The sequence below is a fragment of the Mycoplana sp. MJR14 genome (assembly GCF_029210525.1).
In the GTDB taxonomy this organism is placed as follows: domain Bacteria; phylum Pseudomonadota; class Alphaproteobacteria; order Rhizobiales; family Rhizobiaceae; genus Mycoplana.
This window is the reverse complement of record NZ_JARGEO010000014.1, coordinates 1-96,425: the sequence shown is the minus strand read 5'-3', so window position 1 is coordinate 96,425 and position 96,425 is coordinate 1. Positions and strand designations below refer to the sequence as shown.

Genomic DNA, 96,425 nt, shown 5'->3' with positions numbered 1-96,425 from the left:
GGGCGCGGCGCGCGCCGCGGCCGGGACCACCGTCGCCGCCGCCATGGCGGCTACGGCCGGCGCGGAGGGCGGCGCGGACGGCTGCTCGGACGGCAGCAGTTCGGACGGGTCGAGATCGAAATCGATGTCGGACAGATCGAGCTCGAAATTCGCAAAGGGGTCATCGATCTCCGCAGCGACGCTCTCGACGGCAGGCGGGACCGCTTCGTCAGCGGGTGCCGCAAAGACCGGCTCGACCGTGGCGGCCGCGGCGACTTCGACGACCGGCTCGACGGCCGGCGGCTCGAAAGCTGCGGGCACGGCAAACGCCGTCTCGGGGATGGCGACGGGTTCGGGTGCAGCCACGGGCGGGCGGGCCATCGCCACCGGGGTTGCCCGGGAGAATTTCACGTTCGAGAAGCCCTCGAGCATGCCCGGACGCGGGCGCGGCGCTTCCAGCGGGGCTGCCAGCGGCGGACGGCTCTCGGGAACGGGGAAGCGCTCGACTTCCGCCAGCAGCTCATCCATGTCGAAGCCGTCGGCGGCCCGCGCCGGCGGGGCGACCTCGTAGGCCTGCGGCGGCTCGAAGACCGGCGCCTCCGGGGCGTCGTCGACATGCGGAGGCAGAGCCTCCTCGGCCGCGGCGAGCACCGCATTGGCATGCGGATCGGACACCCAGTCCGGCACGAAATCGACCGCGCCGATCTCGACCGGCAATTCCTCTGCCTCGAAATGCGCGCCCTCGCCGAGTTCCGGCGTCACCGGAACCGGGTCGGCATAGCTCGGCGCCGACGCAAACGCGGTCTCCGCTGCATCGTGCGAAGCTACGGCAGGCAGCGCCTCGACAAAGCTCTCCTGCATCATGCCGGCATGGGCATCGCCGGTATCGACGACGGCATAGCCGGCCGCGGCCGGATCATAGGCGGGAATGTCGTGATGGACCCGGCCCTCGGCGGCCGGCCAGGCCGCCGCCGGCGCCGCCTCTTCCTGCGCCGCTTCGGCTGCGGGTTCGGACGGTTCGGCAAACGCCTCACCCAGCGAAAGCTCGAGTTCCTGGTCGAGATCGAGCGCCACCGGCTCCTCGAACGGAGCGGCATAGTCCGCCGGCTGGAGACCAAGGAAGGTCGGGACAGCGGGGCCGTCGTCGTGTTCCGGGGCGACCGGCGTCACGGGTTCGACGACCGGCGGCGCCTCGTAGGCGACCTCTTCCTGGTGCTCGATCGCAGGCAGAGCCTCTTCGCCTTCATAGGCGGGCTGGATGTCCCAGGTGGAGACGGCTTCCGCCTCCGAAACAGGCGCGGCAAACGCGGCCTCGTCCTGCCAATTCGAATCAGCACTCAGGGCGGGTTCGTCCGCATAGAGCGGTGCGGGCTCTTCCTCGTAGGACGGCTCGGCATAGGCAGGCGCGACGACACCGGGCTCGACCGCTTCGACGGCGGGAATCACGCTTTCCGCACCAGCCTCGTCCTGATCGTATGACGGCTCGGGCGCGCTTTCGAGTTCGGCTGCCGGATCGAGCGCGGGCGCATCATAGAGCGCGAACTCCCTGAGAAGTTCGCTCTCCAGATCGAATGCAGGCTCCTGAAGGGGCTCTGGGGGCACCGGGCGGGCTGCAGTGGGCACATTGCGTGGCTCGTAGCCGACAATGCGTGCGAGCTCCGCCAATGGATCGTCATCCGAGAGGATGACGTTATCGGCGGGTCCGCTTCGCGCGAGATTCTTGTCTGCCATGCTGCTCCACTCACAAGCTACAAAATCGCGTTTGCCAGCTTATTGTGGGCAAATGGTGACGCTAGCGCATCTCGTCCGGGGCGGCCGTGCCAGTAATGGCGAGGCCCGATTTCAGAACGGATGCAACAGCAAACACCAGCCCGAGTCTGGCTATACTCAATTGTCGGTTTTTATCATTAACAAAACGTAAGTCCGGCTGATCCTTGCCCTTGTTGTAGTGCGCATGGAAGACGCTCGCGAGATCGTAGAGGTAAAAGGCGATACGGTGTGGTTCATGTGCAAGCGAAGCAGCCTCGACAATGCGAGGGTATTCCGCGACTTTTGCTAGCAACTGCAACTCGTTCGGATCAGAGATCCCCTCCACCGTGGCGGCAAGATCAAGGCTGTCCAAATCGAGATCCGGGAAGGCTTCCACCGCTTTGCGGAAAGTCGACATGCAGCGCGCATGCGCATACTGCACGTAGAAGACCGGATTGTCCTTCGACTGCTCGGTCACCTTCGCGAAGTCGAAATCGAGCGGCTCGGAGCTCTTGCGGTAGAGCATCATGAAGCGCACGGGATCGCGGCCGACCTCGTCCACCACCTCGCGCAGGGTGACGAAATCGCCGGAGCGCTTCGACATCTTCACCGGCTCGCCGTTGCGGAACAGCTTGACGAGCTGGCAGAGCAGAACGGTCAGCCTGGCGTTGCCCTCGGAGATCGCCCGGCAGACCGCCTCCAGCCGCTTGACGTAGCCGCCGTGGTCGGCGCCGAGGATGTAGATCATCTCGTCGAAGCCGCGGTCGAACTTGTCCTTGAAATAGGCGACGTCGGCGGCGAAGTAGGTGTAGCTGCCGTCCGACTTGATCAGCGGCCGGTCGATGTCGTCGCCGACCTCGGTGGAGCGGAACAGCGTCTGCTCGCGGTCCTCCCAGTCCTCCGGCAGCTGCCCCTTCGGCGGCGGCAGCACGCCCTTGTAGACGTGGCCCTTGAAGGTCAGGTCGTTGATCGCCGTGCGGATCGGCGCGCCGCCGTTCGCATGCAGCGTGCGCTCGGAATAGAAGACGTCGTGATGGACGTTCAGCGCGTCGAGATCGGCGCGGATCATCGCCATCATCGCGTCGATCGTCTTGTCCTTGACGATCGGCAGCCACTTCTCCTCCGGCATCAGCCGCAGGCTGGAGCCGAATTCCGCCGCCAGCGCCTCGCCCACCGGGACGAGATAGTCGCCGGGATAGAGGCCGGGCGGGATCTCGCCGATCTTCTCGCCGAGCGCCTGGCGGTAGCGCAGGAAGGCGGAGCGCGCGAGCACGTCCACCTGCGAGCCGGCGTCGTTGATGTAGTATTCCTTGGTGACGTCGTAGCCCGAGAAGGCCAGGAGGTTCGCCAGCGCGTCGCCGACGACGGCGCCGCGGCAATGGCCGACATGCATCGGACCGGTCGGGTTGGCCGAGACGTATTCGACGTTGACCTTGCGGCCGGCGCCGACGGTGCTGCGGCCGAAATCGGTGCCGGCGCGGATCATGTCGGCCAGCACCTTCTGCCAGTAGCCGACCGACAGGCGCACGTTGATGAAGCCGGGGCCGGCGACGGTGACTTCGGCCACTTCCGGATCCTGGCTGAGCTTCTCGACGATCAGCTCGGCGAGCGCGCGCGGATTGGTGCCGAGCGGCTTGGCCAGCACCATCGCGGCATTGGTGGCGACGTCGCCATGGCTGGCATCGCGCGGCGGCTCGACCCCGACACGGCCGAAATCGACGGCGGCACGATTTTCACGCACCACATCAATTTCTTCCAGTACCTTTTTGATCCTGCTGTCGAAATCAGTAAAGAGATTCATGTCTTCCATCCGCGCGCCGCGCTCGGCGCAAGAGCGCCCAAAGCGCTGAATTTGCAGTCGGCCGGGTGACTATCGCAATTCCGGAGTGTGGTCAAACAAGCGCCTGTGGGTATCGATCGCGTAGTTGTCGGTCATGCCGGCGAGATAGTCGCCGACATGGCGGGCCCTGGCGGCCTGCGGCATGTCCCGGATGTGATCCACCCAGTAGTGCCCCTGCATCAGCTGCGGGTCGTCCATATAGGCCTTGAACAGGTCGCTGACGATCGAGGCGGCGTTGGCGCGCACGCGCATCACGTCGGGATGGCGGTAGATCCGCGAAAACAGCATCTTCTTGATCTGCCGGTCGGTGACCAGCATCGCCTCGGAGAAGGTGGCCATGACCCGCCCGGCCTGGCGCACGTCGCCGGCGCTCTTCGGGCGCACCTGGCGCAGCGAGGCCTGGGCATAGCCGATCACGTCCTCGACCATCGCCGTGATCTGGCGGCGCATGATCTCGTGGGTGAAGCGCGCCGGCTCGAGGCTCGGATAGAGCTGCCGGACCTCCGCCATCAGGCCGGCCAGGAACGGGATCTCCTCCAGCATCTCGAAGGAGAGGTAGCCGGAGCGCAGGCCGTCGTCGATGTCGTGGGTGTTGTAGGCGATGTCGTCGGCGATCGCCGCCACCTGCGCCTCCAGGCTGGCATAGCTCGCAAGCTCGAGATCGTGGAGGGCGCAGTAGTCGAGGATCGGCTGCGGGACGGGACCGCGCGTGCCCTGCCCGTCGGCGGTCAAGAGCGGGCCGTTGTGCTTGACGAGCCCCTCCAGCGTCTCCCAGGTCAGGTTCAGCCCGTCGAACTCGGCATAGCGCCGTTCCAGCTTGGTGACGATCCTGAGCGACTGGGCGTTGTGGTCGAAGCCGCCATAGGGGGCGAGCGCCTCGTGCAGGGCGTCCTCGCCGGTGTGGCCGAAGGGGGTGTGGCCGAAATCGTGCACCAGCGCCACGCCCTCGGCGAGATCCTCGTCGAGACGCAGCGCCCGGGCGAGCGCGCGGGCGATCTGGGCGACCTCGATCGTGTGGGTCAGCCGCGTGCGGTAGTGATCGCCGTCGGCGGCGATGAAGACCTGGGTCTTGTGCTTCAGGCGGCGGAAGGCGGTCGTGTGGACGATCCGGTCGCGATCACGCTGGAAATCCGAACGGGTCGGGCTCTTGCCCTCCTCGAAGAGACGGCCACGGCTCGTCCAGGGATCGGCCGCATAGATCGCCCGCTGGCCTGCGCCGAAGCCGAGGGCATGTCTGTCCAGTGTCATAGCTCACCCGCATTCGGGCCGCCCATTGACGCGGCCCCGATGCCTTCATACCTATAGTGTGCACAGCGTAAAGCCGCACCGCAAGCGCAATGGCCGTCTGCGAGCAATATCATGTGGTTGCAGGACGTGTTACCATGCAGCTCGAAGCCGGAAGCGACGGCGGTCGGCACGGAATCGATTCTCGGCGGACCTTGACCCCGCCCGGAGGAACTTGATGAACGACAAGAACGTGACCCTTTCCGATGCGGCCGCAAAGCGCATCGCCAGCATCCTCAGCAGCGACCCGGCCAAGAAGGCCATGCGCGTCTCGGTCGAAGGCGGCGGATGCTCGGGCTTCTCCTACAAGTTCGACCTCGTGGACGCCTCCGCCGACGACGACATGGTGCTGGAGAAGGGCGACGCGCGCGTCCTGATCGACCAGCTCTCGCTCGTCTACATGGACGGCTCGGAGATCGACTTCGTCGACAACCTGATGGGCCAGTCCTTCCAGATCAAGAACCCCAACGCCGTGGCAAGCTGCGGCTGCGGCACCAGCTTCTCCATCTGACATCCGGACGACACGGCGGCCGGGTGGACCTGCGCCGCCTTCCCAGTCATCCCCTGTCTCGGCGACCGCCGTGCCGCGCTGCGGCGGCCGGCCCCTTGCCGCGCGTCTCGCAGGGCGGCAGGCGCGGCGGCGAACCGGTTTGTCAAAGGAAATCGGAGCGGCTAGAAAGGCGGGCCGCCCGGCCGGGCGCAGCCCATAAATCGGAGACTGTCGATGAAGATCGCGACCTGGAACATCAACGGCGTGCGCGCCCGCATCGACAACCTCATCGCCTGGCTGAAGGAATCGCAGCCCGACATCGTCGCGCTGCAGGAGATCAAGTGCCAGGACGACGCTTTCCCTCGCCTCGAGGTCGAAGCGCTCGGCTACCATGTCGAGACGCACGGGCAGAAGGGGTTCAACGGCGTGGCGCTGCTGTCGAAGATGCGGCCCGACGAGATCAGCCGCGGCCTGCCGGGCGACGACACGGACGAGCAGTCGCGCTTCATCGAGGGGGTGTTCTCGGTCAACGGCGGCGTGGTCCGCGTCTGCTCGATCTACCTGCCGAACGGCAATCCGGCACAGGACCCGGCAAAGTATCCCTACAAGCTCGCCTGGATGGAGCGGCTGTCGCGGTTCGCCGAAGACCGCCTGGCGCTGGAGGAGCCGATCGTGCTCGCCGGCGACTACAACGTGATCCCCGAGCCGCACGACTGCTGGGACGTCAAGGTCTGGGAGAACGACGCGCTCTACCTGTCGCCGACCCGCCAGGCGTTCCGCAGGCTTGAGAACCTCGGCTTCACCGATGCGCTGCGCGCCACGACGGACGAGACGCCGCTCTACACCTTCTGGGACTACCAGGGCGGCTGCTGGCCGAAGAACTTCGGCATCCGCATCGACCACCTGATGCTCTCGCCGGAAGCCGCCGACCGGCTCGTCAGCGCCGACGTCGAGAAACATGTCCGCAACTGGGAAAAGCCGTCCGACCACGTTCCCGTCGTCGCGCATCTGGCGATGTGACCGGGCGGCCGGCCCGGGCTGCTGCAGCCTGAATTCGGCAATCCGGACCGCCTGCCCGCCCGTCGGGGCGAGCGCACTGCGTTCGCGATCATGTCCGTGATGTTCGGAAGAATTCGGGCCGCCGGCCGGTCGCGGCCGCCAAGGACGGCGCGCGGCGATCCGCAAAGGATCAGTTGACGCCGGCGACGGCTTCCCTCGCCAGCTCGACCGCCTTGCGCCGGTCCTTCTCGCTTGCCAGCGAGAACGCCTGCTCCTGCATCTCCTGCAGCCAGGGGCGATCCTTGGGGCCGCAACGGTCGAGCGCGGTCGTCATCATCGCCAGGCCGCGGGCCGCCTGCCCCTCCTGGAAGATGATGTTGCCGAGCAGGCCCATCGCCCCGGCATGACCGTTCTTCTGCGCCCTGTTCAGCCACTTCTTGGCCTGGTGGATGTTGGCCGAACCGCCCTCGCCCGACAGCATCATCCGGGCGAGCTCGTACTGCGCTTCCGGCACGCCGAAGGTGGAGGCGGCCTGGAAATAGAGCTGGCGCGCCTGGGCGAGGTCGATCTGCACGGGGCTGTCGGGAATGCCGCGGCTGTAGTAGCCGGCAAGGGCGATCAGGGCATTGACGAAGAAGCCCGTGTCCTCCGATCCCGGCTCGACGCCCTGGCTTGCGATCTCGCTATAGATCTTGAACGCCTCGAGATCGTTCTCCGGAACGCCGTCGCCGTCGGCATACATGTTGGCGAGCGCCCAGCGCGAGCCGGTGTGGCCCTTCTCGGCCGCATAGCGATAGGCCTCGATCGCGTCTTCCTTGCGCCCTTCCTTGTAGGAGAAGAAGCCGAACTTGAAGAGGTCGAACGGGCGGCTTTCCTTGCTGACGCCGGCAGCCGGATCGAAGGCGAGCGCGCGCGCAGCCAGGATGCCCTGGCTGAACGACAGACAAAGGCCGACGGCGAGACATTTCAGCGAAAGTGACTCAGGCTTGTACATGGGTTACAGCTATCTTCCGCACCTTACCGCGCCCTGCGGCAGGCGGATTTCCAGAGTTGGAACAAGGACTTGAACAAGGTCAGCCATGTTCCGATGCGCCACGCAGCTGTTGGAAACGACGGAAGCCGACGCCTGTTTGGAGCGTCCTGATGGCATTTCCGTCGCGTATGGCGTCACTCGGTTCATCGGTTCCTTCGGCGCTCGTCCACAAGCGCCCTCTCGAGCCCATCGCTGCTCCCCGTTTGTGGCGGGAAATGGACAAGACGGCTCCTCACTCCTGTGTAGCAAACTATCGCAAAGAATGTGTTGCCAATTCGGCACATGCGCTAAAGGAGAAGAGTTCTCGTCAACCATATCCCCAACGGGTCATTCAGCTTTGAGCCACTATTAACGAGAAAAAAGGCCCGGGTATGACCCGGACCTTCATCTTTCGCCACAAGGTCAATCAGAATTTAACTCTGAACTCCCCGGAGAGTGCGGAGACGAAGTCGGTTCCGTACTCGTAGCTCGTCGTCGTCAGGTTGACCGGGTTCGATTCCCCGCTCGTCAGCAGCCCGAGCGCGCCGGCGAGGCGCAGCTCGACGTTCTCGGTCGGGGCGTAGGCCGCGCCGAGGCCGACGGTCCAGCTGTCGGACTGCGAGCCGGTCACGGTGCTGGTGCCGCGGTCCCAGGTCAGGCTGACGCCGCCGCTCCACTGTTCGTTGAACTTGTGGCCGACGCCGCCGGTGACCGTCCAGCCGTCGCGGTAGAAGAGGTCGAGCGAGGTCAGCGCCACGCCATCGGCAGCACCACAGAAGGCCGCGCTGCCGTCGCAGGTGAACTCCACCGTCTGCAGCAGGCTCCAGTTGGTCCACTTGACCGAGCCGAAGGCCAGCCAATCGGGCGCGATCCCCGACTGGAGCTTCAGTTCGAGCGAGTCCGGAAGGGTCGCAGAGCCGGTGACCGGCGTGCTGACGCCGAAGATGCGCGAATAGAGCGCCTGCCTCATCGGGTCCATTTCGAGCAGGGCGGCCGCGGCCGGCACCCCGGTCAGGTCCAGCGTGCCGTCGATGCTGTCGTACTTCACCCGGCTGTTGTAGACCAGGCTTGCGCGCATGGCGTATTCGGGGATCTCGTAGCCGATGCCGAGCCGCCAGCCGCCGCTGCTGTCCTCCATGCCGTCCAGCCGGCCGAGGCCGCTGTAGCTGGAGAAATCCTGGCCGAGGAGCGCCCCCATGCCCGGCAGCACCTCAGGGGCGAAGACCACCGCCTCCTTGTGGCCGCCGATTTCCTGGTAGAAGCCGCCGCCGATGACGCGGAACTGGCCCGGGCCCATGTCGAACTTGTAGGAGCAGGTGCCGCCGTAGTTGTGGCTGTAGACATCGATCTCGGTCATGTCCTTGGCGCCCGCCCAGTGGCGGCCGGGATTGGAGCTGGCGCCCCAGGGTTCGGAATAGTCCACCATGCAGTCGATGGAATCGCCGATCGCGGCCTTTCCGCCGACATAGGGGTCGGCGTAGTTCTCGTATTCGTCGGCGGTCGTCGAATAGCCGAGGTTGTTCAGATTGGTCGGATCCGTATCCGGAACGCTGTGGTCGCGCGCATTCTCGATCTTCCGGTTCGGCATGACATAGGTCACCGAGCCGTCGAAAAAGAACGGCGAATCCTCGAACAAAAGGTCGGTGTCGTAACCGTGCCGCTCGAGGCCACCGGCCAGCGCCGAGGTGGAAACGGCGAGCGCCGCAAGTCCCGCGATCCCCGACGTCAATTTCAGTCTTCTCATAAATCCCCCCAGAATGCTTCGCAGCGGCCCGGTTTCCGTGATCCGCCGCAATCGCAAAAGAGTATCAGAGAGCCTCGGACGCTTTGCAAACGCCAGGTCGCCCGATCGCCGGTGACACGCGGTTTCCTGAATTACGTAAATTCGCGTCGACCACACCCAAAACGCCGCCACGCGAGATCATTTTTTCCCCAATAGCGGAAAACCCTTAAATTTTAGAGTATTCCATTCCCCGGAAATGACGATGTGTCACATTTCGACCACATCGGGTGAATTGGTCCGCACGGCAAAGAAAAACCGCGCCGCAGATGCGGCGCGGTTGTGAATATCCGCAGCTATTAAGGGCTGCTGATCGACTCAGCCGGCCTCGATCACACGGGCGAGCGCAATGCCGAGGCTCGACAACTGCTGGTCGAGTTCCGCCAGCCGCTCGCGCTCCGCCTCGACGACGTCCGCCTTGGCATTGGCGACGAACTTCTCGTTGGCGAGCTTGCCGCGGATGCGCTCGGCCTCGCCGTTGGCCTTGGCGATCGCCTTCTCCAGCCTTGCGGCTTCCGCCGTGAGGTCGATCAGGGCGCCGAGCGGCAGGCAGGCCGTGGCCTCGCCGATCACGATCTGGGCCGCACCCTTCGGCGCTTCATCGGCGAGAACGATCTCGCCCACGCGGGCCAGCCTGCGGATGGCCGGCTCGTGGCGCTCCAGCCGCGCCCGGGTCTGCGCGTTGGCACCGACCATGACGAGCGGGGCGACCGCCGCCGGCGGCACGTTCATCTCGGAGCGGACCGAGCGGATGCCGGAGACGAGATCGACCAGCCAGTTGGTCTCGTCCGCCGCGGCCTCGTCCGCATAGGCGGGCGACGGCCATTCGGCATGGCAGATGAGGCCCTGCCGCTCGACGCCCTCGCCGGCCGTGTGCGCCCAGAGCTCCTCGGTCATGAACGGCATGAACGGATGCAGGAGCTTGTAGGTCTCCTCCAGCACGTAGGCCGCGCAGGCCTGCGATTCGGCCTTGGCGCCCTCGTCCTCGCCGTTGAACACCGGCTTCAGCAGTTCCAGGTACCAGTCGCAGAACTGGTTCCAGACGAAGCGGTAGAGCGCGCCGGCCGCATCGTTGAAGCGGTAGGTCTCGATCGCCTCGGTGACGTCGCGGGCGGTGCGGGCGAGCTCGGTCAGGATCCAGCGGTTGATCGTGAGCGATGCGGCCTCCGGCACGAACTGCGGATCGAGCTTGACGCCGTTCATCTCGGCGAAGCGCGTGGCGTTCCACAGCTTGGTGCCGAAGTTGCGGTAGCCGGCGACGCGGGCGGGGTCGAGCTTCACGTCGCGCCCCTGGGCGGCCATGATGGCGAGCGTGAAGCGCAGCGCGTCGGCGCCGTACTCGTCGATCAGGTCGAGCGGGTCGATGACGTTGCCCTTCGACTTCGACATCTTCTGCCCGTTCTTGTCGCGCACCAGCGCGTGGACATAGACGGTGTGGAACGGCTCGATCGGATTGCCGAGGTCGTCCTTCATGAAGTGCAGGCCCATCATCATCATCCGGGCGACCCAGAAGAAGATGATGTCGAAGCCGGTGACGAGCACGTCGGTCTGGTAGTAGCGATCGAGTTCCGGCGTCTCCTTCGGCCAGCCGAGCGTGGAGAACGGCCAGAGCGCGGACGAGAACCAGGTGTCGAGCACGTCCTCGTCGCGGGTCAGGATCTCGCCGGGCTCGAAGTTCTCCAGCTTCTCCTCCACCCAGGCCTTCCACGGGCCCTCGTGCGAGATGTAGTGCTGGATGGCGGCGTGCAGCGCCTCCTCCTCGGTCTTCTCGACGAAGACCTGGCCGTCCGGACCGTACCAGGCGGGGATCTGGTGGCCCCACCACAGCTGGCGGGAGACACACCAGGGCTGGATGTTCTCCATCCACTCGAAATAGGTCTTTTCCCAGTTCTTCGGCACGAACTTGGTGCGGCCCTCTCGCACGGAGGCGATTGCGGGCCTGGCCAGCGTCTTGGCGTCGACGTACCACTGCTCGGTCAGGCGCGGCTCGATCGGCACGCCGCCGCGGTCGCCGTGGGGAACGGTGTGCTTGTGCGGCTCGATCCGGTCGACGAGGCCCGCCTCCTCGAGGATCTCGACGATGATCTTGCGCGCCTCGAAGCGGTCCTTGCCCTCGAGCCGGTCCCAGGCGCCGTGCAGTGCCGCGGGATGATCGAGGCCTTCGAGGAAGTCCTCGTTGTCCTTCAGCGTCACCCGGCCCTCGACGGTCAGCACGTTGACGGCGCGCAGGCCCTGGCGCTTGCCGACCTCGAAGTCGTTGAAGTCGTGCGCCGGGGTCATCTTGACGGCGCCGGTGCCGGCGGTCGGGTCCGGATACTCGTCGGCGACGATCGGGATCTTGCGGCCGACGATCGGCAGGATGACATGCTTGCCGACGATCGACTTGTAGCGCTCGTCGTCCGGGTGGACGGCCACGCCGGTGTCGCCCAGCATCGTCTCCGGCCGGGTGGTGGCGACGACCAGATAGTCGCGCGTCTCCCACTCGGTGGCCTTGCCGTCCTCGTCGAAGGCGACCGGATGCTCATAGGTAACGCCCGGCTCCAGCGGATAGCGCAGGTGCCAGAGGTGGCCGCTGACCTCGACCTGCTCGACCTCCAGGTCGGAGATCGCCGTCAGAAGCTTCGGATCCCAGTTGACGAGGCGCTTGTCCTTGTAGATGAGCCCTTCCTTGTAAAGGCTTACGAAAACTTCGAGAACGGCCTCCGAGAGGCCCTCGTCCATGGTGAAGCGCTCGCGCGACCAGTCGGCCGATGCGCCGAGGCGGCGCAACTGGTTGAAGATCAGGCCGCCGGATTCGGCTTTCCACTCCCAGACCTTCTCGACGAAGGCCTCGCGGCCCATCTCGCGACGGTGCTGCTGCTTCTCCATCAGCCGGCGCTCGACGACCATCTGGGTGGCGATGCCGGCATGGTCCATGCCCGGCTGCCAGAGCACGTCCTTGCCGCGCATGCGCTCGAAGCGGACCATGATGTCCTGCAGCGTGTTGTTCAGCGCGTGTCCCATATGCAGCGAGCCGGTCACGTTCGGCGGCGGGATCACGATCGAGAACGTCTCGGCCCCGGGTTTGGCGCCCGCGCCGGCGCGGAAGGCGTCGGCCTCTTCCCAGACCTTGGCAATTCTCGGTTCTACGGCCGCGGAATCATAATTTTTTTCAAGCATCTTACTGGCCATGCCCACTGTTTCAGTCACCGGGTTGTAAACCGGATGGCTAGTTTGGAGTCAACATCGACAAAAGAAAAGCCGCGCCCTGTGCGGCGCGGCCCATCGCATCAGCAAAAACGGTCGATTTAACGGCGCGGTCCGCGCGCCACGCGCTCGATCTCCTCGCGCACCAGGCGCTCGACCAGCGTCGGCAGGTTGTCGTCCAGCCATTCCTGCAGCATCGGCCGCAGCATGTCCTCGGCGATCTCGTCGAAGGACCGGCGCGGGCCGGCCTCGACCGCCTCGGCCAGCGCCCCGAAGGCGTCGGCCACCTTGGCGCCGATATCGGGCGACATCAGCTGGCCGCGCGAGGCGGTGGCCGCCAGCGACACCGGGTTCAAAGGCGGCTGCGGCGCAGGTTCTGCGACAGACAGCGGCTGCGGCGCCGGCTCGGGGGCGGCTTCGGCTGCGGCCGGCGCCACGGCGGCCGGGGACGCCTGGAACGGCTTCTCCGTGCGCGATACGTCCGGCTCGGGCGCCGGGCGGGCGGGCTGCTCACGCAGGAGCAGTCCGTTGCGCTCGGAGGCGGCCCGCACGCGGGCTGCGACATCGGCGAGCGACATCGCCGGCTGGGCGCGCGTCTCCGGCTCGATCGCCGGCGCCTGCAGCGGCACGGGCTGGACCGGGGCATCGGCTGGCGCACGCTCGAAGGGGGAACGGTCGAAGGCGGAACGATCGAACGACGGCCGATCGGCCATCAGGTCGGCGACGATCACCTCGTCCTCGAAGCTGTCGTCGCCGGCGGAACCATCGTCTTCGGGAGCGATCGGGGCGAAGGCGGCCTGCCCGCCGACCGGCGGTTCATTGCTTTCGATGATCCGGCGGATCGACGCCAGTATCTCGTCCATCGACGGTTCGCGCGCTACATTCGGCTGAGCCATTTCCATCCCCGTTCACTGCGCCGCCCGACCTTCGCGCACGCTCAAATCGGCGTGCAGGCGGTGCGGATGGGCAAGACCATAGGTCACTCGCGAGGGCAAAAAAATCGTCGCGAATCAACTCTTAACAGTGATGCACAGATTTGTGGGCGATGCCAATGGCAGCGCCCATCCGGGGTTCAGCGGCCGTCGACGGTGCGCAGGCCGAACCACTTGTCCTTGACGGCCTCGTAGTGCTTCTCGGAGCGGTATTCGGCGACCTTCAGGTGCTGGTCCTTGACCGTCAGGCGCGCGATCGAGGCCAGAAGCGAATAGCTGGCCACGACCTCGACCCGGCGGGACAGGACGAGGCTCTCCTGCGCATCGAGGACGGTCTGCTGGGCGATCAGCACGTCGAGCGTGGTGCGCTGGCCGACGTTGCGCTCCTCGATGACGCCCTTCAGCGCCATGTTGGCGGCCTCGATCTCGGCCAGGTTCGCCTTAATCGCGGCGCGCGCCGCTTCGAGCTGGGTGTGGGCGGAGATGATCGTCTGCTGGATCTCGAGGCGGGCCGAATCGACGAGGATGCGCTGCTGGCCGAGCCGCTCCTTCGCCTGGCGGATCTGGCCGTATTCGGCGCCGCCCTGGTAGATCGGCACGGTGACGCGGGCGGAGATGCTGCCTTCGATGTTGTCGTTGGTGCTGCCGCTGCTGTTGACCGACTTGAAGACGTCGCCCTGGATCGAGACGCCGGGAAGCATGGTGCCTTCGGCCGCCTTGACGTTGTAGCCGGCGGCATCGACGCTGCGCTCGGCCGAAAGGATCGTCGGATGCTCGCGCAGGCCGATCGCGACGGCCTGGTCCAGCGTCGCCGGAAGCCCGCGCGTCGCCGGCCCCGGCTGCTTGATGTTCTTCGGCACGTCGCCGACGATCTGGAAATAGACCGCCTCGCTGGTCTTCAACGCCGCCTCGGCGGAGACCAGCAGCGCCTGCGCCTCGGCAAGCTGCGATTCGGACAGGCTGACGTCGGTCTGGGTGCCCTCGCCCACGTCGAGACGGGCGCGCGAGGCGTTCAACTGCTCGCGCAGGAACTCCAGGTTCTGCTTGCGGATGCCGACGATCGCCTGGTCGCGGGCGATGTTGGCATAGGCCTCGACGGCCGCCAGCAGGATGCTGATCTCCTGGGCGCGCAAGGCCTCGCGGTTGGCGAGCACGTTGGCCTCGGCGGAGCGGACGTTGTTCAGCGTCTGGAAGCCGTCGAAGATCTGCTGGGTGACGGAGATGCCGTAGGCGGAGGTGAAGGTGTCGTTGCGTCGCGTCGCCGGCGCGAACAGGCCGGAGGAGACGGGCTTGTCGTAGAGGCGCCGGGTGGCGTTCGCCTCCGCCACGCCGGTGATTTGCGGCCGCATCGCCGCCTTGGCGATCGTGACGTTCTCGTCGATGGCGCGGAGTGCTGCGCGGGCGGCGTTCAGGTCCGGATTGTTGGCGTAGGCCTTGGCCATGGCGCCTGCCACGGTCTCTGCGGATGCTGGCAGCGTCGTGGCCAGAAGAGCGGGAACGAGCGCCGCGGCGAGCGCGGACTTGCGCAAGATTGACACCTATGAACTCCAGACTGGATCGGTGTGCCGACCCCCTCGGTGGCACTGCGCTGCCGTGAGCGCCGCGCCGCAAATCCCCTGCGAATGCGGCGGTTTTTTGCCGCCGTACCGCGCGCCATGCGCTGACCTGTTCGTGATCCCGGTCGTCAGCATCGCTGCCGAAGCACCATGGTGTTCACCCCTCCAGCCAAAGCCGCCCTGCGGCTCCGGATGCGCTCCAATCGCCCCGTCCCCACGTCGCGATTCCGATGCGGCTGACTCGCCGCATATGCGATCTTGCGCATAAAACACGGTCGAAATCGACTCGGATTTTACTAAAAGGTTAATCAGAACACGAACTCGGCGGCCTTGCGGAAGCCCGGCAGCGGCTTGACCGCGGTGTTGAAGGCGCTGCGCTCGGACGCGATGCCGCGCTCCTTGACGTAGAGGCGGGCCTGCGAGGCGTTGCCGTAGCCCTCGACGACCACCAGGCGGCCGCCGTCGCGCAACTGGGCGAAGAAGGCTTCCGGGACGAATTCCACCGCGCCGTGGATGAAGATCGCGTCATAGGGCGCCTCGGCGGCATAGCCCTTGTCGAGTTCGCCGGTCACGACCGCGACGTTGTCGTAGCCCAGCTCGGAAAGCGTCTCGCCGGCCGCGGCCGCGAGCGCCTCGTCGCTCTCCAGAGCGACGACGGAGCCGGAAAGTTTCGACAGGATCGCCGAGGCATAGCCGGTGTTGCAGCCGACCTCGAGGACGACGTCGCCCTTCGTGATCGCCGCGAGCTGGATGAGCTTGGCGAGCGGCGACGGCTCCATCAGGTAGCGGCCGGGCGCGACCTCGATGTCGTTGTCGATATAGGCCAGCGGCTTCAGCCGGGCGGGAACGAAGGCCTCGCGGGGGACGGTCAGGAACGCGTCGAGGACCGAATGCGAAGTCACGTCCGTCGTCCGGATCTGGTTATCGACCATTTTGATGCGCGCTGCGGTGTAGTCCATCATTGCCGTCCTGATTGCTGCCCTGCCGGAGCCTCCCGGCCGCGCGAGAGCGCCGGCGGAAAATTCCAGCAGTGTCTTAATGCCGTTTCGGCACGGGTGTCCATACGCCGAACCGCCTGGAAAGCGCAAAAAAGTGAAGAGGCGTTAAAGCGTCCCCCGCAAATATCATGACAAAAGCGGTCATGATAACGTTGCCCCGCCGCGCATAATTGTTGTATGGGACGCTCATGAATTGGCACAACCGGAGTGCGGCGCAGGCCTGCGCCTTGCTCCCTTGGCCCAACGACCAGAGGATCCGGACTTTGCTGACACGGCCCCTAATGGCCGCGGCACTCGCCGCAATCGGCCTTACACTTTCCATTCCCGCAGCACAGGCACAGGAAAACGCCCCGACTGCCGCAACGACGCAGACGCAGGAGCGGCCGACCGCCACCACGCCGGCGACGAGCGGTGCGGCTCCCGCCGCAGACAGCTCGACGCCGCAGCTTTCCGCGCCGAGTGCCGCCGCCCCTCAGGCCGGCGCCCCTCAGGCCGGCACCGACGCAGGCACGCCGGGCGCGGCGACGCCTTCGACCGCGGCGCCCGTGACTGCTGCATCTCCTTCCGCCGAGAGCCAGACCGCCCCCGCCGGGGCGACCGACGGCGCCATCGTGCCGGGCGACGAAGCGGTGCAGGTGGAAGCCGGCGGCGAACGCCAGGCCGGCCTGCCGCACGATCTTTCGCCCTGGGGCATGTTCATGGCGGCCGACCTGGTGGTCAAGGGCGTGATGATCGGCCTCGCCTTCGCCTCCTTCGTCACCTGGACCGTGCTGATCGCCAAGATCATCGAACTCGGCGCCGTTCAGCGCACCGTCCGCCGCGCCGTGCGCAACCTGACCGACGCGCAGGGCCTGGCCGCGGCAGAGGAGATCTTCCACAGCCGGCGCAGCGTGCCCGCCCGCATGGTGCACGCGGCGCGGCAGGAGATGGACAGTTCCGACGCAGTCCTGGATTTCGTCTCCGATGCGGGGGTCAAGGAACGCGTCGCCTCGCGGCTGCAGCGCGCCGAAGTCCGCGCCGGCCGGCAGATCGCCAAGGGAACCGGCATCCTCGCCACCATCGGCTCCACCGCACCGTTCGTCGGCCTGTTCGGCACGGTGTGGGGGATCATGAACTCGTTCATCGGCATCTCCGAGGCGCAGACCACCAATCTCGCGATCGTGGCACCCGGTATCGCCGAAGCGCTGCTCGCAACGGCGATCGGCCTCGTCGCCGCCATTCCCGCGGTGGTGTTCTACAACTTCCTCGCCCGCGCCATCACCGCCTATCGCCAGGGCCTCAGCGACACGTCCGCGGCGATCGAGCGGCTCGTCAGCCGCGATCTCGACGTGCGCCGCGCCCGGCTCGCCGCCAACCGGTCGGCCGGCACCGGCCGGGCGGATCCCGCACTCGTCAGGATGGGCTGAACCATGGCAGGCAAGATCAAGGAAGGCGGCGGCGACGACCTGGAGGAGAACAGCGAGATCAACGTCACGCCGTTCATCGACGTGATGCTGGTGCTGCTGATCATCTTCATGGTGGCCGCGCCGCTGGCGACCGTCGACATCAATGTCGACCTCCCCTCCTCCGTCGCCCGGCCGGCGCCGCGCGAGGACAAGCCGGTGTTCGTGACGCTGAAGCAGGACCTGACGCTGTCGCTCGGAAACGGCACCGTCGCCCGAGAGGCGTTCGGCAGCGAACTCGACGCGATCACCGGCGGCAACCGGCAGACCCGCATCCTGCTTCGGGCCGACAAGGCGGTCGGCTACGGCGACGTGATGGACGTGATGAACCTGCTGCGCACCGCCGGCTATCCGAAGATCGCACTCGTCGGGCTCGAAGGCACGCCGGGCTGAACGCCCTGCGGTTGCGGGCACGGACTGCCGACGATAAGGCCCTCAAGCGGCGCCCCACGGGCGCCGCTCGCGCGTCAAGCGGCCGTCCCGGCGCCGGCGACCGGAACAGCCGTGCAAACTCCCTTTTCGACACTCGGGCGGACGCGCCCCTTGCAAATGACTGAAAACGGGCGATAAATCTCCCTTGCCGCATTCAGCGGCCCTGGAGGGGCTCCATGAGACGTGCTGCATCATCGATCGCGTTTTTCCTCTCGCTGCTGGTGCTTTCCGGTTGCACCACCTCCGCCGCGAACAACACGACCTACTCGCAATATCAGGGTCCGTCGCCCGACGCCGAGATCGTCGGCATGCGCACCGGCACGCAGAACGCCGACTACTAGGGTCAGCATCCTCCGATTCCGCTCCCGGCCGGACGATCCTCCGGCGGGGCATTCGATGCGCGGCCGGTCGCCGGCCCCATTCCCGCGTGAACGACAAGACGGCCAGGGTCCGGATGCGCTCCCTCGCCGTCCAGCCGCGCGTCGAAATATCATTCAACAAAATGGTTGAATATCGATCCGCGCGGGTCTATATTCAACTACATGGTTGAATTAAACGCCCCCCTGCTCGATTCCGTCTTCCACGCCCTCGGCGACGCCACGCGGCGCAGGATGCTGCGCGAACTGGCCGACGGCGAGCGAACGGTCAGCCAGCTGGCGGAACCGTTTTTGATCTCGCTGGCGGCGGCGTCGAAGCACATCAAGGCGCTGGAGAATGCCGGCCTGATCCGTCGCGAGGTGCGGGGCCGCACCCATCTCTGCCGGCTCGCGCCCGGCCCGCTCGCCAGCGCGCATGCCTGGCTGAGCCACTACGAGCGGTTCTGGATCGAGCGGCTCGACGTTCTCGAGCGCCTTTTACGCGAAGACGATGCAAGAAAGCCCCCCAAACCCAGCAGAGGAGAAGACAGATGACCGAAGTCCTGACACTCGACGCCTACGGCTCCCTGACGGAACCGGCCACGCTGACGCTGCAGCGTCTCCTGCCCGGCCCGATCGAACGGGTCTGGTCCTATCTGACCGAAAGCGAGCTGCGCCGGAAATGGCTGGCGGCGGGCGACATGGAGCTGAAGGTCGGCGCGCCGTTCGAATTCGTCTGGCGCAACGACGAGCTCAGCGACGCGCCCGGCACGCGGCCGGAGGGCTTTTCGGAGGAGCACCGGATGCAGAGCCGGATCACCGAACTGGACCCGCCGCGCAAGATCGCCTTTTCCTGGAGCCGCAGCGGCGACGTGTCCATCGAGCTCGAGCCGAAGGGCAGCGAGGTGCTGCTGACGCTCGTGCATCGCCGCCTGCCCGACCGCGCGACCATGGAAATGGTGGGAGCCGGTTGGCACGTCCATCTCGACGTTCTCGTCGAGCGCGTCTCGGGCAAGGCGCCCGAAGCGTTCTGGCCGCGCTGGACCCGGCTGCGCAGCGAATACGCCCGCCGGCTGTCCGCCTGAGAAGGCCCGGCACGGCCCCGGCTTCGCCCCATCGCCCGGGCGGAGCCGGCCTGCCGGAGACACGTCCGGCCACAGGACCGCCAACGAGGAAAACCGCCATCGGGCGTCGAATGCCTCTTGCACCGATTTTCAATTCGTTCTAAACGCCCGGCACCACTCGCTTTTAAGCAGACGGATGGCCTCGTGGCGGAGTGGTTACGCAGAGGACTGCAAATCCTTGCACCCCGGTTCGATTCCGGGCGAGGCCTCCACTTTTTCCCCTTTGAATCATGTATTTACGGCGCAGCCGGCCTGCGCTTTCCGCTTCATCCCAGGTTGCGCGATACAACCGGATCTGTGTCCGATCCTTGACTCCAGCGTGCATCCTGTCACCCTGCCGCGTGCGGGCGATGGAAATGCCCGGTTGAGCTTTGCGGGAGAGCGAGATGGCAGGGTTCGCAGCGAGAATACTTCTTGCCGGCATTTGCATGGGCGCCGTGGTCGGATCCGCGTCCGCGCGCAGCTGGCATTCCGACGATACGGCCGCACTGGTCGGCGGCGTGCTTCTCGGGGGCATCGCGGCGGCGGCGATCTCGCATGACCATCATCACCACAACCAGTATATCGGACCGCGGCCGGTCTACGGCGGGGCGCCCTTCAGTCCTTCCCGGGGTGTCATCTGCTACCCGAACCAGGTCGCCTGCTACAACAACAACGGGACCTACCTCCCGGCCTGGACGAGCCGCGTGTTCTGAACTCATCGAAGGGTCGCATCATGAAGTACTGGCTTTCATTCGCCGTCGGCGCCTCTTTCCTTCTTTCCCCCGTCCACGCAAGCGCCCAGGAGCCGGCCACCAGCTTCGTGCGCCAGCACGCCATCGCCCTCCTGGAGGGCGCGCTGGACGAAAAGCAGACCGCCGACCTGCAGGTGCTTGCCCATCAGGCCGCCATCGCCGCCGTTTGCGACGGCTTCACGCTGGACGACAAGAAGATGGAAAAGGCCTTCGAGGGCCTGGCCCCTGTCAACGCCGACAAGTTGACGGCGGAGCAGAAGGACTATCACGACAAGCATCTGCTGGTGATCTACGGGATCCTGGTCGGCGGTGAGCTGACCGCGATGTCCGAGGGCGCATGCGAGCTGGCGGCGGAGTCCAAGGCGGATCCCGATTTTGCCGAGGTGATGGTCTGGCAATAGCGGCCCGGCGATCCCGCCACGGCGCGCCCTGGACCACCGGCAAGGATTTCGGCTGGGGCGGCGTTTCCGTTCGGCCGGGTAGCGGCTTGCCCGGCCCCATGGCGCGAGAACCCGGACCCGGGCACCGAGGAACGACGGCGCATGCGGGCGGGCGGCTGCCAGAGCGATACGGCCCGAAGCCGAGCGGCCACTGGCATTGCGGGACGCTACTCGGGCGCGTTCAGCGCGAGACGATCGCCACCGCCAGTGCGATCCATACGAGGGCAGAGAACTCAGCGGCTATCAGGTATCCGATTGCTCGGTCGCTCATCCATTCCTCCCGATCTCCTCCATCCGCCGATCACCCTACCGGGAAACGAACGGTTTCACTACCCTGCGATCGGTGTTTCTGGATCGGCCGCTGTGACCGGACGGAATCGCGCCGCCGCTTACGGCTTCGGTCGCATCTTGCGGCTGGCCCACCAGACGGAGAGCTTGCGGCGCTGGCGGCGCAGAAAGGGGGAATCGTGCGACAGCACCAGGAGGCCGAGCGGCACCATCCAGAAGCCCAGCACCGGCAGGAAGCCGAGGAGACCGAAGAAGACGAGCAGGATCCCCACCGCCATCCGCCACGCCTTCGATTGCGGCAGCTTGAGACGGAAGGAACCGATCACGATCTCATGGGTGCCGTGATCGATGCCGAAACGGGTTCCTGTGGTTTCTTTCGCTTTCATCGGTTCTCGTTACGATCCTCTGTGACTGGCCGTCCATGCCGGAAATCCAATGCCTGAAGCTGACATCTGGTTCCTCGCCCGCAATCAATCAAGGAAGATGCGTCATTTTGCAAAAAAAGCGCTTGGCAAATCGGTTCAGCGTTTGTATTACGCGCTCACTCCGCAGCGAGCGGATGATCCCTGGTAGCTCAGCGGTAGAGCATTCGACTGTTAATCGACAGGTCGCCGGTTCGAATCCGGCCCGGGGAGCCAGTTTTTCGAAGGGCTGCGCCTTGATCGGCGCGGCCCTTTTTGCATTCCGGGATCGCCACAGGCCCGGTGCCTCCAGTCGCTGACCTGCTTTTCGCCGCACCCGCCCGGAAACAGTTCCGGCGTCTGCGCGTTCCTCCCCGCACGGATCGTCGCCGGGCCGGATCGGATACCGGTTCGACTTGCGAAAAATACAATACGGGATCGACGCGAGGCCTTCCATGATCACTGCATCGCAATGCCGCGCCGGGCGGGCGCTGATCGAATGGACGGAGGATCAGCTGGCCGAGGCCGCGCGCGTGTCGGTGCGCACGATCGCCGACTTCGAGCACGAGCGCAACCTGCCGCCGATGACGTCGCTGCAGGCGATCGAGGCGGCGTTGCTCGGCGCCGGCGTGGCGCTGGTGGACGGCGGCAAGGCAGAGGTGGGCGTCCGGCACAGCCGGAAAAGGCGCGTCGGCGACGGGCCGGGCGCCGGTGGCAGGCCGGGCGGCGACGACAGGCACCGGCGATGACGGCGAGACATGCGACGTCTCCGTCGAACACCGCCCCGGTGGTCGTCTGGTTCCGCCGCGACCTCAGGCTTGGCGACAACCACGCGCTCGCAGCGGCCGTCTCGAGCGGCCGCCCGGTGCTCCCCCTCTTCCTGCTCGAGGAGGACAACGCGCAGGCGCTGCCCTATGGCGCGGCGCAGGCGTGGTGGCTGCATCATTCCCTGGACGAACTCGCGCGGCGAATCGAGAGGCTGGGAGGACGGCTGATCCTCCGGCGCGGCAAGGCGGCCGATGTCCTGCCGGCCTTCGTGCGGGAGACCGGCGCGGTCGCCGTCTACTGGAACCGCCGGCACGATCCGGACGGAATCAATACCGACCGCGCGCTCAAGGCGAGGCTGCGCGAGGCCGGAATTGCGGTGCAGAGCTTTGCCGGGCAACTGCTGCACGATCCGTCCCGGCTGAAGACCAGGGCCGGCGGCGCCTACAAGGTCTACACGCCCTTCTGGCGGGCGTTGTCGGAGGGCGGCGAGCCGGATACGCCGATCGACGCACCGGACCGCATCCCCTCGCCCACCGGATTTCCGGCGAGCGACCGGCTGGAGGACTGGGCGCTGACACCGTCGAAACCCGACTGGGCGAGCCGGTTTGCCGAAATCTGGACGCCGGGCGAAGAGGCCGCGAAGAAGCGGCTACGACGGTTCGTCGCGCAGGGCCTCGACGGTTACGGCGAGGCCCGCGACTTTCCCGCCCGCGACGGCACCTCGCGGCTGTCGCCGCACCTCGCCCTCGGCGAGATCACGCCGGCGGCGATCTGGCATGCGGCGCGCGGCGCGCGAAGCGGCAAGGGTGCGGACGGGCTGATCGCCTTCCGCAAGGAGATCGCCTGGCGCGACTTCTCCTATCACCTCCTGTTCCACCATCCCCGCCTTGCCAGCGAAAGCCTCGACCGCCGCTTCGATGCCTTCGGCTGGCGCGACGACGAGGCGCATTTCGCCGCCTGGACCCGCGGCCTGACGGGCTACCCGATCGTCGATGCCGGCATGCGGCAGCTCTGGACGCAGGGCACCATGCACAACCGCGTGCGGATGATCGCGGCCTCGTTTCTGATCAAGGACCTCCTGATCGACTGGCGGCGCGGCGAGGCCTGGTTCCGCGACACGCTGGTCGACGCCGATCCCGCCTCGAACGCGGCGAGCTGGCAGTGGGTGGCCGGCTGCGGCGCCGATGCGGCACCGTTCTTCCGCATCTTCAATCCGGTGCTGCAGGGCGAGCGATTCGATCCGGATGGCGCATATGTGAAGACCTTCGTGCCGGAACTCACAGCCCTTCCGAAGACATTCGTCCACCGGCCGTTCGCAGCCCCCGACGCGGTACTCGAGGCCGCGAAGATATCGCTCGGCACCACCTATCCGCAGCCGCTGGTCGATCACCGCGCCGCCCGCGACCGCGCCCTTGCCGCCTTCGGCCGGATCAGGTCCGATCGCGGCGGATAGGCCGGTGCTGCGGCCGAGCCGGCCAAATTTTGCCTCTGGCGGATCGACACTGGGAACAGATTTTCTTGCAAACCCTTGCTTGCGGTCCGAAAAGTCGCTGCCTAATCTAGGATGTTAAAGTGCGAGGTTCGCGGACAATGGCAATTCTTCCTTCGGTATTGGACGCAATCGGCAATACCCCGCTCATCAAGCTGAAGGGCGCTTCGGACGCGACCGGATGCACCATTCTGGGCAAGGCCGAGTTTCTCAACCCCGGCCAGTCGGTGAAGGATCGCGCGGCGCTGTCGATCATCAGGGCGGCGGAGAAGGCCGGCCAGCTGCGCCCGGGCGGCGTCATCGTGGAAGGCACGGCCGGCAACACCGGCATCGGGCTCGCCCTCGTCGCGCAGGCGCTCGGCTACCGCACCGTCATCGTCATCCCGGAGACGCAGAGCCAGGAGAAGAAGGACGCGCTGAGGCTGCTCGGCGCCGAACTCGTCGAGGTGCCGGCCGTCCCCTACAAGAACCCCAACAACTATGTGAAGATTTCCGGCCGGCTGGCCGAGCAGCTTTCGAAGACCGAGCCGAACGGGGCGATCTGGGCCAACCAGTTCGACAACGTCGCCAATCGCGACGCCCACATCGAAACGACGGCCCCGGAGATCTGGCGCGACACCGACGGCAAGGTGGACGGCTTCGTCTGCGCCGTCGGCTCCGGCGGGACGCTCGCCGGGGTCGCCGCGGGCCTTCGCGCCAGGAACCCGGCCATCAAGATCGGCCTGGCCGATCCGGACGGGGCGGCGCTCTACAACTACTATGCGCACGGCGAGCTGAAGTCCTCCGGAAGCTCCATCACCGAAGGCATCGGCCAGGGCCGGATCACCGCCAACCTCGAAGGCTTCACGCCGGACTTCTCCTACCAGATCCCCGACACCGAGGCGGTGCCGCTGGTCTTCGACCTGATCGAGCACGAGGGCATCTGCGTCGGCGGCTCGACCGGCATCAACATTGCCGGCGCCATCCGGCTGGCGAAGGATCTCGGTCCGGGCCACACGGTCGTGACGATCCTGTGCGACTATGGTAACCGCTACCAGTCCAAACTGTTCAACCCGGACTTCCTCGTGTCGAAGGGCCTGCCGGTGCCGGCATGGCTGAAGGCGACGTCGACGATCAAGGTCCCCTATCAAGCTGTTGCGTGATCAATGACAAAGCCCGTTGCCGCGCTCTTTCGCGACGATTTCTACCTGTCCACCGCCGAGGCCGTCGTCACTGCGGTTCATGAGGACGGCGGCATCGAGCTCGACCAGACCTGCTTCTACGCCACCTCGGGCGGACAGCCGGGCGACACCGGCTTCCTCGAACGCGCCGACGGCAGCCGGATCGTGCTGGGGCCGACGGCGCACGGTCCGACCAAGGACATCATCATCCACCGGCCGCTGGAGAGCGGCCTGCTTCCGTCCGTGGGCGAGAAGCTGGTCCTGCATGTCGACTGGCCGCGGCGGTACCGGCTGATGCGCATGCACACGGCCTGCCACCTGCTCTCGGTCGTCTGCCCCTTTCCGATCACCGGTGCTGCGGTCGGCGAAGAGGAAAGCCGCGTCGATTTCGACATGAGCGAGACGATCGACCGGGACGAGGTGACCGCGCGGCTGATGCAGCTCGTGGACGAAAACCACCCCGTCTACGTCCAGTGGATCACCGACGAGGAACTTGCGGCCAATCCGGGCATTGTGAAGTCGAAGAACGTGCGTCCCCCGATGGGGCTCGGCCGCGTCAGCCTGGTCTGCATCGGCGAGAACTCGGCGATCGACAGCCAGCCCTGCGGCGGCACGCATGTCTCCGAAACCCAGGAAGTCGGCGCCATCCACATTTCGAAGATCGAGAAAAAGGGCAAGGAGAACCGGCGTTTCCGCATCAAGTTCGGATCGCCCGATCCCGCGCCCTGAAGGAGCAGCATTCGTGTCCGCCGAAAAGAGCAAGTTCGTCGTCAGCGCCGACTGGGTCCAGAAGCAGCTGGGCGACGCCGCGTTCAAGGTCGTCGATGCGTCGTGGTACCTGCCCGCGCAGAACCGCAACGGCGCTGCCGAATATGCCGCGGGCCACATCCCGGGTGCTGTGTTCTACGACCAGGACGCGATCGCCGACCATTCGACCGGCCTGCCGCATTCGATCCCCTCGCCCGAGGATTTCGCCGCCGCGGTCGAAAAGCTCGGCCTGTCGGATACCGACACGATCGTCGTCTATGACGGCCCGGGCATCTTCACCGCGCCGCGCGTGTGGTGGCTCTTGCGGACCATGGGCGCGCAGAACGTGTTCGTCATGGACGGCGGCCTCGACGGCTGGAAGCGCGAGGGCCGGCCGCTCGAGACGGACCTGCCGGAACCGAAGCCCAGCCATTTCCGCCCCCGGTTCAAGGCCGACGCGGTCACCTCCTTCGACGAGATGTTCGCCATCGCCTCGACGGGCGGCCGCCAGATCGCCGACGCGCGCAGCCTCGGCCGCTTCACCGGCGAGGAGGCCGAACCGCGGGCCGGGATGCGCTCGGGGCACATGCCCGGCGCCCGCAGCCTTCCCTCGGGCGTCTTTTCGGTGGACGGCCGGCTGAAGGATCTGGAGGCGCTGAAATCGACCTTTTCGGAGGCCGGCATCGACCTGGACCGGCCGGTCGTCACCACCTGCGGCTCGGGGCTGACGGCGGCCATCATCACGCTCGCCCTGCAATCGCTCGGCCACGAGGACAACACGCTCTACGACGGCTCCTGGTCGGAATGGGGCGCGCGCGACGATACGCCGGTCGTCACGGGGCGAGGCTGAGCCGATGACCGCCGCCCAGCCGGCGCCGCTGCCGGTGCACATCACCGAACTGCGCATGACGGCGCCGCCGAAGCAGAGCCTGCCGATCCCGGTCAACATCCAGACCGCGATCATGCGCGTGCCGGAGATCCCGACCGCCTACTACCGCTTCCTCTACACCCAGGTCGGCCGCCGCTGGCACTGGGTGGACCGGCTGCGGATGGACGACGAGGCGCTGGCGGCGGTCCTGCACGATAAGCGCACGAATGTCACCGTCCTCTACGTGGACGGCGCGCCGGCCGGCTTCTTCGAGCTGTTCCAGCACGATGCGGAGACGACCGAACTCGTGCATTTCGGCCTGTTCGAGCGGGCGCTCGGGCTTGGACTCGGCAAGTGGTTCCTGCTGCAGACGCTCTATGCGGCCTGGGCCTCCGACCCGAAGGCGGTGAGCGTCACCACCAACAATCTCGACCATCCCCGCGCCCTGCAGCTCTACCAGATGTTCGGCTTCTCGCCGGTCGGCACGCGCGACGCCGTCATCATGCCGCTGTCGGACGCCGAACTGCTGGAGCTGGCGCGGCGCGGCTCGGCAGGACAGGCCGGAAAGGCGGGGATGCTTGCGCTTGCGACTGGAAACGCGCATCGGTTTGCGCCATATACGGGCGCCGCCCCCGGGGCGCCTGCCGACAGCCACAACAGGACCCATCCGCCTCGCATGAAGAGCGCCCATCCCAGCATCAGCGAACTGCTCAGCGGGCACGCCGATGTCGTGCACAGGAAGTGGCGTTTTCACCTGCAGAAGCGGATCGTGAAGCTGAGCGGGCAGACCTACGTGCTCTACCGCTTCCGCTTCGGGCGTACGATGGCCCGGTTCGAGGAGGCGCTCGGCCGGCTCGAACGGGCCGGCATCTCGGTGCAGTCGATCTGCGCGCGCACGTCGGGCCTCGGCGAACGGCTGCGCTACGGCAACTGGCTGGCCCTCTCCTATCTCCCCGGCCGACCGCTCGAGCGGCGCCCGGACGAACAGAGCCTGGCCTCGCTGGGGCGGACGATGGCGCGGCTCAACACGCTCGGTGGCGAACCGCGCCGCGCCCTGTTCCAGCGCAAGCATCCGACCCTGCCGCATGAAGACTATCTCAAGGCCGAACCCAGGCTGACCGAGGCCCAGCGCGACTGGATCCGGGCAAGCCGCGCGCGCCTGGAGAAGCTTCCGGCGACGCAGCTGACGCATGGCGACCTCTACGGCGACAACATCATCGTCGAGGCCGACCACTCGGTGGGCCTGATCGACTACGAGCTGCTGGCCAACGATCTTTCCGGCATCGAGCTGGCGGCGACGCTGCTGCGGCCGTTCTGCCGCACCGAGCGGACACGGCGGGCGCTGTTGCGGGCCTATCTCGCCGCCTGCCCGGCGGAACTGCGGCAGGCCTGGAAGGAGAACAGCCACGACTTCATCTTCGCCGCCGCGGCAAGGCTGGCGCTGGCGCGGCAGGATCGGGTCGGCTACATCGCGCGCCGCGAGCGGCTCTTCGCCCTGCGCCGGTTTCTGCCGTTCGGCCCCGACCAGGCCGCGCGCGACCAGGCGCGGGAGCGCAACCGCAAGATCGTGCAGTCCGCGCTGCGGAACGAAGCCTACTACCTGAACGTGGCGCGGGTCATGACCAGGATCTGCCTCAAGCGCCCGGGCCTCGGTTCGATCGCGCTGCTGAAGAGGTGCGACCTGCATCACCGGAAGATCCGCGGCAGGGCCGCCGCCCGTCGCCCCAACTGAAATCGGGTGTCGCCGCAGCCGGAAATGGATCATCGTCCTCTCGAAATTCACGGAGAGCCACGATGACAGTCCACTTCCTTCCCATTCCGACCGAAACCGCAACGGCCTACTGGAACGGCGGCCCCGACGCCTATGGCCTTAAGCCGGAACGGGCGATCTCCGACGGCGACGGCGTGCCCTGCCGGCACTGCCTCGGCGGGGTGAAGGCCGGAGAGGCCTACCTGATCCTCGCCCACCGCCCCTTTCCCGCGCTGCAGCCCTATGCGGAGACCGGGCCGATCTTCCTGCATGCGGAGCCCTGCCCGGCCTATGCCGAGCCCGGCCCGCCGCCGATGCTCGAAAGCCGGGACTATATCGTCCGCGGCTATGACGGCCGCGACCGCATCGTCTACGGCACCGGGGCGGTGACGCCGACCGGCGAGATCGCCGCCTATGCGGAGACGCTGCTTGCGCGGGACGACATCGCCTATGTCCATGTCCGCTCAGCCCGCAACAACTGCTACCAGTGCAAGATCGTGCGGGGGTGAGACCGGCAGCACCGGGGATGGCCCTGCTGTGTCGACCGCGCAGGGGGGGCCGGCAACCCGTCGCAAACGAAAAACCCCGGCAGCAACGCTGCCGGGGTTTTCGTTGTTTCCCTGTCGGCCCGGAAGGCGTTCCGGACGAGAGACGTCGGGTCAGGCGACGTTGAGGACGGCCTCGGGTGCGGCCATTTCGTAGCCGAGCGCCTCGGCCACCGCCTTGTTGGTGATGCGGCCGCGGTGGACGTTGAGGCCGGCGCGCAGATGGCGGTCCTCGGCGATCGCGTTGAGACCGCGGTCGGCCAGTTGCAGGCCGTAGTGCAGGGTGGCGTTGTTCAGCGCCTGCGCCGAGGTGACCGGCACCGCACCCGGCATGTTGGCGACGCAGTAGTGGATGACGCCGTCGACCTCGTAGGTCGGCTCGGAATGGGTGGTGGCGTGCGAGGTCTCGAAGCAGCCGCCCTGGTCGATCGCCACGTCGACGATCACAGCACCGCGCTTCATGCCGGACAGCATCTCGCGGGTCACGAGCTTCGGCGCCGCGGCACCGGGGATGAGAACCGCCCCGATCACGAGATCGGCGGCGAAGACTTCCTCCTCCAGCGCATCGATCGTCGAATAGCGGGTGTGGACGCGGCCGTTGAAGATGTCGTCGAGCTGACGCAGCCGCGGGATCGACCGGTCGAGGATGGTGATGTCGGCACCGAGGCCCGCGGCCATCTTGGCCGCATTCAGGCCGACGACGCCGCCGCCGATGATCGCGACCCGGGCGGGCTCCACGCCGGGGACGCCGCCGAGCAGGATGCCGCGGCCGCCATTGGCCTTCTGCAGCGCGGTCGCGCCGGCCTGGATCGACAGGCGGCCGGCGACCTCCGACATCGGCGCCAGCAGCGGCAGGCCGCCGCGCTCGTCCGTCACCGTCTCGTAGGCGACCGCCGTCACGCCGGAATGCAGCAGGCCCTTGGTCTGCTCCGGATCCGGGGCGAGGTGCAGGTAGGTGTAGAGGATCTGGCCGTCGCGAAGCTGCGCCCATTCCGAGGGCTGCGGCTCCTTGACCTTCACGACCATGTCGGCCTTCTCGAAGATCTCCCTTGCGGTGGCGACGATCTTCGCACCGGCGGCGCGATAGGCGTCGTCGTCCGCGCCGATGCCGGCACCGGCCCTGGTCTCGACGATGACCTCGTGTCCATGTGCCACATATTCGCGCACCGCTCCCGGCGTCAGGCCGATACGGTATTCATGGTTCTTGATTTCCTTCGGGCAACCGACACGCATGCTTTGCGTTCCTCTCTCGCTGATATGCCAATCATCAGGCGCGCAGCCTGCGCCCGCCACTCCCTGCGGGTCGCCACAATTGGACCAGAAGTCGTGCGCAATGTCCTTGCGAAGACAGTTGAGCCGCATGGCATTTTTCGCGTATCCTTGCGCAGAGTCCTCTCTTTTTCGAAGGAAACCGCGTTGAGTGCGCTCGATACGATAGATACTGCCATGTTGCGGCTGCTTCAGCAGAACGGCCGGATCTCCAATGCGGAACTTGCCGAGCGCGTCGGCCTGTCGCCGTCGGCCTGTTCGCGCAGGCTCGACATCCTGGAAAAGTCGGGCGTCATCAGCGGCTATCACGCGCACCTGTCGCAGCAGGCGCTGGACTACAAGATGATCGCGATCGTGCACATCTCGCTGTCCGGCCAGTTCGCCAAGACGCTGGCGGAGTTCGAGGCGGCGGTGAAGCTCTGTCCGAACGTGCTCGTCTGCTACCTGATGTCGGGCGAGTACGACTACATCCTGCGGATCGCGGCGAAGGATCTCGCCGACTACGAGCGGATCCACCGGGACTGGCTGTCCGCCCTGCCCCATGTGGTGAAGATCAACTCCAGCTTCGCCCTACGCGAAGTCATCGACCGTCCGAACATCGGCGTCTGACACCTCCCTGCCGATGACCCGGTTGCGGCCGCCGCGCTTGGCGGCATAGAGGCGCAGGTCGGCGGCGGAGAGCAAGGCGATCAGCGTCGCGCCGTCATGCTCGCTGCTGGAGACGCCGATGCTGACGGTGACCGGGCGGCCATCCGGGCGGACGATCTGCTCCTCGACGGAGCGGCGGATCTGCTCGGCGCGCGCCACCGCCTCCCCATGCGCGAGCCCCTCGCACAGGACGACGAATTCCTCGCCGCCGAAGCGGTAGACCCGGTCGCCGGTGCGCACGCCCTGCTGCAACGTGGCCGCCACAGCCCTCAGCACCTGGTCGCCGGCGAGATGGCCGAAATCGTCGTTGATCGTCTTGAAGTGGTCCGCATCGACCACCATCAGGCTGGTGACGGAGCCGGCTGTGACGCACGCCTGCAGAAGCCGCGGCCCCTCGTATTCGAGCCTGCTGCGGTCGAGGAGGCCGGTCAGCGCATCCCGTCCGGACCGGTCGAGGAGATCCTCGTAGCGTTCGCGGAAGGTCAGGTCGTTGAAGATGTCGGCGATCGGCCGCGAGGAGACGGGAATCGCGGAGATGCGCGCCAGCCCCAGGTAGCAGGTGGTCAAGGTCGCAAAGACCACGGTGGCCAGCATCTTGGCGATCCAGCCGCCCCACAGCACCGACATGGGCGCATCGTTGAGGATGTGCAGCACGGTGAAAAAGCCGACCTGGTCGAAGGTCAGCACGACGGCGCCGGAGATGAAGAGGCGCGGCCAGATGGGCAGGCGCTTCGGGCGGCCGAGCCTTTCGTAGATCAGGATGATGGCGAGCGCGTCGATATAGAGCAGCGTCGTGCCCCAGAGCATCAGCCAGCCCATCTCGTCGATGAAGGACAGATCGACGACCCGCCCGGGCACGACGCTGACGGTCTCGTGGTATTGCAGGACGATGGCGAGGATGACCGTCAGGAAATTGCCGGCGAGCAGGCCATAGATCGGCGCGCGGACGATGCCTGCATCCTCCTTGAGGTAGAGCAGCAGGATCATCATCAGCTTGCCGGAGAAGAGGATCGACGAGCCGGGCGAGAGCACGCCGAAGGGAAGCTGGACGTAGAAGACGGCGGCCAGGTAGGTTTCCAGGAAGTGCATCACCCCGAGCGCGGTGATGAACACGCCGATGCCGATGCGGTGGCGCTGGTGCAGCAGGGTCACCATGAAGGCGAAATAGACGAGCGCCTCCACGAAGAATAGGATCAGGTTCTTGAATTCCATGCACGCGCCTGCAGCAATTCTTCGCCCCGCCTCACGCTAACCGCGATAGGGCCGGCAAAGATAGTCCAAAATCTAGCCTATCCCACATCGCCGATTCCGGCGCGCATGCGAGTGCGTTTTTGCGGGAGGCTGCCGATCGTTGCCGGCAGGGCGGCGGACGCGGTCAGACGTTCCGCGTCGCCTCGCCATCGGAGAAGAGGGACGGACCGTGCTGGTCGACGATCTGGCGGCCCTTGCGGAAAGCTGCCGCGACCGTGTCGTCGCGGCTGGTGAAGACGTCGGCCCGCACGAAGGTGCGCACCAGCACGACATCGCCGCCGTGCTTTTCGATGCGGCCGGCGAGCCGGTACTGCGAGCCCTCCTGCATCGGCGTCGCGACGAGCACGAGGTCGTTGTAGGTCTCGCGCTCCTCCGCAGCCGCCGCCTGCGCGTCGGATTTGCCGGAGAGGCCGAAGAGCTTGGAAAAGAACGATGCCATGGCCGAGTGGTAACACAGCTTGGCAGGCTGTCAACCGCTTCTCCCCTCGCCCGTCAGATGATCAGGTTCGCGAGCACCTCGTTGTCGGTGATGTCCTGATAGCGCAGGCCGGCACCGTCGAAAGCCTGCTTCAGCGTGACGAAATTTTCCGGCGCCTTCGTCTCGATGCCGATCAGGATCGAGCCGAAGTTGCGCGCCGATTTTTTCAGGTATTCGAATCGGGAGATGTCGTCGTCCGGCCCGAGCAGGTTGAGGAAGTCGCGGAGCGCGCCGGGCCGCTGCGCCATGCGCAGGATGAAGTATTTCTTCAGGCCGCGGTGGCGCATGGCGCGCTCCTTGACGTCGGGCAGCCGCTCGAAATCGAAATTGCCGCCCGAGACGACCGCGACCACGGTCCTGCCCTTGAGCCGCTCGGGGCCCAGCGCCTCGAGCGCGGTGACCGACAGCGCGCCCGCCGGCTCCAGCACCACCCCTTCGACGTTCAGCATGTCGATGATGGTCACGCAGATCGCATTTTCCGAAAGCAGCATCGCCTGGGCGGCGTCGAAGGAGCGCAGGGCGGCGAAGTTGAGGTCGCCGATCCGGCCGACGGCAGCGCCGTCGACGAAATTGTCCACCTGGTCGAGCGTGATCACCTCGCCCGCCTCCAGGCTGCGGCGCAGGCTGGGCGCGCCTTCCGGCTCGCAGAAGACGAAGCCTTCGGGCGGAACGGTGTCGGACAGATAGCCGGTCACGCCTGCCGCAAGCCCGCCGCCGCCGACCGGCAGGACGACGAGGTCGGGCTTCACGCCGCCGAGTTGTGCAGCGAATTCGGCGGCCACCGTCGCCTGCCCCTCGATGACGTCCGGATCGTCGAAGGGCGGCACCATGACGGCACCGGTGTCGCGAGCATGGTCCTGCGCCGCCCGGTAGCACTGGTCGAAGATGTCGCCGAACAGGCGGATCTCGACGAACTCGCCGCCGAAGGTGCGCGTCTTGTCGATCTTCTGCTGCGGCGTCGTCACCGGCATGAACACCGTGCCCTTGACGCCGAAGTGGCGGCAGACGAAGGCAAAGCCCTGGGCATGGTTGCCGGCGGAGGCGCAGACGAAGCTGTTCTGCCGGCCCTGGCCGGCGATGACCTTGCGGAAGAAGTTGAAAGCGCCGCGAATCTTGTAGGAACGGACCGGCGAAAGATCCTCGCGCTTCAGGTAGACCTGGGCGCCGTAGCGGGCGCTGAGGTGCTCGTTGAGCTGCAGCGGCGTTTCGGGAAAAAGCGTGCGCAGAGCTTCGGTTGCGCGCTCCACATCCTGTTTCATGGCTTGCCGTGTCCTTGAGTTTGAACCTTGCAACCGCTATTGCATATCGAAGCCGTTGAGGCCACCCGCTCCTCGCGCGCGGTTCGTGGCGAAACGCCATAGCCTGAACGAGACGCCTCTTGAACGCCACCATCTACCGGTCCGCAATCAACATCGCTGCGACTTGCGGTCTCTACCTGGCGATTGCCATGCTGGTGCCGGCGCTGATCGATCTCTACTACGGCCACCCGGACTGGAAGGTGTTCGTCCTGTCGGCTGCGATCGTCGGCGGCTTCTCGATGATCACCGCGGCTGCCACCCGCAGCGGACCGCCGCCGTTCAACAAGAAGATGGGCTTTCTGCTCGTCAACCTGCTGTGGGTGGTCTTTTCGGTCGCCGGCGCCGTGCCGCTCTGGGCGTCGTCGATCGGGCTGGACTTCTCGCAGGCCTTCTTCGAATCGGTCTCGGCCGTGACGACGACCGGCTCGACCGTCATCGTCGGGCTCGACAACGCCCCGCCCGGCATCCTGCTGTGGCGCTCGATGCTGCACTGGCTGGGCGGCATCGGCATCGTCGCCCTCGGCCTGTTCGTCATGCCGTATCTGCGTGTCGGCGGCATGTCCTTTTTCAAGATGGAATCGTCGGAGACGAACGAGAAGCCGTTCGCGCGGATCGCCACCTACACGCGCGCCTTCATCGTCGTCTATATCGGCATCACGCTCGTCTGCGCCATCACCTACGACGTGCTCGGGATGAACCGCTTCGACGCGATCAACCATGCCATGTCGACGGTTGCGACCGGCGGCTTCTCCACCCATGACGCCTCGTTCGGCTACTTCAACAGCACGCCGCTGCTGTGGGCCGGCACCTTCTACATGACGGTCTGCAGCCTGCCGTTCTCGATCCTGATCGTGTTGATGGTCCGCGGCCGGCTGGATGCGCTGCGCGATCCGCAGATCTTCGTGTTCCTCGCCTATCTGACGGTGTTCTCGCTTGCGATCGCGATCTACCACCGCATCGTCAACGGCGTGGAGTTCCACGAGGCGATCACCCACGGCTTCTTCACCATGGCCTCGATCCTGTCGACCACCGGCATGGCCAGCCAGGACTACACGCTCTGGGGGCCCTTCGTCGCCACGCTCTGCCTGTTTGCCACCTTCATGGGCGGATGCTCCGGCTCGACCGCCGGCGGCATCAAGGCCTACCGGTTCATCATCATCTTCAGCTCGATCAGGGCCGGGCTGCACAAGCTGATCTATCCGAACAGCATCCAGGCGGTGCGCTACGGCAAGTTCACCGTGGATGCCGACATGCAACGGACGGTGTTCCTGTTCTTCTGCACCTACCTTTTGCTCTGGGTTCTCGGCAGCGTGGCGCTTGCGGCCCTCGGCCACGACGTGCTGACCTCGATCTCCTCGGTGGTCACGGCGCTCTCCAACACCGGCCCCGGCATCGGGCCGATCGTCGGACCGGCCGGGAACTTCTCGTCCTTCAACGATGCCTCGCTCTATATCCTGTCGCTGATGATGCTGCTCGGCCGTCTCGAGGTGCTGACCGTCCTCGTGATCCTCACCCCGCTGTTCTGGAAGAGCTGAGGCGGTCCGAAGCCCGCGCCCTGCGTGCGGCCCGGGCAGTGCTTGACTGCCTGCCGGCATCTGCGCATCCTTCGGCAGCGATCGGAGGGGGACGAATGCCCGCAATGCCATCTCTGCCTGTGTCGATGTTCGCCGCCGTCTTCAGCCTCCTGTCGCTGCCGGCAATGGCCGGCCCGCTGGTCGACGCCGCCACCAAGGCGGAGCAGATGGCGACGTCGGGCAACCCCGTCGGCGCCCATGATGCGATCCGCGAAGCCTACGGCGCGTTTTCCTCGGGCCTGCCGTTCTCGATCGGCAAGGTCACCTTCGTCACCGAGCCGCCGGATGGCTACGGCAGGTACACGCCGCGCCCGAACGCCGTCTACAAGACCGGCGAACCGCTGATATCCTATGTCGAGCCGGTCGGGCTTTCCTGGCGGCCGATCGACGGCGGCAAGGTGGAGGCGCAGTTCACCGTCGACCTGGAACTCCTGAACGACAAGGGCGATACGCTGGCCGAAAACAAGGCCTTCGGCTCCTTCACCTATCGCGGCTTCGTGCGCAACCAGGAGATTTTTGCGAAGCTGACGCTGACGCTCAGCACCGAGGGCCCGCCGCAGGGCGACTACGTCCTCCGCTACCGCTTCCGCGACGCCATCAGCGGCGCCGTCGCCCTGTCCGAGCAGAAATTCTCGATTGCGCCGTGAGCGCCGGGGCAACCGGATGCCCAATGGCGTCTCGATATGCTAGGCAGGACCCGTCTATCCATTCACGGTCCGGCGAGCCCCATGAGAAAGTCCAAGGCAGAAGCAGCTCAAACGCGCAAACGCATCGTCGAGGTCGCCGCCGAGGAATTCCGTCGAAAGGGCATTGCCGGCGCGGGCCTCGTCGATCTCATGGCGACCGCCGGCCTGACAGCCGGCGGTTTCTACCGGCATTTTCAATCCAAGGACGCCCTCGTCGCCGAAGCCCTGCGGGAAGCGTGTCAGACGACCGCCGAACGTCTGTCCGCCGGGGACGGCGAGGCCGATCCGGCTGCGAACCTCGCGCAGGCACTCGGGCTCTATCTGTCCACCCGGCACAGGGACAACGCCGACACCGGCTGCCCGCTCGTGGCGCTCGGAAGCGAGCTGGCCCGCAGCGACCTCGCCGTTCGCCAGGCGGCAACCGAGGGCTTCTTCGCGCTTGGTGGACCTTATGGCCGCCGGCGAACGATCAGAGGCACCAGAGCCGGCGGCGCGGACGAAAGCGATGGTCGCCGTCGCCACCATGATCGGCACGCTGACGATGTCGCGCATCCTGACCGACCCCGATGCCTCGAAAGCCTTGATCGAAGGCGCACGCGCGCAGATCCTGCAGGAATAGCCGCCTGCGGCGAACGGGCACGGCGGCGGACGAGCCTGCCTTCCCCGCGCACTGCGGCCAGCCGGGCGACGCGAATCGCCCACTTCGAGAGCGTCGCCAGACACTGCCTGGCGACGAGAACCGGGAGAATTCCAGCCTGCGCGTGATATCGTCAGTGCATTGATTCGACGAGGATATGATCGACGATATTTGCCTGAGGGAATTGACGCATGGCCGAAACGCAGACCCATTACCACCTCTACGGCGCCCCCGGCTGGGGCAGCGTCCTCGTCGAAGCGGCGCTAGTGCGCGCGAGGTTGCCGTATACGTTCGAGGACGTCACCGGGTTCGACGCGCCGGGCCCGGTGCGGGACCGCCTTGTCGCCCTCAACCCGCTCGCGCAGGTGCCCGTGCTTGTCCTCCCCGATGGCACGGTCATGACGGAGAGCGCGGCCATCCTGCTTCATCTCGCGGAGACGTACCCGGAAGCCGGGCTTGCGCCGCCGGTCGGAGACCCGGCTCGCCCCGTCTTTCTCCGCCGGCTCGTCTGGCTCGTGAGTGCGCTCTACGCGACCTTCACCTATGCCGACTACCCGGAGCGCTGGGCGCCGGGCGCGCCGGAGGAGTTGCGCGAGCGGGTGCTTGCCCGACGCAAGCAACTGTGGCGGCAGTGGGAGGACGAGATCGCCCCCGCGCCGTGGGCGCTCGGTGCGCGCTTCTCGGCACTCGATCTATGGATCTCGGCCATGACGCGCTGGCGGCCGGGACGCGGCTGGCTGGCGGAGAACTGCCCGAAATTGCACGCCATCGCCCTGCGCGTCGACGCCGAGCCCGACCTTCGCGAACTGTGGGCCCGCAACTTCGACGCGGCATAGTTCACGCGTCAGCCCCGCGAACTCACTCCCGTGACGGCTGCAAGGCACGCAGGCTGGTGATGAGGAAGGATTTGCGCACCGTGAAGCCGAGCTTCCGGTACAAGGCGATCGCCTCTTCGTTGTCGGCAAAGACATGCAGGAACGGCGTCAGACCCTGATCCTGGATTGTCCGGGCAAGCTGCATCATGAGAAAGCCGGCATAGCCGCGCCCGCGATGGGCGGGATCGACGCAGACGGCGCTGATCTCCACGAAACGGGCCGGCCGCATCCGTTCGCCGGCCATCGCGACCAGAACGCCGTCCAGGCGAATCCCGATATAGCGGCCGAGCTCGATCGTCCGCGGGCCAAAGGGGCCGGGCCGCGTCCGCGCGGTCAGTTCCATCATCTCCGGCACGTCCTCCTGCCCGAGCGTCAGATAGTCGGGGCCGGTCGGCACGGGCGGGGCCTCCAGCACCATCTGCAGGATCGGCTTCTGCAGCTCGATGGCCAGTCCCGGCGGCGGCACGATGGCGTCCGGCGTATGCAGCACGATCCGGCCATCGGGCGGCACGAGCGCCGCCAGGGCTTCGAACGACGCCGCCGAACGGTCGGCGACCGCGGCGAACGGGGCGACGTCGGGCAGATACCGCATGGCGCGCGGCCCGCCCTGGGCCAGGGCCCTGTTGCCCGTCGTCAGCGCCGTCCAGATCGGGGCATCGAGGGGCGCGTACGCCTCCGCCCGTTGATCGTGTGCGGCCATCGTCATGCTTTCAGTCAGAGCATCGCTCATCGCGTCCTCGCGGGGTTCGTCGGAATGCTGGAGAGGCTCGCTCGTTGCCGGGCGAGCGGTTGGCTGGGATCGTAGATTCCGGAGCCAAACCGGGCTATGGTCGCAAATGACAATGATAGGGGCATTCACGACATGCGTTTGGCCATTCTGGCGCTGGAAGGCGTTTTCGACACCGGCTTGACGGTGCTGATGGACACGTTTTCGACGGCGAACGAGCTTGCGGCTGCGGCAGGCGCAGAACGCGCCCCGTTCGAGGTCAGCGTCATCGGCCTGCAGCCGAAGATCCGCACCGGCCTCGGTCTGGACCTTACCACCGAGCCGGCGGGCAGCCTCGGCAAGCCGGACTGGGTGGTCGTTCCGGCGCTCAATGCCAAACAGCCGCAGCTGTTGCTCGCAGCCCTCGGCAGGGAAGACGTCCGCGAGGCGGTGGCGCAGCTTCGCGGCTGGCACACGCGCGGGTTTCGCATCGCCGGCGCCTGCATCGGAACGTTCCTGCTCGCCGAGGCGGGGGTTCTCGATGGCCGGGAGGCGACCACGACCTGGTCGCTGGCGCCGCTGTTTCGCCAGCGCTATCCGCAGGTCCGGCTCGACGACACACGCATGATCGTCGCCCTGGACGGCGTCGTGACGGCCGGCGCGGCCATGGGGCACCTCGACCTCGCCCTGTGGCTCATGCGCCAGCAGAGCCCGGAGCTCGCGGCGACGGTCGCGCGCTTCCTGCTGATCGACAAGCGACCGTCCCAGGCAAGATACATGATCCCCGACTTCCTGGCCCATGCCGACCCGCTGATCGAGCAGTTCGAGCGATGGGCCCGCGCCCACCTCGCCCACGGATTCTCGCTCCGGAATGCCGCGGACGCCCTTTGCGTGACGCCGCGTACGCTACAGCGCCGCACCGAGGCGGTGCTCGGCAAGTCGCCGCTGGCGTTCTTCCAGGACCTGAGGGTCGAGCGGGCGCAGCATCTGATTTCGATCGGGCTGGATCTCGACCGCATCGCCGGCGAAGTCGGCTATGCCGACACCGCGACGCTGCGCAACCTCCTGCGGCAGCGCCTGGGCCGCGGCGTCAGGGAACTGCGCGCGGAGGCCTGAGGTCCGGCGCCACGCGCGCAAAGCTCTTCTTCAAGACCGCTTGAGAATCGCGGCGAGCCTGATGGATGAGCGATCCCTTGAAATTACCGTCATACAGGCTGAGGCGATCGCATCGGTAGAAAATTAGACAAGCCATCCCGATTGAAAGCAGCGCGAGGCCCATAGGGATTATTGGCGACTACATGCCTGAGGCATTTTCGCGCCGGACTCCGGCAAAGGCGATTCCCTATGCAGGCTTAGCTGGGCAATCGGCAGTCGTCGCGGCCAACGATGAGTTTATCTCTCATGCGCACCAACTATCGCGTCAACTCCATAAAGTTCCATTTTAAGCATGCTATCTATTAGATCTAGGATCTTAGCCCGCAATGGAGGGTCACCTTCTGATACTGCGTATTCTTTTTTTATTATATCTTGCAGTTGATGCAAATCCATTGATCTCCGACCTGCCGCGTTGCCATTTTTGCCGATGTCTTCCATGAGAATCTTAGTGGCGGCGACCACGATATCGTCAACCTTGCATTCAGCGTGTTCAAGTGCATGGAAAAACCCATACGAGCCCGCTTCGAAGGCGGGTGAACGAAGGAAGTCATACGCAAGTTCACGATATCGGTCGAACTGGTCAGGCTTCACGTTTCTGAAAACATCGCCTGCTTGGCTCCTTACCTGCTTATCGTCGTCATTGAAGCTGCGCCGCAAAATTGTTTCGGCTCGGTATCTGAATTCGGCATCCTCGATGGCGTGAGACGCGACATCGGCCATGAGGCGGCGATAGACCACGCCGTCCTTGGCAAGCGCATCTGCCAAAGAACAGAACACTTCAGCTTGAAAGCTCTGCCAGAATACAAGCCATGCGGCGATCGCCCGGGTGTTAGGATCGCCTTGAACGATCATGCGATACAGTAACCGCTGTCCCGCCTCTGGTACAAAGCGCAGGATGTACGGCAGCAACCGGACACCATGATGTGTAACTAGCGGAGCCAACCAATAGCTCTCATCCGGGCTGCCTGCAGAAGCAGATCTTCGTCGAATGACTCTCTCAATGGCGTAGGCGATCCAAACGGAGGCCGCCTTTGCAAACGTCGGAAACCGCCGGGATGGGAAAGCAGCTTTAACCCACGCCGCCTGAAAGTGAGTAGGTTGGTTGAAGGTTTCGGGGTGTCCCGATATACGCTCCAGCAGTCTCGCACAGCGCGCTTTATCTGAATTGTAGAGCGGCAGGGCTGCACGAACCAGGCAGCAACGAACACTGACCAAAGGCTCAACGGTGGCGCGCCTTTCGGCAATAGACCAAGCCGCTTCGACAACTTCTGGTACGTGCCACAGAATGTTTCCCAACGCTTCTGCCGCCGCCCCGCGAGCGCCATTCACGCCACGAACATGCAGACGCCCCTGGCTAATCAGGTCTTCGATTGTTGTGACCTCTCTTTCGGTATTTGACCTGTCAGCGGCATCGGCCTCGTTGGCGTCTCCATTTTCTACATACCAGACAAGGATCTCAAAAATCGCTGGGTCAGCAGCTGCTTCCGGGTTCTTCTCGATCAGACGAGCAATTTCGCTCCCATACGCTCGTTCTTCCCTTGCATGAACCGTCACAATTGCGCGCTTCAAGGCTTCAAGGCTCGCTCCCTCGGACTCCGCTAACCCCCAAAGCAAGTGGTTTATGTAGGCGTGATTAGCCCCTGGGGGTATCTGTTCCAGGAAAGCTGAGAATCTTTGCGGTTGTTCCTTGGCTTGGTGTTGGAGTTCGCTGGCAAGTTGCCTGGCGCCCCCTTCCACAAATGTACGGCCCCGGCGGCGGTGGTCGTCGTTATCGTATTTCAGCATTGCTGAAAGCCAATGTTCGTCGGTCATTCTTTCAGCTTTGTCTCGCTTTATTGGCGATTGAACCCAGTGAGCTTCAAGATGATCGGGCTCCGGCAGCTTGTCCGTGCGAAACTTCCTTCGAAGTTGAGCAAGGGTCTTCCTCGTTAATGGCGATAGAGCTTCGTCTCCGATGCTATCGAGAATGCACCAAAGCTCATGACCCGACCGGCTAAGGTAGTGTGTAGCTCCCGATCGGGTTCGCCACGGCTCTTCCTCGCCGTCAGCTTTGATGCGCTGCAGCAGCTTTGATGCGAAATCAAGCTCAGGCTTGTGACCGGCTATCAAGTTATCAAATTTTGCAATTCCGTCTGCCTGCAGGTGCGGCAGCACGGCTCGCGCCGCAGACGCAAACGACTTCCAATCGGCCCCGTTCCAACCCGCGTCAAAAATATGTCTACAATCGAGAAGTTCGACAAACAGATCTTTTAGGGCATTTCCATTGACGGCGATCGTCTCAAGCCAGATATGAGCGCAGACTTCGTGCTTGTCGGGGTCGATTCTTTTCAACGTCTCGCGCGCCTTATCGGGAGACCCCAACGCACGCTTTGCCAAAGCATCACGAAACATGTTCAGGAAGGCATCGGCTCCGAAATGGTGTCCGGACGCATAGCGCATCATAAATGAGTGATCGTTCGTGCCGTTCGAATTCTTCAACGCGATCAAATCTATAGATCGAGTGAATGCTCCGATCGTTCCGTCAATGAAGACTTCCGGAGCCTTCCTCGCCAACTCGCCAAGCGAATGTGCATCAAGGTCCCGGAACTCATCTCTTTCAAATGGATGCAGCCCCGGGTGAGCCTCGAACCAAGCTTCAAAATACGCCTTCAACACCTTTTCGGCACTGTGAGGATTCTCGCCCGCCCACGTATGAAGCAACAAGTCTCGATTGTTTTGACCTCGCCCTTCGAACATTCCAGGCGGATTTGAACGCGTAATGCGAGCACAGAGGTCAACCAGAGTATCGTCTGGCTTCTGCCGCTTAACAAAGCCGAACCAATTGAGTAATCGCTTTGCTCGTTCGGGATCGCCTCCCCACCATTTGTCAAGGAGACCCGCGACTTCCACTGGTCGCTCAGATGCAATATTAGAAAGCCACCAAAGGACGGTGTCGGCTCGCTCCGTGTTCGCGCCGAGGAGCTGTTTCGGCACCCATCCATCTACTTGTAACCTGTCAAACCAACCAGGTGATGCGAAGAAAGCATATCTAACCAACGCCGGAATTGGCCCCGTCGTCGTATCAACCAAGAGGACGATATCGCGCTCTTCCGGTGCAGGATCGTTCAGAGATCCCAGCCATTGGGCTGCGGCGACCTGAATGTGATAACGGATTTTCGGGTTTCCTACCACGGAGCGGAGTTCACGGAGATACCGGGCATTATCCACCTGCCGCAGATTTTCTAGTATCTGGCGGACTTGTGTCCGCCGAAAGAGATGTTGCTCGGTTTGAAGCAGTAGCGCTTCCAGGGATATATTCCTGCCCGCAAATGTAAGGGCATAGATGTAGTCAAAAAAGCTCTCGTGAAAGAAATTGACGTTACCACGGGACCGAACGAGCAGCCCTTCAGACGGTAAAACGTTTAGGGCTCCGCCAAAGCTAGACAGCACTGTATCCGGCGCGTCTAATCGTTGCCGCTCACTCATCCACTCTGCTAGGCGTGACAGGGGCTCCAGAACGTCCCATGATATCGTTCGATCTGTTCCGAGGGCCTTCCGTTTCTTTTCTAGCAGAAGACGAAACAACTCGTTGCGTGAGCTGAATGTGGGAGCGGAAGGATCGTATGTTTCGAAGAAAAGCGCGAGATTTAGGGGCAGCCGCAAGAGCTCGATCTGCTTAGGAGAAAACTGAGCAATGGCTACTGATTTTGACAATAAAAGTGGCTTTACTGAATTTTCCCAATCCAAAAGCTGAACTTCAATATGCTCGACGCCATGAGCATCTTTAAGAGCCTTCAGTCGATCATCATTTTCGAGGTCAAAAGTACGGCACGAAATAACAATAACAATATTTCCCAAATTCCTTACATCATCGACAAGCTTGAGAACTGCTTGCTTGATTGCGCCGTTTCGCCCCGATATCTCACTAATTGCATCGACTTGATCTACGATGAGTACAGATCTCTGCCCAATCGAGACGCCCCTCAGTGTCGCAACCGGGCTTTCCTCGCGACCAGTGATTGCCTTGCCAAAGGCCTGCGGGCTCCTGCAATCCAAATAGTGGTCGACGCGAAACGCCAGGTGGGTTGTTGCAACTGATGATAACTTTGCAATGAACTCGCGAATGACACCGGACTTGCCAGCGCCGGCAACACCCGTGAGCAAGATGACCGGCGGGCCATTTGGATCGGCGATTCTGTCTGCGAGTTGCTCGGCTTCTGGCCGTATGAGAGTCTCACGCCCCGCGCCAAAGGGAATGTACGTGTCAAGATATGCAGAAGTCTCGGCATGCAATCTTTGTGCAAGCGTCGGATCGAGGGCGTAGTCCTTAAGCTTGAGCTTTCCCTCCTTTTGGATATCTGCTCTGGCACTCTCAGTCGTTATTTCTCGATTAATCCGCTGAATTAAGAACTCTTGGAGAATTTCGAATCCAGCTTGTATTTTACTGTCAAAATAGAAATCACAGTACGTATCGATAATGCTTTCTATAGAGCGTTGGCTCTCTACTCGAAAGCGGCAACGATTTAACCAGTTGAAGGCAGTTTTATCATCAATGCTCCACGAAAGTTTGAGTTCATCTAAATTTGCGCTGGCACCCTTGCCCAAAGATTTGACGAATTCACCTTCATCCTTGGCAATTTCTGCTTTTCCAACAAGATCGGCAATATCTCTCGCGGGATGTTGTGAAACGAAGACACATAGATCGTCCTTTGTGGAGGAAAATCGATGCTTGAACGCTTCGAGAACGCCTTCTCTCTTCAGTGCAGCTAGAGTCCAGTTTCCATTTGGATTAGATATTTTCGTTTGATGCCATTCGGTGATGCCATCACGAACTAATGAAAACTCAAAGCCCTTGAAGGAGGGATCAATCCCCTCAAAGATTAAGGCAGACGACTTGCCGCCAATGACGTCCAGCAACTGCAGAACGAGCCATTTGGCTTCATATCGATTGCCCAATTTGTCCGCGATCCCTCCGGAGAACATGCCAGCCCCGACTCACTAGTTTGATCGTCAATACACTGACCGGCGGGCTGCGGTTCTTCAAGAAGAGCTTGATAGAGAGCGCCCGTCGGCCGTCGTGCCCGGTTTGATCAGGGAGCGCATTGGCGTGGTGGCCGCTGTGGGACTCGAACCCACACGGGCGTTGCCCGAGGCATTTTAAGTGCCTTCCGTCTACCAGTTTCGGCAAGCGGCCATTCAGTTTTCCAGCCCAATAACCCATGCACGAGCCTCATGCGAGCCACGCGCATCGGGCCTATGTCAGGCCTGATATCGCGAAATCGAGACCAAGTACATGATCCGATTGCGCTTTTTCGCGGACACGGCCGGATTTTAAGTCCCTTGCGTCTACCAGTTTCGCCACGTCCGCCTGTCACCGTCGGTAGCCGACGGGGCGGGTGCGATCAAGAGGCTGGCGCGGTTTTGCGCAGATTGCCGGGCGGCAGTCACACCATCTCGACGTCGATGACGCCCGGGGCCGAGCGCAGTGCGGCGGCGATCTCGGGCGAGATGCGGTAGCGCTCGTTCAGTTCCACCTCGATCTCGCGCTCGCCGTTGTCCTTGATGACGATAAAGGAGACGAGGCCGTCGCCCCTGGCGTTCAGGTGGGCGGCGATGGAGCGCAAGGGGCCGCTGTCGCGGATGAAGACGCGCAGCGCCTTCTGCTGCTGCAGCGCCTCCTCCTCCAGCGAGCGCAGCGTCTGGATCCTGAGGCCGATGCCTTCCGGGCGCTCCTCGGCCTGCACCGTCATCACCAGCGACTTTCCGGGCTCCAGAAGGTCGCGGTACTGGTGCAGCATCTCGGAGAACAGCACCGCCTCGAACTGGCCGGAGGCATCGGAGAAGGCGACGATGCCCATCTTGTTGCCGGTGCGGGTCTTGCGCTCCTGCTTGGAGGTGACGGTGCCGGCGAGGCGGCCGGCGGTCGCGCCCTGCTTTACGGCGACGGCGAAATCGGCGAAGTTCTGCACGCGCATCTTGGCGAGCATGGCGTTGTAGGTGTCGAGCGGGTGGGCGGAGAGGTAGAAGCCGAGCACCTGGAATTCGCGGTGCAGCTTCTCGGAGGCGAGCCACGGCGCGTAGGAGGGGAAGGAGATCACCTCCGGCCCGGTCGCCGCCCCTGCCCCGAACATGTCGCTCTGGCCGCTCACCTTGTTCTCCTGGGCGCGCTGGGCATAGCCGAGCAGCCGGTCGAGGCCGGCGATCAGGGCGGCGCGGTCGTGGCCGAAGCAATCGAAGGCGCCGGCGCAGATCAGGCTCTCGAAGGTGCGGCGGTTGACGAGCTTCGGATCGATGCGGAGGCAGAAATCCTCCAGGCTCTCGAACGGCCGGTCGCCGCGCACCTCGACGATATGGTGGACCGCCGCCTCGCCGACGCCCTTGATGGCGGCGAGCGCATAATAGATCTTCTTCTCGCCGGTCTCGAAATGGGCATAGGACGTCTGGATCGAGGGCGGAACGACGGTGATGCCGAGCCGGGCGGCATCCTGGCGGAAGTCGTTCAGCTTGTCGGTGTTGGCCATGTCGTAGGTCATCGACGCGGCGAGGAACTCGACCGGGAAATGCGCCTTCAGATAGGCCGTCTGGTAGGAGACGATCGCGTAGGCCGCCGCGTGGCTCTTGTTGAAGCCGTAGTTGGCGAACTTGGCGAGCAGGTCGAAGATCAGGTCCGACTGCGGCTTGGAGACGCCGTTATTCACCGCGCCCTCGACGAAGCGGGCGCGCTGCTTGTCCATCTCCTCCTTGATCTTCTTGCCCATGGCGCGGCGCAAAAGGTCGGCCTCGCCGAGCGAATAGCCCGACAGCACCTGGGCGATCTGCATCACCTGCTCCTGGTAGACGATGACGCCCTGGGTCTCCTTCAGCAGGTGATCGATCATCGGATGGATCGATTCGATCTCCTCCTCGCCGTGCTTGCGGGCGTTGTAGACGGGGATGTTCTCCATCGGCCCCGGCCGGTAGAGGGCGACGAGGGCGATGATGTCCTCGATGCAGTCCGGCCGCATGCCGATCAGCGCCTTGCGCATGCCGGCGCTTTCCACCTGGAACACGCCCACCGTCTCGCCGCGCGACAGCATCTCGTAGGTCAGCCGGTCGTCGAGCGGCAGGCTCTCGAGCTTCACCTCGATGTTGCGCTTGCGGATGAAGTCGACGGCGGTCTTCAGCACCGTCAGCGTCTTCAGGCCGAGGAAGTCGAACTTCACCAGCCCCGCCTGCTCGACCCATTTCATGTTGAACTGGGTGACCGGCATGTCGGAGCGCGGATCGCGGTACATCGGCACCAGCTGCGACAGCGGCCGGTCGCCGATGACGATGCCGGCGGCATGGGTCGAGGCATGCCGATAGAGGCCCTCGATCTTCTGGGCGATGTCGAGCAGCCGGCCGACGACCGGCTCCTTCTCCGCCTCCTCCTGCAGCTTCGGCTCTTCCTCGATCGCCTTGGAGAGCGGCGTCGGGTTGGCCGGGTTGTTCGGCACCAGCTTGCAGATCTTGTCGACCTGCCCGTAGGGCATCTCCAAGACGCGGCCGACGTCGCGCAAGGCGGCGCGCGCCTGCAGCGATCCGAAGGTGATGATCTGCGCCACCTGCTCGCGGCCGTACTTGCGCTGGACGTAGCGGATCACCTCCTCGCGGCGATCCTGGCAGAAGTCGATGTCGAAGTCCGGCATCGACACGCGCTCGGGATTGAGGAAGCGCTCGAACAGGAGCGAGAAGCGGAGCGGATCGACGTCGGTGATCGTCAGCGCGTAGGCGACGAGCGAGCCCGCGCCCGAGCCGCGCCCCGGCCCGACCGGGATGTTCTGCTGCTTGGCCCACTTGATGAAGTCGGAGACGATCAGGAAGTAGCCCGGAAACTTCATCCGCTCGATGACGCCGAGTTCGAAATCCAGCCGCTCGCGGTAGTCCGCCTCACTGTAGCCCGGCGACAGGCCGAGCGCGGCCAGCCGCCGCTCGAGCCCCTCCACCGCCTGGCGGCGCAGTTCCGCGGCCTCGGCGCGCTCGGCCTCCTCCGCATCGTCGGTGGCACCGGTGAAGCGCGGCAGGATCGGCGCGCGCGTCTTCAGGACGAAGGAGCAGCGCCTGGCGATCTCCACCGTGTTCTCCAGCGCCTCCGGGAGATCGGCGAACAGGGCGGCCATCGCCGCGCGGCTCTTGAGGTAATGATCGGGCGAGAGGCGAAAACGGTTGTCGTCCGACACCATGGCGTTGTGGGCGACCGCCATCAGGGCATCGTGCGCCTCGTAGTCGTCCGGCGTCGGAAAGAACGGCTCGTTGGTCGCCACCAGCGGCAGGTCGTGCCGGTAGGCGAGATCGATCATCCGCCGCTCGTGCTTGCGGTCGTAGCTCCCATGCCGCTGCAGCTCGACATAGAGCCGGTCGCCGAACAGCCGCTTCAATTCCAGGAGCCGCGCCTCGGCGACCGCCGGCTGCCCTGCGGCGAAGGCCATGTCGACCGGGCCGGTGGCGGCACCGGTCAAGGCGATCAGGCCGTCCGTTCCCTCTTCCAGCCACGAGCGCATCAGGTGCACCGAATGGCCGCTGCCCTCGCCGCCGAGATAGGCGCGGCTGATCAGTTCCATCAGGCGGACGTAGCCCGCGTCGGTGGCGACGAGGACGACGATCGACGGCAGCTTCGCCAGCGCCTGCGACGGATTGCGGCGCTCGCCCTCGCCCTCGTCCTCCATGTCGATCGAGAGCTGACATCCGATCAGCGGCTGGATGCCGTCGGCCACCGCCTTCTGCGAGAACTCGAGCGCGGCGAACAGGTTGTTGGTGTCGGTGATGGCGATCGCCGGCTGGCTGTCGCTGACGGCCTTGCCGAGGATCTTCTTGATCGGCAGCGCGCCCTCCAGCAGGGAATAGGCCGAGTGGACGCGCAGATGGACGAACTGGACGCCGCCGCCCGCCGAATGTCCGCCCGTCATGTCCGCACCAGCCTGCGCCATCATTGCCACTCCGTTTCAGGGAGGCAAGGATAAGCGGATTCGCGCAGCGGAAGTCCAGTCAAACATTCGGGACGCGGCCCTTATCCCCGCCCCGCAGGCGGGGGCTGGGGGCGGATGGCCACAGCAACGGCTCGGTTACAGCCCGAGCGCGAGGACGGACAGGCTCGCGACGAACATGGCAATGGAGGTAAAGGCGGCGAGTTCACGCATGAAATCGGTCATTTGACGTCTCCAATCTGTTTATGTTTCCAGTCTGTTCTATTTTTGTTCTTTCGTCAACCCTGCAGATTAGACAGTCCGTTGCAGGCGCGCGGCGCGGCGGACCGCTGGACTGTCCGACCGGCTTTTCCTATGTTCGGCGCTCAGTCAGGGATGTTTGCACGATGAAGACCGCACTGCCGCTCGCCCTTGTCCTTCTTTCTCCGGCGGGCGCGATCGCCGAGACGTTTCCCGCCGACAGGATCACGGCGGCCGCGACCGGCGACTGGGACAGGGATGGCCGGCAGGATCTGGTGCTGATCGTCAGGCCGGCCGAGGGCAGCGACGACGACAACGGCGTCTATATCTACCTCGCCGACGACGGCGAACCGCGGCTGTCGCTGAAGGTCGCGGCTCCGAACAAGATCTGGGGCAGCACCACCGTCTTCGGACAGGAGGCCGGCGTCACGGCGCTCTCGAACGGCTCGATCTCGATCACCTCGCAGAACAGCGCGATCGGACGCGACCGCTGGGAGCAGAGCCTGACGGTCGCCTACCGCAATTCCAGGTTCGTCGTCGCCGGCTACACCTACTCCGCCTACGACACTCTCGACCCGAACCACACCGAAAGCTGCGACCTGAACGTGCTCACCGGCAAGGGAACGGCGAACGGCAAGCCAATCGCGACCAAGGGCGAGCAGGTCAGCCTGGAGGCCTGGAACGACGATATCGGGCAGAAGGCTTGCGGACTGGAGCAGCAATAGGCCCGCCCTCGTCCGCCGGCCCGCGACGCGGCCGGCGCCAACCGCAGCCGCGGCTCAGTGCATTTCGCGGACCTTGCCGTCCTCGATGGTGACGCGGCGGTCCATCAGGGCGGCGATCTCGTGATTGTGGGTGGCGATCAGCGCCGCCAGGCCCGACTGGCGCACCAGCGCCTGCAGCGCCTCGAACACGTAGCCGGCCGTCTCGGGGTCGAGATTGCCGGTCGGCTCGTCGGCGAGAAGCAGGAGCGGCGCATTGGCGACGGCGCGCGCGATCGCGACCCGCTGCTGCTCGCCGCCGGAAAGCTCCGACGGGCGATGGTCGCCGCGATGGCCGATGCGCATGTAGTCGAGCAGCTGCTTCGCCCGCTCGCGGGCCTCGGCCTTGGGAAGCCCGGCGATCAGCTGCGGCATCATGATGTTCTCCAGCGCCGAGAACTCCGGCAGGAGATGGTGGAACTGGTAGACGAAGCCGATCTCGTTGCGGCGGATCGCCGTGCGCTCCTCGTCGCCGAGCGTGGCGCAGGAATGGCCGTTGACAACGACATCGCCGGCATCGGGCCGCTCCAGCAGGCCCGCGACGTGCAGCAGCGTCGACTTTCCGGTGCCGGACGGGGCCACCAGCGCTGCGATCTCACCACTGCGCAGGGTGAAATCCGCCCCCTTCAGGATCGACAGCACCGTCTCGCCCTGGCCGTAGTGGCGATCGACGCCGGTCAACTTCAGTGCCACGCGCGCATTCATCGGGACGTCCTATTCATACCGCAGGGCCTGCACGGGATCGAGCTTGGAGGCGCGCCATGCGGGGAAGATCGTGGCCAGGAAAGACAGCGCCAGCGCCATGACGACGATCGACAGCGTCTCGCCGAGGTTCATGTCGGCCGGCAGCTGGCTGAGGAAATAGAGCTCGGGATCGAACAGCGTCTGCCCGGACAGCCAGGAGAAGAACTGGCGGATCGATTCGACGTTGAGGCAGACGACGACGCCGAGCAGGACGCCGGCGATGGTGCCGACCGTGCCGATCGCCGCCCCGGTCATGAAGAAGATGCGCATGATCGAGCCCGAGGTGGCGCCCATCGTGCGCAGGATGGCGATGTCGCTGCCCTTGTCCTTCACCAGCATGATCAGGCCGGAGATGATGTTCAGCGCCGCGACCAGGACGATCAGCGTCAGGATCATGAACATGACGTTGCGCTCGACCTCGAGGGCGGAGAAGAAGGTGCGGTTCCGCTGGCGCCAGTCGGTGATGTAGACCTGCCGTTCGGCGGCGGCCTCGACCGGCTGGCGCAGCGCGTCGACGGCATCGGGGTTGTCGACGAAGAGCTCGATCGACTGCACCAGGCCCTCGGCGTTGAAATAGAGCTGGGCCTCCTCCAGCGGCATATAGATGATCGAGGCGTCGTATTCCGACATGCCGATCTCGAAGACCGCGGAGACGGTGTAGCTCTTGACGCGCGGATTGACGCCGAGCGGGGTGACGTCGCCCTCCGGCGCCACCAGCGTGATCTGGTCGCCGGCGGAAATGCCGAGCTGCTCGGCCATCCGCGCCCCGATCGCAAGGCCGTTGCCGGCGGCGAAGCCGACCAGGTCGCCGGCGGTGATGTGGTCGGAGACGGTCTTCAGCTTGGTGAAGTCGTCGGCGCGGATGCCGCGCACGAGAGCCCCGGTCCCGGCACCGCCCGCGCCGGAGGCCAGCGTCTGGCCTTCCACCAGCGGGATCGCCAGCTTGACGCCCGGCACCTTGGAGAACCGCTCGGCGAGATCGGCATAGTTGTTGAGCGGCCCGTCGATCGGCTGGACGATCATGTGGCCGTTGATGCCGAGGATGCGCGAGATCAGCTCGGTGCGAAATCCGTTCATCACCGCCATGACGATGATCAGCGTCGCCACGCCCAGCATGATGCCGATGAAGGAGAAGCCGGCGATGACCGAGATGAACGCCTCCTTGCGGCGCGAGCGGAGGTAGCGCCAGGCGACCATGCGCTCGAAACCGGAAAAAGGACGGCTTGCGGGCGCCGCTTTCGCCACGACCACGGTGCCCTCGCCCGTCGCTTCCGCCATGATACCTCCGGTCCTGTGGCCGCCGAAGCCCGCGCCCGCGGACACGATTCGGCAGCATCTCGAATCTGCGCACGATGCTACTGCATAATCGCCGAAACCGGAATCGATTTGCGGGTAAAATTATGCAAGAAAATTAAGGCGTTATACGATGCCGGAACACCCCGTTCCGGCACTATGCCCCTCTTTCCGGCTTCGGAGGCCCGCGCTCAACCGGCGGTCGTCAGGCGCGCGATGGCGGCGTCGATCGTCAGCGTCTCGCGCTCGCCGGTCTTGCGGTCCTTCACCTCGACCTCGCCGGCAGCGACCGAGCGCGGCCCGACGATGACCTGGAACGGCGCGCCGATCAGGTCGGCGGTGGCGAACTTGGTGCCGGCGCGCTCGTCCTTGTCGTCGAGCAGCACATCCACGCCCGCCCTGGCGAGCGCGCCGTAGAGGGTCTCGCTCGCGGCGTCGCAGGCCGCATCGCCCGCCTTCATGTTGATGACGACGACCTCGAACGGCGCCACCGACCGCGGCCAGATGATGCCGTTCTCGTCATGGGAGGCCTCGATGATCGCCGGCACGAGCCGGGTCGGGCCGATGCCGTAGGAGCCCATGTGGACGGTATGCTCCTTGCCGTCCGGTCCCTGCACCTTGGCGCCCATCGCCTCCGAATACTTGGTGCCGAAGTAGAAGATGTGGCCGACCTCGATGCCGCGGGCGGACAGGCGCTCGCCCTCGGGAATGGCGGCGAAGGCGGCTTCGTCGTGCATTTCGGATGTCGCCGCATAGCGCGACGTCCACTTGTCGAAGATCGCCTTCAGGCCGGCGACGTCGTCGAAGTTCGTGTCCGCGCCGGGAATGTCGAAGCCGAGGAAATCCTTGTGGCAGAAGACTTCGGATTCGCCGGTATCGGCGAGGATGATGAATTCGTGGCTGAGGTTGCCGCCGATCGGGCCGGTGTCGGCGCGCATCGGGATCGCGCGCAGGCCCAGCCGCGTGAACGTGCGCAGGTAGGCGGCGAACATGCGGTTATAGGCGTGCTCGGCGCCTTCGCGGTTCAGGTCGAAGGAATAGGCGTCCTTCATCAGGAACTCGCGCGAACGCATGGTGCCGAAACGCGGGCGGATCTCGTCGCGGAACTTCAGCTGGATATGGTAGAGGTTCAGCGGCAGGTCCTTGTAGGACTTGACGTAGGAGCGGAAGACGTCGGTGATCATCTCCTCGTTGGTCGGACCGTAGAGCATGGGCCGGTCCTGCCGGTCCTTGATGCGCAGCATCTCCTTGCCGTAGGCGTCGTAGCGGCCGCTCTCCTGCCACAGCTCGGCCGACTGCAGGGTCGGCATCAGCAACTCGACTGCGCCGGAACGGTTCTGTTCCTCGCGGATGATGGCGTTGACCTTGTCCAGCACGCGCTTGCCGAGCGGCAGCCAGGTATAGATGCCGGCGGACTGCTGCTTGATCATCCCCGCCCGAAGCATCAGACGATGCGAGACGATTTCCGCCTCCTTGGGATTTTCCTTGAGGATGGGCATGAAGAAGCGGGAAAGACGCATGGCGGGTTCCAAATAGACAGGTTTTCGCCTAGCCGGGGATTCAGGCGAAAAGACGTTGATTTCGAAGCGTTCATAGACGCTTCACAGCCGGAAGTGAACCCGCCGCGGACCACCGGTCCATCGAAATCGGCGCCACGGGCACGTGTCGCCTGCAGACTGCAAACGGGGGCGCTCAATAGCGACAATTACCCGTCTAGAGTCAACGGAAAAATTTTCTGCAAGTGTAACAAATATGCAAAAAAGCAGATGACAACGCCCAACCTTTGAGCTAGTTTCAGGCCACAAAACAGGCAGGAAGTACAAATTCTTGCCAATTTCGCGGTCAAGTCTTGGGAGGATCAGATCTTGGCGCGCATGGCCGCAGCCACCGGAAACGGGTAAAGATCACGCGATACTTAAAAACAAGGCTTTCAGCCTTGTTTTTTTTTGCCTTCCGAACCGCCAGCCTTCCCATACAGATTTTGTATGACAAATCAATGACAGACGGAATGCGACAAACCCGCCCACCTCCGCCGGACCTTCCCGCCCTGGAACTCAGCGAACGTTACCGTTCATAACGGATCCCTCGCGAAGACGCAAGTTCAGTCGAAGTCGGGGTAGAACTGCGGAATGGCGTCGAAGCCGTAGCCGAATTTCACCGACAGCACATACCAGGCGGCATGGATGGCGGCGGCGACGAGCGTCGTGACGAGAAGGATGCGCCCTGCCCTGAAGCGCGCCGGCGCGCTCTCGACGCTGCCGGGGACGACGTCGTTCTCCTCCGCCTGGGTGCGCAGGCCGAACGGCAGCACAGCAAAGAGCGTGATCCACCAGATGATGAAATAGACGGCGAAGAGCGAAAACAGCGGCATGTCCGATACCCGATGGCGCGCGGCGGCGGCCGTCACGCAGTCAATGTCCTGTGGCCGTCCCGGTCGCGGCCGTCGCGGCGCGGCCGCCACGGAGGCTTCTTACCCCCATGGCCGCGGCAATTCAAATCCGGCGGCCGTGGCCTGCGGTCACACTTCCTCCAGCTCGATCAGCGTGCCGAAGAAATCCTTCGGATGCAGGAACAGCACCGGCTTGCCATGCGCCCCGGTCTTCGGCGTGCCGTCGCCGAGCACGCGCGCGCCGCCGGCGACGAGCCGGTCGCGGGCAGCCAGGATATCGTCCACCTCGTAGCAGATGTGGTGCATGCCGCCGGAAGGCGATTTCTCCAGGAAGGCCGCGATCGGCGAGGCCTCGCCGAGCGGCTCCAGCAGCTCGACCTTGGTGTTGGGCAATTCTACGAAGACGACGGTAACGCCATGCTCCGGCAGGGACTGCGCCGCGCTGACACGGGCGCCGAGAACGTCACGGTAGGACGCCGCCGCGGCCGCAAGGTCCGGCACGGCGATCGCAATGTGATTGACCCGTCCAAGCACGTCCGTCTCCTCATCCACGTCCCTGCCCGGCCGCCCGACGCGATCGCGCGAGCCGGTCATCTATCCCCTGCCGCCGACCTGCCGTCGACCGCGATCACACCTTCGTGACGAAGACGGTGACGACCGGCTTCTTGCCCCAGACCTCGTTGGCCATGGAGCGCACGGCCCGGCGCACCGCCTCGCGGACGACGCCCAGATCCTTGCGCCGCGCCCGCGGAATGCTCTCCACCGCGCCGAGGACCGCGTCATAGAGCGTGTCGCCCATGTCCTCGCCCTCGTCGTCGAACTGCGGCAGGCCGAAGGGTACCACGTCCGGGTCCTCACGGAAGTCGTAGCGCGCGTCGAGCACGATGTTGACCGAGACGTGACCGACGAAGGAGAGCTTGCGGCGATCGCCGATCCCCATCTCGTCGAAGTCGCCGATCAGGTTGCCGTCCTTGAAGATGCGGCCGTAATGCACCTCGTCGATGATCTCGGGAACACCCGGCGCCAGCCGCAGCATCTTGCCGTCGCGCACGCGCGGCACCACCGGGATGCCGGACTGTTCGGCAAGCTCGGCATGGGCCACCAGGTGCGCGGCCTCGCCATGCACCGGCACCACCATCTGCGGCCGCGTCCAGGCATACATCTGCTGCAACTCGCTGCGGCGGGGATGGCCGGAGACATGCACCAGCGCCTCGCTGTCGGTGATGACATGGATGCCCTGGTCGACGAGACCGTTCTTGATGTCGTTGATCGCCTTCTCGTTGCCGGGGATGGCGCGCGAGGAGAAGATGATGGTGTCGCCGGCGGTAAAAGCGACGTTGCGCATCTCGTCGCGGGCGATCTTGGCCAGCGCCGCCCGCGGCTCGCCCTGGCTGCCGGTCAGGATGACGACGACCTTGTCCCGCGGGATATAGCCGAACTCGTCCTCGTCGATGAAGGGCTTGATGCCTTCCATCAGGCCAATGTCGCGCGCGACCTGCGTCACCCGCTTCATCGAGCTGCCGAGCAGAAGCACCTCGCGGCCGGCCGCCTCGGCGGCCTTGGCGACCGAGCGGATGCGGCCGACATTCGAGGAGAAAGTGGTGATGCCGACGCGGCCTTCCGCGCTCTCGATGATCTTGGCGAGGCTCTCCGACACCTCCTCCTCCGAGGGCGAGACGCCGTCGCGCAGCGCATTGGTGCTGTCGCAGATCAGCGCCAGCACGCCCTCGTCGCCGAGCTTGCGGAAGCGCGCCTCGTCGGTCAGCGGCCCGAGCGAGGGCTTGAGGTCGATCTTCCAGTCGCCGGTGTGGATGACGGTGCCGAGCGGCGTCCTGATCGCCAGCGACATCGGCTCGGGGATCGAATGGTTGACGCCGATGCCCTCGATCTCGAAGGGACCGACATTGATGCGGTCGCGCTCCTTGAAGATCGTCACCGGGATCTCGGTGCGGCTGCGCTCGTAGTCGCGCTTCGCCTCGAGCATGCCGGCGGTGAACGGCGAGGCATAGACCGGCACGTTCAGCCCCGGCCACAGGTCGTTCAGCGCCCCGTAGTGGTCCTCGTGGGCATGGGTGATGATGATCGCCTTGAGGTTCTTGCGCTCCTCCGCCAGGAAGCGGATGTCGGGCAGGACGAGGTCGACGCCCGGCAGTTCGGGGCCGGGAAAGGTCACGCCGCAATCGACCATGATCCATTTGCGGTTACCGGGTGTGCCATAGCCGTAGAGCGCGAGATTCATACCGATCTCGCCGACCCCGCCGAGCGGCAGGAACACCAGGTCTTCTTGGTTTGCCATATTCTGAAAGATTCCGATTATTCGAAGAAAACATCGCCGGCTGCGATCAAGCGCACGCCGCCGTCGTCGGTCTGAAGCTTGAGCAGACCACTATCATCAATTCCGGCAAAGCGCCCGGAAATTGATTGGGTCGGCAGATTGACCGTGATCCGCTCGCCGATGCCGCCGGCGACCTTGCGCCAGCGCGCCATGATCTCGCCGATGCCGTTGGCGCTGTCCCAGAGCCGGAGGATGTCCGCCATCTCGCGGAAGAGATGGGCGAAGAGTTCGGCCGGCGCGACCGCGCAGCCGTAGTCGGCGAGGCTGGCCACGGGATAGAGCCCCGCCTCGGGGGCGACGGCGACATTGATGCCGCAGCCGATGACGATCGCCTGCCGGCCGTCGGCAAGGGTCTCCGCCTCGACCAGGATGCCGCAGATCTTCTTCTTCTCGATCAGGATGTCGTTGGGCCATTTGATCGCGACCGGCGGGGCGCCGATCGGCATGACGGATGCAATCGACGCCTGGACGGCGACGGCCACGGCGAGCGGCAGCGACGCCAGCCGCTCCACCGGGGCGGGATCGATCAGGAGCAGCGAGGCGTAGAGGTTGCCGGGCTCGGACGTCCAGGGCCGGCCGCGGCGTCCGCGGCCGCCGGTCTGGCGCGCCGCCGTCACCCATAGACCGGAAAGCGCGCCCTTGCGGGCGCGCTCGAAACACTCCGAGTTGGTGGAGGTGGTCTCGACCAGCGCCTCGTGCCGGAAATCATCCAGCGAGAGCTGGCCGGTGCCCGACCGGCCGGTCAAAAGAAGGTCCGCGCGGCGGCTTCCGCCGCATCGCCGATCGGCCCGCCGATCAGCACGTAGCCGGCCACGAACAGACCCGCGACGCCGAAGACGAGCTTCAGTTCACCCGGCGTGCGGGCGAACTCGTCGGTCGCGGCGTCGAACCACATCACCTTGACGATGCGCAGGTAATAGTAGGCGCCGACGACGGACGACAGCACGCCGATGATCGCCAGCGCATAGAGATGCGCCTCGATCGCGGCCATGAAGACGAAGTACTTGGCGAAGAAGCCGGCCAGCGGCGGAATGCCTGCCAGCGAGAACATCATCACCGTCAGCACGCTCGCCATGAACGGATTGGTCGTCGACAGGCCGGCGAGATCGTCGACCGCCTCGACATTGCCGCCCTCGCGGCGGCGCATCGCCAGGATGCAGGCAAAGGTGCCGAGCGTCATGACCATGTAGATCAGCATGTAGAGCGCCACGCCGCGCACGCCGGCCATCGAACCCGCCGAGAGGCCGACGAGGGCATAGCCCATGTGACCGATCGAGGAATAGGCCATCAGGCGCTTGATGTTCTTCTGGCCGATCGCGGCGAACGAGCCGAGCAGCATCGAGGCGATCGAGATGAAGACGATGATCTGCTGCCAGTCGGCGACCACCGGCTCGAAGGCGTCGATGACGATGCGCACCAGCATGGCCATGGCGGCGACCTTCGGGGCGGCGGCGAAGAAGGCCGTCACCGGCGTCGGCGCGCCCTCATAGACGTCCGGCGTCCACATGTGGAACGGCACGGCCGAGATCTTGAAGGCCAGGCCGGCGAGAACGAACACCAGGCCGAAGACGAGGCCGAGCGAACGGCCGTCGGCCGTCAGCGCCGATGCGATCTCCTGGAAGCCGGTGTGTCCGGTGAAGCCGTAGACCAGCGAAATGCCGTAGAGCAGCATGCCCGACGACAGCGCGCCGAGCACGAAGTACTTCAGGCCCGCCTCGGTGGAGCGCACGCTGTCGCGGTTGATCGCGGCGACGACGTAGAGCGCCAGCGACTGCAGTTCCAGCGACAGGTAGAGCGACAGAAGGTCGTTGGCCGAGATCATCAGCATCATGCCGAGCGTCGCGAGCACCAAGAGAACCGGGAACTCGAACCGGTCGAGCTGCTGCGAGCGGGCATGGCCGACCGTCATCACCATGGCGGTGATGGAGCCGATCAGGGTCAGGATCTTCATGAACCGGGCAAACGGGTCGGAAACGAACGCGCCGCCATAGCCGACGCCCTCGCCGCCCCGCAGCACCAGCCAGAGGCCGGCGATGATGAGCAGCGCCACGGCCAGGCCGGTGACGGTCGTGGACGACCGCTCGCCGGAGAACACGCCGATCATCAGCAGTGCCATCGCGCCCAGCGCCAGAATGACCTCGGGCGTCGAGAGCTGAAGGCTGGAAAGGAGGATTTCAGCAGTCATGTCGGATGATCCCGTCGTCAGTTCGCCGAGAGCGCAACGGATTGCGCCGCTTCGAGGGCCGCGGTGTAGTTGTTGAGGAGCGCGTCGACCGAGGCCGCCGTGGCGTCGAAGACGGGCGCCGGATAGATGCCGAAGAAGATCGTCAGGATCACCAGCGGATAGAGGATCGCCTTCTCGCGGCCCGAAAGGTCGAGCAGCGCCTTGAGGCTTTCCTTCTCCAGCGGGCCGAAGATCACCCGGCGATAGAGCCAAAGCGCATAGGCGGCCGACAGCACGACGCCGGTGGTGGCGAAGAACGCGACCCAGGTGTTGGCCTGGAAGCCGCCGAGCAGCGTGGTGATTTCGCCGATGAAGCCCGACGTGCCCGGAAGGCCGACGTTCGCCATCGTGAAGATCATGAAGGCCACCGCATATTTCGGCATGTTGTTGGCGAGCCCGCCATAGGCTGCGATCTCGCGGGTGTGCAGGCGGTCATAGACGACGCCGACGCAGAGGAAGAGCGCGCCGGAGACGATGCCGTGCGAGAGCATCTGGAACAAGGCGCCCTGCACGCCCTGCTCGTTGGCGGCGAAGATGCCCATGGTGACGTAGCCCATGTGCGCCACCGACGAATAGGCGATCAGCTTCTTGATGTCTTCCTGCACGAGCGCCACCAGCGAGGTGTAGATGATGGCGACGACGGAGAGCGTGAAGACGAAGGGCGCGAAATAGTCCGAGGCCAGCGGGAACATCGGCAGCGAGAAGCGCAGGAAGCCGTAGCCGCCGAGCTTCAAGAGGATGCCCGCCAGGATGACCGAACCGGCCGTCGGCGCCTGCACGTGCGCGTCGGGCAGCCAGGTGTGGACCGGCCACATCGGCATCTTCACCGCAAACGAGGCGAAGAAGGCGAGCCACAGCCAGGTCTGCATCTGGCGCGGGAAGTTGTAGGCGAGCAGTTCCGGAATGCTGGTGGTGCCGGCCTGCCAGTACATCGCCATGATGGCGAGCAGCATCAGCACCGAGCCGAGCAGCGTGTAGAGGAAGAACTTGTAGCTCGCATAGACGCGGTCCTTGCCGCCCCAGACGCCGATGATGATGAACATCGGGATGAGGCCCGCCTCGAAGAAGACGTAGAACAGCACGATATCGAGCGAGACGAAGACGCCGACCATGAACACTTCCAGGATGAGGAAGGCGATCATGTATTCCTTCAGACGCTTCTCGATCGAGTTCCAGCTCGCGAGCACGCAGAACGGCATCAGGAAGGTCGTCAGGATGACGAACAGCATGGAGATGCCGTCGACGCCGAGATAGTAGGCGATGCCGGTGCCGAGCCATTCGTGCTGCTCGATCATCTGGAAGCCCGGGTTCGAATAGTCGAAGCCGATCCAGACGAAGAGCGACAGGATGAAGGTGAAGACCGTCGTCAGCAGCGACACGTTCAGGATGTTCCGCCGCCCATAGGGGCTGTCCTCGCGGGTCAGGAGCAGCAGCGCCACGCCGACCAGCGGAAGAAAGGTGACCGCGGAAAGAATCGGCCAATCGGTCATCAGAAGGAACTCCCGAGCATCATCCAGGTTACGAGCGCCGCAATTCCGAGCAGCATCGCAAAGGCATAGTGATAAAGGTAACCGGTCTGCAGGCGGACCACGCGGTCGGTCACGTCGAGGACGCGCGCTGCGACCCCGTTCGGGCCGAGGCCGTCGATGACGGCGCCGTCACCGCCCTTCCAGAACAGGCGGCCGATCCAGAGCGCCGGACGCACGAACAGGAAGTCGTACAGCTCGTCGAAGTACCACTTGTTCAGTAGGAACTGGTACAGGCCGCGATGCTGGTCCGCCAGGTACTTCGGCAGGTCCGGGCGACGGATGTACATGAACCAGGCGGTGAACAGGCCGAGCGCCATGGCCGCGAACGGGCTCCACTTCACCCACAGCGGCACGTGGTGATATTCCTCGAGCAGCTCGTTCTCCGGACCGGTGAACAGCGCACCCTTCCAGAACTCGACGTAATGGTGGCCGAAGAAGAAGTCGTGGAACATCACGCCGGCAAAGATCGCACCGACGGCGAGGAGGTACAGCGGCACCAGCATGATCGCCGGCGATTCATGCACGTGGTGCATGACGTCGGACGAGGCGCGCGGCTTGCCGAAGAAGGTCATGAACGCCAGGCGCCAGGAATAGAAGCTGGTGAACAGGGCCGCGATCACCAGAAGGGTGAAGGCGAAGCCTGCGACCGTGCTGTGCGAGGCGAAGGCGCTCTCGATGATCGCGTCCTTGGAGAAGAAGCCGGCGAAACCGATGATCGTGCCCGGAATGCCGACGCCGGTGAGCGCCAGCGTGCCGATCGTCATCATCCAGAAGGTGATCGGGATATGGGTGCGAAGTCCGCCCATGTAGCGCATGTCCTGCTCGCCGTCGACGGCGTGGATCACCGAGCCGGCGCCAAGGAACAGCAGCGCCTTGAAGAAGGCGTGCGTGAACAGGTGGAAGATCGCCGCGCCATAGGCGCCGACGCCGAGCGCCACGAACATGTAACCGAGCTGCGAGCAGGTCGAGTAGGCGATCACGCGCTTGATGTCGTTCTGCACCAGGCCGACGGTGGCGGCGAAGAAGGCGGTGATCGCACCGATGGCGGTGACGACGGTGAGCGCATCCGGCGACAGTTCGAACAGCGGCGACATGCGCGCGACGAGGAAGACGCCGGCGGTGACCATGGTCGCGGCATGGATGAGCGCCGAGACCGGGGTCGGGCCTTCCATCGCGTCCGGCAGCCAGGTGTGCAGCAGGAACTGCGCCGACTTGCCCATCGCGCCCATGAAGAGCAGCAGGCAGGCGGCGGTCAGGGCGTTCGCCTTGTCGAGATGCATGCCGAACAGCGTGATCACCGGCTCGGCCGCATCCGCAGCCCCTTCCGCCGGCAGGTAGCTCGCAGCGGTGGCGAAGATCGTCTCGAAGCTGACGGAGCCGAACAGGTAGAACACCGTGAAGATCCCGAGCGCGAAGCCGAAGTCGCCGACGCGGTTGACGATGAAGGCCTTCATGGCGGCGGCATTCGCCGACGGTTTCTTGAACCAGAAGCCGATCAGCAGGTAGGACGCCAGGCCCACACCTTCCCAGCCGAAGAACATCTGCAGGAGATTGTCCGACGTGATCAGCATCAGCATCGCGAAGGTGAACAGCGACAGATAGGCGAAGAAGCGCGGCCGATGCGGATCGTGGTGCATGTAGCCGATCGAATAGGCATGCACGAGCATCGACACCGTGTTGACGACGACGAACATCACCGCCGTCAGCGTGTCGACGCGGAAGGCCCATTCGGCGTCGAAGCTGCCGGACTGGATCCAGCGCATCACCGACACCTTGAACATCTCCTCATGGCCGAGCGCCACCTGGAAGAAGACGAGCCAGGACAGCGCGCAGGCGATGATCATGAAGCCGGTGGTGACGAATTCGGACGCCTTGGCGCCGATCGTGTTGCCGCCGAGGCCGGCGATCAGAAAGCCGATCAGCGGCAGGAAGACGATAGCCTTGATGATGGTATCCATGACCGATCAACCCTTCATCACGTTGACGTCTTCCACGGCGATCGAGCCGCGGTTGCGGTAGAAGACGACGAGTATTGCAAGACCGATCGCGGCTTCAGCGGCGGCGACCGTCAGGATGAACAGCGCGAACACCTGGCCGACGATGTCGTTCAGGAAGGCCGAGAAGGCCACCATGTTGATGTTGACGGCAAGCAGGATCAGTTCGATCGACATCAGGATGATGATGACGTTCTTCCTGTTGATGAAGATGCCGAAGACGCCGAGCGTGAAGAGGATGGCGCTGACCGTCAGATAGTGGGAAATACCGATTTCCATGATGCGAATTCCTTAAGTCCAGCGCGCCTCAGAGCCCCTGCCCCGGTTTGACCTTGATGACCTCGACCGCGGTCGCCGGGGTGCGGGCGACCTGCACCGAGATGTTCTGCCGCTTGATGTTCTCGCGGTGGCGTAGCGTCAGCACGATCGCACCGATCATGGCGACCAGCAGCACCAGGCCGGCGATCTGGAAGAAGTAGACGTAGTTCGTGTAGAGCACGTCGCCGAGGGCTGCGGTGTTGGTCCGATCGGCAACCGGTGGGATCGGATGCGCCGCGTGGCTGGCGATCTCCGGCGACAGCGTGGAACCGCCGATGACGATGATCAGCTCGACCGCCAGCACCAGGCCGACCAGCGCGCCGACCGGGGCATGCTCGATGATGCCCGAGCGGAGCGCCGCAAAGTCGATGTCCAGCATCATCACGACGAAGAGGAAGAGCACCGCGACCGCGCCGACATAGACGACCAGCAGGATCATCGCCAGGAACTCGGCGCCGGTCAGGAGGAACAGGCCCGCCGAATTGAAGAACGTGACGATGAGGAACAGCACGGAATAAACCGGGTTCTTCGCCGCGATCACCATGAAGGCGGACGCCACCGCCACGAAGGCGAACAGATAGAAAAAGAGAGCCTGCAGACCCATGTTGGTGCCTTTTTTCTTCCCCGGGAGAGACCGGCGCTGCGCCTGTCCCTTCCGTCGAAGCCCGGCGGGCGCGCCACCGGGCAGATTTCAAGCGTTCGATGTCCGTCGCCCCTTCGGGCGGCAGTTCCCTGCCCGACCGCTCAGCGGTAGGGCGAATCCATTGCGATGTTGCGGGCGATCTCCCGCTCCCAGCGGTCGCCGTTGTCGAGCAGCCGCTGCTTGTCGTAGTAGAGTTCCTCGCGGGTCTCGGTGGCGAACTCGAAGTTCGGCCCCTCGACGATGGCGTCGACCGGGCAGGCCTCCTGGCAGAAACCGCAATAGATGCACTTCACCATGTCGATGTCGTAACGCACCGTGCGGCGCGTGCCGTCGTTGCGGCGCGGGCCGGCCTCGATGGTGATGGCCTGCGCCGGACAGATCGCCTCGCACAGCTTGCAGGCGATGCAGCGTTCCTCACCGTTCGGATAGCGGCGCAGCGCGTGCTCGCCGCGGAAGCGCGGCGATACTGGGCCCTTCTCGAAGGGATAGTTCAGCGTCGCCTTCGGCCGGAAGAAATAACGCATCGACAGGAAAAAGGCGCCGACGAATTCCTTCAGGAACAGCGAATTGACGGCTTGCGACAGACTGGCCATTACAGAGCTCCAATGCTGCTGAAACGTGGGGGCACCATCAGGCAGCCCCGGTGAGCTTCAGCACGAATGCAACGATCACGACCATGGCGAGCGACAGCGGCAGGAAGACCTTCCAGCCCAGCCGCATCAGCTGGTCGTAGCGGTAGCGCGGCACGAAGGCCTTCACCATCGCGAACATGAAGAAGACGAAGCCGGCCTTCAGCACGAACCAGATGATGCCGGGAACCCAGTTGAGGAACCAGACGTCGACCGGGGGCAGCCAGCCGCCGAGGAACAGGATCGTCGTCAGCGCGCACATCAGGCAGATGGCGGCATATTCGCCGAGCATGAACATCATGTACGGCGTCGAGCCGTATTCGACCATGAAGCCGGCGACGAGCTCGGATTCGGCTTCCGGCAGGTCGAAGGGCGGGCGGTTCGTCTCGGCCAGCGCCGAGATGAAGAAGATCACGAACATCGGGAACAGCGCCAGCCAGTGCCAGTCGAGGAACGAGCCCGGCAGGCCGATCATCGTGCCGATGCCGCTGCGCTGTGCGTCGACGATGTCGGTCAGGTTCAGCGAGCCGACGCACAGAAGCACGGTGACGATGACGAAGCCGATCGAGACCTCGTAGGAGACCATCTGCGCGGCCGAGCGCAGGGCGCCGAGGAACGGGTACTTCGAGTTCGAAGCCCAGCCGCCCATGATGATGCCGTAGACCTCGAGCGAGGAGATCGCGAAGACGTAAAGGATGCCGACGTTGATGTTGGCGATCACCCAGTTCGCATTCAGCGGGATCACCGCCCAGGTGGCGAGCGCCAGCGTCACGGAAACGAGCGGCGCCAGCAGGAAGATCGTCTTGTTCGCGGTCGCCGGGATCACCGGTTCCTTGAAGACGAACTTCAGAAGGTCGGCGAACGACTGGAACAGCCCCCAGGGACCGACGACGTTCGGGCCGCGGCGCAGCTGGACGGCGGCCCAGATCTTGCGGTCGGCCAGGAGGATATAGGCGATGAAGAGCAGCAGCGCGACCAGCAGCAGCAGCGACTGGGCGATCATGATGACCGCGGGCCAAACATAGCTCGTAATGAAAGCGTCCATAGTGCCTATTCCCTCGCGCCTATTCCGCCGCGGCTTTGAAGTTGTTGCGGGCCAGTGCCGAGCATTCGGCCATGACCGCGGAGGCGCGCGCTATCGGGTTCGTCAAATAGAAGTCTTTGACGGGAGACGCAAACCCGGATTTCGTCATCTTCCCGCCTTTTTTCGCAAGCGCCGCAAGTTGGCCACTGTCGCCCACGGCAATCGCGTCGACGCCGGCGAAATGCGGATGGGCGGCATAGAGCCTGGCGCGCAGCTGCGCCAGCGAATCGAAGGGCAGCTTCTTGCCGAGCACGTCGGAGAGCGCGCGCAGAATCGCCCAGTCCTCGCGGGCCTCGCCCGGCGCGAAGCCGGCGCGGTTGCCCATCTGGACGCGGCCCTCGGTATTGACCCAAGTGCCGGACTTCTCGGTGTAGGCCGCACCCGGCAGGATGACGTCTGCGATGTGAGCCGCGTTGTCGCCGTGCGAGCCGATATAGACGGTGAAGGCGGTCTTCTTCGCAAAATCCATCTCGTCGGCGCCGAGCAGGAAGAGCACGTCGGTGTCGGTCAGCATCTCGGCTGCCGCCTTGCCGCCCTCGCCCGGCACGAAGCCGAGGTCGAGGCCGCCGACGCGGGCGGCCGCGGTGTGCAGGATGCCGAGGCCGTTCCAGTCGGCAGTGATCGCGCCGACGGCGTCGGCGAGCTTCAGGACGTTGGCGAGCACCGCCTGGCCGTCGGTGCGCGACAGCGCGCCCTGGCCGACGATGATCATCGGGTTCTTCGCGTTCTTCAGCGTCTCGAGGAAGGCGCCGTTGCCGGCGACGAGATCGGCGAGCGTATCGGGGCCCGCGCCGAGATATTCATAGCCGTAGCGCAGTTCGGCCTGTTCGCCGATGACCGCGATCGGGAAGCCGTCCATGCGCCAGCGCTTGCGGATGCGGGCGTTCAGCACCGCAGCCTCGATGCGCGGGTTGGCGCCGACGATGAGGAGCGCGTCCGCCTGCTCGATGCCGGCGATCGTCGGGTTGAACAGGTAGCTGGCGCGGCCGAACGCCGGGTGCAGCACCGTGCCGTCCTGGCGGCAGTCGATGTTCTTCGAGCCGAGCGAGGCCATCAGCTCGCGCAGCGCATACATTTCCTCCACCGAGGCGAGGTCGCCGGCGATCGCGCCGATCCGCTCGCCCGCCTTGCCGGAGACGGCAGCCTTGACGGCGGCGAAGGCTTCGGCCCAGCTCGCCGGCTGCAGGCGGCCGTCCTTGCGGACGTAGGGGCGGTCGAGGCGCTGGGTCTTCAGGCCGTCCCAGATGTAGCGCGTCTTGTCGGAGATCCACTCCTCGTTGATGTCCTCGTTGACGCGCGGCAGGACGCGCATCACTTCGCGGCCGCGGGTGTCGACGCGGATCGCCGAGCCGACGGCGTCCATGACGTCGATCGATTCGGTCTTGTTCAGCTCCCAAGGACGCGCGGTGAAGGCGAAGGGCTTGGAGGTCAGCGCGCCGACCGGGCAGAGGTCGACGACGTTGCCCTGCAGCTCCGAGGTCATCGCCTGCTCGAGATAGGTGGTGATCTCCGCATCCTCGCCGCGGCCGATCAGGCCGAGCTCGCTGATGCCGGCGACTTCCGTGGTGAAGCGGACGCAGCGCGTGCAGTGGATGCAGCGGTTCATGATCGTCTTGACGAGCGGACCGATATACTTGTCCTCGACGGCGCGCTTGTTCTCCTGATAGCGCGAACTGTCGATGCCGAAGGCCATCGCCTGGTCCTGCAGGTCGCATTCGCCGCCCTGGTCGCAGATCGGGCAGTCGAGCGGATGGTTGATCAGCAGGAACTCCATCACGCCTTCGCGGGCCTTCTTGACCATCGGCGTGGTGGTGAAGACTTCCGGCGGCTCGCCGTTCGGGCCGGGACGCAGGTCGCGCACGCCCATGGCGCAGGAAGCCGCCGGCTTCGGCGGGCCGCCCTTCACCTCGACGAGGCACATGCGGCAGTTGCCGGCGACCGACAGCCGCTCGTGGAAACAGAAGCGCGGAACCTCGGCGCCGGCCTCCTCGCACGCCTGCAACAGCGTGAAATGATCCGGAACCTCGATCTCTTTTCCGTCGACTTTCAGTTTTGCCATATCCGTCTTCCCGCTTTCGATGCACGGCTTGCGCCGTGCCAGCGCCCTGTCCCTTGCCGGCGGTCGCGCCCTTCGCGCCTGCCGCCTGCTTCAGTTCCTGTCTGCCGCCTCCGGCCGGGCCTTCAGCCCTTCGCCTTCGCCAGCGCCCTTGCCTGCTCCACCCAGCCGTCGCGGGCGATCCGCCCGTCGAGGCCGAGCTCGGCTTCGATCTTCTCCACGTCCGCGCCGGTCCAACGGGCGATTTCGGCAAAGCGGAAAATCCCCTTGCCGTTCAACGCCTGCTCCAGCTTCGGCCCGACGCCCGAAATCGCCTTCAGGTCGTCGGCCTTGCCGGCCTTAGGCCCGGAACCTTTCCGAACCGTTGCCGGCCTTTCCGATTTCGCAACCGGCGGACGAACGTCCGTGCCGGCCGCCTTCTTCCCTTCCGTCGCCGCCCGCACCCTGCCCGCGCGCGCCGCAGCCGGAACCGCATCGCTTCCCGCCTGCGGCCCCTCCGGCTTCGGAGCGGGCCTTGTGGCAACGCCGCCGGAGCCTGCCCCTGCCTGGGCGCTTTCCGGAGCGGCCGGACCGGGTTGCCGCGGCATCCGCCCCTCGCCCCTTGCGGCCTCGTCGAGCACCGCCTTCATCCGCTCGGCGCTGCCCTGCACCGCCCCGATGACGGCGCCGGCCAGCTGGCTGGTGAAGCCGAACCCGATCGCGGTCGCCGCAGCCATCGCGGCCACCGGATGCGCCATCAGCGGCGGGATCGCCACGTGCGGCATTTCCTTCAGCCAGGGCGCCAATCCGAACGGATCGTCGCTCGCGGCTGTCGCCGGCGGGACCACGGTTGCCTGAGCTTCCTGTCCTGCCGACTTCGTCATCGCCTTACTCCGCGGGCTCGAGCACGGCGCCGTGCGCCATGGCGTTGTGGGTGTACTGGTCGATCCGCTTTTCCATCTCGGGACGGAAATGGCGGATCAGACCCTGGATCGGCCAGGCGGCGGCGTCGCCGAGCGCACAGATGGTGTGGCCCTCGATCTGCTTGCTGACGTCGAACAGCATATCGATCTCGCGCTTCTGCGCGTTGCCCTTCACCATGCGCTCCATCACGCGCATCATCCAGCCCGTGCCCTCGCGGCACGGCGTGCACTGGCCGCAGCTCTCGTGCTTGTAGAAGGCCGCAAGCCGCCAGATCGCCTTCACGATATCGGTCGACCTGTCCATGACGATGACGGCGGCGGTGCCGAGGCCGGAGCCGAGCTCGCGCAGGCCGTCATAGTCCATGATCGCGTCCTTCATCTGCGCGCCGGGCACGCAGGGGACCGACGAGCCGCCGGGGATGACGGCCAGCAGATTGTCCCAGCCGCCGCGGATGCCGCCGCAATGGGTCTCGATCAGCTCCTGGAAGGTGATCGACATGGCGTCCTCGACCGTGCAGGGACGGTTGACGTGGCCGGAGACCGAATAGAGCTTGGTGCCGTGGTTGTTCGGGCGGCCGAAGCTCGTGTACCAGGCCGCACCGCGGCGCAGGATGGTCGGCGTCACGGCGATGGATTCGACGTTGTTGACCGTCGTCGGGCAGCCGTAGAGGCCCATGTTGGCGGGGAACGGCGGCTTCAGGCGCGGCTGGCCCTTCTTGCCCTCGAGGCTTTCGAGCAGGGCCGTCTCCTCGCCGCAGATATAGGCGCCGGCGCCGTGGTGGACGATGATGTCGATGTCGTAGCCGAGCTTGTTGTTCTTGCCGAGCAGGCCGTGGGCGTAGCACTCGTCGATCGCCGCCTGCAGCGCCTCGCGCTCGCGCATGAACTCGCCGCGGACGTAGATGAAGGCATGATGCGCGCCCATGGCGAAGGAGGCGATCACGCAGCCCTCGATCAGCGTATGCGGATCGTGGCGCATGATGTCGCGGTCCTTGCAGGTGCCGGGCTCGGACTCGTCGGCGTTGACGACGAGGTAGTGCGGGCGACCGTCGCTCTCCTTCGGCATGAAGGACCACTTCAGGCCGGTCGGGAAGCCGGCGCCGCCGCGGCCGCGCAGGCCCGACGCCTTGACCTCGTTGATGATCCAGTCACGGCCCTTTTCGAGCAGTTGCTTGGTGCCGTCCCAGTGGCCGCGCGCCATCGCGCCCTTCAGGGACTTGTCCTTCAGGCCGTAGATGTTGGTGAAGATGCGATCCTGATCCTTAAGCATGTTTCACCTTTCAGCGCGGCTTCTTGCCGAAGACGCGGATGTATTCCGCTTCGCCGCCCTTGGCGAGCGCCTTGGCCTGCTTGACCCAGTCGTCCCGCTCGATGCGGCCCTTGAAATTGAGGTATCCGTCCACCCATTCGCGCTCCGCCTTCTTCCAGGCGGCGACCTGCGCATAGGTGAAGATGCCGAGCTCGTGCAGCGTGCCCTCGATCTTCGGGCCGACGCCGGAGATCAGCTTGAGATCGTCGGGGGCGGCCGGGCGCTCGATGCCGGCCGGACGGTTCTTGTCCTCCAGCGACGGCTTGCCGCCCTCGGCGCGCGTGTCGCCCTTGACCTTGGCGTTCGCCGCGGCCTCGGCCTTGGCGGTCGCCGGCGTCTTGAGGGCCGGGTTGGTCTCCTCGGCCGCGGTCTTGGCACGGCCGGCATTCGACGGCGGCGTGCTGACGGCTGCCTCGGCAGCCTTCTCGCTGCGCTTGGCGGCCGGCTTCGCCGGCGCCGGATCCGGATCGGTCAGCGACGTCAGGCCGCCGATCGGGGCGGAGTAGATGCGGTCGACCTGCGGGCCGGGCTTGACGCTTGCGCCCTCGCCCGCCTCGAAGCGATCGATGATCTCCTCGAGCTGGGCCGGGGTCAGGTCCTCGAAGCTGTCCTTGAAGATCATCACCATCGGCGCGTTGACGCAGGCGCCCTGGCACTCGACCTCTTCCCACGACAGCGTCCCGTCGGCATTCAGCTCGAAGGGCTCGGCGTTGATCTTGCTCTTGCAGACCTTGATCAGGTCCTCGGCGCCGCGCAGCATGCAGGGCGTGGTGCCGCAGACCTGGACGTGGGCGCGCGTTCCGACCGGCTTCAGCTGGAACTGGGTGTAGAAGGTCGCCACTTCGAGAACGCGGATATAGGCCATGCCGAGCATCTCGGCGACCTTCTCGATCGCGGCCTTGGTGACCCAGCCGTCCTGTTCCTGCGCCCGCATCAGAAGCGGGATAACGGCCGACTGCTCGCGGCCCTTCGGGTACTTGTTGATCGTTGCCAACGCCCAGTCCGCATTCTCCTTGGAGAAGGCGAAGCTTGCGGGCTGCACGGCCTCATCGGCCAATCGACGAACGGACATTCTTTGGCGCCTTATTCAGTGATCAGCCCGCAGCGCGTCGTCGTCACGGTGACGAACTGACAGGCATAGGCCGTCTTCTCTTTCTGCATGAACACGATGTAGCGGCTGCTGGCCTGAGCCGTGCCCTTGATCTCGTAGCCGTCGGCAAGCAGCCTTGCCATCGTCGACTGCGTCGTGCCCGCCTGGGGCGACGCGTCGGTCTCCTGGGCCAGGGCTGCCGCCGTCGAGGCGGCGAGGACTGTAAGGGCGAAGCTCAGTCGAAGCATCAGCGGTCCACCTCACCGAAAACGATGTCGAGCGAGCCCAATACGGCGGACACGTCGGCAAGCTGATGCCCGCGACACAGGAAATCCATCGCCTGCAGGTGGGCATAGCCCGGGGCGCGGATCTTGCAGCGGTAGGGCTTGTTGGAGCCGTCGGCGACGAGATAGACGCCGAACTCGCCCTTGGGCGCCTCGACCGCGGCGTAGACCTCGCCGGCCGGCACGTGATAGCCCTCGGTATAGAGCTTGAAGTGATGGATCAGCGCCTCCATCGAGCGCTTCATCTGGCCGCGCTTCGGCGGCACGATCTTGCCGTCGAGCGAGGAGACCGGGCCGACCCGGGCATCGCCCAGCAGCCTGTCGACGCACTGGCGCATGATCTTCGCCGACTGGCGCATCTCGATCATGCGGATCAGGTAGCGGTCGTAGCAGTCGCCGTTCTTGCCGATCGGGATGTCGAATTCCAGGTCGGAATAGCACTCGTAGGGCTGCGAGCGGCGCAGGTCCCAGGCAGCGCCCGAGCCGCGCACCATCACGCCCGAGAAGCCCCAGGCCCAGGCATCCTCCAGCTTGACGACGCCGATGTCGACGTTGCGCTGCTTGAAGATGCGGTTGCCGGTCAGCAGTTCGTCGATGTCGTCGACCGTCTTCAGGAAGGGGTCGATCCACTTGCCGATGTCCTCGACCAGCTGGTCGGGCAGGTCCTGGTGGACGCCGCCGGGACGGATGTAGGCGGCGTGCATGCGCGAGCCGCAGGCGCGCTCGTAGAACACCATCAGCTTCTCGCGCTCCTCGAAGCCCCAGAGCGGCGGCGTCAGCGCGCCGACGTCCATGGCCTGCGTGGTGACGTTGAGGAGGTGCGACAGGATGCGGCCGATCTCCGAATAGAGCACGCGGATCAGCTGGCCGCGGATCGGCACCTCGACGCCGAGCAGCTTCTCGACGGCGAGTGCATAGGCATGCTCCTGGTTCATCGGCGCCACGTAGTCGAGGCGGTCGAAATAGGGCACGGCCTGCAGGTAGGTCTTCGTCTCGATCAGCTTCTCGGTGCCGCGATGCAACAGGCCGATATGCGGATCGACCCGCTCGACGATCTCGCCGTCCAGCTCCAGCACGAGGCGCAAAACACCGTGCGCTGCCGGATGTTGCGGGCCGAAGTTAATGTTAAAGTTGCGGACGTTGTGTTCGGTCATGGGTGGCGCGCTCCGCGCTGAGAGGCAGTAGGCAATAGGCAGTAGGCAGTAGCCAAGTCTTTAATCGTCGTTCTCATTCCGTGTGTCCTGCAAACGTCGGATCAGCGATCTCAGCATCTTGCCAGTCTCTTCGCTCAATGCCGTCGCAGCGCCGATCCCTTCAATCGGGAGAAGGCCGACCCGCGTCGATAGCAGAAGGTGCGTTTCAAGCTCCTTCAGAGATCCCTGCGCAATTTTCAGATGCTGTACGTAGGACCCGGTACCGTCCGGCCCATACCCTTCCGCGATGTTTGCCGCCACCGATGACGACGCTCGCCGAATTTGGGATACAAGACCGTAGACTTCCTCTCTCGGAAATCCCTTGGTCAAACTGTAACATTCGACCGCAAGATCCATGGCACGCTGCCATACCGATAGGTCCTGGTACGAGTTAATCGCCGTTGCCGCTCTCCTTGTTTCTACTGCCTACTGCCTAATGGCGACTGCCTGTTCTACTGCTTCGCCTTCTCATCCCCCGGCAGCACGTAGTCCGTGCCTTCCCAGGGCGAGAGGAAGTCGAAGTTGCGGAATTCCTGCCTGAGCTGCACCGGCTCATAGACGACGCGCTTGACCTCGTCGTCATAGCGGACCTCGACGAAGCCGGTGGTCGGGAAGTCCTTGCGCAGCGGATGGCCCTCGAAGCCGTAGTCCGTCAGGATGCGGCGCAGGTCCGGATGGCCGGTGAACAGGATGCCGTACATGTCGTAGGCCTCGCGCTCGAACCAGTCGGCGCCCGGAAAGACGCCGAAGGCGGAGGGCACCGGTTCGAATTCCGAGGTCTCGACCTTGACGCGGACGCGGACGTTCTGCTGCGGCGACAGCAGATGGTAGACCACGTCGAAGCGCGCCTCGCGGGCCGGCCAGTCGACGCCGCAGACGTCGATCAGGTTGACGAACCGGCACTGCACGTCGTCGCGCAGGAAGGTCAGCAGTGCGATCAGATTTTCGCCGGTGGTCGAAAGCGTCAGCTCGCCATAGGCAAGCTTGGTCTCGGAAATCAGGTTTCCGCGCACCTCGCCGAGATAGGAGGCAAGCTCCTGAAGAGCCTCGCTCATGATGTCAGTCCCCTGCCCTTAGCGCTCGATCGTGCCGGTGCGGCGGATCTTCTTCTGCAGCAGGAGCACGCCGTAGAGCAGCGCTTCTGCCGTGGGAGGACAGCCCGGCACATAGATGTCGACCGGCACGACGCGGTCGCAGCCGCGCACCACCGAATAGGAATAGTGATAGTAGCCGCCGCCATTGGCGCAGGAGCCCATCGAGATGACGTAGCGCGGCTCGGGCATCTGGTCGTAGACCTTGCGCAGAGCCGGCGCCATCTTGTTGGTCAGCGTGCCGGCGACGATCATGACGTCGGACTGGCGCGGCGAGGCGCGCGGGGCGAAGCCGAAGCGCTCGACGTCGTAGCGCGGCATGGACAGCTGCATCATCTCGACCGCACAGCAGGCGAGACCGAAGGTCATCCACATCAGCGAGCCGGTGCGCGCCCAGGTGATCAGTTCGTCGGTGGAGGTGACGAGGAAGCCCTTGTCGGCCAGCTCGTTGTTGATCTCGCCGAAAAAGGCGTCGTCGCTGCCGACCGGCTTGCCGGTCGCGGGATCGATGATCCCCTTGGCCCGCGGGGCCACGAGCGTGCTGCCGGTGGTCAGTTCCATTCCAGCGCTCCCTTCTTCCATTCATAGATGAAGCCGATGGTGAGCACGAAGAGGAACGCCATCATCGACCAGAAACCGAACCAGCCGAGAGCGTGGAACGAGACCGCCCAGGGAAACAGGAACGCCACTTCGAGGTCGAAGATGATGAAGAGGATCGACACCAGATAGAAGCGGATGTCGAACTTCATGCGCGCATCGTCGAACGCATTGAAGCCGCATTCATAGGCAGAGAGCTTTTCCGAATCGGGCGCCTTGTAGGCGACGGCGAAGGGCGCGACCAGAAGCGCGATGCCGATCACGAGCGCGATGCCGATGAAGATGGCGATCGGAATATAGGATCCGAGAAGTTCAGTCATTTTCGTCCGTCCTGCCTGCTTCGGGCGTCGGAGAAACGCCGCCGGGTCGATCGACCTGCAAGCCGAGAAAGTATGTTGCAACGCCCACGTCGTTAGCGCAGTGAGCGGCCCCGCGCAAGGCTTTGGTCGGGCATTCGCCCAATCAGTGCGCACATTTCCTCGCCCCGGGCGGCAGTGACAAAAGGGTAACCGGCCGCAAGGCGCCGACCGGCGGACACGCCGCAATTCGGACGGCGGCCACAGGCGGAGGCGAGCTTGCGGGAAAACGTCCCCCGCCCTGCGGTACAGCGGCCGCATTCAGCATCCCGTCAGCTTCGCGCACCAGACTCGCGGGATTCGCGAATCGACGGGCTTTCCAGTGAGTAGACGGGCATTGCGATGAAAACGAAGAGACTGAACCTGGGCGTCGTGCTCGTCGCCGGCCTGGTCGCCGCGATCTGCGCCATCCCGCTGGTGCCGCACAGGATGCAGACGCCAGGTTCGCCGCCACACCTTCTGACCGCCAACTGAGGCGCCACCGGGACGAATTGTCGCGGCGCCGCCTGCGGCCGGCGAACCGAAGCCATGCGCTTCGAAGCAGCATATATAAAGAGAAGGAAAGTGGCGCGAGTGACGGGGCTCGAACCCGCGACCTCCGGCGTGACAGGCCGGCACTCTAACCGACTGAGCTACACCCGCGCATTTGGTCATCCGACCGTGATGCCGCCCTGATCCGGACCTTGGAATGGCGCGAGTGACGGGGCTCGAACCCGCGACCTCCGGCGTGACAGGCCGGCACTCTAACCGACTGAGCTACACCCGCATTTCAGACCAAGTCCGGATGCCCGCGGGCATCCTTTCGAAGCGGCCGGGGCCGTTCGATGAGCGGCTAACTAAGGGGTTCGCTTATGGGTGTCAAGCAGGATTGAAGACAAAACGGTGACGCGGCGCGAAATGTTGAAAACAGCCTCGCCAAACCGTCCCTGCCCGCCCCGTTCCATGGTTTGGCAAAGGCCGCGGCGCCAGCCGTTGCGCCGCGCCGGCAGCGGATTCGTGCCCCGCCACGCCGTGCCGGCCACTTATCCACATCCGCCCCGATTCCCCCGCCGGACCGTCGATAGCGGTCACGGTGCCCGGCCATCGAGCGGCACAGAAAGAGAGTGCTTTACTATAGAGCAGAGGGGGAAGACCCGAATGCGGGTGTGGCGGCAACCGCGCGCGGGTGGCAGCGCCCTCCCTCCCATTTTCCGCAACTGGAGCCACGGCTGCGATCTGGCGAGCGAACGAACCGGCGGATGCGATCGCGGGGCGCCCCGAACCGGGCGCCGACAGGCCGAACGGAAAATTTTGCGAAAAAGATGACAAGGGCTCTTGCGGTTTCATCCGGTTCCGCATAGATCACGGCCACCAACGCGGCGGGCGATTAGCTCAGTTGGTAGAGCGCCTCGTTTACACCGAGGATGTCGGGAGTTCGAGTCTCTCATCGCCCACCATTTTCCCCCTGTCCGTATCCAAGAGCATTGAAGAAGGCCTCAGCCAAGCGTTGGCTGTGCTTCACAATTTGTGCCTTTGGCGCCGGGACATGTTGCTCCCCTCCTCCTACCGCGTCGCCTTGCGCCAGCCTGCGGCCACAGCCGCGCTCTCGCTGCAGAACCAGCGTTCGCCGTATTCGGGGCTGATCCGGATCACGTCGTAGTCGTCCTGGCCGGGGACGCTGTAGATCTGCTCGCCGGTCTGGGCGCTGATGTTGCCCTTGATGGTGCAGCCGCGGGCGCGGGCGGTGGCGGAGGCGATGAGGTCGCCGGCGCTGACATAGGTGAGGCCGGCCGCGGTGACCGCGGCAAGCGCGATCTTCGCCGCCTCGCGGGAGCGCGGCCAGCGGCGGGCGTCCGATCGGCATGGGTGAAACCGCATACGCATTCCTCCTCCATGACCGTCCCAACGCGACAATGCGGGCATAATGGGGCGGCTTCGAAGAAACCTGGTGCCGATCCACACAGGGCCGGCGGCCGCCGTTGCAGATTTGCGCCACCTCTTTCCGGGCGGTCCAAGATGCCGTTTCCGGCCCTCCCGACCGCGGCGCGAAGGTCTTTCGACGGGCGCTGCGCCGCGCTCCGCTTGCCGAAAGCAGCCTGTTTCCGCGCAAAGAAAAGGGCGCGGCAAACGCCGCGCCCTTCCTCGGTTCCAAAAGGCCGAAACTGCCGTCAGCCGGCGAGCTTGGCGGCGAGCTTCGCCACATGGGCGCCCTGGAAGCGGGCGGCGTCGAGCTCGACCTTGGAGGGCTGGCGGGAGCCGTCGCCGTCGGTGATGGTGGAGGCGCCGTAGGGCGAGCCGCCCTTGATCTCGTCGACACCCATCTGGCCCTGGAAGGCATAGGGCAGGCCGGCCACGACCATGCCGTGGTGCAGGAGCGTCGGGATGAAGCCGAGGATCGTCGATTCCTGGCCGCCATGCTGCGTGGCCGAGGAGGTGAAGACGGAGCCGACCTTGCCGACGAGCTTGCCGTTGAACCACAGACCGCCGGTCTGGTCCCAGAAATTGCGCATCTGCGAGGCGACGGTGCCGAAGCGGGTGCCGGCGCCGACGACGATGGCGTCGTATTCCTCGAGTTCGTCGACGGTGGCGACCGGGGCTGCCTGGCCGAGCTTGAAATGCGACGCCTTGGCGACCTCTTCCGGAACGAGCTCCGGTACGCGCTTGACCACCACTTCGGCGCCTGCGGACTTCGCACCCTCGGCCACCGCATTCGCCATGGCCTCGATATGCCCGTAGGCCGAGTAGTAGAGGACCAGAACCCTTGCCATTCGTTTCTCCTGTCGTGTCTGAAACACCAGTCTTTCCGCTTGATTGCGGCCGGGGCGAAGATGTAGCAGAGCAGACCGCAACGCCAGAACCGGGCCGGGCAACAGACTGTTCACCATCGATTGACAGTGACGTCATGACTGTGAACGATCGGCGCCGACATCAGGAGAGCCGCATGGATTCCGCCAAGATCATCACCGCCGGCATGCTCGCGATCGGCGACGAACTCCTCTCCGGCCGCACCAAGGACAAGAACATCGGCCACCTCGCCGACATGCTCCATCTCGCCGGCATCGACCTGAAGGAGGTGCGCATTGTCGGCGACGAGGAAGAGATGATCGTCGAGGCGCTCAACGCGCTGCGCGGCCGCTACGACTACGTCTTCACCTCCGGCGGCATCGGGCCGACGCATGACGACATCACCGCCGATGCGGTGGCAAAGGCCTTCGGCGTCGCCTGCACCCACGATCCCGCCGCCATGGAACTGATGGGGGCGATGTATGCGCGCCGCGGCATGGAGTTCAACGAGGCGCGGCAGCGGATGGCGCGCATGCCGGTCGGCTCGAAGCACATTCCCAACAGCGTTTCCACGGCGCCGGGCTTCAGCATCGGCAACGTCCACGTCATGGCCGGCGTGCCGCAGGTGTTCATCGCCATGCTGGAGGCGCTGCTGCCGAGCCTGGAGACCGGCGCGCCCGTGCTCTCGCGCAGCGTCGTCTCGCCCTTCGGCGAGGGCGACATCGGCACGCAACTGACCGCGATCCAGAAGGCGCATCCGGAGACCTCGATCGGCTCCTACCCGCGCTTCGACGGGAACCGCTTCTCCACCGAGATCGTCATCCGCAGCCGGGACGCGGCGCCGGCCGAGGCGGCCGAGAAGGCGATCCTCGCCATGATCGCCGAGATCGCGGCGGCCAAGGCCGCGGATTGATCGACGTCAAGGACGTCACCCCGCGCGCCGCCCCATGGTGAAGCGTCACCGACAGACCGCCCGCATTCCGCGCGCCTGCGATGACACGTCGCAACCCCCTTGAACTGCGGGCGAATTAGGGGAAGGATCAATCGGGATTTCAACGCGTTATCGCTCCGCGCCGAAAGGGGGCGGATCGATCCGCAGTTGCCCCGAACGCAACGGAGAGCGCCATGGCATACAGGACCATCACAGCCGTACTCAGCACCGCAGAGGACGCGGAAAAGGTCACCCGGCATGCAATCGCACTGGCCGAGCGGCACGGCGCGCATCTCGTCGGCGTGCACGCGGAAACGCCGATCGTCGTGACGATCGCCGCCCCGATGGAGTTCCCCGATCCGAACGCCATCATGGAACAGCAGGCGCAGGCCCGCGAGGTGTCGCAGTCGATCGAGCGGACGTTCCGCACGCTGGCGCAGCGCTCGGGCATCTCCCATGAGTGGCGCCTCTTCACCGGCAGCGCCGGCTACAGCGCCAGCGGCGTGGTCGACAGCGCCCGCGGCAGCGACCTCGTCGTCGCCGTGCAGCTCGACCCGCACGGCGACGGTCCGTCACGGGCCGACATCGAGGACCTGCTCTATGAGAGCGGCCGGCCGCTCTGCCTGATCTCCGATGCGGTGGCCGGGCCCGAAGTGCCCGACCGGGTGCTCGTCGCCTGGAACGGCACGCGCGAATCGGCCCGTGCGGTCTTCGACGCGCTGCCGCTGCTGAAGGAGGCGAAATCGATCGAGATCTTCTCGGTCGACCCGCCGGAGGACGCCACGCAGAGCGCCCTCCTCGCCGGCAGCGAGATCGCCGGCGCCCTGACCCGCCACGGCCTGACCGTCAGCCTCAAGGCGGTCAAGTCCGGCGGCGACACCGTGGCCCACGTCATCAACCGCCGCGTCACCGAGACCGGCGCGAACCTGCTCGTCATGGGCGCCTTCAGCCATTCCTGGCTGCGCCACCGCCTGTTCGGCGGCGTCACCAGCGCGATGATGAAGGACCTGCGCGTGCCGGCGATCATGTCGCGCTGAGCAAGCGGCGGGCCTCCTGCCTGTGGATCGGCCCGCCGCGGCTTGGCGAGACTGATTCCCTTGGGCGCGCGAATGCCCTAGAAGGAGCGGGATCGTACAATTTCCGCCGACCCCGTGGCGATGACGGGGCCGGCCAAGAGGAGCCCGCCATGTCGCTTCCCGACAAAGCCTTTCCCGTTTCCTGGGACCAGTTCCACCGCGACGCCCGCGCGCTCGCCTGGCGCCTTGCCGACGGCGACCGCGAGTGGAAGGCGATCGTCTGCATCACCCGCGGCGGCCTCGTGCCGGCGGCGATCATCTCGCGCGAACTGAACATCCGCCTGATCGAGACCGTCTGCGTGGCCTCCTACCACGACTATCTCTCGCAGGGCGAAATGCACGTGCTCAAGGGGATCGCGCCGGATCTCCAGCAGAACGGCGGCGAAGGCATCCTCATCGTCGACGACCTGACCGATACCGGCAAGACCGCGGCACAGGTGCGCGCGATGCTGCCCAAGGCGCATTTCGCCGCCGTCTACGCCAAGCCGAAGGGCCGTCCGCAGGTCGACACCTTCGTCACCGAGGTCAGCCAGGACACGTGGATCTATTTCCCCTGGGACATGGGCTTCACCTATCAGGAGCCGATCGCCAAGGGTCCGCGCGGCTAGAACGCGCTCAAGCCGTCCCTCGCCCATACCCACAGCCCGCAGCCGCGGCGCCGGTCGATGCCGGCCGACGCCTTGAGCGCGCGACCCGGGCTGCCCCCTTTGCAAGGTACCCTCTCAACGGACGCCGGACCGGCTCTCCGGCCGGCTCGCCGTGTCCGCCATGAGCCGCAACCATGCCGGGACGGCGTGGTCTCCGTCTGTGGCAAAGACGCCGCAATCCACCCTCATTTCTGCCCCATTATTTATTGGGTTCTCCACAGCTGATGTGCGCCGGCGGCGAACGCTTTGCCTGAACCGTCTGATTTTCCAGTGTTTGTGCCATGTCCCCAATTTCCACAGGCAACACACACAAGATCTAGCGTCCACAAATCCGTCATAAACCACCTCTTGACGGAATCGGGTGCCTTGGCGTTAATGGTTTCCACGCTGCAACTGTGGCTGGACCGACGGGTTTAAAGTCCGGTTCCGACAATCAACAAAAGCGAACGATGACCATGCGTCAAGGTGGATGAACCGCCGGCCGCAGGGGAGGTTTTTGCGCACATTTTTGTCGCGGTCGGGGCCGCGAAAGGACTGGCATAAAGAAGTTGTTAACACTATATTTAGTGTTTGCAGCCATGCTCAGCACAAGATACAGGGTGCCGCAACAACGGGTTTCCCGCAGAGACTGGAAGATTTGAGCTGGCTGCGCAAGGTCGCGGCCGGTCGTGGACAATTGCGCCTTGAAGCTGGCCACAGCGGGCGCGCGAAACCAAAGGGACAAGGGACCATGCGCATAGAACGTCGTTTCACCAAGCAGGGCCAATCGGCCTATGCAGAGATCGAATTCCGCAAGGCCACCAGCGAGATCAAGAACCCGGACGGCTCGATCGTCTTCCGGCTCGCCGACATCGACGTTCCCGCCCAGTTCAGCCAGGTCGCAGCCGACATCCTGGCGCAGAAGTATTTCCGCAAGGCAGGCGTGCCGGCGAAGCTGAAGAAGGTCGAGGAGAACGACGTCCCCTCCTTCCTGTGGCGCTCCGTCGCCGACACCGAGGCCCTGAAGGCGCTCCCCGAGGGTGAGCGCTACGGCTCGGAGACCGACGCCCGCCAGGTGTTCGACCGTCTCGCCGGCACCTGGACCTACTGGGGCTGGAAGGGCGGCTACTTCGCTTCCGAGGAAGACGCCTCCGCCTTCAAGGACGAGCTCGCCTACATGCTCGCCACCCAGCGCGTCGCCCCCAACAGCCCGCAGTGGTTCAACACCGGCCTGCACTGGGCCTACGGCATCGACGGCCCCGGCCAGGGCCACTTCTACGTCGACCCCTTCACCGGCAAGCTGACGAAGTCCAAGTCGGCCTACGAGCACCCGCAGCCGCACGCCTGCTTCATCCAGTCGGTCGAGGACGATCTCGTCAACGAGAACGGCATCATGGACCTGTGGGTGCGCGAGGCGCGGCTGTTCAAGTACGGCTCCGGCACCGGCTCGAACTTCTCGCACCTGCGCGGCGAGGGTGAGAAGCTGTCCGGCGGCGGCCGCTCCTCCGGCCTGATGAGCTTTTTGAAGATCGGCGACCGCGCTGCCGGCGCGATCAAGTCGGGCGGCACGACGCGCCGCGCGGCCAAGATGGTCGTGGTCGACATCGACCATCCCGATATCGAGGCCTACATCAACTGGAAGGTCAAGGAAGAGCAGAAGGTGGCGGCCCTCGTCACCGGCTCCAAGATCGTCGCCGCGCACCTGAAGGCGATCATGAAGGCCTGCATCAATTGCACCGCCGACAACGATGCCTGCTTCGATCCCAACGAGAACCCGGCCCTGAAGCGCGAGATCCGCGCCGCCAAGAAGAGCCAGGTGCCGGAAAACTACATCAAGCGGGTCATCCAGTTCGCCAGGCAGGGCTACAAGGACATCGAGTTCAAGACCTACGACACGGACTGGGATTCGGAAGCCTACCTCACCGTCTCCGGCCAGAACTCCAACAACTCGGTCTCGCTCAAGGACGACTTCCTGCGTGCGGTCGAGGCCGACGGCGACTGGAACCTGACCGCCCGCAAGGACGGCCGGGTGATGAAGACGCTGAAGGCGCGCGACCTGTGGGAGCAGATCTCCTACGCCGCCTGGGCGTCGGCCGATCCGGGCCTGCACTTCAACACGACGATGAACGACTGGCACACCTGCCCGGCCGCCGGCCCGATCCGCGCGTCCAACCCGTGCTCGGAATACATGTTCCTCGACGACACGGCCTGCAACCTCGCCTCGCTGAACCTGCTGCAGTTCAAGGACGCGGCGACGAAGAACATCAACATCGCCGACTACGAGCATGCCGTCCGCCTGTGGACGATCGTGCTGGAAATCTCGGTGATGATGGCGCAGTTCCCCTCGCGCCAGATCGCCGAGCTCTCCTACGAATACCGCACGCTCGGCCTCGGCTACGCCAATATCGGCGGCCTTCTGATGTCCTCCGGCATCCCCTATGATTCGGCCGAGGGCCGCGCGATCGCCGGTGCGCTCACCGCGATCATGACCGGCGTCGCCTATGCGACCTCCGCCGAGATGGCGGGCGAGCTCGGCACCTTCCCGGGCTTTGCGCCGAACCGCGACAACATGCTGCGGGTGATGCGCAACCACCGCCGCGCCGCCTATGGCGAGAGCAGCGGCTACGAGAAGCTGTCGGTCGACCCGGTCGCCCTCGTCCACGACGATTGCCCGGACCAGGACCTGATCGTCCATGCCATGGCCGCCTGGGACCAGGCCGTGGCGCTCGGCGAGAAGAACGGCTACCGCAATGCCCAGACGACGGTGATCGCGCCGACCGGCACGATCGGCCTGGTGATGGACTGCGACACCACCGGCATCGAGCCCGACTTCGCGCTGGTGAAGTTCAAGAAGCTCGCCGGCGGCGGCTATTTCAAGATCATCAACCGCGCCGTTCCGGAAGCGCTGCGCACGCTCGGCTACTCGGAAGCCCAGATCGCCGAGATCGAGGCCTATGCCGTCGGCCACGGCAATCTGAACCAGGCGCCCGGCATCAACCCCGGCTCGCTGAAGGCCAAGGGCTTCACGGACGAGAAGGTCGCCGCCGTCAACGGCGCGCTGAAGAGCGCCTTCGACATCAAGTTCGTGTTCAACCAGTGGACGCTCGGCGCCGACTTCCTGAAGGAGACGCTGAAGGTCACGGACGAGCAGCTGTCCGACATGAGCTTCAACCTGCTCGAGCACATCGGCTTCTCCAAGAAGGACATCGAGGCCGCCAACATCCACGTCTGCGGCGCGATGACGCTGGAAGGCGCACCGTTCCTGAAGAGCGAGCACCTCGCCGTCTTCGATTGCGCCAACCCTTGCGGCAAGATCGGCAAGCGCTACCTCTCGGTGGAAAGCCACATCCGCATGATGGCGGCCGCCCAGCCGTTCATCTCGGGGGCGATCTCCAAGACGATCAACATGCCGAACGAGGCGACCGTCGAGGATTGCGGCTCCGCCTACATGCTGTCCTGGAAGCTGGCGCTGAAGGCCAACGCGCTCTACCGCGACGGCTCGAAGCTGTCGCAGCCGCTGAATGCCTCGCTGATCGAGGACGAGGACGACGAGGAGGCCGTCGAGGAGCTGGTCGCCGCACCGGCCGCCGCCCAGGCCGTCGCCGTCACCGAGAAGATCGTCGAGCGGATCATCGAGCGCGTCACCCGCGAGCGCGAGAAGCTGCCGAACCGCCGCCAGGGCTACACCCAGAAGGCCGTCGTCGGCGGGCACAAGGTCTACCTGCGCACCGGCGAATTCGGCGACGGCCGCCTCGGCGAGATCTTCATCGACATGCACAAGGAAGGCGCCGCCTTCCGCGCGATGATGAACAACTTCGCGATCGCGATCTCGCTCGGCCTGCAATACGGCGTGCCGCTGGAGGAATATGTGGAGGCCTTCACCTTCACCAAGTTCGAGCCGGCCGGCATGGTCCAGGGCAACGACGCGATCAAGAACGCCACCTCGATCCTCGACTACGTGTTCCGCGAACTGGCCGTCTCCTATCTCGGCCGCCACGACCTCGCCCATGTCGACACTTCCGACTTCGGCAACACCGCGCTCGGCAAGGGCATCCAGGAAGGCAAGACCAACCTCGTCTCTACCGGCTGGACCCGCGGCTACAAGCCGACCCTCGTCGCCGGCACCGGCAGCGAGCGGCAGGTGGGCGAGCCGAAGGGGGCAGCGACCGCCGCTCCCGCCAAGGCCGCCTCGTCGGGCAACGTGACCGCCTTCGCCGGCAGCGCCGCCCGCAAGCTCGAGGCTGCGACCGCGATCTCGACCTCCGAAATCGTCGCCTTCAAGCGCGACTACGAGGAGCGCGCAGCGGAACTGGCCGAGGACATCGCCGAGGAGACCTCCGAGGAGGTCGCCACCGAGAGCCAGCAGTCCGTCACGGCGCTGTTCTCCGACAAGGCCGCAGCCGAGGCGGCATCCGCCAAGGCGGAGGCCAAGAAGGTGGAGAACGAACGCCGCATGCGCTCGATCGCGCAGGGCTATACCGGCAACATGTGCTCGGAGTGCCAGAACTTCACGATGGTGCGCAACGGTACCTGCGAGAAGTGCGACACCTGCGGGGCCACGAGCGGGTGCAGCTGAGGCGCGCCCGACTGAGCGAGCGGGCGTTCGCCTGATCGGTCCATCAGCAGCTATCCAAGGCCCGGGGATCCAGTCCCCGGGCCTTTGCCGTCTTCGCCTTTCCATCGGTCTCGTGGGGGATCTCGTTCGCCCACTTCCCCGCTATCGGCGCCCACGCTAGTATTCTCCGTATTTCCTGCGGAGGACGCGATGGCGAAGCGACGCGTCGAACGGCGACTGGCGGCCATCCTGGCGAGCGACGTCGTTGGCTATTCGCGTCTGATGGAAGCCGACGAGACGGCCACGATCGCGACGATCAGGCGGTTTCAGTCCTCCATCCTTTCTCCGAGCGTCGCCTCGCATGGGGGGCGCATCATCAAACTTCTCGGCGACGGCGCGCTCGTCGCCTTCGATTCGGCTGTCGATGCGGTAGCGTGTGCGATCTCAATCCAGCTGAAGCTCCAGCCCCAACGCCGCGGCCGGCGGTCCGAAGCTCCCCTGACCCTGAGGATCGGGGTCAACCTGGCCGATGCGGTGATCGACGGAGAAGACCTGCTCGGAGATGGCGTGAATGTCGCTGCCCGGCTGGAAGGCACGGCGGCGGCCGGCGGCATCTGCATCTCGGATCAGGTATTCCAGCAGCTTGACGCAAGCAAACGTGCGGCCTTTGCCGATGGCGGCGAGATCGCGCTGAAGAACATCGCCCGTCCCGTACACGTCTGGCACTGGAAGGACGCGCCGGCGCGACCATCGGCGGGTTCGCTCGCCAGGCCGACGTCCGTGGCGGTCCTGCCGTTCGAGAACCTCGGCGGATCGTCTGAACGAGACCTGTTCAGCGACGGCATCGCCGAGGACATCATCGCCGGCCTGGCGCGGTTTCGTTTGCTCACCGTGATCGATGCCGGTTCGTCCTTCCGCTTCCACGACCGGCATCCCGACCTGAAGGCGATCGGCACGAAGCTGGGCGTGACCTATCTCGTCGTTGGCAGCCTTCGCCGCGCCGGCCAGCGGGTCAGGATAGCAGCCCAGCTCGTCGAAGCGGCAAGCGGGGCACGCCTCTGGTCGGAACACTATGACCGCGAGGTCGAGGACATCTTTGCCGTTCAGGACGAGGTGACACGGATGATCGTCTCGACGCTCGTGGGGCATATCGAAAGCGCCGATGTCCGCCAGGCGCTGCGCAAGCCGCCGGCGAGCCTTGCCGCCTATGAATGCTACCTGCGCGGACTGGTACATATTCGCGGCTACGGCAAGGACGACAATCAGCAGGCTCTTGCGATGTTCGAGGCGGCGGTCGAGAAGGATCCGCAGTTCGGCCCGGCCTATGCGCATCTGGCGCTGGCGAAGATTGCCGTGAACGGGTACGCCAATTCGCCCCAGACGGTTCTCGATGAGGCGCTGTCGCTGGCGCGCAAGGCTGTCACCCTCGACGAGGGCGACAGCGGATGCCAACGAATGCTCGCCCTCATCCATGTCAACCGACGCGAATTCGAACTCGGAGAGCGGCACTATCGCCGTGCCTACCGGATCAACCCCAACGATGCGAACACGCTGGTGCAGATGGGCGGGCTCCTCGCGCGTCGCGGCAAGCTCGAGGAGGCGATGGAGTGGATCGACGAGGGGTTCCGGCTAAACCCCTTCCCTCCGCCCTGGTACAGCGCCGCACTCGGCAACGCGCTCTATCTTCTCGGTCGATACGAGGAGGCCGCCGCGGCGCTGGAGGAACTGCCGAACCCAGGACCTTTCACCTGCGCGCGCCTCGTCGCCTGTTACGCAAAGGCCGGCGATGCCGCGGCGACCGAAAGGGCCAGGGCGTCGCTCCTGGCGTTGAGCCCGGATTTCTCGATCGAAGATTTCATCCAGCGCGGTCTTCTGCTCGAACGCCCGGAGCAGTTGGAACTGTTCCGGGAGGGGCTGCGGATGGCCGGCCTGCAGAAGTGACTGCTGCGGCCTGCAGCCCCTCCCCCCATTTGTCAGCGATACCGCAGCGCCTCGACGAGCAGGGCGAAGGCGGGGGATGCGAGCCTTCGGCTCGGATAATAGAGGTGATAGCCGGGGAAGGGTTCACACCAGTCCTCCAGCACCGGGATCAACCGCCCTTCCCGGACGAGGGGGCCGAGATGATCGTCGGGAAGGCAGGTCAGGCCCAGACCGTCGAGGGCGGCGTCGATGATCATCGGCACATCGTTGCAGACGAACTGACCGTCGACCCGGACGTTGAGCGGGCGGCCGTTGCGCTCGAATTCCCAGATATAGAGACCGCCGAGCGTCGGCAGGCGCAGGTTGATGCATCTGTGCTGGGTCAGATCGTGCGGCGTCTCGGGCTTCGGATGGCGCGCGAAATAGTCCGGCGAGCCGGCAACGACCATCCGCAGCTCGGGGCCGATGCGGACGGCGATCATGTCCTTCTCGATGCTCTCGCCGAGCCGCACGCCGGCGTCGAAACGTTCGGCCACCAGGTCGACGAAGCGCTGGTCGACCGAGATCTCGACATTGACATCCGGATGGTCGGCCATGAGCCGCTTGACGGCCGGCATGAGGATCGTCTCGGCCGCATGACGGCTCGAGGTGATCCGGATATTGCCGCCGGGGCGCTGCCGCATCGCCGTCAACGCGTCGATCTGGCCGCTGATCTCGTCGATCGCCGGCCGCAGCGTTTTCATGAGCTTCTCGCCGGCCTCGGTCGGAACGACGTTGCGCGTCGTCCGCGTCAGCAGCCGGACGCCCATCCGCTCCTCGAGCCGCCGCACGGTGTGGCTGAGGGACGATTGCGACGTGCCCATCTGCGCCGCGGCCCGGGTGAAGCTGCGCTCTTCGGCGACGGTCAGGAAGGCGACGAGGTCGCCGAGTTCATCGCGTTTCATTCATGAATCCCAAGCATAGGTTCATGTCATACCTAGCATCTAATCGAATATCCGATGAAGGCATAAAATCCATTCACACGACGAGGTGATCGCCCGGTGAACAGGTCCAGGACCTGCCCGGCGGCACCTCGCTCGCCATTTTCGTGAACGGAGACAGGATATGAAAAAGCGCGTCCTCGGAACCGCAGGTCTCGAAGTCTCGGCGCTCGGCTTCGGCTGCATGGGGCTCGACTTCGGCTATGCCAACAAGGTGAGCAGGCCGGAGGGCGTCAGGCTGATCCGCAAGGCCGTCGATCTCGGCGTGACCTTCTTCGATACGGCCGAAGTCTACGGCCCCTTCACCAACGAAGAGATGGTCGGCGAGGCCCTGAAGCCGGTCCGCGACCGGGTCGTCATCGCCACCAAGTTCGGCTTCGATTTCGTCGACGGCAGGCAAGTCCGGCCTGAACAGCCGCCCGGAGCACATCAAGGAAGTCGCCGAGGCCAGCCTGAAGCGCCTCGGCGTCGAGGTGATCGATCTCTTCTACCAGCATCGCGTCGACCCCAGCGTGCCGATCGAGGATGTCGCCGGCGCCGTGAAGGACCTGATCGCCGAAGGCAAGGTCAAGCATTTCGGCCTGTCCGAGCCGGGTGCGAAGACCGTGCGCCGCGCCCATGCGGTGCAGCCCGTGACGACGCTGCAGAACGAGTATTCGCTCTGGACCCGCGGTGTGGAAACGAACGGCATCCTGGAGACCTGCGCGGAACTCGGCATCGGCCTCGTCCCCTACAGCCCGCTCGGCAAGGGTTTCCTGACGGGGGCGATGAGCAAGGATACCAGGCTCGGCGAGGGCGATTTCCGCAACATCCTGCCGCGCTTCACGCCCGAGGCGATGGAGAAGAACCAGGCGCTGGTCGATCTCCTGAAGGCGATCGCAGACGAGAAGGGCGCCACCCCTGCCCAGATCGCGCTCGCCTGGCTGCTGGCGCAGCGGCCGTGGATCGTTCCCATCCCCGGCACGACGAAACTGCACCGGCTGGAGGAAAACCTCGCCTCCGTCGACGTCGAACTCACACCGGCCGAACTCGCCCGGATCGAGAAAGCGGCCGCGGAGATCGAGGTCGAAGGCGAGCGCTATCCCGAGCACCTTCTGAAGACGACGGGCCTCTGAGGTCCCCTGCCCGCATTCGACGCCAGGCGGGAGCGGCACCGGTGCTGCCTGGCGACCGCACATTTTTTGACAACGGGAAACCCCTACGGCCATGACATTGCAAGCACAGCTCGGCCCAGCCACGGCCGTCGCCGACGATCCGTCGGCATCGCATGCCGGGCGCTGGCACGTGCTCGCCATCCTGAGCGCGCTGATGGGCTTCGCGTCGATCTCGACGGATTTCTATCTTCCAGCCATGCCCGCAATGGCGGCCGAACTCGGCGCGGACGAGGGCAGCGTCGCCTATACGATCTCCGGCTTCCTGATCGGCTTCAGCCTCGGACAGCTCCTCTGGGGCGCCGTCAGCGACAAGTACGGCCGCAGGCTGCCGGTCGCCATCGGGCTCGTGCTGTTCTTCATCGGGTCGATCGGCTGCGCCACATCCCTCAGCGTCGAGGCGATCATCCTGTGGCGGGTCCTGCAGGCGCTCGGCGCCTGCGCCGGCGTGGTCCTGTCGCGCGCCATGGTGCGCGACCTCTACCAGGGGCCGCGCGCGGCACAGATGCTCTCGACGCTGATCGCCGTGATGGCGATCGCGCCGCTTCTCGGACCGATCCTCGGCAGCCAGATCGCGGCGGTCGCGGGCTGGCGGGCGATCTTCTGGGCTCTGGTGCTCCTCGGGCTCCTGGCGCTTGCCGGCCTGTTCACGCTGCCGGAGACGTTGCCGGCGGAGCGGCGGCGGACCGATCCGCTGATCGGCGCATTCCGCCGCTATGCCGACCTGCTCAAGCAGCGGAAGATCCTCGGGCATGCAGGTGCGGGCGCATTCTTCTATTCCGGCATATACGCCTACATCGCCGGAACGCCCTCCGCCTTCATCACCCATCATCGCGTTCCCGCCGAATATTACGGCCTGCTGTTCGGCGCCGGCATCATCGGCATCGTCATCACCAACCTGATCAACGCCCGGCTTGTCCACCGCTTCGGCCTCGGCCGCATCCTTTCCGCCGGCACGCTCGTCGCCATGATCGCCGGCATCGCCGTTGCAGTCAGCGCCTATGCGGATCTCGGCGGACTGTGGGGCCTCTTCGCGCCGCTCTTGATCTTCGTTTCGGCCACGGGGTTCATCGTCGCCAATTCGATCGCCGGGGCGATGGCCGACGAGCCCGGACAGGCAGGCTCGGTCTCGGCCCTTGTCGGCGCCATCCAATATGGCAGCGGCATCGCCGGCTCCGGCCTCGTCGGCCTCTTCGCCGACGGCACGCCATGGCCGATGGGCTGGGTGATCGCGCTCATGGGGATCGGGTCGGCCATCAGTGCCCGGGTCGTGACCTCCACCGGTCCGGGCCTACGCTAGGAGGCCCCGCCCGTCCGCAGCGGTCCGCTGCCGGATCAACGCCTGCCAATGCCCACCAACACATGATCGAAAGGAACACATCATGCTGGCAACAATGCTTCACGGACCGGGAGACGTCCGCTGCGAGGAGGTTTCCGAGCCGAAGATCCTCAAGCCGACGGATGCGATCATCCGCCTGTCGGCCTCCTGCATCTGCGGATCCGACCTCTGGCCCTACCGCGGCGCCAATGCAGTGACGGCGCCGATGGCCATGGGCCACGAATATTGCGGCGTCGTCGTCGAGGTCGGCAGTGCCGTGAAGACGGTCAGGCCCGGTCAGTTCGTCGTCGGCTCCTTCTGCCTTTCCGACAACACCTGCCCGCATTGCCGTTTCGGCTTCCAGTCATCGTGCGAGCAGCGGGAATTCATGACCGGGGCGCAGGCGCCCTATGCCCGCGTGCCGCTCGCCGACGGAACGCTCGTCGCCACCGCCGAGATGCCGTCCGACGACCTGATCCCCGGCCTGCTCGCAACCTCCGACGTGCTCGGCACCGGCTGGTATGCCGCGGACGCGGCCGGCGTGCAGGAAGGCTCCACCGCCGTCGTCGTCGGTGACGGCGCGGTCGGCCTGATGGGCGTGCTCGCCGCCAGACAGATGGGGGCGGAACGCATCATCGCCATGAGCCGCCACAAGACCCGCCAGGATCTGGCGCTGGAATTCGGCGCGACCGACATCGTCTCCGAGCGCGGCGACGCCGGCGTCGCCCGCGTGAAGGAACTGACCGACGGCGTCGGTGCGGCCTCGGTCCTGGAATGCGTCGGCACGCAGGAATCGATGTCGCAGGCGATCGATTGCGCCCGCCCCGGCGGCAAGATCGGCTTCGTCGGCGTGCCGCACGGCGTGACGTTCGACGGACAGAACCTGTTCTTCCAGCAGAAGAGCCTGCTCGGCGGTCCGGCACCGGTGCGCCGTTTCCTGCCGTACCTGATGGACCTGGTGATCGATCGCACGATCGACCCGGGCCGTGTGTTCGACCTCGAACTGCCGCTCGCCGACGTGGCCGAGGGCTACAGGGCCATGGACGAGCGCCGGGCGATCAAGACGCTGCTGCGCTTCTGACGCGCCTCGAGGGCGCGGCTGCCGCTCCCGGCAGCGTGCCCATTCATGAACCACGCGCATAGGCCCAATCGGATCCGGCCGTCTAATCCCGGCGGCTTTCGCGCCCATCTCAGCAATCGGGCTCCCCGCACCATGCGGGGCGCCCTGGCCCGAACACAAGAGGAATATCCGGATGAAGACCATCGCCGCCAGCATCGCGCTATCGACCCTCGCCGTGACCGGGGCCGAAGCCCAGGAGGAACGGCGGCGCGTCGCCCCGCCCGCCGTCTACGAGGTGGCGCCGGGGCTCGGCCATTTCACCGACTGCGTTCTCTTCGGCGAAGTCTGGGAAAGGGCGGAGCTCAAGCCGCGCGACCGCAGCCTCGTCACCGTCGCGGCCCTGGTCGCCACGGGCAGGACGGCGCAGATCGGCGGACACGTGCGCCGCGCGCTCGACAATGGCGTGACCCCGGCCGAAATCGGCGAGCTCATCACCCAGCTCGCCTTCTATTCCGGCTGGCCGAACGCCATATCGGCCGTCAGCGAGGTCAAGACCGTCTTCGACGAGCGCAGCATCGGCCCGGTGGCGAACAGCGCGGCGGCGCGGATCGAGCTCGAGGCCGTGGCCGAGGCCACGCGCGCGGCGACGGTCAACGCCGCGGTGGCACCGACCGCCGCAGCGCTTGCCGACCTCACCAATCGCGTCCTGTTCGGCGATCTCTGGCAGCGGCCGGATCTTTCCGCCCGCGACCGCAGCCTGGTGACGATGACGGCGCTGGTGGCGATCGGCCAGCCGGAACAACTGCCCTTCCATGCCAACCGGGCGATGGACAACGGCCTGACCGCGGCCGAGGCCGCCGAAGCCGTCACCCATGTCGCCTTCTATGCGGGCTGGCCGCGCGCCATGTCCGCCGTGCCGGTGCTGAAGGCCGTCTTTGACAGCCGCAGCGGCGCCGCTCAGGCACGGTCTGCACCAGCACAATCTGACGGGGCATCCATGGACCTGCAGGTCACGCGCGCCGACGAAGACCCGGTCCCCGGTCCGGCGGACACCTTCACCGGCGCGGTGCGCGTCTCCGGACGCTACAGGGGCACCGATCCCGCCCGGATCAGCGGCGCAACCGTCTCCTTCAGTCCCGGCGCCCGCACGGCATGGCATACCCATCCGCTCGGCCAGACGCTCTTCATCATCTCCGGCAAGGGCCGGGTCCAGAAGGAAGGCGGGCCGGTCCTCAGCGTCGGACCGGGCGACGTCGTCTGGATCCCGCCGATGGTCAAGCACTGGCACGGCGCTTCCGCCGACGAAGCGATGTCGCATTTCGCCGTCGCCGAGGCCGAGAACGGCAGCGTCGTGACCTGGATGGAGAAGGTCTCCGACGAGGACTACGGCGAAACCGATGGAGGTGCCGGTGAATAGGATGGTTCGCGCCTTCGCAATGGCGGGCCTCGTATCGGGCGCCCTGTTCTTCGTCGGAATGCAGGTCCAGGCCGAGCCGACCCGGGCGACGATGCCGGACATCGCCAAGCTCGTCCACTACACGACGGTGGAGCGCGGCGAGGTCACCGAGCACATCATGACCACCCGCGCGGCAATCGAGGCGGTCAAACGCGGCGAGCCGATCCCGAACGGCACCCATGTCGCCCTGGTCGACTACCGCGACGGCAAGGTCTTCCGCTACTTCATCATGGAGAAGGGCGAAGGGTGGGGCCAGGACTACGGCGAGGACCGGCGCACGGCCGACTGGCAGTTCCAATGGTTCAAGCCCGACGGCACGATCAACATGGATGAGAACACCGCCCGCTGCCAGCGCTGCCACACGTCGCGGGCCGATAGGGAGTTTCTCTATACGTTCAACGACATGCGGCGCTTTGAATTCGAATGAGCGGCATCTTCCGCCTTCGCCTGTTCCTCGATTTCGTCGCGGTCGGGCTGGTCATCGCATGCCTGGCCTACTGGTGGCTCGACAACCTGTGGCATGAACTCTTCGGGACGGCGCTCTTTGCGCTGGTGATCGCTCACAACGTCTTCAACCGCCGCTGGTACGGAACGGCCGGCAGGAAGCGCCATGGTCTCGTCCGGCTGTTCAACGTCGCGACGATCGCCTGCCTCGCGGCCGGGATGCTGATCATGCTCGTCACCAGCCTGCTGATCTCGCGAGACGCGTTCGCCTTCCTGGCGCTGGACGGCAGCTTCGCCATCCGCGAGATCCACATGTTCGCGGGCTATTGGGTGCTGGCGGTGATCGCGATCCATCTCGGCACGCGCTGGGCGGTGGTCATGCATGTGTTCAGGGCCGCGTTCGGGATCGAGGGGCACAGCCCGGTGCGGACGGTGGCGTTGCGTCTTGCGGCGGCTGCCATTTTCTTCTGGGGTGCGCGGTCCATCGTCGAGATGGGTTTCGGATCGAAGCTGATGCTCACCTACGCCCTCGACATGTGGGACTTCAACGACGCGACGTTGGCATTCTTCGTGAACTACGGATCTATCGTCGGACTGTTTGCCACGGCGACGCACTACGGACTGATGGCGATCGAGCGACGGCGCCAGGAGAACAGTCGATCGTCGGCGCCCGCCCCTTTCCGCCGATAGCGCTTCTGTTCGCTGTCCGCCGGGCAGCACCGCCCTGCCCTGATCCCCGCGGCGACTGATCTCGCCGCGGGGGACTTCGTCGGCGAGATTCACCGCGTCTTCGGCGTCATGCGCTCGCGCATGAAGGCCATGTATTCGGCTTCGGAGCTGCCCCGTCGCTTGTCGATCAGCGGCCTGATGTCGTCGGTCGCGACGTAGCGGAGCTGGTCTGTCCCGTCGGTCGCAGCTTCGAAAATGACCTTCGCCACCGCGTCGCTCGTTGCCAGGCCGCGTGACCGGCGCAAGCCTTCGAAGACCTCGCCGGCACCGGCGATGAAACCGTCATAGTCGGACGGCGTGGTCGTCGCGGAGAACTCCTGCCCGCTGCGTTCGCCGAACTTCGTCTCCAGCACCCCGCCCGGCTCGACGATCTTCACGCCGATGCCAAGCGCGGCCAGTTCGTAGGACAGCGATTCAGAGAAGCCTTCGAGGGCGAACTTGGAGGCGTTGTAGAGGGAGATCATCGGAAGGCCGAAGACGCCCGCGCCGGAGCTGACGTTGATGTAGAGGCCGGAGCGGTTTTCCCGGAAATGCGGCAGTGTCGCCCGGATCACGTCCATCACGCCGAAGACGTTGACCTCGAACTGGTCGGCGACCTTTTCGCGCGTGGTTCCCTCGAATACGCCGAACAGCCCGTAGCCCGCATTGTTCACCACCACGTCGATGCGGCCGAACCTTTCGATCGCCGCACCGACCGCCCGGTCGATGCTGTCGCGATCCTGGACGTCCAGCCGGGTGACGAGAACATCGGGCAGGTCTTGCAGGTCCGACCCGGCATCCGGGCAGCGCATCGTCGCCACCACATTCCAGCCCTCCGCCGCGAAGAGCCTTGCGGCTGCCGCTCCGAAACCGGAAGAGCAGCCCGTGATCAGTACCGTCTTTTTCATCGTGGTCTCCCTTTGTCCGAACACCGATGTAATGGCGGCACGGCCGTGGTATTATCCGGACAATGCCGGACAGATCATTGAAGGAATTCGGACAATGTCGGGAATGACGCTTGCGGACCTGAGGGCGATATCGAGCGTCGCCACCTGCGGCAGCTTCCGGGGTGCGGCGAAGGAGATGGGGATTGCCGTGTCCTCCCTCAGCCACCAGGTCGCCAACGTCGAAAAGCGCCTCGGCATCCGCCTCTTCAACCGGACGACCCGCAGCGTCTCGCTCACCGAGGCTGGCGAGGCGATGCTGCTTCGGGTCCGCCCGGCGCTCGACGAGATCGACATGGCGCTTCTCGCCGTCGACCGCCTGCGCAGCACGCCGTCCGGCCTCCTGCGGCTCAACACCTCGGAGGGCGGCGCACAGCGCGTCCTGCCGCTGGTGCTGGATTTCCTGGCCGCCTATCCGGAGATGAAGGTCGATCTCGTCACCGAGGGGCGCCTGGTCGACATCGTCGCGGAAGGCTTCGACGCCGGGCTGCGCCTGGAGGAGGTCGTTCCCAAGGACATGATCCGCGTGCCGCTCGGCCAGAGCGAATCCTTCGTTCTCGTCGCCTCGCCGTCCTACCTGCAGGGCAAGCCGCGCCCGGCCACGCCGGGCGACCTGCTCGGGCACGAGTGCATCCGCGCCCGGCTTCCGAGCGGAAGCCTCGTCGCCTGGGAACTGGAGCGGAACGGCGAAACGATCACGGTCGACGTCAGGGGGCGGCTGATCGCCGGCAGCACCGAACTCAGCGTGCTCGCCGCCCGTCGGCATGGCGGGATCGCCTATGTGTCCCTGCGGTCGGTGGAAGAGGACCTCGCGAAAGGAACGCTCGTGCAGCTTCTTGCCGAATGGACGCCGCCCTATCCCGGGATCTGCCTCTACTACCCGAGCCGGCGCCTGCCGTCGGCGGGTCTGCGCGCCTTCATCGATCACGCGATCGCCTGGCGAAAGGCGCAGCGCAATGGCTGAAATTGGACCGTGGCGGTGGGCTCTCCGCCACCAATGCAACCTTGTTGCGCCGCACCGCCCACTCGGGGTTTAGGCCGGTTCGTGGAGCGCGAAATGGGAATCGCCTAGCGTCTCCCTCCGCAACACGAGGAGGAAGTCCATGCCAGCATGCAGAGACAGAAACGGTGATACTTGGGAAATCTATCAATCCGGCGGCAAGTGGCGTTGGCAACGCACGGCAGCGAACGGGCGCATAGTCGGTGCGTCGACCGAGTCCTATGCGAACCGCGCCGATTGCATCGAAAACGCGCGCCGCAATGGAATGTTGTGTAATCCGTCCTAGGCTTGCTTCTGTAACCTCGGGCCTCCCGGGCCGGAGCTGTCGTGACATCCGGCCCCGGAAGAGCCAATCCCTGTCGCAAAACCGAAACATGCCGTCTCTATGGGCTAGAACGACTCTAGATCGGGAGTCCCAGTCCAATTCGGAGACAGCCTCATGACCGAACAATTCTCTCAAAGAATTTTCCCGACGACGCAGCTCGAAGACGCCGATGGCGACGGGCATAACCAGAGCGCGAACCCCACGATGGGCGAGATCATTGGCAAGCGCTTCTCGCGCCGCGGCTTCCTGCAGGGGTCGCTCGCCGTCTCGGCGATCGCCGCGACCGTCTGTCCCGCCGCGCTCCTGAGCGCACCCAATGCCGCCCGTGCGGCCGGCGGTTCGGCCTTCTCGTTTGCCGAGGTCGAGGCCGGCGTCGACGCCAACCACCACGTCGCCGAGGGCTATGACGCCGACGTCCTGCTGCGCTGGGGCGATGCCCTGTTCCCCGATTCGCCCGCCTTCGACCCAACCAGGCAGACGGCGGCGGCACAGGAACGGCAGTTCGGCTACAACAACGACTATGTCGGCTTCATCCCGCTGGAGGGCTCCTCCGAGCACGGCCTTCTCGTCGTGAACCACGAATACACCAACCCGCACCTGATGTTCCCCGGCCTCGTCAAGATCGTCGAAGGCAAGGTCGAGCAGGGTCCGCTGTCGAAGGAACAGGTCGACGTCGAGATGGCCGCCCACGGCGGCACGATCGTCGAGATCCGCAAGGTCGACGGCAAGTGGCAGGTGGTGCCGGAGGGCAAGCTGAACCGCCGCGTCACCGTCAACACCGAGATGCAGCTCTCCGGCCCCGTCGCCGGCCACGACCGCGTCAAGACCCATGCCGATGCGACCGGCCGGAAGGTCATGGGCACGTTCAACAACTGTGCCGGCGGGGTGACCCCGTGGGGCACCTACATCATGGCGGAAGAGAACTTCCACGGCTACTTCTCCGGCGAACTGCCGGCCGGTCATGCCGAGGCCGAGAACTACAAGCGCTACGGCGTGCCGGAAGGCGCCTACGAGTGGGCCAACTTCTACGACCGCTTCGACCTTTCCAAGGAGCCGAACGAGCCGAACCGCTTCGGCTGGATCGTCGAGGTCGACGTGATGGACCCCACCTCGGTGCCGAAGAAGCGCACCGCGCTCGGCCGCACCAAGCACGAGGGCGCGGAATCGATCGTCGCCAAGAACGGCAAGGTCGTCTTCTACCTCGGCGATGACGAGCGCTTCGACTACGTCTACAAGTTCGTCACCGACGGCACCTACAACGCTGCCGACCGCGCCGCCAACATGGACCTGCTGGACGCCGGCACGCTCTATGTCGCCAAGTTCAACGAGGACGGCACCATGACCTGGCTGCCGGTCGTGCATGGCCAGGGCCCGCTGACCGCCGAGAACGGCTTTGCCAGCCAGGCGGACGTGCTGATCGAGACACGCCGCGCCGCCGACCTTCTCGGCGCCACCAAGATGGACCGCCCCGAGGACGTGCAGCCGAACGGCGTCAACGGCAAGGTCTATGTCATGCTGACCAACAACACCAAGCGCAAGGCCGAGCAGGTCGACGCCGCCAACCCGCGTGCGGAGAACGCCTTCGGCCACATCATCGAGATCGAGGAAGACGGCGGCGACTTCACCGCGACCACGGGCAAGTGGGAAGTGCTGCTGAAGTGCGGCGACCCGTCCGTGGCCGACGTCGGCGCCACCTTCTCGACCGAGACGACGAAGAACGGCTGGTTCGGCATGCCGGACAACTGTGCGGTCGACGCCGCCGGACGCCTGTGGGTCTCGACCGACGGCAACTCCAACAAGGCCACCGGGCGCACCGACGGCCTCTGGGCGGTCGACACCGAGGGCGACGCTCGCGCCACCTCCAAGCTGTTTTTCCGCGTTCCGGTCGGCGCGGAAATGTGCGGCCCGCTGTTCACCCCGGACGACGAGACGGCCTTCGTCGCCGTCCAGCACCCGGGCGACGGCGGCGAGGACTGGGACGGCCACGGCCGCCCGTCCTATTACGAGGACCTCTCCACCCGCTGGCCGGACTTCAAGGACGACATACCGGTGCGCCCCTCGGTGGTCGCGATCACCAAGATCGGCGGCGGCAAGATCGCCGTCTGATCCACCCGGTCCTGGGGGGGGGGGGGGGGGGGGGGGGGGGGGCGCCCGGGCGGCCGGGGGGGGGGGGGGGGGGGGGGGGGGGGGGGGGGGGGGGGGGCCCCCCCGGGGGGGGGGGGGGGCGGGGGGGGGGGGGGGGGGGGGAATTGGGGGGGGG

The 96,425-nt window shown here is 65.3% G+C and carries 82 protein-coding genes, 6 tRNA genes and 3 pseudogenes; 42 read left to right on the top strand and 49 right to left on the bottom strand.

Annotation, left to right across the window (positions count from 1 at the left end):
• The 3 genes and pseudogenes from P0086_RS23395 to P0086_RS23385 all read right to left on the bottom strand — a co-directional run.
• Nucleotides 1–1,710, bottom strand: a pseudogene (locus P0086_RS23395) (hypothetical protein); the annotation flags it as partial.
• A 61-nt stretch (nucleotides 1,711–1,771) separates the two neighbouring features.
• On the bottom strand, nucleotides 1,772–3,529 hold the full coding sequence (gene argS, locus P0086_RS23390) for an arginine--tRNA ligase (protein WP_112599308.1): 1,758 nt from the start codon (nucleotides 3,527–3,529) through the stop codon (nucleotides 1,772–1,774).
• A gap of 69 nt (nucleotides 3,530–3,598) precedes the next feature.
• The gene (locus P0086_RS23385) at nucleotides 3,599–4,816 is read right to left on the bottom strand and encodes a deoxyguanosinetriphosphate triphosphohydrolase (protein ID WP_148178493.1); all 1,218 of its coding nucleotides are present in this window, start codon (nucleotides 4,814–4,816) and stop codon (nucleotides 3,599–3,601) included.
• A 214-nt stretch (nucleotides 4,817–5,030) separates the two neighbouring features.
• Between P0086_RS23385 and erpA the strand changes: the two genes are divergently transcribed.
• Nucleotides 5,031–5,363, top strand: coding sequence for an iron-sulfur cluster insertion protein ErpA (gene erpA, locus P0086_RS23380; protein WP_112599310.1), 333 nt, complete (start codon nucleotides 5,031–5,033; stop codon nucleotides 5,361–5,363).
• A 213-nt stretch (nucleotides 5,364–5,576) separates the two neighbouring features.
• The gene (xth, locus tag P0086_RS23375; protein WP_275790410.1) at nucleotides 5,577–6,362 is read left to right on the top strand and encodes an exodeoxyribonuclease III; all 786 of its coding nucleotides are present in this window, start codon (nucleotides 5,577–5,579) and stop codon (nucleotides 6,360–6,362) included.
• 169 nt (nucleotides 6,363–6,531) lie between these two features.
• Here the strand turns inward: xth and exoR are convergent, their stop codons facing one another.
• From exoR to P0086_RS23345, 6 genes are all read right to left on the bottom strand, one after another.
• A complete protein-coding gene (gene exoR, locus P0086_RS23370; protein ID WP_112599312.1) occupies nucleotides 6,532–7,335 on the bottom strand; it encodes an exopolysaccharide production regulator ExoR in 804 nt (267 codons plus the stop codon).
• A 445-nt stretch (nucleotides 7,336–7,780) separates the two neighbouring features.
• Nucleotides 7,781–9,097 (bottom strand): OmpP1/FadL family transporter, encoded by a 1,317-nt coding sequence (locus P0086_RS23365; protein WP_112599313.1) that lies wholly within the window; start codon nucleotides 9,095–9,097, stop codon nucleotides 7,781–7,783.
• A gap of 354 nt (nucleotides 9,098–9,451) precedes the next feature.
• Nucleotides 9,452–12,292, bottom strand: coding sequence for a valine--tRNA ligase (locus P0086_RS23360; RefSeq protein ID WP_275790407.1), 2,841 nt, complete (start codon nucleotides 12,290–12,292; stop codon nucleotides 9,452–9,454).
• A 128-nt stretch (nucleotides 12,293–12,420) separates the two neighbouring features.
• Complete coding sequence (locus P0086_RS23355; protein WP_275790405.1) at nucleotides 12,421–13,215, bottom strand: DUF2497 domain-containing protein; 795 nt, start codon at nucleotides 13,213–13,215, stop codon at nucleotides 12,421–12,423.
• 176 nt (nucleotides 13,216–13,391) lie between these two features.
• Nucleotides 13,392–14,789: a TolC family outer membrane protein gene (locus P0086_RS23350; protein WP_112605202.1), complete on the bottom strand. Its 1,398-nt coding sequence runs from the start codon at nucleotides 14,787–14,789 to the stop codon at nucleotides 13,392–13,394.
• A gap of 326 nt (nucleotides 14,790–15,115) precedes the next feature.
• Complete coding sequence (locus P0086_RS23345) at nucleotides 15,116–15,766, bottom strand: protein-L-isoaspartate O-methyltransferase (protein WP_112599316.1); 651 nt, start codon at nucleotides 15,764–15,766, stop codon at nucleotides 15,116–15,118.
• Between the two features lie 302 nt (nucleotides 15,767–16,068).
• Here P0086_RS23345 and exbB point away from each other — a divergent pair, with 302 nt between their 5' ends.
• The 8 genes from exbB (at nucleotide 16,069) to P0086_RS23305 (ending at nucleotide 20,294) form a co-directional block, all read left to right on the top strand.
• Nucleotides 16,069–17,211 (top strand): tonB-system energizer ExbB, encoded by a 1,143-nt coding sequence (exbB, locus tag P0086_RS23340; RefSeq protein ID WP_275790402.1) that lies wholly within the window; start codon nucleotides 16,069–16,071, stop codon nucleotides 17,209–17,211.
• A gap of 3 nt (nucleotides 17,212–17,214) precedes the next feature.
• Nucleotides 17,215–17,640: a TonB system transport protein ExbD gene (exbD, locus tag P0086_RS23335; protein ID WP_112599318.1), complete on the top strand. Its 426-nt coding sequence runs from the start codon at nucleotides 17,215–17,217 to the stop codon at nucleotides 17,638–17,640.
• Between the two features lie 215 nt (nucleotides 17,641–17,855).
• On the top strand, nucleotides 17,856–18,020 hold the full coding sequence (locus P0086_RS23330; protein ID WP_275790400.1) for a hypothetical protein: 165 nt from the start codon (nucleotides 17,856–17,858) through the stop codon (nucleotides 18,018–18,020).
• A 201-nt stretch (nucleotides 18,021–18,221) separates the two neighbouring features.
• Nucleotides 18,222–18,590: a metalloregulator ArsR/SmtB family transcription factor gene (locus P0086_RS23325; RefSeq protein WP_275790428.1), complete on the top strand. Its 369-nt coding sequence runs from the start codon at nucleotides 18,222–18,224 to the stop codon at nucleotides 18,588–18,590.
• On the top strand, nucleotides 18,587–19,120 hold the full coding sequence (locus P0086_RS23320) for an SRPBCC family protein (RefSeq protein ID WP_275790399.1): 534 nt from the start codon (nucleotides 18,587–18,589) through the stop codon (nucleotides 19,118–19,120). Before P0086_RS23325 ends, P0086_RS23320 begins: the two co-directional genes overlap by 4 nt.
• Before the next feature lie 177 nt (nucleotides 19,121–19,297).
• Nucleotides 19,298–19,371 (top strand) — tRNA-Cys (locus P0086_RS23315).
• Between the two features lie 174 nt (nucleotides 19,372–19,545).
• Nucleotides 19,546–19,854, top strand: a complete 309-nt coding sequence (locus P0086_RS23310; protein ID WP_275790396.1) for a hypothetical protein — start codon at nucleotides 19,546–19,548, stop codon at nucleotides 19,852–19,854.
• Between the two features lie 20 nt (nucleotides 19,855–19,874).
• Complete coding sequence (locus tag P0086_RS23305; RefSeq protein ID WP_148191907.1) at nucleotides 19,875–20,294, top strand: hypothetical protein; 420 nt, start codon at nucleotides 19,875–19,877, stop codon at nucleotides 20,292–20,294.
• A 428-nt stretch (nucleotides 20,295–20,722) separates the two neighbouring features.
• On the opposite strand, the gene P0086_RS23300 is transcribed toward P0086_RS23305, so the two are convergent.
• The gene (locus tag P0086_RS23300) at nucleotides 20,723–21,007 is read right to left on the bottom strand and encodes a hypothetical protein (protein ID WP_112599323.1); all 285 of its coding nucleotides are present in this window, start codon (nucleotides 21,005–21,007) and stop codon (nucleotides 20,723–20,725) included.
• Between the two features lie 49 nt (nucleotides 21,008–21,056).
• Here P0086_RS23300 and P0086_RS23295 point away from each other — a divergent pair, with 49 nt between their 5' ends.
• The 10 genes and pseudogenes from P0086_RS23295 to P0086_RS23250 all read left to right on the top strand — a co-directional run bounded on the left by P0086_RS23295 (nucleotide 21,057) and on the right by P0086_RS23250 (nucleotide 28,313).
• The gene (locus tag P0086_RS23295; protein ID WP_275790393.1) at nucleotides 21,057–21,194 is read left to right on the top strand and encodes a hypothetical protein; all 138 of its coding nucleotides are present in this window, start codon (nucleotides 21,057–21,059) and stop codon (nucleotides 21,192–21,194) included.
• A tRNA-Asn gene (locus tag P0086_RS23290) sits at nucleotides 21,185–21,259 on the top strand. The genes P0086_RS23295 and P0086_RS23290 overlap by 10 nt, the downstream gene beginning before the upstream one ends.
• 218 nt (nucleotides 21,260–21,477) lie before the next feature.
• On the top strand, nucleotides 21,478–21,771 hold the full coding sequence (locus P0086_RS23285; protein ID WP_275790390.1) for a helix-turn-helix transcriptional regulator: 294 nt from the start codon (nucleotides 21,478–21,480) through the stop codon (nucleotides 21,769–21,771).
• Nucleotides 21,768–23,243 carry a deoxyribodipyrimidine photo-lyase gene (locus tag P0086_RS23280; RefSeq protein WP_275790388.1) on the top strand — a complete coding sequence of 492 codons (1,476 nt, stop codon included), beginning with the start codon at nucleotides 21,768–21,770 and terminating at the stop codon, nucleotides 23,241–23,243. Before P0086_RS23285 ends, P0086_RS23280 begins: the two co-directional genes overlap by 4 nt.
• Before the next feature lie 137 nt (nucleotides 23,244–23,380).
• A complete protein-coding gene (locus P0086_RS23275; protein WP_112614335.1) occupies nucleotides 23,381–24,421 on the top strand; it encodes a cysteine synthase A in 1,041 nt (346 codons plus the stop codon).
• 3 nt (nucleotides 24,422–24,424) lie between these two features.
• Nucleotides 24,425–25,168, top strand: coding sequence for an alanyl-tRNA editing protein (locus P0086_RS23270; RefSeq protein ID WP_275790384.1), 744 nt, complete (start codon nucleotides 24,425–24,427; stop codon nucleotides 25,166–25,168).
• Between the two features lie 13 nt (nucleotides 25,169–25,181).
• Nucleotides 25,182–26,036, top strand: a complete 855-nt coding sequence (gene sseA, locus P0086_RS23265; protein ID WP_275790383.1) for a 3-mercaptopyruvate sulfurtransferase — start codon at nucleotides 25,182–25,184, stop codon at nucleotides 26,034–26,036.
• Nucleotides 26,037–26,040: 4 nt separating this feature from the next.
• Nucleotides 26,041–26,598, top strand: a pseudogene (locus tag P0086_RS23260) (GNAT family N-acetyltransferase); the annotation flags it as partial.
• A gap of 30 nt (nucleotides 26,599–26,628) precedes the next feature.
• Nucleotides 26,629–27,786, top strand: a complete 1,158-nt coding sequence (locus tag P0086_RS23255) for a phosphotransferase (protein ID WP_345799325.1) — start codon at nucleotides 26,629–26,631, stop codon at nucleotides 27,784–27,786.
• A gap of 62 nt (nucleotides 27,787–27,848) precedes the next feature.
• Nucleotides 27,849–28,313 carry a DUF1203 domain-containing protein gene (locus P0086_RS23250; RefSeq protein WP_148178450.1) on the top strand — a complete coding sequence of 155 codons (465 nt, stop codon included), beginning with the start codon at nucleotides 27,849–27,851 and terminating at the stop codon, nucleotides 28,311–28,313.
• Between the two features lie 150 nt (nucleotides 28,314–28,463).
• Here the strand turns inward: P0086_RS23250 and ald are convergent, their stop codons facing one another.
• Entirely contained in the window at nucleotides 28,464–29,582 is a 1,119-nt protein-coding gene (gene ald, locus P0086_RS23245) for an alanine dehydrogenase (protein ID WP_275790381.1), read from the bottom strand.
• A gap of 183 nt (nucleotides 29,583–29,765) precedes the next feature.
• Here ald and P0086_RS23240 point away from each other — a divergent pair, with 183 nt between their 5' ends.
• Complete coding sequence (locus P0086_RS23240; RefSeq protein ID WP_112599331.1) at nucleotides 29,766–30,227, top strand: Lrp/AsnC family transcriptional regulator; 462 nt, start codon at nucleotides 29,766–29,768, stop codon at nucleotides 30,225–30,227.
• Here P0086_RS23240 and P0086_RS23235 read toward each other — a convergent pair.
• The 3 genes from P0086_RS23235 to ilvA all read right to left on the bottom strand — a co-directional run bounded on the left by P0086_RS23235 (nucleotide 30,189) and on the right by ilvA (nucleotide 33,254).
• Nucleotides 30,189–31,478: a GGDEF domain-containing protein gene (locus P0086_RS23235; protein WP_112599332.1), complete on the bottom strand. Its 1,290-nt coding sequence runs from the start codon at nucleotides 31,476–31,478 to the stop codon at nucleotides 30,189–30,191. The genes P0086_RS23240 and P0086_RS23235 overlap by 39 nt on opposite strands.
• Nucleotides 31,479–31,641: 163 nt before the next feature.
• On the bottom strand, nucleotides 31,642–31,956 hold the full coding sequence (locus tag P0086_RS23230; protein WP_112599333.1) for an HlyU family transcriptional regulator: 315 nt from the start codon (nucleotides 31,954–31,956) through the stop codon (nucleotides 31,642–31,644).
• A gap of 53 nt (nucleotides 31,957–32,009) precedes the next feature.
• Nucleotides 32,010–33,254, bottom strand: a complete 1,245-nt coding sequence (gene ilvA, locus P0086_RS23225) for a threonine ammonia-lyase (protein ID WP_275790378.1) — start codon at nucleotides 33,252–33,254, stop codon at nucleotides 32,010–32,012.
• A 119-nt stretch (nucleotides 33,255–33,373) separates the two neighbouring features.
• On the opposite strand from ilvA, the gene P0086_RS23220 reads away from it, so the two are divergent.
• Complete coding sequence (locus P0086_RS23220) at nucleotides 33,374–34,828, top strand: TrkH family potassium uptake protein (protein WP_275790375.1); 1,455 nt, start codon at nucleotides 33,374–33,376, stop codon at nucleotides 34,826–34,828.
• A gap of 104 nt (nucleotides 34,829–34,932) precedes the next feature.
• Nucleotides 34,933–35,514, top strand: a complete 582-nt coding sequence (locus P0086_RS23215) for a hypothetical protein (RefSeq protein WP_275790372.1) — start codon at nucleotides 34,933–34,935, stop codon at nucleotides 35,512–35,514.
• Between the two features lie 54 nt (nucleotides 35,515–35,568).
• On the opposite strand, the gene P0086_RS23210 is transcribed toward P0086_RS23215, so the two are convergent.
• A complete protein-coding gene (locus P0086_RS23210) occupies nucleotides 35,569–36,105 on the bottom strand; it encodes a hypothetical protein (RefSeq protein ID WP_275790370.1) in 537 nt (178 codons plus the stop codon).
• Between the two features lie 276 nt (nucleotides 36,106–36,381).
• Between P0086_RS23210 and P0086_RS23205 the strand changes: the two genes are divergently transcribed.
• Nucleotides 36,382–37,026 carry a glutathione S-transferase family protein gene (locus tag P0086_RS23205; RefSeq protein ID WP_112605028.1) on the top strand — a complete coding sequence of 215 codons (645 nt, stop codon included), beginning with the start codon at nucleotides 36,382–36,384 and terminating at the stop codon, nucleotides 37,024–37,026.
• A gap of 22 nt (nucleotides 37,027–37,048) precedes the next feature.
• On the opposite strand, the gene P0086_RS23200 is transcribed toward P0086_RS23205, so the two are convergent.
• Nucleotides 37,049–37,795 carry a GNAT family N-acetyltransferase gene (locus tag P0086_RS23200; RefSeq protein WP_275790366.1) on the bottom strand — a complete coding sequence of 249 codons (747 nt, stop codon included), beginning with the start codon at nucleotides 37,793–37,795 and terminating at the stop codon, nucleotides 37,049–37,051.
• Between the two features lie 132 nt (nucleotides 37,796–37,927).
• On the opposite strand from P0086_RS23200, the gene P0086_RS23195 reads away from it, so the two are divergent.
• Nucleotides 37,928–38,887, top strand: a complete 960-nt coding sequence (locus P0086_RS23195; RefSeq protein WP_275790362.1) for a helix-turn-helix domain-containing protein — start codon at nucleotides 37,928–37,930, stop codon at nucleotides 38,885–38,887.
• Between the two features lie 276 nt (nucleotides 38,888–39,163).
• Here P0086_RS23195 and P0086_RS23190 read toward each other — a convergent pair whose 3' ends face one another.
• The 3 genes from P0086_RS23190 to dnaE all read right to left on the bottom strand — a co-directional run bounded on the left by P0086_RS23190 (nucleotide 39,164) and on the right by dnaE (nucleotide 47,829).
• Nucleotides 39,164–43,888 (bottom strand): hypothetical protein, encoded by a 4,725-nt coding sequence (locus tag P0086_RS23190; RefSeq protein ID WP_275790360.1) that lies wholly within the window; start codon nucleotides 43,886–43,888, stop codon nucleotides 39,164–39,166.
• A gap of 125 nt (nucleotides 43,889–44,013) precedes the next feature.
• Nucleotides 44,014–44,099: transfer RNA gene (locus P0086_RS23185), tRNA-Leu, on the bottom strand.
• A 250-nt stretch (nucleotides 44,100–44,349) separates the two neighbouring features.
• Complete coding sequence (dnaE, locus tag P0086_RS23180) at nucleotides 44,350–47,829, bottom strand: DNA polymerase III subunit alpha (protein WP_275790422.1); 3,480 nt, start codon at nucleotides 47,827–47,829, stop codon at nucleotides 44,350–44,352.
• Nucleotides 47,830–48,233: 404 nt separating this feature from the next.
• Between dnaE and P0086_RS23175 the strand changes: the two genes are divergently transcribed.
• Nucleotides 48,234–48,812 (top strand): hypothetical protein, encoded by a 579-nt coding sequence (locus P0086_RS23175; RefSeq protein ID WP_275790358.1) that lies wholly within the window; start codon nucleotides 48,234–48,236, stop codon nucleotides 48,810–48,812.
• 54 nt (nucleotides 48,813–48,866) lie between these two features.
• On the opposite strand, the gene P0086_RS23170 is transcribed toward P0086_RS23175, so the two are convergent.
• From P0086_RS23170 to P0086_RS23055, 24 genes are all read right to left on the bottom strand, one after another.
• Nucleotides 48,867–49,553: an ABC transporter ATP-binding protein gene (locus tag P0086_RS23170; RefSeq protein ID WP_112599011.1), complete on the bottom strand. Its 687-nt coding sequence runs from the start codon at nucleotides 49,551–49,553 to the stop codon at nucleotides 48,867–48,869.
• 9 nt (nucleotides 49,554–49,562) lie between these two features.
• Nucleotides 49,563–50,870, bottom strand: a complete 1,308-nt coding sequence (locus P0086_RS23165; RefSeq protein WP_112599013.1) for a lipoprotein-releasing ABC transporter permease subunit — start codon at nucleotides 50,868–50,870, stop codon at nucleotides 49,563–49,565.
• Nucleotides 50,871–51,076: 206 nt separating this feature from the next.
• The gene (gene proS, locus P0086_RS23160; protein WP_275790355.1) at nucleotides 51,077–52,405 is read right to left on the bottom strand and encodes a proline--tRNA ligase; all 1,329 of its coding nucleotides are present in this window, start codon (nucleotides 52,403–52,405) and stop codon (nucleotides 51,077–51,079) included.
• Between the two features lie 581 nt (nucleotides 52,406–52,986).
• Nucleotides 52,987–53,256, bottom strand: coding sequence for a DUF1467 family protein (locus P0086_RS23155; protein ID WP_112599138.1), 270 nt, complete (start codon nucleotides 53,254–53,256; stop codon nucleotides 52,987–52,989).
• Nucleotides 53,257–53,403: 147 nt separating this feature from the next.
• Nucleotides 53,404–53,808: a methylmalonyl-CoA epimerase gene (gene mce / locus P0086_RS23150; RefSeq protein ID WP_112605459.1), complete on the bottom strand. Its 405-nt coding sequence runs from the start codon at nucleotides 53,806–53,808 to the stop codon at nucleotides 53,404–53,406.
• Between the two features lie 94 nt (nucleotides 53,809–53,902).
• On the bottom strand, nucleotides 53,903–55,570 hold the full coding sequence (locus P0086_RS23145; protein WP_112599017.1) for a ribonuclease J: 1,668 nt from the start codon (nucleotides 55,568–55,570) through the stop codon (nucleotides 53,903–53,905).
• A gap of 17 nt (nucleotides 55,571–55,587) precedes the next feature.
• Nucleotides 55,588–56,355, bottom strand: a complete 768-nt coding sequence (locus P0086_RS23140) for a biotin--[acetyl-CoA-carboxylase] ligase (RefSeq protein WP_112599019.1) — start codon at nucleotides 56,353–56,355, stop codon at nucleotides 55,588–55,590.
• Entirely contained in the window at nucleotides 56,352–57,794 is a 1,443-nt protein-coding gene (nuoN, locus tag P0086_RS23135) for an NADH-quinone oxidoreductase subunit NuoN (RefSeq protein ID WP_275790352.1), read from the bottom strand. Before nuoN ends, P0086_RS23140 begins: the two co-directional genes overlap by 4 nt.
• Nucleotides 57,795–57,811: 17 nt before the next feature.
• Complete coding sequence (locus P0086_RS23130) at nucleotides 57,812–59,323, bottom strand: NADH-quinone oxidoreductase subunit M (RefSeq protein ID WP_112600629.1); 1,512 nt, start codon at nucleotides 59,321–59,323, stop codon at nucleotides 57,812–57,814.
• Nucleotides 59,323–61,320, bottom strand: coding sequence for an NADH-quinone oxidoreductase subunit L (nuoL, locus tag P0086_RS23125; protein WP_112599025.1), 1,998 nt, complete (start codon nucleotides 61,318–61,320; stop codon nucleotides 59,323–59,325). The genes P0086_RS23130 and nuoL overlap by 1 nt, the downstream gene beginning before the upstream one ends.
• Before the next feature lie 6 nt (nucleotides 61,321–61,326).
• Nucleotides 61,327–61,635: an NADH-quinone oxidoreductase subunit NuoK gene (gene nuoK / locus P0086_RS23120; RefSeq protein ID WP_112599027.1), complete on the bottom strand. Its 309-nt coding sequence runs from the start codon at nucleotides 61,633–61,635 to the stop codon at nucleotides 61,327–61,329.
• 28 nt (nucleotides 61,636–61,663) lie between these two features.
• Entirely contained in the window at nucleotides 61,664–62,278 is a 615-nt protein-coding gene (locus tag P0086_RS23115; protein ID WP_112614305.1) for an NADH-quinone oxidoreductase subunit J, read from the bottom strand.
• A 140-nt stretch (nucleotides 62,279–62,418) separates the two neighbouring features.
• Entirely contained in the window at nucleotides 62,419–62,910 is a 492-nt protein-coding gene (gene nuoI, locus P0086_RS23110; protein ID WP_112604999.1) for an NADH-quinone oxidoreductase subunit NuoI, read from the bottom strand.
• A 37-nt stretch (nucleotides 62,911–62,947) separates the two neighbouring features.
• A complete protein-coding gene (gene nuoH, locus P0086_RS23105) occupies nucleotides 62,948–63,991 on the bottom strand; it encodes an NADH-quinone oxidoreductase subunit NuoH (protein WP_148151303.1) in 1,044 nt (347 codons plus the stop codon).
• A gap of 19 nt (nucleotides 63,992–64,010) precedes the next feature.
• Nucleotides 64,011–66,089 carry an NADH-quinone oxidoreductase subunit NuoG gene (gene nuoG / locus P0086_RS23100; protein ID WP_275790344.1) on the bottom strand — a complete coding sequence of 693 codons (2,079 nt, stop codon included), beginning with the start codon at nucleotides 66,087–66,089 and terminating at the stop codon, nucleotides 64,011–64,013.
• Between the two features lie 122 nt (nucleotides 66,090–66,211).
• Complete coding sequence (locus P0086_RS23095) at nucleotides 66,212–66,949, bottom strand: hypothetical protein (RefSeq protein WP_275790342.1); 738 nt, start codon at nucleotides 66,947–66,949, stop codon at nucleotides 66,212–66,214.
• 4 nt (nucleotides 66,950–66,953) lie between these two features.
• Nucleotides 66,954–68,258: an NADH-quinone oxidoreductase subunit NuoF gene (nuoF, locus tag P0086_RS23090; RefSeq protein WP_275790339.1), complete on the bottom strand. Its 1,305-nt coding sequence runs from the start codon at nucleotides 68,256–68,258 to the stop codon at nucleotides 66,954–66,956.
• Between the two features lie 10 nt (nucleotides 68,259–68,268).
• Nucleotides 68,269–69,369 carry an NADH-quinone oxidoreductase subunit E gene (locus tag P0086_RS23085; protein ID WP_112599039.1) on the bottom strand — a complete coding sequence of 367 codons (1,101 nt, stop codon included), beginning with the start codon at nucleotides 69,367–69,369 and terminating at the stop codon, nucleotides 68,269–68,271.
• Nucleotides 69,370–69,380: 11 nt separating this feature from the next.
• On the bottom strand, nucleotides 69,381–69,635 hold the full coding sequence (locus P0086_RS23080; RefSeq protein WP_275790337.1) for a hypothetical protein: 255 nt from the start codon (nucleotides 69,633–69,635) through the stop codon (nucleotides 69,381–69,383).
• Nucleotides 69,635–70,825: an NADH-quinone oxidoreductase subunit D gene (locus tag P0086_RS23075; protein WP_112599042.1), complete on the bottom strand. Its 1,191-nt coding sequence runs from the start codon at nucleotides 70,823–70,825 to the stop codon at nucleotides 69,635–69,637. Before P0086_RS23075 ends, P0086_RS23080 begins: the two co-directional genes overlap by 1 nt.
• Nucleotides 70,826–70,885: 60 nt before the next feature.
• Nucleotides 70,886–71,260 (bottom strand): four helix bundle protein, encoded by a 375-nt coding sequence (locus P0086_RS23070; protein WP_275790418.1) that lies wholly within the window; start codon nucleotides 71,258–71,260, stop codon nucleotides 70,886–70,888.
• A 56-nt stretch (nucleotides 71,261–71,316) separates the two neighbouring features.
• Complete coding sequence (locus P0086_RS23065) at nucleotides 71,317–71,919, bottom strand: NADH-quinone oxidoreductase subunit C (RefSeq protein WP_112599046.1); 603 nt, start codon at nucleotides 71,917–71,919, stop codon at nucleotides 71,317–71,319.
• 18 nt (nucleotides 71,920–71,937) lie between these two features.
• Nucleotides 71,938–72,516: an NADH-quinone oxidoreductase subunit B gene (locus P0086_RS23060; RefSeq protein ID WP_112599047.1), complete on the bottom strand. Its 579-nt coding sequence runs from the start codon at nucleotides 72,514–72,516 to the stop codon at nucleotides 71,938–71,940.
• Complete coding sequence (locus tag P0086_RS23055) at nucleotides 72,507–72,872, bottom strand: NADH-quinone oxidoreductase subunit A (protein WP_112614293.1); 366 nt, start codon at nucleotides 72,870–72,872, stop codon at nucleotides 72,507–72,509. Before P0086_RS23055 ends, P0086_RS23060 begins: the two co-directional genes overlap by 10 nt.
• A gap of 378 nt (nucleotides 72,873–73,250) precedes the next feature.
• Between P0086_RS23055 and P0086_RS23050 the strand changes: the two genes are divergently transcribed.
• Entirely contained in the window at nucleotides 73,251–73,382 is a 132-nt protein-coding gene (locus P0086_RS23050) for a hypothetical protein (RefSeq protein ID WP_275790330.1), read from the top strand.
• Nucleotides 73,383–73,473: 91 nt separating this feature from the next.
• On the opposite strand, the gene P0086_RS23045 is transcribed toward P0086_RS23050, so the two are convergent.
• Both P0086_RS23045 and P0086_RS23040 read right to left on the bottom strand, forming a co-directional pair.
• A tRNA-Asp gene (locus P0086_RS23045) sits at nucleotides 73,474–73,550 on the bottom strand.
• 47 nt (nucleotides 73,551–73,597) lie between these two features.
• Nucleotides 73,598–73,674: transfer RNA gene (locus P0086_RS23040), tRNA-Asp, on the bottom strand.
• Nucleotides 73,675–74,268: 594 nt separating this feature from the next.
• On the opposite strand from P0086_RS23040, the gene P0086_RS23035 reads away from it, so the two are divergent.
• Nucleotides 74,269–74,344, top strand: a tRNA-Val gene (locus P0086_RS23035).
• 106 nt (nucleotides 74,345–74,450) lie between these two features.
• Here the strand turns inward: P0086_RS23035 and P0086_RS23030 are convergent.
• Together P0086_RS23030 and wrbA are read right to left on the bottom strand one after the other, a co-directional pair.
• Nucleotides 74,451–74,765, bottom strand: coding sequence for a succinoglycan biosynthesis protein exoi (locus P0086_RS23030; protein ID WP_275790327.1), 315 nt, complete (start codon nucleotides 74,763–74,765; stop codon nucleotides 74,451–74,453).
• 290 nt (nucleotides 74,766–75,055) lie between these two features.
• The gene (gene wrbA / locus P0086_RS23025) at nucleotides 75,056–75,655 is read right to left on the bottom strand and encodes an NAD(P)H:quinone oxidoreductase type IV (protein WP_275790325.1); all 600 of its coding nucleotides are present in this window, start codon (nucleotides 75,653–75,655) and stop codon (nucleotides 75,056–75,058) included.
• 173 nt (nucleotides 75,656–75,828) lie between these two features.
• Between wrbA and P0086_RS23020 the strand changes: the two genes are divergently transcribed.
• From P0086_RS23020 to P0086_RS23000, 5 genes are all read left to right on the top strand, one after another.
• Nucleotides 75,829–76,584: a competence/damage-inducible protein A gene (locus tag P0086_RS23020; RefSeq protein WP_112614291.1), complete on the top strand. Its 756-nt coding sequence runs from the start codon at nucleotides 75,829–75,831 to the stop codon at nucleotides 76,582–76,584.
• 212 nt (nucleotides 76,585–76,796) lie between these two features.
• On the top strand, nucleotides 76,797–77,639 hold the full coding sequence (locus tag P0086_RS23015) for a universal stress protein (RefSeq protein WP_275790321.1): 843 nt from the start codon (nucleotides 76,797–76,799) through the stop codon (nucleotides 77,637–77,639).
• Nucleotides 77,640–77,788: 149 nt separating this feature from the next.
• Nucleotides 77,789–78,286: a xanthine phosphoribosyltransferase gene (gpt, locus tag P0086_RS23010; RefSeq protein ID WP_112599056.1), complete on the top strand. Its 498-nt coding sequence runs from the start codon at nucleotides 77,789–77,791 to the stop codon at nucleotides 78,284–78,286.
• A gap of 769 nt (nucleotides 78,287–79,055) precedes the next feature.
• Nucleotides 79,056–82,880: a vitamin B12-dependent ribonucleotide reductase gene (locus P0086_RS23005; protein ID WP_275790317.1), complete on the top strand. Its 3,825-nt coding sequence runs from the start codon at nucleotides 79,056–79,058 to the stop codon at nucleotides 82,878–82,880.
• 189 nt (nucleotides 82,881–83,069) lie between these two features.
• A complete protein-coding gene (locus tag P0086_RS23000) occupies nucleotides 83,070–84,800 on the top strand; it encodes an adenylate/guanylate cyclase domain-containing protein (RefSeq protein WP_275790315.1) in 1,731 nt (576 codons plus the stop codon).
• Between the two features lie 32 nt (nucleotides 84,801–84,832).
• Here the strand turns inward: P0086_RS23000 and P0086_RS22995 are convergent, their stop codons facing one another.
• Nucleotides 84,833–85,723, bottom strand: coding sequence for a LysR family transcriptional regulator (locus tag P0086_RS22995; RefSeq protein ID WP_148151312.1), 891 nt, complete (start codon nucleotides 85,721–85,723; stop codon nucleotides 84,833–84,835).
• A 160-nt stretch (nucleotides 85,724–85,883) separates the two neighbouring features.
• On the opposite strand from P0086_RS22995, the pseudogene P0086_RS22990 reads away from it, so the two are divergent.
• The 6 genes and pseudogenes from P0086_RS22990 to P0086_RS22965 all read left to right on the top strand — a co-directional run bounded on the left by P0086_RS22990 (nucleotide 85,884) and on the right by P0086_RS22965 (nucleotide 91,878).
• A pseudogene (locus tag P0086_RS22990) lies at nucleotides 85,884–86,874 on the top strand (aldo/keto reductase).
• 91 nt (nucleotides 86,875–86,965) lie between these two features.
• Nucleotides 86,966–88,210 (top strand): multidrug effflux MFS transporter, encoded by a 1,245-nt coding sequence (locus tag P0086_RS22985; protein WP_275790312.1) that lies wholly within the window; start codon nucleotides 86,966–86,968, stop codon nucleotides 88,208–88,210.
• A gap of 82 nt (nucleotides 88,211–88,292) precedes the next feature.
• A complete protein-coding gene (locus tag P0086_RS22980; protein WP_112604964.1) occupies nucleotides 88,293–89,309 on the top strand; it encodes a zinc-dependent alcohol dehydrogenase family protein in 1,017 nt (338 codons plus the stop codon).
• Between the two features lie 172 nt (nucleotides 89,310–89,481).
• Entirely contained in the window at nucleotides 89,482–90,705 is a 1,224-nt protein-coding gene (locus tag P0086_RS22975) for a carboxymuconolactone decarboxylase family protein (RefSeq protein ID WP_275790308.1), read from the top strand.
• A gap of 1 nt (nucleotide 90,706) precedes the next feature.
• Nucleotides 90,707–91,171 (top strand): cytochrome P460 family protein, encoded by a 465-nt coding sequence (locus tag P0086_RS22970; protein WP_275790415.1) that lies wholly within the window; start codon nucleotides 90,707–90,709, stop codon nucleotides 91,169–91,171.
• On the top strand, nucleotides 91,168–91,878 hold the full coding sequence (locus P0086_RS22965) for a DUF4405 domain-containing protein (protein ID WP_275790306.1): 711 nt from the start codon (nucleotides 91,168–91,170) through the stop codon (nucleotides 91,876–91,878). The genes P0086_RS22970 and P0086_RS22965 overlap by 4 nt, the downstream gene beginning before the upstream one ends.
• A gap of 89 nt (nucleotides 91,879–91,967) precedes the next feature.
• On the opposite strand, the gene P0086_RS22960 is transcribed toward P0086_RS22965, so the two are convergent.
• Complete coding sequence (locus P0086_RS22960) at nucleotides 91,968–92,804, bottom strand: SDR family oxidoreductase (protein ID WP_275790304.1); 837 nt, start codon at nucleotides 92,802–92,804, stop codon at nucleotides 91,968–91,970.
• A gap of 94 nt (nucleotides 92,805–92,898) precedes the next feature.
• Here P0086_RS22960 and P0086_RS22955 point away from each other — a divergent pair, with 94 nt between their 5' ends.
• The 3 genes from P0086_RS22955 to P0086_RS22945 all read left to right on the top strand — a co-directional run bounded on the left by P0086_RS22955 (nucleotide 92,899) and on the right by P0086_RS22945 (nucleotide 96,271).
• Nucleotides 92,899–93,804, top strand: coding sequence for a LysR family transcriptional regulator (locus tag P0086_RS22955; protein ID WP_275790302.1), 906 nt, complete (start codon nucleotides 92,899–92,901; stop codon nucleotides 93,802–93,804).
• Nucleotides 93,805–93,943: 139 nt separating this feature from the next.
• Nucleotides 93,944–94,126, top strand: coding sequence for a DUF1508 domain-containing protein (locus P0086_RS22950; RefSeq protein ID WP_275790299.1), 183 nt, complete (start codon nucleotides 93,944–93,946; stop codon nucleotides 94,124–94,126).
• Nucleotides 94,127–94,279: 153 nt separating this feature from the next.
• The gene (locus P0086_RS22945) at nucleotides 94,280–96,271 is read left to right on the top strand and encodes a PhoX family phosphatase (RefSeq protein ID WP_275790296.1); all 1,992 of its coding nucleotides are present in this window, start codon (nucleotides 94,280–94,282) and stop codon (nucleotides 96,269–96,271) included.
• Nucleotides 96,272–96,425: the final 154 nt, after the last annotated feature.

Coding starts and splice junctions, on each gene's coding strand:
- P0086_RS23030 (WP_275790327.1), bottom strand. CDS start 74,765: ATGCGGTTTCACCCATGCCGATCGGACGCCCGCCGCTGGCCGCGCTCC.
- P0086_RS23360 (WP_275790407.1), bottom strand. CDS start 12,292: ATGCTTGAAAAAAATTATGATTCCGCGGCCGTAGAACCGAGAATTGCC.
- P0086_RS23295 (WP_275790393.1), top strand. CDS start 21,057: ATGCCTGAAGCTGACATCTGGTTCCTCGCCCGCAATCAATCAAGGAAG.
- P0086_RS23005 (WP_275790317.1), top strand. CDS start 79,056: ATGCGCATAGAACGTCGTTTCACCAAGCAGGGCCAATCGGCCTATGCA.
- exbD (WP_112599318.1), top strand. CDS start 17,215: ATGGCAGGCAAGATCAAGGAAGGCGGCGGCGACGACCTGGAGGAGAAC.
- P0086_RS23200 (WP_275790366.1), bottom strand. CDS start 37,795: ATGAGCGATGCTCTGACTGAAAGCATGACGATGGCCGCACACGATCAA.
- P0086_RS23355 (WP_275790405.1), bottom strand. CDS start 13,215: ATGGCTCAGCCGAATGTAGCGCGCGAACCGTCGATGGACGAGATACTG.
- nuoK (WP_112599027.1), bottom strand. CDS start 61,635: ATGGAAATCGGTATTTCCCACTATCTGACGGTCAGCGCCATCCTCTTC.
- P0086_RS22995 (WP_148151312.1), bottom strand. CDS start 85,723: ATGAAACGCGATGAACTCGGCGACCTCGTCGCCTTCCTGACCGTCGCC.
- P0086_RS23190 (WP_275790360.1), bottom strand. CDS start 43,888: ATGTTCTCCGGAGGGATCGCGGACAAATTGGGCAATCGATATGAAGCC.
- P0086_RS23310 (WP_275790396.1), top strand. CDS start 19,546: ATGGCAGGGTTCGCAGCGAGAATACTTCTTGCCGGCATTTGCATGGGC.
- P0086_RS23155 (WP_112599138.1), bottom strand. CDS start 53,256: ATGCCGCTGTTTTCGCTCTTCGCCGTCTATTTCATCATCTGGTGGATC.
- P0086_RS23015 (WP_275790321.1), top strand. CDS start 76,797: ATGGCATACAGGACCATCACAGCCGTACTCAGCACCGCAGAGGACGCG.
- P0086_RS23305 (WP_148191907.1), top strand. CDS start 19,875: ATGAAGTACTGGCTTTCATTCGCCGTCGGCGCCTCTTTCCTTCTTTCC.
- P0086_RS23235 (WP_112599332.1), bottom strand. CDS start 31,478: ATGGAATTCAAGAACCTGATCCTATTCTTCGTGGAGGCGCTCGTCTAT.
- P0086_RS23195 (WP_275790362.1), top strand. CDS start 37,928: ATGCGTTTGGCCATTCTGGCGCTGGAAGGCGTTTTCGACACCGGCTTG.
- P0086_RS23085 (WP_112599039.1), bottom strand. CDS start 69,369: ATGTCCGTTCGTCGATTGGCCGATGAGGCCGTGCAGCCCGCAAGCTTC.
- P0086_RS23065 (WP_112599046.1), bottom strand. CDS start 71,919: ATGAGCGAGGCTCTTCAGGAGCTTGCCTCCTATCTCGGCGAGGTGCGC.
- nuoH (WP_148151303.1), bottom strand. CDS start 63,991: ATGGACGCTTTCATTACGAGCTATGTTTGGCCCGCGGTCATCATGATC.
- gpt (WP_112599056.1), top strand. CDS start 77,789: ATGTCGCTTCCCGACAAAGCCTTTCCCGTTTCCTGGGACCAGTTCCAC.
- ilvA (WP_275790378.1), bottom strand. CDS start 33,254: ATGAAACAGGATGTGGAGCGCGCAACCGAAGCTCTGCGCACGCTTTTT.
- P0086_RS23095 (WP_275790342.1), bottom strand. CDS start 66,949: ATGACGAAGTCGGCAGGACAGGAAGCTCAGGCAACCGTGGTCCCGCCG.
- P0086_RS22950 (WP_275790299.1), top strand. CDS start 93,944: ATGCCAGCATGCAGAGACAGAAACGGTGATACTTGGGAAATCTATCAA.
- erpA (WP_112599310.1), top strand. CDS start 5,031: ATGAACGACAAGAACGTGACCCTTTCCGATGCGGCCGCAAAGCGCATC.
- P0086_RS23050 (WP_275790330.1), top strand. CDS start 73,251: ATGAAAACGAAGAGACTGAACCTGGGCGTCGTGCTCGTCGCCGGCCTG.
- P0086_RS23365 (WP_112599313.1), bottom strand. CDS start 9,097: ATGAGAAGACTGAAATTGACGTCGGGGATCGCGGGACTTGCGGCGCTC.
- P0086_RS22980 (WP_112604964.1), top strand. CDS start 88,293: ATGCTGGCAACAATGCTTCACGGACCGGGAGACGTCCGCTGCGAGGAG.
- P0086_RS23300 (WP_112599323.1), bottom strand. CDS start 21,007: ATGAAAGCGAAAGAAACCACAGGAACCCGTTTCGGCATCGATCACGGC.
- P0086_RS23205 (WP_112605028.1), top strand. CDS start 36,382: ATGGCCGAAACGCAGACCCATTACCACCTCTACGGCGCCCCCGGCTGG.
- P0086_RS22970 (WP_275790415.1), top strand. CDS start 90,707: ATGGTTCGCGCCTTCGCAATGGCGGGCCTCGTATCGGGCGCCCTGTTC.
- P0086_RS22975 (WP_275790308.1), top strand. CDS start 89,482: ATGAAGACCATCGCCGCCAGCATCGCGCTATCGACCCTCGCCGTGACC.
- ald (WP_275790381.1), bottom strand. CDS start 29,582: ATGCGTGTCGGTTGCCCGAAGGAAATCAAGAACCATGAATACCGTATC.
- xth (WP_275790410.1), top strand. CDS start 5,577: ATGAAGATCGCGACCTGGAACATCAACGGCGTGCGCGCCCGCATCGAC.
- P0086_RS22955 (WP_275790302.1), top strand. CDS start 92,899: ATGTCGGGAATGACGCTTGCGGACCTGAGGGCGATATCGAGCGTCGCC.
- P0086_RS23385 (WP_148178493.1), bottom strand. CDS start 4,816: ATGACACTGGACAGACATGCCCTCGGCTTCGGCGCAGGCCAGCGGGCG.
- nuoF (WP_275790339.1), bottom strand. CDS start 68,258: ATGCTTAAGGATCAGGATCGCATCTTCACCAACATCTACGGCCTGAAG.
- P0086_RS23080 (WP_275790337.1), bottom strand. CDS start 69,635: ATGCTTCGACTGAGCTTCGCCCTTACAGTCCTCGCCGCCTCGACGGCG.
- P0086_RS23285 (WP_275790390.1), top strand. CDS start 21,478: ATGATCACTGCATCGCAATGCCGCGCCGGGCGGGCGCTGATCGAATGG.
- exoR (WP_112599312.1), bottom strand. CDS start 7,335: ATGTACAAGCCTGAGTCACTTTCGCTGAAATGTCTCGCCGTCGGCCTT.
- P0086_RS23000 (WP_275790315.1), top strand. CDS start 83,070: ATGGCGAAGCGACGCGTCGAACGGCGACTGGCGGCCATCCTGGCGAGC.
- P0086_RS23165 (WP_112599013.1), bottom strand. CDS start 50,870: ATGGCGGAAGCGACGGGCGAGGGCACCGTGGTCGTGGCGAAAGCGGCG.
- P0086_RS23325 (WP_275790428.1), top strand. CDS start 18,222: ATGGTTGAATTAAACGCCCCCCTGCTCGATTCCGTCTTCCACGCCCTC.
- nuoI (WP_112604999.1), bottom strand. CDS start 62,910: ATGGCCAGTCTGTCGCAAGCCGTCAATTCGCTGTTCCTGAAGGAATTC.
- P0086_RS22960 (WP_275790304.1), bottom strand. CDS start 92,804: ATGAAAAAGACGGTACTGATCACGGGCTGCTCTTCCGGTTTCGGAGCG.
- P0086_RS22965 (WP_275790306.1), top strand. CDS start 91,168: ATGAGCGGCATCTTCCGCCTTCGCCTGTTCCTCGATTTCGTCGCGGTC.
- P0086_RS23275 (WP_112614335.1), top strand. CDS start 23,381: ATGGCAATTCTTCCTTCGGTATTGGACGCAATCGGCAATACCCCGCTC.
- argS (WP_112599308.1), bottom strand. CDS start 3,529: ATGAATCTCTTTACTGATTTCGACAGCAGGATCAAAAAGGTACTGGAA.
- P0086_RS23210 (WP_275790370.1), bottom strand. CDS start 36,105: ATGCGCGACATCGTCAGCGTGCCGATCATGGTGGCGACGGCGACCATC.
- P0086_RS22945 (WP_275790296.1), top strand. CDS start 94,280: ATGACCGAACAATTCTCTCAAAGAATTTTCCCGACGACGCAGCTCGAA.
- P0086_RS23330 (WP_275790400.1), top strand. CDS start 17,856: ATGAGACGTGCTGCATCATCGATCGCGTTTTTCCTCTCGCTGCTGGTG.
- nuoG (WP_275790344.1), bottom strand. CDS start 66,089: ATGGCAAAACTGAAAGTCGACGGAAAAGAGATCGAGGTTCCGGATCAT.
- P0086_RS23055 (WP_112614293.1), bottom strand. CDS start 72,872: ATGACTGAACTTCTCGGATCCTATATTCCGATCGCCATCTTCATCGGC.
- nuoN (WP_275790352.1), bottom strand. CDS start 57,794: ATGACTGCTGAAATCCTCCTTTCCAGCCTTCAGCTCTCGACGCCCGAG.
- P0086_RS23270 (WP_275790384.1), top strand. CDS start 24,425: ATGACAAAGCCCGTTGCCGCGCTCTTTCGCGACGATTTCTACCTGTCC.
- P0086_RS23250 (WP_148178450.1), top strand. CDS start 27,849: ATGACAGTCCACTTCCTTCCCATTCCGACCGAAACCGCAACGGCCTAC.
- P0086_RS23280 (WP_275790388.1), top strand. CDS start 21,768: ATGACGGCGAGACATGCGACGTCTCCGTCGAACACCGCCCCGGTGGTC.
- P0086_RS23020 (WP_112614291.1), top strand. CDS start 75,829: ATGGATTCCGCCAAGATCATCACCGCCGGCATGCTCGCGATCGGCGAC.
- P0086_RS23345 (WP_112599316.1), bottom strand. CDS start 15,766: ATGGACTACACCGCAGCGCGCATCAAAATGGTCGATAACCAGATCCGG.
- dnaE (WP_275790422.1), bottom strand. CDS start 47,829: ATGACGGGCGGACATTCGGCGGGCGGCGGCGTCCAGTTCGTCCATCTG.
- P0086_RS22985 (WP_275790312.1), top strand. CDS start 86,966: ATGACATTGCAAGCACAGCTCGGCCCAGCCACGGCCGTCGCCGACGAT.
- P0086_RS23145 (WP_112599017.1), bottom strand. CDS start 55,570: ATGGCAAACCAAGAAGACCTGGTGTTCCTGCCGCTCGGCGGGGTCGGC.
- P0086_RS23170 (WP_112599011.1), bottom strand. CDS start 49,553: ATGAATGCGCGCGTGGCACTGAAGTTGACCGGCGTCGATCGCCACTAC.
- P0086_RS23115 (WP_112614305.1), bottom strand. CDS start 62,278: ATGGGTCTGCAGGCTCTCTTTTTCTATCTGTTCGCCTTCGTGGCGGTG.
- nuoL (WP_112599025.1), bottom strand. CDS start 61,320: ATGGATACCATCATCAAGGCTATCGTCTTCCTGCCGCTGATCGGCTTT.
- P0086_RS23255 (WP_345799325.1), top strand. CDS start 26,629: ATGCTTGCGCTTGCGACTGGAAACGCGCATCGGTTTGCGCCATATACG.
- P0086_RS23215 (WP_275790372.1), top strand. CDS start 34,933: ATGCCATCTCTGCCTGTGTCGATGTTCGCCGCCGTCTTCAGCCTCCTG.
- P0086_RS23320 (WP_275790399.1), top strand. CDS start 18,587: ATGACCGAAGTCCTGACACTCGACGCCTACGGCTCCCTGACGGAACCG.
- P0086_RS23175 (WP_275790358.1), top strand. CDS start 48,234: ATGAAGACCGCACTGCCGCTCGCCCTTGTCCTTCTTTCTCCGGCGGGC.
- P0086_RS23060 (WP_112599047.1), bottom strand. CDS start 72,516: ATGGAACTGACCACCGGCAGCACGCTCGTGGCCCCGCGGGCCAAGGGG.
- P0086_RS23130 (WP_112600629.1), bottom strand. CDS start 59,323: ATGACCGATTGGCCGATTCTTTCCGCGGTCACCTTTCTTCCGCTGGTC.
- P0086_RS23230 (WP_112599333.1), bottom strand. CDS start 31,956: ATGGCATCGTTCTTTTCCAAGCTCTTCGGCCTCTCCGGCAAATCCGAC.
- wrbA (WP_275790325.1), bottom strand. CDS start 75,655: ATGGCAAGGGTTCTGGTCCTCTACTACTCGGCCTACGGGCATATCGAG.
- proS (WP_275790355.1), bottom strand. CDS start 52,405: ATGCGTCTTTCCCGCTTCTTCATGCCCATCCTCAAGGAAAATCCCAAG.
- P0086_RS23075 (WP_112599042.1), bottom strand. CDS start 70,825: ATGACCGAACACAACGTCCGCAACTTTAACATTAACTTCGGCCCGCAA.